Raw genomic sequence first — 95,112 nt, forward strand, 5'->3', positions numbered from 1 at the left:
TTCGTCCTGAGCCAGGATCAAACTCTCCAACAATGTCAAATTTGATCGAGGCAAATAAATACTTGCTCTCAAAGGAACCTCAAAACGAGGTTACATATACATAAGCTCTACTGGCTTAGTTCACTAGCACACTGTTGAGTTCTCAAGCAACACACCCCAGATCGCACCGTGGCTACACGGCCTTATCTGAAGCAGTTATTTCTAGCAGTTTTTGGTGGGACACCCACTCAATCGCCTGAGGCGAGAGCTTGGTTCGTGTCCCGGTCGGCCGCTCGGTTTCCCTGGCGACGAAGAGAACTTTACATGGCCGGAAACCCCCGAAAACAGGGGGGTACCTTAACGACATTCGCGCAGGTCAGAGGCCATAAACGAGCCCAGACCCGGCGATCACCCGATGATCGCCGGAGGAGACCCCAGGTGAACTCCTGGGCAAGAACATTGCTCCGAGTACATTGCACCGCCTTGATCCCACCGATTGCTCCGATTAGCGTCGGCTCCATGAGCACTGCGAAACTCGACGGCATCTCCGTCGCCTACGACGACATCGGCACCGGGTTGCCCGTCGTCCTCGTCCACGGCCACCCCTTCAACCGTTCGATGTGGCGTCCCCAGGCCGAGCGGTTCAGCCGGGAGGGCTACCGGGTCATCACGGCGGACCTTCGCGGGTACGGCGAGACCACCCTCCCCGCGCGAAGCGAGAAGACGGGACTCGACGTCTTCGCCGAGGACATCGCCCGCCTAGCGGACCACCTCGGCCTCGGGCGCTTCGTACTCGGTGGCCTCTCCATGGGCGGGCAGATCGTCATGGAGTTCCACCGGACCTATCCCGAGCGCGTCGCCGGCCTCCTGCTCGCCGACACCTCCCCACAGGAGGAGACCGAAGACGGCAAGCGCGTCCGCAACGAGACGGCGGACCGGGTCCTCGCCGAGGGCATCGGCTGGTACGCCGACGAGGTGCTCACGAAGATGGTCTCCCCGGAGAACGTCCGCACGATGCCGGACGTGGCGGCGCACGTCTTACAGATGATGCGCACGACTCCCAAGGAAGGAGCGGCGGCCGCGCTCAGGGGGCGGGCCGAGCGGCCGGACTACCGGGACAGCCTCGCCCAGGTGAAGGTGCCGAGCCTGGTCGTCGTCGGGACCGAAGACGAGTTCACGCCGGTCTCGGACGCGGAACTCATGCACGACCTGATCTCCCGCTCCACCCTGGCGGTGATCGAGGGCGCCGCCCACATGCCTAACCTGGAACGCGAGGCCGAGTTCAACGACGTGTTCGCACGGTTCTTGAAAGAGACAAAGTGATGCCCCAGAAGACCGTTTTCGTCACCGGTGCCAGCGCCGGGTTCGGCGTCGAGATCGTCCGCCGGTTCGCCGCGGACGGCGCCAAGGTCGTCGCGGCCGCGCGCAGCAAGGACCGGCTCGACAAGCTGGCCGACGAGCTGGGCGAGAACGTCCTGCCGTTCGAGCTGGACGTCCGCGACGCCGACGCGGTGGCCGCGCTCCCCGGCACGCTGCCCGACGGGTTCGCCGAAGTCGACCTGCTGGTCAACAACGCAGGTCTCGCGAAGGGACTCGAGCCTGCCCAGCGGGCGAAGCTCGACGACTGGGACCAGATGATCGACACGAACATCAAGGGTCTCGCGCACCTCACCCGCGCCCTGCTGCCCGGCATGGTGGAGCGCGGCCGCGGGCACGTGATCAACATCGGCTCGGTCGCGGGCAGCTACCCCTACCCCGGTGGCAACGCCTACGGCGCGACCAAGGCGTTCGTGCACCAGTTCAGCCTCAACCTGCGCGCGGACCTGCAGGGCACCGGCGTCCGGGTGACCAACGTCGAGCCGGGCCTGGTCGGCGGGACGGAGTTCTCGGTCGTCCGGTTCGAGGGTGACCAGAGCAAGGCCGACAACGTCTACAAGGGCACGACGCCGCTGACGGCCGCGGACGTGGCCGAGTCCGTCTTCTGGGCGGCTTCGCAGCCGGAGCACGTGAACATCAACGTCATCGAGCTGATGCCGGTGGTCCAGAGCTTCTCGGCGCTTCATATCCATCGGGAGAGCTGAGGCCGAAGAGGTCGAAGAGCGCCTGCTGTTCCGGGTTCCGCTCGGTCAGCAGGCGCCGCGTCCGGGGACGGCCGCCGGTGGACGGATACCGCAGCACCGTCTCCCCTATTCCCGCGAGGCTGTCCATCAGTTCGCGGACCGACAGGTTCATCCCGGCGCGGTCGGCCTCGCGCCGCATGAGGTGCGTGACCGTCGACGCGAGCACCGTGACCAGCGTGTGCACCGCGATCCGGTGCGGCGTCCAGTCCCAGCGCGGAGCCGGACCGGCGACGGCGGGACCGGTCAGCCAGCGGAACGTCGAGTCGAGGTGGGTCCGCGCCCGATACGCCGTGACGACCTCGGACACCGGCCAGTCGTGGTCGGTGACCAGCACCTGTTTGCCGAAGAACTCGTCGTGCAGCCGCGACACGGCGGCGTCGTCGACCTTCCAGGTCAGCCGGATCTCCCCCGGCCTGGTGCCCGCGAGCGAGGGCGAAAGCACCCTTTCGACCCGGCGGCCGCGCGTGATCCGGGCGATCTCGGCGTTCACCTGGCCCCGATCGCCTCGATAGGTGCCCGAGGCCAGCGCGGCGTCGAGGCCGGCGAGCTCGCGGGTCGCGGTGCCCAGTTCCTCACCGAAAGCGCGGGCCTGCGCGTTGTGCAGGGTGTCCGAATGGGTCAGGATCACGCGCCGCCGCACTCCCCCGACCACGGCCCTGGTGTCGAGAGCCGTCAGCCCGGCGAAGCGTTCCGGGTCGACGGGCTTGCGCGCCGACGCCGGTTTCGCCAGCAGGTCCGGGTGTTCCGAGAGCGGCAGCGCGCCGACGAAATGCCGCCCGAGATCCAGTTGAGCCGCTTGGCCCGCCGTGAAGACCAGCGTGACGGGATACCGCGAGCGGAGTTCCTCCGCGAGCACGGCGAACGGCGGCGCCCCTTCCCGCGAGTACACGTGCGACGCCAGCGGGATCGCGCCGTCCTTGGTCACCACCAGGCCGAGCCCGGCGAGTTCGCAGTGACAGGGATCGGCCGTGGCGAAGGTGGCGAACTGCGGGACGTCGACGGCGAGCGCCGCGTTCCCGGTCCCCAGCCAGGAGAGCACCGCGTCGGCGACGGCGGTCTCGATCCGCGCGATCCGCTCGGGCGTGAGCCGCTGCAGCGCCCGCCAGTGATTCGGGACGTCGGCTTTCAGGAAATCCCGCGCGACGCCGTCCTCCCACCAGGTGGCCAAGTCCGTGTCCGGCGCTGTCGCCCGGTGCAGGACCGCGAGCGCGAGATGCGCCCCCAGGGTGGTCGCGGCGCGCTGGGCTCCGACGGCGTCGTCGACCCGGCGCACGAAGTCGAGCCGCCGCAGGGTGGCCCACACCGCCGCGACGTCGCCGAAGGTGCGGTGCCGTGCTTCGCCGGGCGCGGAGACGTCGCCGTCCATCGCGCGCCCGATCTCCTCGGCGGTGCCGAGGTAGCGCTGGGAGACGACCCGGGGTTCGCCGTCGACCCGGGCGGAGGTGACGAGGTAGTAGTAGGTCCGCCCGCCGACCTTCTTGCCGATCACCGAAGCCACACTTTAGGTAATACACCCCGGCCCCCTGATCAGCAACGACCACAGGGCTCTGACCAGCGCGAACAGTGACCGCACCCACAAGGGTGACGAGGTGGCGGGATGCGCACTGGCAGCTGGAGCGAGTCCGGCCATAGCGTGCGGGAATGGCATCGGATGCTGACGCGACAGCCCCCACCACCTCGGCGATGCGCCGTGCGCTCGCCAGGGCCCGCGACGGGAAGACCCTCGACCTCGTCGAAGCCTCGATCCTGCTCCAGGCTCGTGGCGACGACCTCAAGACGCTGTCCGAGCACGCCTCCCGCGTCCGGGACGCCGGGCTCGTCGCGGCAGGCCGCCCTGGCGTGGTCACCTACAGCCGTTCGGTGTTCATCCCGCTGACCCGGTTGTGCCGGGACCGCTGCGGTTACTGCACCTTCGCGACCGTTCCCGGCCGCGTCGAATCGCCGTTCCTCTCCCCCGACGAGGTCCTCGACATCGCCCGCAAGGGCGCCGCGATGGGCGTCAAGGAAGCGCTGTTCACCCTCGGCGACCGTCCCGAAGACCGCTGGAAGGCGGCGAAGGACTGGCTCGACGCGCACGGCTACGACGACACGCTGTCCTACGTCCGGGCGATGGCGATCCGGGTCCTCGAAGAGACCGGCGTGCTGCCGCACCTCAACCCGGGCGTGCTGACCTGGCAGGACTTCCAGCGGCTCAAGCCGGTCTCGGCGTCGATGGGCATGATGCTGGAGACGACCGCGAAGCGGCTCTACACCGAGAAGGGCGGCCCTCACTACGGCTCGCCCGACAAGGACCCCGACGTCCGCCTGCGGGTGCTGGAGGACGCCGGCCGCAGTTCGGTGCCGTTCACCACCGGCATCCTGATCGGCATCGGCGAGAACTTCGAGGAGCGCGCCGACTCGCTGTTCGCGATCCGCAAGGTCGCGAAGACCTACGGCGGCATCCAGGAAGTCATCGTGCAGAACTTCCGCGCGAAGCCGGACACGAAGATGCGCGCGACCCCGGACGCCGACCTCGAAGAACTCGCCGCGACCATCGCCGTCGCGCGGCTGGTGCTCGGACCGCGGATGCGCATCCAGGCGCCGCCGAACCTGATCGGCCAGCAGTACGAGCTGATGCTGAACGCCGGCATCGACGACTGGGGCGGCGTCTCCCCGCTGACCCCGGACCACGTGAACCCCGAACGCGCGTGGCCGCAGATCGACGAGCTCAAACGCCGCACCGAGGCGCTCGGGTTCACCGTGCGCGAGCGGCTGCCGATCTACCCGGAGTACGTCAAGACCGGCGAGCCGTGGCTGGACCCGCGAATGAACGCGCACCTCGCGCCGCTCGCCGAGGCCGAAACCGGGCTGGCGATCGAAGAGGCCATCCCGGTGGGCATCCCGTGGCAGGAGCCGGACGGCGGCTGGAAGGAGGCCGGGCGCACCGATCTGCACGTCGAGGTCGACACCGTCGGGCGCACCGAAGACCGGCGTAGCGACTTCGACTCGGTCTACGGCGACTGGGACGAGATCAAGGGCAACATCAAGACCGGGCCGCAACGGTTCGACACCGACATCCGGGATGCCTTGCGCAGCGCGGAAAAGAACCCCGCCGGGCTGTCGGACGACGAGGCTCTGGCGCTGCTGCACGCCGATGGGCCGGAACTCGACGCCTTCACCAAGATCGCCGACGACCTGCGGCGTGAGGTGAACGGCGACGACGTCACCTTCGTCGTCACGCGGAACATCAACTTCACCAACGTCTGCTACACCGGCTGCCGCTTCTGCGCGTTCGCGCAGCGGCGTACCGACGCCGACGCGTACACGCTCTCGCTGGAGCAGGTCGGCGACCGGGTCGACGAGGCGTGGGCCGCGGGCGCGACCGAGATCTGCATGCAGGGCGGCATCCACCCGGATCTGCCGGGCACCGCGTACTTCGACCTCGCGGCCGAGGTGAAACGCCGTCAGCCGGACATTCACCTGCACTCCTACAGCCCGATGGAGGTCGTCAACGGCGCTTCGCGGACGAACCTCTCGATCGAGGACTGGCTGGCCCAGGCGAAGGCGTCCGGTGTCGACTCGCTGCCGGGAACGGCCGCGGAGATCCTCGACGACGACGTCCGCTGGGTGCTGACGAAGGGCAAGCTGCCGACGTCGGAGTGGATCAACGTCGTCACCACCGCGCACAAGCTCGGCATCACCACGACGTCGACGATGATGTACGGCCACGTCGACACCCCGGCGCATTGGGTCGGGCATCTGAAGCTGCTGGCGAAACTGCAGCGGGAAGGCCTGGAGCGCAACGGGCGGCGCGGGTTCAGCGAGTTCGTGCTGCTGCCCTTCATCCACCAGAGCTCCCCGATCTACCTCGCCGGGCTGGCCAGGGCGGGTACGACGCTGCGCGAGAACCGCGCGGTGCACGCGCTGGCCCGGCTGCTGCTGCACGGGATGATCGACAACATCCAGAGTTCGTGGGTGAAACTCGGCGAAGAAGGCAGCCGCGCGGTGCTTCAGGGCGGGGTCAACGACATCGGCGGGACGCTGATGGAAGAGACGATCAGCCGGATGGCGGGCGCGGCCAACGGGTCGTACAAGACGATCAGCGACATGCGCTCGATGGTCGAACCGCTGGGGCGTCCGCTGCGGCAACGGACCACCGAGTACGGCACGCCGACCGCCGAGCGGATCGCCGCGGCGCAGGCGTCCGACGGCGTCGCGACCGCGGTGCGGCGGCCGCTGCTGCCGCTTGTCACCAGCTGACGAAAAGTCGTCGACGGCCCCCTGACTCGCGTACGACGCGAGCCCAGGGGGCCGTCACGTTCCGTGTGGCACCGCTCACAAGGCGCGGGGGTCGCGGGCGTTTTCTGTGCTAAACCCGAGAATCACTTCCGGGCAGCCGAGAGGACGTCGATGACCGCGAGCGCAGTCCAAGTTGCCGACACCGCCCGCTATCCGCTCTCCGAACCGGGAAGCCCGGCGTGGCGCGAAATCGTTTCCCGGACCCGCGCCGAACTGCGGGAAACGGGCTGCAGCGTCCTGACCGACTTCATCCGCCCGGAGTTGCGCGACGTCCTCCGTCAGGAAGGCGCGAGGATCGCTCCGGAGGCGTACGCGAAGGTCGAACGCGTCAACGCCTACAACATCGCCATCGACACTCCGCTACCGGAGGACCACCCCGGCCGCAGGATCATGGAACGCGGCAACGCCTTCGTGGCGCGCGACCGGATCCCGGCGAACGCGATCATCCAGCAGCTGTACACGAGCCCTGAGTTCCAGCGGTTCGTCGCCGACTGCTTCGAACTCCCCGCGCTGCACGAACTCGCCGATCCGCTGTCGGGCCTGGTGCTCAACGTGATCGAACCGGGCCGCTCGCATCCGTGGCATTTCGACACCAACTCCTACACCGTCAGCATGCTCACGCAGGAGGCGGCCGACGGCGGTGTCTTCGAATATTGTCCGAACATCCGCACCGAGTCGGCGGAGAACTTCGACGACGTCCGTGCCGTCCTCGCGGGCGAAGGGGATCACCTGATCCGACGACTCACTCTGCGTCCTGGCGATCTTCAGCTGTTTCGCGGGCGCTTCGCACTGCACCGCGTGAGTAGTGTTCAAGGGGCAGTCGCCCGCCATTCCGCGATCTTCGCGTACAGCGAGCGCCCCGGGGTCATCGGCAGTCCGGAACGGACGAGACAGCTGTTCGGCCGGGTCCTGCCGGAACACGTCGCTTCCGCGGCGGTCCGGGGCGATCAGCTGCTCGACTAAGTCAGGAGCTTGGCCGTGCCTTTGGATTCGACCGGAAAGATCAATTTCGACGACATCTACACCGAGCCCGATCCCCGTGCCTTCTTCGGCACGTTGCGCAGACTGGACTACGGCATCCCACAGCAGGCCAAGGCCTACTTCGCGAAACTGATCGACGAGTACCGCTCGGAGGCCGACGTCAAGGTCCCGACCGTGCTCGACCTCGGCTGCTCCTACGGCGTCAACGCCGCGCTGCACAGATGCGACACCTCGATGGAACGGCTGTACGACCATTACGCGTCCGCCGGTTCGCTGAGCAGGGACGAACTGATCGAGCGCGATCGCCGGATGGTCGAGAGGCTCGCCGTCGGCGACGAAGTCCGCTTCATCGGTCTCGACGCCTCCGCGCCCGCGTTGGACTACGCGCTCGCCGCGGGCTTCATCGACGAAGCGATCCACGCGGATCTGGAGAACGAGGACCCGACTGAGGAGCAGCGCGCGCTGCTGGCCGACGTCGACATCGTCGTGTCGACGGGCTGCGTCGGCTACGTCACCGAGAAGACCCTCGTCCGGATAGCGCGGGAAAACCGGCCTTGGATGGCGCATTTCGTCCTCCGGATGTTCTCCTACGGCCCGGTCGCCGACAGCCTCGGCGAACTGGACTACGAGACCGCCGGGATCGACGGCGTCTTCCGGCAGCGGAAGTTCGCTTCGGACGAGGAGCAGACGCAGATCCTGGACAATCTGTCCGTCGCGGGCGTCGACCCGCGTGGGCTGGAGGACGACGGCCGGCTGTACGCGCGGCTGTTCGTCTCCCGGCCGAACGGCGCGGCGGGCGGGCTAGCCTCCGCGCTGAACGCCCTTTCCCTTCGAGATCGAGGATGATCGTGAGCAGTCCGGAACTGTCCACCCGCACGTTCGGCAACGAGGACGTCCTGCCGCGGGTCCCCGTCCCCAGCCTGGAGGACACCTGCCGCCGGTTCCTCGAGTGGTGCTCGCCGCTGCTCACCCCCGGTGAACTCGCGGAGACCGAAGGCGCCGTCGCCGAATTCCTCGCGGAAGGAAGCCCGGCGCACGAGCTCCAGAGCGCGCTGGAGGCGTACGACGGTCGTGAGGGCGTCCACAGCTGGCTGGACACCTTCTGGCCGTACCGCTACCTCGGCCGCCGCGACCGGATCGCGCTCAACGCGAACTTCTTCTTCCTGTTCACCGAATCCCCGCTGGGACAGTTGGAACGCGCGGCCGAACTGACCGCGTCGGCGGTGGACTACAAGCTGAAGCTGGACGAGGAACTGGTGCCGCCGATCGTGCTGCGTGGGCAGCCGCAGTCGATGGTGCAACACAAGTTCCTGTTCTCGGCGACGCGGATCCCCGGCGCCGCGCAGGACACCGCGCGCACGCCGTACCGCGAAGACTGGCCGGGGCCGTCGAGGGCGCGGCACGTCGTGGTCTTCCACCGCGGCACCCCGTTCCGGATGGACGTCATCGCGCCGGACGGCCGCCCGTACTCCCCCGAACAGCTGGTCGCGGGGCTTCAGCTGATCGTGAAGTCCGGGAACTTCGTCGAGGATCCGGAGACCGCCGCCGGGCACTTCACCACCAAGGCGAGGGCGGAATGGGCGGCGACGCGCGAGGCGCTGCTGGCCGCCGGGAACGCTTCCGCGCTCGACGACATCGAGACGGCGTTGTTCTGCCTGTGCCTGGACGACTTCACGCCGGCGGACACGCAGGAGGCGTGCGACAAGCTGCTGCACGGCGACAGCGGGAACCGCTGGTTCGACAAGGCCGTCTCGCTGATCGTGTTCGAGGACGGCACGGCGGGGATCAACGTCGAGCACTGCGAACTGGACGGGACCACGATCCTCGGGTTCACCGACGCGCTGCTCAGCGGAACCCTGCTGGAGCGGGCGCCCGCCGACGGCGTCCCGGCGTCCGAGGTCATCGAGTTCGTCCTGGGCGACGCGTTGCGTGAAGACGCGCGTGCCGCCGCGGCCTCCTTCGCCGCGTACGCCGACGCGACCGCTACGAAGACGGTGTCCTTCACCGACTTCGGCGCGAAGCGGGCGAAGGAGCTGGGGATGTCCCCCGACGGCTTCGCGCAAATGGCGTATCAGCTCGCGCACAAGCGCGCGAAGGGGATCACCGGGGCGACGTACGAGTCGATCGCGACGCGGCAGTACCGGAACGGGCGCACCGAAGCGATGCGGGTGGTGACGCCCGAGGTGCTGTGGTTCGTGCGGGTGATGAACGATCCTTCGGCCGACCGGCAGACGCGTCAGGCGGCCTTCCGCGCGGCGGCCGCGAAGCACGTCACGCGGGCGAAGGAGTGCCAGGCGGGCGACGCGCCGGAGCAGCACCTGTGGGAGCTGCAGCTGATCCAGAAGCGGCGCGGCGTCGAGGAGTCGCCTTCGCTGTACTCGTCGCCGGGCTGGCTGAAGATGCGCGACGACTACCTGAGCACCAGCTCGGCGCCGTCGGTGAACATCCGGTACTTCGGTTTCGGGTCGACCAGCCCGCAGTGCATCGGCGTCGCGTACGTGCTGCTGCCGGACTCGTTGAATCTGTACCTGTGCACGCCGAAGCACGTGGCGCACGAGATGGAGCTGTTCGCGGCGGAGCTCGCGACGGCCGTCACCGAGTTGCAGGAGCTGCTGGCCTGAGGCGAGGGGTCGTGAGTGGCGTTTCGGGTTAGAGCGGACCGGTGATTACCTACCCATGCCTGAACTGGGCGTGAGTGGTGGTTCCGCGGCTGCCAGGGCGCGACGGTGAAGGAATTGGGACGTTGAACGTCCCAATTCCTTCACCGTGGGGGTGGCCCCGGCTTCGGACCTTGATCAACGGACGATCCGGGACACTCAACGCCCCCGATCCTCCGTTGATCAAGGTCATGCCAGGCCCGACCGGTGACAGACCCAGGACGTGCACTGCCCCGACTCCCACACCAACCAGACCGAGCGTGGAAGATCCGGGACGTTCAACGTCCCACATCCTCCACACTCGCCGGTCACACCAGTGGGTAGCTAAATACGAGTCCACCAGAACGCAAGCGCCACTCACGCCCCACCCGCACTTCGCTACGATCCGCGGGTGCTGGGGAAAGTGATCTTGACAGTGGCCGCGACGGCGCTGGTGGTGGCGGGGTGCAGTACGCCCCCGCCCCCACCACTGCCGGTCCCGCCGACGGTCCACACACCCGTGCCGGGCGAAGTCGAGCCGGCGGGCTGCCTCGGCACCGGGGTCACAGTGAAGTCCGGACCGGTCGAGGCCGCGCTGGGCCATCGCGCGGTCGTGCTCACGCTCACCAACTGCGGCACGACGCCGCGCACGCTCACCGGCTATCCCGAAGTCCGCTTGCTGGACAGGGAAAAGCGGCCGATGACCGTCGAGGTCGAGCACGGGACGTCGTATATGGCGATCGACCCCGGTGTCAGCCCGCAGACGGTGCGGCCCGGCGGGACGCTGCTGTCGGTGGTCTCGTGGTCGAACACGGTCACCGCGGGCTCGCCGGAGGCGGGCGCCTACGTGACTGTCGCGGCCGCCAAGGGCGACCCGGAGCAGCGGATCACGGTCGACACCGACCTCGGGACCACCGGCAAGCTGACGCTGACGGCTTGGAACGCCGAGCTCAAGCACTAGGGCCCTGCACGATCAGTGCGCCTTTCGATCTTGGGGGAAGCCTTCCACGGGAGTCACCAGCGTGAGCCAGCGCGGCCCGTAGCCGTCGAAGTACGGCATCGGGACGTGCGTGAGGATCAGGAACAACCCGGCCAGCGCGGCCACCTGCGGGAGCTTCAGTTCACGGCGGCCGAGCCAGAGCCACAGCACCACGAAGAAGTTGGTCACCAGCAGGAATCCCCAGCGAGCGTCGTCCCAGCCACCGAACGCGAGCAGCGCCGGTGCCGTGATCGCCGCGACGGGCACCGCCGCCGCGAGCGTCGGGCGGTGCAGGTAGAGGAAGCCGCCGGCCACCACGAGCAGGATCGGCGACAGGTACAGCAGCACATTGGTGATCGAGTACAGCTGCCAGCTCTCGGCCTGGGTGCGCCCGAACAGGTTCAGCGCGTCGGCCCGGTAGCCGAAGTCCGCCGTGGACAGCTCTCGGCGGAGCCCCTCGACGGCGCCAGTGCCGGCGGGAGGCAACGCGAGGATCACCGCACCGAGCAACGCGGCCGGAGCGAGCAGTGCGCACGCGCGCCGGAACGGCATCTTCCGCAGCAAGGCGAAACCGAACAACGGCAGCACGGTGAGCAGCGCGATCTCGTGCACCGTCACCGAAAGCGCCATCACCGCGCTCGCGAGCACCGGCCGGTTCCGGTGCAGCGCCCACAGCGCGCCGGACAGCAGCAGATACAGCACCTGGTCGAAGTAGCCGACCTCGTGGAACAGGTAGCCGCCGGTCGGCAGCAGGAGCCAGCCGATGATCAACCACCGCCGGCTTTCGGTGCGGCTGTTGAAGAAGGCGAGCGTCACGACCGCCAGCACCGCGCCGAGGACGGCGAAACTCGCGACCGCGAAGACCGCGTAGTCGTGCCCGAACGGCTTGAGGAACGTGCCGACGAGGAACCGCCGGTGGAAACCGTCGGTCAGGGACACGGCCTGCAGGGTCGCCGCCCATTCCCCCGGCAATCGGAATCCGGTGTATCCGGCGACGAGGACGGCGATCGCGAACAGTGCCGTGACGCTTCGCCGCGGCGTCGTCTCGGCGACGGGAGCCGGGGCTCGTTCCAGCAAGGTGGCCATGGCGCCAAGCTAGGAACGGATCATGCGGCTTCCGTGATGGTCGCTCGACAGTTCCGTCCCGGATTTGTTACATGGTTGTCGAGGTCAGGAACGCCTTTTCGGAACCGGCGGATACGAACGCGGTCCGCGCCTTGCCGTTCGCGGGCAGTGCGCAGGAAAGCCACGAGACACCGGACGGCAGAAGTGCCTTGAGCCGCTCCGGCGCCGCCGGGGTACCGGCATGACATTCGTAGCCGCTCATCACCCTCGAAACGGCGTCGATACGCAGCTTCACCAAGGCGGACAACCGGTAGTCGGTCGGCCCGGGCGCCGCGACGCGGCCTTCGGAGGCGCCCATCTTCTCCTCGACCCAGGACGCTTCGACGATCTCGCCGACTTCTGGGAACGTCTCGGCGACCGGCGCCGGATCGGTGTGGACGGCCGCTTCTTCCGGCGGTGCCGGGTCACAGGCCGCGATCAGCATGACCGCGGCCGTGATCACCGGCGTCTTCCCCATGGTGCGCATGGGGACATCTTGACTCAGGCGGTGAGCTTCAGGATGTCGATTCCGCGAGTGTTGTCGGCGACATAGACGTAACCCTTGTGCCAGTACGGCGCCCACGCGGCGGCGTCCGCCGGGCGGAAGTAGGCGATCTGCTTCGGGTCGGTCGGGTCGCTGACGTCGAGGAACCGCGTGCCCTGCGTGTAGAACGACTGCACGAGGACCTTGCCGCGAACGTCGAAGTAGTGCGCGGAGCAGTCGCCTGTCGTCGGGTCGCTGCCTTCCTGCCCGGCGACGCTCCAGGTGCCGACGGACTTGAGGCGGAACGGCTTCTCCGGCGTCGAACGCCAGCCTTCGCCGTTGTACGAGTTCTGCAACGACGAGATCGTCAGCACGCCGTCACCGGCGCAACCGTCGAGGAAGCTCTCTTCGGTGGCGTAGATGAGGTCGCGGCCGCGCCAGCGGTTCGAGTCCGCGCCGTCGGCCGAACGGTGTCCCGACGGGTGGAAGCTGTTGTGCATGAACTTCGACGGCGCCGCCGTCTCCTCGATCCCGCCGCCCGCGTAGGGCACCGGGCTGAACGCGGTCGCGCGGCGGACCTTGCCCTGCACGGGATCGCGGTGATACCCGCTGGTCCAGTAGCCGCGGACACCACCACGCCCGGACACCCACGCCACGCCCTCGTCGTCGACCTGGACGTCGTGCACGTAGTCGGTCTTGCCGTCGTTGCGCGCGAGTTCGATCGGGTCCGGGGCCGTCTTGGGGTTGCGCGGATCGCGGATGTCGGTCACCCAGATCGGGCGGCCGCCCCAGTCGGCGGGCTGGTTCGCGGCCTTGGCCGGGCCGCCGGTCCAGAGGTACCGGCAGTCGTCGACACAGCTGGTCGTGTGACCGGCGGGCACCTTGGTGTAGCTCAGGATGGCCGGCTTTTCCGGGTTCTTCAGGTCGATGATGTAGATGCCGGACTCGCCGGTCTGCGTGGTGCCGCCGTAGGCCCGCGGGTCGCGCGCGAGGAAGACGAGCTTGCGCTTGACGTCGACCTCGGTGTCCTCGGTCTCCCACAGGCCCGGCAGGCTGACCTCGCCGATCAGCTTCGGCGCGGCGGGGTTCTTGGTGAGGTCGTAGACCTTCAGGCCGAACTCGCCGGAAACCGCCATGACGTCGCGGTGGCCGTACTGGAGGAAGCCCATGGCGATGGCGCCCTGCGCGTCGGGCACGTTGCCGACGGCCTTGACGTTCTTCACCGCGCCGGGTGCGCCCGAGACCCGGACCTTCTCACTCGCCGGCTTGTCCTCCTCGCCGCACGCGGCGGCGGGCAGGCCGGTGGCGATCAGGGTCGCGGTGACCGTCGCGATCGCCAGGCTAGATCGGAGCAACCAGTTTCCTCGCACAGAAACCTCCCAGGCTGGTCACCCCACCCTATGATCACCACTTTGCCCGCACAACCGCCGATGGTCGGTGTGGGACTGCTATGACATGACCATGCGCTTGCGTCTTCTGGCCCCGCTCCTCGCCGCCGCCCTGATCGCGGCGGGCTGCTCGGAATCCGGCGAATCGCCCGCACCGGACGTTCTTCGCGTGGGCATGCCCGCCCCGGCCTCGACCAACCCCGCGGACGTCCACGACGACGCCGGCAGGCTCGTCACGAGCGCGCTGTGGACACCGCTGGCGGACTACGATCCCGCGACCGGGAAGACGACACCGCGCGCGGCCGAGTCGATCAGCAGCGCCGACCGGACGACGTGGACGGTCAAACTGAAGGACGGCGGGAAGTTCCACGACGGCACGCCGGTCACCGCGCAGTCCTATGTGGACACCTGGAAGGCGGTGGAACAAGAGGGCTGGCAGGGCTCGCGCGTGCTGAAAGGTCTGGTGCGGGCCAAGGAGATCACCGCACCGGATCCGCTGACGATCCGGCTCGTCCTCGACCGGCCCTCCGGGCAGATCCCCGCACTGCTCTCTTCCCCCGCCCTGGTCCCGCTGCCCGCTTCGGCCCTGGCCTCGCGCGACTGGGCACGCTTCTTCTCCCTGCCTGTCGGCAACGGACCGTTCCGCCTGGAAGGCGGCTTCCAGCCCACGGGCGCCAAGCTGGTCCGGGTCGCCGACGCGCCGGGCAAGGCCCGCGTGATCGAACTGAAGATCGGCGACGCGACAGCGCTCTACGACGGCGTCAAGTCCGGGAAGCTCGACCTCTCCACCGTCGTCCCCGGCGAGCGGCACGACGCGATGCACGCCGATTTCGCGCAACGGCACGTGATGTGGGCGCTGCCGAACGTCTCCTACCTCGGGTTTCCCCTCACCGCGCCGCATTTCTCCGACGCGACCGTCCGGCACGGTTTCGCGCTCGGCGTCGATCGCGCCGCGCTGGAAGCCGGCGTCCTGGACAGGCAGGTGGACCCGGCGAAGTCACTGCTGCCGCCCGCCGTCGCGCCCGGCGAGCGCAGCAGCACCTGCCGCCCCTGCACGTTCGACGCCGGGGCGGGGAAGTCCCTGCTGACCCAGGCGGAATTCCCGGCCGCACCGGTCCACTTCGGACAGTCACAGAGCCGCTGGCTGCGCCCGCTGGCGGAGCAGACCACCAAGGCGGCCGGCGTCCCGCTCGCCCCGGAACCCGGCCAGGGCCCGTTCGCGATCGACCTGGATCTCGTGACGCCGAGCCCGCAGGAGGTGCTGACGAAGATCGTCGAGCTGACCGGGTATCAGAGCGACGGGTTCGCCGACCTGCTGAAGTCGGCCGAGGAGACCGAAGCCGCCGACAGCGGCGAGGTCTACCGCCTGGTGGAGAACCAGCTGCTGCGCGATCTCCCGGTCGCGCCGCTGTGGTCCGGGCACGGGCACGCCGTCTGGGCCGAGCGGGTGGGCGAGGTGAAGGCGACGACGTTCGGGGGCGTCGACCTCTCAGCGGTGACCGTCCGGTAGCCCGAGTGTGCACTCCCCCGCGACGACGTCGATGAAGGCCGACGTCAGCGGGTCGGGCGTGCTCCGGCAGTAGGCGGCGAGGGTGCGCCGGATCGCCGGTTCGGGCCGCAGGACCCGGCCGTGGAAGCCCTGGGGCAGCACGTTGGCCGGGACCAGCGCGGGGCCGAGCCCCGCCGCCGCCAGCACCGGGGCGGCGGCGGTCTGTTCGGTCCGGACGGCGGCCCTCGGCTGGAATCCCGCCGCCGCGCAGGCCTGATCGACGAGATCGGCGAGGCCGTTGCCCGGCGCGTAATGCACCCAGGCGCAGTCGGAGAGACTCGCGAGGTCGACGACGCCGGTGCCGTCGTCCTCGCGTGGCCCGTCGATCGGCAGGACGACCACGAACTCCTCGGTGCCGAGCTCGCGGACCGGCCCCTCCCAGCCCGGTGGGACCGGCCCGACCGCGACGTCGGCCTCCCCCGCCGCCATGGCGTCCCGCAGTTCGTCCGCGTGCCGGAACTCCACCAACCGGACATCGACGTCCGGCCGCTCCCTGCGCCACACCCGCAACGCCGTGGGCAGGACACCGATGCCGACCGAGTAGACCGTGGCGATCTGGAGCTCCCCGGCCTCCAGCCCGGACGCCTGCCGGGCCGCGCACCGCGCGCGTTCGGCGTCGGCGAGGGTGGCGCGGGCGTGCGGGAGCATGGCGCGCCCCATCGGCGTGAGCCGGACACTGCGCGGGAGGCGTTCGAGCAGCGGGCCGCCGACGCCTTTCTCCAGCGCGCGCACCTGGTGCGACAGCGCGGGCTGCGTCACGTGCAGCAGCTCCGCCGCCCGGGTGAAGGAGCCGGTGTCGATGACGGTCACCAGGTATTCGAGCTGCCGCAGACTGGTCATGAAGAGAGTTTATCGGAGCGGTGATATCTATGCCTTGGACTTATCCGCGCGCCGGGTCCAGGCTCGGTGACATGAACGAAGAACGCAAGGTCGCCCTGGTCGTCGGGGCCAACGGGGTCATCGGCAAGAACCTGATCGAATACCTGGAGACCCAGCCCGGCTGGCGGGTCATCGGCCTGTCGCGGCGCGGTGGACCGGGTCAGATCGCCGTCGACCTGCTCGACGCGGACGACACCCGCGCGAAGCTCGGCGGCCTGGACGACGTCACGCACGTGTTCTACGCGGCTTATGTCGACAAGCCGATCTGGGCCGAACTGGTCCCGCCGAACCTGGCGATGCTGACCAACCTGGTGGACGCGATCGAACCGGCCGCGCCCGGTCTGCGCCACGTCAGCCTCATGCAGGGCTACAAGGTCTACGGCGCCCACCTCGGCCCGTTCAAGACCCCGGCGCGCGAAGACGACGCCGGGCACATGCCGCCCGAGTTCAATGTGGACCAGCAGCAATTCCTGGAACGCCGTCAGGCCGGGAAGGCCTGGACGTGGTCCGCGATCCGGCCGTCGGTGGTCGGCGGGACGGCGCTGGGCAACCCGATGAACCTCGCGCTGGCCATCGCGGTCTACGCGTCGATCTCGAAGGAGCTCGGCCTGCCGCTGCGTTTCCCCGGCAAACCCGGCGCGTACGACAGCCTGCTGGAGATGACCGACGCGGGCCTGCTGGCGAAGGCCACCGTCTGGGCCACCGGCTCGGAGAACGAGGCGTTCAACATCGCGAACGGCGACCTGTTCCGGTGGAGCGAGCTCTGGCCGAAGATCGCGCGCTACTTCGACCTGGAGGTGGCGCCGCCGCTGCCGATGTCGCTGGACGTCGTGATGGCGGACAAGGAAGAGCTGTGGGATTCCCTCTCGGCCAAGTACGGGCTGGAAGTGCCGTACAGCGCGGTCTCGTCGTCGTGGGGCTTCGCCGATTTCGTGTTCGGCTGGGACTACGACATGTTCGCGGACGGATCGAAGGCCCGGCGAGCCGGTTTCCACGAGTACGCCGAGACTTCGTCGATGCTCTTCCGGCTGTTCGACGAGTTCCGGAAGGCGAAGGTGATCCCGTGAGCCGCGTGGGATCGTGAGTCACGGACGTCGCGAAGGCCTCCTTGCCTACCTTGAAGGTAGTGAAGGAGGCCTTCACGGACTTGGCGATCGCACCGTCCGCACCAGCAGGCCAGCAGCAGGTTGCGAAAGTGGCTTTCGCAACCCCTGCGCGGGCTGACCGGCCGGGCACACGAGTGCCGAGGTCGCCGCCCCGTATCTAACCCCGCCCGATGTACGGCATCGCGGTCGCCGTGACGGTCAGGAACTGCACGTTCGCGTCCAGCGGCAGCCCGGCCATGTACAGCACGGCGTCCGCGACGTGCCGGGCGTCGAAGGTGGGCTCGGCCTTGACGCTGCCGTCGGCCTGCGGGATGCCGTCCGCCATCTTCAAGGTCATCTCGGTGGCGGCGTTGCCGATGTCGATCTGTCCACAAGCGACGTTCCAGGCCCGGCCGTCGAGGGAGATCGACTTCGTCAGCCCGGTGACAGCGTGTTTCGTCGCGGTGTAGGCGACGGACGCGGGCCGCGGGGCGTGCGCGGAGATCGAGCCGTTGTTGACGATCCGGCCGCCGCGCGGGTCCTGTGCCTTCATCAGCCGCACGGCCTGCTGCGCGCACAGGAACATCCCGGTCAGGTTGGTGTCCACAGCGCGTTTCCAGTCCGCGAAGGACAGTTCGTCGACGGTCCCGCCCACCGACACGCCCGCGTTGTTCACCAGGAGGTCCAGCCGTCCCCACTCCGCGCGCACCGTTTCGAACAACGCGGCGACGGAATCGGGGTCGGCGACGTCGGTGGGCACGGGAAGCGCTTTCGTGTCCCCGGCGGCGGTCTCGGCCAGCGCGTCCGCGCGGCGACCGGCGAGCGCGACCCGGTAACCGGCGCCGAGTAACGCGCGGGAGATCTCCCGGCCGAGCCCGGAACCCGCCCCGGTGACGACCGCGGTCCTGCCGTTGCCCATCGATCCTCCTCGCAGACCGTGCCGGACCGATCCGGCTCGGTGATTGTTTTCCGATTACCCGCGTCCGTTCAGGCTAGCGCGCCCGCGCCGGGGCAAAACGTTCACCCGGCGGCCGTCGCGCCTTAAGGAAAACCGGTAACCCCTTCACCACATCGAGGCGATTCACCGGATGTGCCCAGGGGGAATTCACACCGTTCACGCACTCGCCGGAGCGCTGAACGGTGAAGAAGAATCCACGCTTCCAGCTGGTCCAGACCGGTGACCAGACCATCCGATGGCGACTGCTCGGCGGCAACAACGTGTCGCTGGGTTCCGCTCCCGCCGACTATCCGCGTGCCGAGGAATGCCTTGTCGCGATCGCCTGGCTCAGCACGAACATTTCCGAGCTGACCAGCGATTTCAGCCACCTCAGCGGGGGCCGCTGGCGCTGGCGCCTGCATACGGACGACCGCGTCGTCGCGATCGCCACGCACGCCTACGGACGGCGTATCGAGGCGCAGCGCGGACTCGACCGATTCCGATCGGCCACCACCGAGGCGGCCATCGGCGAAGGAATCGAGACCATAGCCGATTGGCGCCGGAAATACCGTCGCGATTCCGGCGGACATTCACCGAATCGTTCTCCGTGACGATCGATCACGGAAAGTTCGTTCCCCGGAGATTAACCACCATGACGTCGGGCGGGAACGCGCAGCACCGTCGCCGGACAGTGTTGCGGAGCGAGGATTGTGCCAAGTCACGGAATCCCGTGACGACTTGGGGACTAGAGAAAGAGTGCAAACAAGATGCGTGCTCGTACCACTCGGTTTCTCGGCGCCACCGCGATCGCCGCGTGTGCCTGCCTCACCCTGACCGGCACCGCTTCGGCGGTCGCCCCGGCCAACGGCCTCGAAGAGGTCATCGCCGCGGCGGGCTCGGACACCACCGTCGACATCACCGGCGCGATCCTGGCCAACGCCAACAGCGCGGCGGCGAAGGCCGCTTGGAACACCGACCCCGACAACTACGTCAACGTCCCGCCGGTGCTGGCCGCGGGCCAGACGTTCACCGTCCCGGCCGACCCGTTCGCCGACGAGGTCGTCTACGGCTCGAACCCCCCGGTCCCGAACGGCTCGTCGCAGGGCAAGGCCGCGCTGAAGGCTTCGGCCGAGGCGGGCGACGGCAAGATCGACATCGCGCGGTCGTCGTCGGCCCGCGGCTCATCCGACCCGGCCAGCTTCGAGTACTTCGCGTTCGCCACCGACGGTGTCACCTGGTCGTCCTCGGCCACCGGTTCGGGCGCGGGCCTGACCCTGACGCTGGCGCAGCTGCGCGGCATCTACGACGGTTCCATCACCAACTGGAACCAGGTCGGCGGCGCCAACTCCCCCATCTCGGTGTACCTGCCGCAGACCGGTTCCGGCACGCTGAGCTTCTTCACCGGCACCGTCCTCGGCTTCGACCCGACCACCAAGCCGGTCACCATCAAGCGGTTCCAGGAGCACGACGGCAACTCCATCCCGGTCGCCGACCGCGCCAAGGCCATCGCGCCGTTCTCCATCGCGCAGTGGATCGCGCAGGGCAACGCGGTGACCGCCGACAAGCGCGCGGGCTTCACCGTCAACCCGCTGACCGGTGCCGGCTTCAACGGCTCCCCCGTCGCCGGTTCGGCCGGCAGCTACACCCCGGCGTTCACCACGGCCTTCCTGGGCTCGCGCAGCGTCTACAACATCGTCGACTCCCGCACCCCCAGCTACGACCAGGCCAAGCGCGCCATCGGCTTCGACGCCGGTGACTCGGCCTCGACCGCCAGCCCGCTGTGCGGTGGCCAGCTCGCCACCACGATCCAGCGGTACGGCTTCCTGACCGTGTCGGGCCCGAACGGCCTGTCCTGCGTCAAGTCCTGATCTCCGCAAACGCAAACGGCCCGGTGCGCGCGCACCGGGCCGTTTCCTTGGTGGAGACCGTTTACTTGGGGGCGACGCCCAGCGCGGCGAGCGCCGGGTCGGTCATGATCACGCCTGCCCCGGTGACCGGGTCGAAGCCCGGGGCGCCGAGGTCGATCGCGGTCGAGGTCAGCGCGTTCCGGATCTCCGCCGGGGTGGCGGCCGGTTTGCCCTGCTTCAGCAGCGCGGCGATGGCGGCGGCGCTCGGCGCGGCGGCCGAGGTCCCGAAGAACGGCTGGAAGCCGGTCACCGAGGTCGCGACACCGTCGGCCGCGGTGATGTCCGGCTTGTTCCGGATCGCGCCGCCGGTCGAGGACACGTTGCCGGGGGTGATCACCGAGCCGTCGGCGTTGTAGAACTGCTTGCGGCGACCGTCCGAAGTGAACCGCTCCCACTTGCTGGTGGCGGAGAACAGACCCGGGAACGGACCGGCCGGGTTGGCCGGGTCACCGGTCTCGAGCGCGCGGCCGAAAGCACCGGCGGCCGGGGCGGCCGCGACGCTGAAGGCGTTGGCCGCGGCCGAGTGGCCGGAGGTGACACCGTTGGTGCTGAAGGCTTTCAGCGAACCGGAGGTGACGAAGCGGCCGCGGATCACGTTGAGCGCGATGAACCGGTCGGAGCCGCTGTACTTGACCACGGCCACCTTGAAGCCCGTGCCACTGGCCGGGACCTGGGCGATCTCGTACGGGTTCTGGCTGCCGTTCTGCGCGTTCTCACTGGAGGCGACGACCGAACCGGACGAGTTCAGGACGAACAGGTCGTAGTCGCTGGTGGCCTTGCCCCACGGGTCGGACCAGAACAGGGTGACGTAGCGGCCGACCGAGTTCGGCGAAAGCGCGTTGTACAGCTGGGTGGTGCCGCTCGGGTCGAAGTCGTGCGGCGTCCCGGTGACACCGGAGATCTTGCTGGTGGAGCCGCGGAAGTCGCCCTCGTAGTAGCCGCTGGTGCCGTCGGTCAGGTTGCCCGAGTTCCCCGCGGAGGAGAAGTAGAGCACGCCCGCCGCGGTCACGTCGTTGACGGCCTGCGCGACCGGGCCGTCCTGGAACGGCGACTCGTCGAAGTAGGACACGTCGTCGACGATGATCGTGCACTTTCCGGTGGTCCGGAGCGCGCGGATGTTGTCGGCGAAGCTCTGCTCGCTGGTGAAGGCGGTCGCGAAACCGAGCGTGGCGCCGGGCGCCATGTCGTGGATGATCTCCAGCATCGCGGTGCCCTCGTCACCGCTGCCCGCCTGACCGGGGAGGACGTCGACGGCGGGGAGCTCGCCGGCGGTCTGGGACGCCTGGAGCGACTTGACGCCGTCCGAGAGCACGCAGACCTTCTGTCCGGTGCCGTTGACGCCGTACTTGGTGCGGGCGGTGTCGTTGCCGTGCGCCTTGTCGCCCTCGGCGACCTGCAGCGCGGCGGCGGCCTTCTTGGCGGCGGCCTGGCGACGGTCCTGCGGCGCGGACTCGTTCCAGGTCATCGCCTGGGAGGCGGCCCTGACCTCGGCGACGTCACCGCGGCCGGCGATCGAGTCGACGGCGGCCAGCGGCAGGTCGGCGCGGATCGCGCCGGTGGGCGAGGCGTAACGAACGCTGCCGCCCGCCGCCTTGACGGCGTCCACCAGCGACTGTCCGGCGCCCTTGATGTCCACCGCGACGGTGCCGGCGTCGCTGACGCCCAGCCCGGTCCGGTACTCGGGCAGCTTGCCGGCCAGGCCCTTGTCGGCGCGCAGGCGCTTTTCGACGACGAGCTGACTCGACTGCTTGCGCTCGGCCGGGGTGAGGCTGTTCTTGATGCTCTGCAGGGCGGAAATCCCGGTCTGCGTGCGCACCTCCTCCGACGGCTGGGCACCCGAAACCGCGGTCGACAGCAGCAAAGCGCCGACCGCGACCGGAACCGAGCATGTGACCACTCGGCTGAATCTGCTCATCGAACTCTCCCTGTTTTGCGGCAACTCAGCGCGCTCCGGCTAAAGCGCGCTGACGGCGTGACGCCCCGTCACAAGAATCCCTTCGGTTGCCCGAATGAATTACCCCTGACCGGGTGTAATGGGGAGAATCTAAAGAGCGATCGGTGACGAGTCCACCCACCAAAGTCTGGAACGGGCGAAGATCCACAACGTGAGAACAGGTCAAGTCCGAAAAGACCGAAATCCCTTTCGGATTCAGGCCCAGGCCGGGAACAATCGCCAAAGCGCCAAGGCCGCGAGCGCACCCATCGTGAGCAGCACCGGTCCGGTGATGACGTAGGTCGAAACCGGACGCCACCGGCGATAAAGGAATGTCGCCCCGGCCGCCGCCGCCACGAAACCACCGAAGGCCAGCACCAATCCGGCCCACGCGGCCGTGTCCCCGGTCCGGCCGTCCTGCGCGTCCGCCCGGCCGTTCTGCGGAGCGGGCCGGAAGGGCCTCCCCTCCAGGGCCGCGGTCACCACCGTCGCCTCGTCCGAGGCCAGCGGCCACCACGACGCCGACGTCACCAAGGTCAGCCGGTCGTTCTGGGTCTTGCCGTAGTCGGCGCCCTCGTCCAGCGGCCTGGTCGCCGTCTCCGTCACCCGGTAGACGGACTTGCCCTGTGTCGTCGCGACGACGATCTCGTCACCCGGGCGCAGGGCGCCGAGCGCGCCGAACGGGCCGCCGTAGCCGGCGTTACGACCGGCGATCACGGCGTTGCCCGGCTGGCCGAGCCCGGCCGTTCCCGGTACGTGCCCCGGCCCGGACGCGGTCTCGCCGCTCGACGCGCCTTCGATGACGACCTGCTGCACCTTGAGCGCGGGGATCTCCAGGACGGCCACCGGCTTGCCGAACTCGGCCGGTTTGACCGGCGGCGCGGCCCCGAACAGGCTCTGGCTCGCGCCCAGCGCCACGCCGATCTCGCCCCGGATCTCGGTCAGCGCCTTCCGCTGATCACCCGACTGCAGCATCGGGCCCAGCGCGTAGACGACCAGCGCCAGCGCCACCAGCGTGGTGACCAGCCAGGCGAACACGACCGCGCCGATCCACCCGGGACCGAACCGCAGGAACTGCTTCTCTTCGGCCTCGACGCTCACGCCACGCCACCCGACGGCTTACGGCGGAGAAGACCCACAAGCGCCGCGATCGCCCTGGTCAGCCACGCCGGCACCGGCCGCCCGGCCGAGACGTACGCCGTCGCGGACGGAAGGGTCGCCAGGATCACCAGCGCCACCAAGGGAATCAGGGCGCCGAGCGCACCGGCACCGGCGAATTTCGGGATGTCGATGGACTCGGCGAGGTTCTTGGCCGCCGCCACGCTTTCCGGGGTCGGGGCGACCGCGGGAACCGGTCCGACGGCGGCCGTCACCGGCGTCCCTGCCGGAGAACCCTGCCCACCGGAAGGCCCGCCCAGGGACGGAGTGGAAGCGGGCGTGACACCGTTCGCTCCCGGCGGAGGCGGGTTCTTCGCCTCTTCCTTCTCCTGGCAGGCCTTTTCGACCGTGCCGGTGCCGATCTTGGCGATCCGCTCGGCGGCGGTGGCGGCCAGGCCGGGGTTCAACCGGACCATCCCGGGCGGAAGCAGCGCTTGCCCATAGCCCGCCGCGAGACCGGCGAACGACTTCAGCTGATCCTGCTTCTCCTTCATCGGCTTGCAGTTCGCGTCGATCAGCGGGTTGACGGGGACGGCCATGTACTCGACGAAGGTGAGCGGGTACGCGCCGTCCTTGGCGACGGCGCCGGTCTCGGCCGTTCCGTCGGCGCCGATCTTCATCGCGTCGACCGCCGTCTGAAGGCTCTGTTCGGTCGGCGCGACGAAGTTCCCCTTGCCGTCCGGGAGCGCCACCGGCGTCCAGCGGTTGATCGTCGCCGTCGCGAGATCGGTGATCACCCAGTTCACACAGCCGCCGTCGCAGTCCGCGCCACGTCCGGCGACGGCGTTGTCCACGGTCTTGCGCACCGACAGCTGGCCGGTCTTCGCGTCGACGTTGTTCACCCGCGACCGACCCGGGTCGAGCACGCTCAGATCGGAGATCATCCCGGGAGACTTCCCGTTCAGCTCACCGAAATAGTCCTTGCCGAGCGCCGGGAAGACCCATTCCTCCGGCGCGGTCCCGGCGAGCAGCCTGCTCAAGGTGAGCGGGACCGTCCCCGGTCCCGATTCCCCGGTCACCCCGAAGAAGTCCGCGCTTCCGTTGTAGCCGGAACGCCGGTTCGCCGCGACCACCCCGGCGGGCTGACCGTCCTTGATGGCCGAGAGCCCGGCATTGCGGCCGACCAGCGGGGATCCGTTCTTGAAGATGCCGCCCCGGCCGCCCGCGTCGGGGTTCTGCCCGCCCTTGGTGAGCATGTTCGCGAGCTCGGCGTTGGTGAACGCCATCGTGCCGGCGAGCTTCGCGCCCAGAGGGTTTCCCTCGTCGTTGACGTCGGTCGGGGACCAGCCGACCGCGGCGATCACCGCCGCGTTGATCCCGACGGGGACGTATTCCCTCGACCGGACGGTCTGCGCGGCCAGCGCGCTCCCGCTGCCGGTGATCATGAGATCCGAGGCGCCCTTGTCGAACGCGGTCAGCCCGGTCTCTTCGGTCTCGCTCACGATGTTGGTGGGCTGGTCCGCCTTGGTGGGAGCGCACAGCGCCTGGTTCCAGGCGACCGCGGTCCGCCCGAGCCGTTCCGGCATGCTGGCGTCGAGCGTGTTCCTGCCGATCCCCTTGCAGCCCTTGACCCCGATCCCCGGCAGATACGGGGTGAACTTGATCGAGTCGTCGACCCAGGTCACCGTCTTCCCCGTCGCGTCCTGCGCGGTGATCTGGATCGTGACGCTGCACGGATTGTTCTCGTCGCAAGTGAAGGAGAATTGCCGCCTGGTCTTCGCGCCGGTCGCCGGATCGACGACCACGGGATTGTCGGCCCACGGGACCTTGGGGAATTTGTCCCCGGGATTCACCGCTTTCTCATAAGTGGTGTAGAGCGGATCCCAGGCGACGGCGTGTGGCCGCAAAGTACCGCGCGGGATCGTGGTGTCGAAGACGATGTCGCCGGTCGTGCTGCTCCGCACCCGCTCCATCGACTGCATGCCCGCGTTCTTGCCCGCGAATTCGTCGCCGAACTCGTCCTGGCAGTAGGACTGCACCCTGGTGAGCAACGTGCTGTCCTTGTTCCACGGCGGAACATAGACCTTCTTCATCAAATTGTCCGGCACGTCTTTCGGGCAGATGACGAGCTTCGCCCGCGCGCCCTTGGGCAATCCCGAAAGCGTGATCCGCAGCGGGTCGCCGTTCTGGACCGCCGAAAGGTCGGCGGGTTCGGTCTTGAGCCGGTACGCCGGATCGGCGGCGGCCTGTGCCTGCGCGGCGGGAACGGACACGCCGGCGACAGCCAGTATCCCGCAGATCAGCACGATCCCGACTCGTCTCGCCCGGACCAGGACCATGGACGACTCCCCAGATTTCACGCGACCAACGTCCCCGAGTCACCCGTTCGGGGTCAACGGGCCGGGGCCGTCCGCCCGCACTGATTCACAAACGCCCCGTCGGGCGTTCTCCGTGTGGACACCTTCACCGGCCACGGGCACCACATACTGGCCGCATCGAGGGGCGACGTGGTGTGCCCTGAACTCCTTTACTTGCCAACACGAAGAAAGGCCGCTCGTGACCATCGCGCCACCCCGGCCCGACCCGTCCCCACCCGGGGCCCCGGTGCGGCGGGCGATCACCGAAGTCCTGTCGCGGGCCGACCGCGCGTTCCGCCGGGTCACCACCGGGGCCGGGCTGACCATGCTGGCGATCCTCGTGGTCATCGGCTTCTTCCTCGTCTACCGGTCCGGGCCGGCGTTCGACACGAGCGGTTTCGGCTTCTTCACCACCATCCGGTTCGATCCGGCCTCGGGTGTGCTCGGTGTGCTCGGCCTGCTCTACGGGACGATCGTGGTCGCGCTGATCGCGGTCCTGATCGCGGTCCCGCTGAGCATCCTGGCCGCGCTGTTCATCACCGAGTACTCCAGCGGGAGGATCCGTGGCTTCCTGACCGGGCTGGTCGACCTGCTCGCCGCGATCCCGAGCCTGCTCTACGGCCTGTGGGGGTTCGCCTTCCTCGGCCCCCAGATCGTGCCGATCTCGTTGTGGCTGACCGAAAACCTGGGCTGGTTCCCGCCGTTCTCGTCGAAGGAGAACGCGCTGTACATCCAGTCGATGTTCATCGCGGGCCTGGTGGTCTCGCTGATGGTCCTCCCGATCACGACGTCGGTGATCCGCGAGGTGTTCGCGCAGACCCCTCCCGGCGAGAAGGAGGCGGCACTCGCGCTGGGCAGCACGCGCTGGGGGATGGTCAAGACCGTCATGCTGCCGTTCGGGCGGGGCGGGATCATCGGCGGTTCGATGCTCGGGCTCGGCCGCGCGCTCGGTGAGACGATCGCCGTTTCCCTGCTGCTGCCGCAGGTTCCGGAGATCACGAAGCACGTGCTCCAGTTCGGCGGCGCGACGATCTCCGGGTTCATCGCCAACAACGCCGGCGCGTCCGGGCTCGCGCTGTCCGGGCTGATGGCCGCGGGCCTGGTGCTGTTCGTCTTCACGCTGGCGACGAACTTCACCGCGTCGGTGATCATCTCCAAGAGCCGTTCGGGCGCGGGGGTGGACGCGTGACCACAACACTGACTCCGCCGGTCGCGCCCGCCCCGCGCAAGCTCGTCAAACGGCGGCCGTCGGAGACCACCAGACAGGACCGGTTCGCGGCGTTCGGCTGCGCGGTGTCGGCCACGCTGCTCACCTGGTTCGTCATGCATCTGCTGCTGGACTCCCCCGGCTGGCTGGCCGACCTGATCGTCGCGTACCTCCTCTATCTGACGATGCTCTACCTGGTCACCCGCGACAGGCTGGGCAAGCTCGCGGCGTCGGACCGGCTCGTTTCCACCGTGGTCGTGACCGGGGCGCTCGTCCTGCTCGCCCCGTTGCTGTCGCTGCTGCTCTACATCGTCGTCGAAGGCGCGCCGTACCTGCGCCTGGACTTCTTCACCCACGACATGTCCACGGTCGCGCCGACCGATCCGGTGACCGAGACCGGCGGTCTGCACGCGGTGATCGGTACCCTCGAACAGACCGCGCTGACCCTGGTCCTCGTGGTCCCGCTGGGCGTGCTCACCGCGGTGTTCCTGAACGAGACCCGGTCGAGGTTCCGGCGTCCGGTGCGGATCATGGTCGACGCGATGAGCGGGCTTCCGTCCATTGTGGCCGGTCTGTTCGTGTACGCCGCCCTGATCATCCCCGGTATCCAGGCCGGCGTGGGCTTGTTCAGCTACAACGGGTTGATGGCCACCTTGGCGTTGACGATGGTCATGCTGCCGACCGTGACGCGGACCGTGGACGTGGTGCTCCGTCTCGTCCCGGACGGCCTGCGCGAGGCGTCGCTGGCGCTGGGAGCGAGCCGGGCCCGGACGGTGTGGTCCGTGGTGCTGCCGACAGCGCGCACCGGGGTGACGACCGCCGTGATCCTCGGGATCGCCCGGGTGGCGGGCGAAACCGCGCCGCTGCTGTTCACCTCGTTCGGCGCGCTCGGGATGAACGCCAACCCGTTCTCCGATCCGCAGGAGAGCATCCCGCTGTTCATCTACCGCTTCATCAAACAGCCGCTGGAGAACGTCCAGCAGCGCGGCTATGTCGGCGCGCTCGTGCTGATCCTGCTCATCTTCGGCCTGTTCGCGATCGCCAGGGTGGTGGGCCGCGACCGGTCGAAGCGGAAGGCCAAGAAGACCACCGTGAAGACACAGGAGAACCGGTGACCGACACTGAAGTGTCCTACGTGGACAGTCCGGCGCGCCCGCTGGTCGAGCTGACCGGTGGCCCGCCGCCCGGCGCGGCGGAACTCGAATCCCGGGAGATCGGCGCCTGGTTCGGTGACCGCCTGGTACTCGAAGGGGTTTCGCTGCGGATGCCCGCCAAGGAGGTGACCGCGCTCATCGGTCCGTCCGGCTGCGGCAAGTCGACCTTCCTCCGCATCCTCAACCGCATGCACGAACTGGTGCCGTCGGCGTCGCTGACCGGCGAGGTCCTGTTGGACGGCAAGGACATCTACGCCGACGGGACACGGCCGCAGCAGGTCCGGCTGCGTATCGGCATGGTGTTCCAGAAGCCGAACCCGTTCCCCGCGATGTCCATCCGTGACAACGTCCTGGCCGGGCTGAAGCTCGCCGGCGTCAAATGCGGCGACAAGGACGCGCTCGTCGAGCAGAGCCTGGAACGGGCCGGGCTCTGGCGCGAGGTCCGGGACCGGCTGAGCTCCCCCGGCGGCGCGCTGTCCGGCGGGCAGCAGCAGCGGCTCTGCATCGCGCGCTCGCTCGCGGTGCAGCCGAACGTGCTGCTGATGGACGAGCCCTGTTCCGCGCTCGACCCGACGTCGACCCGGCGGATCGAGCAGACCATCGCCGAGATCGGGCACGAGGTGACGATCGTCATCGTCACGCACAACATGCAGCAGGCCCAACGGGTTTCGGACCATTGCGCGTTCTTCCTGGCGGCCGAGAACGAACCCGGCCGGGTGATCGAGCACGGTCCGACGGACACCATCTTCAACGCGCCGTCGGACGAACGCACCCACGACTACGTGAACGGGCGATTCGGATGATCCGCCGGCTGGCCGCGCTGGGCGGGGTCATGGTGGTGCTGTCGCTGGCCGTCACTCCCGGGGCGGCGGCGCTCACGCCGGTCACCGGCTCCGGGTCCAGCTATGTCGGCCCGGCGATGACCGACTGGCAGAACGGCGCGAAGTCGCGCGGTATCCCGATCAACTACTCGGCCAACAGCTCACCCGCCGGGGTCAACCAGTTCGGCGACCGGACGGTGGACTTCGCCGGGACCGAAGCCGAGGTCTCGTCGATCATCGCGGCGGGCGGCGGCGGGCTGTCCGCGCAAACCCGCGGCTACCAGTACGTCCCGGACGTCGCCGGCGCGATCGCGCTGATGTACAACGTCAAGGACCAGGGCGGCAAGCGCGTCGACTACCTGCACCTCAGCCGGGAGGTGATCGGCCGGATCTTCAGCCGGGACATCACCCGCTGGAACGATCCCGCCATCACCGCGACCAACGGCGGGAAGTCCCTGCCGGATCAGCCCATCACCCTGGTCGGCCGGACCGGTCAGTCGGGAACGACGGCGTTGTTCTACGACTTCATCGCACACGCCGCGCCCGACGCCTACAACCGGTTCGTCTCCCGCAACGTCGGCAACGGGATGGGGAACCTGCCCGCGGGCGTGCGCCCCATCCAACTCCCCGGGCAGGGCCCGGACGCCGAGTGGTACCGGCTGCTCGCGGACTCGGATCAGATCGCGACGACCATGGACAACGCGACCATCCCGTTCTCCATCGGCTACGACGAGTTCGCCTACGCCCAGCGATACGAGGTGCCGACGGCGTGGGTGCGGAACGGCGCGGGCCAGTACACGCAGCCCTACGCGGAGAACATCGCGGCCGCGTTGAAGCACGCGGAGCTCCGGCCGGACCTGAGCCAGAAACTGGACCGGGTCTACACGAACACCGACCCGAAGTCGTACCCGATCTCGGCGTACTCGTACGTCATGATGCCGTGCACCAACGGTCGCGACACCTGCCGCGGCGGCTACGGCGACCCTGGCAAGACCGAGACGATCACCGCTTTCCTGGAGCACGTCGCCTGCGACGGCCAGATCAACATGGCGCGGATCGGCTATTCGCCGCTGCCGCCGAACCTGTCACAGGAGGTCATGAACTCCAACGCGCGGCTCACCGGGCAACCGGCGAAACAGCTGAACGCGGACAATTGCGCCAACCCGACCTTCCGCGGCAGCCTCGGCGACGGCGCGGCCAGCCCGCCCGACCCGCTGGTGACCGGCGGGATCATCAACCCGGACGGGAAACCGAAGGCCGGTACGGGTGCCACGGGTCCCAGCGTTTCCGCCGGGCCCAGCACGGGTCCGACCGGCGGCGACAAGACCGCGACCGCGACGGCGGGCCCCGACGAGGAGTCCGCGGGCGGCGGCTCGAAGAACTGGCGCGAGGCTTCACCGGCGTCTTACGACGAGGGCGGGTTCGGCGGCTTCGGGGGCTGGGCGGCGTTGGTGCTCTTCGTGGCGATCGTGGCGCCTTTGGTGGTGCGTGGGGTGATCCGGAAGCTGCGGGGTTCCTAGGGGCCGGTGGACACGCGAGCGGTCGAGCACGACCACCTTGCGGCAGGATGGGCATGAAGAGGGGCCCGTCGCCGGTGCGGCCGACGGGCTCCTCGGGGCCATGCGGGGTCAGGCGCGGTGGAGGGTGTTGCGCCGGGTCTTTCGGAGCGGGTCCAGGTATTGGGGCGGGATGAACTCCGGTAGCCCGTCAGCCGCCATGCGGACTTGCCAGTCGCCGTGGTGGATCAGGCGGTGATGGAAGCCGCACAGCAGCACGAGGTTCCGGAGATCAGTCGGGCCGCCGTCCGCCCAGTGCTCGATATGATGGGCGTGACAGTTCTTGGGTCTTCGATGACACCCCGGGAACGCACAGCCTCGGTCCCGGATGTTGAGCGCCCGTCTCTGACCTGGCGTCACGAACCGTCTCAGCCGTCCTACATCAAGAGGTTCACCAGCGGCGTTCATCACCACGGGGAGCATCAGGCAGTCGCAGGCGGCCATCCGTGCCTCGCGGGCGGTCATCTCCCCGACGAAGTCGAGGCAGGCTTTCCCGATCCCGGTCTTCAGCTCTTCCAGACCGATGGTCACGTGCACCAACGTCCGGTACCCGCTGGTGCCAGGCTGGTCGGGGCAGGCGATCGCCAAGTCGAGGAGTTCGGCCCACGCATCGCCCTGGCGTTCGCACTTCATCCGCAAGTCAGCCTGGCCGAATTCGTCCACCGGGCGAGGCTTCGCGTACGCCTCCAGTGCGGCGGCGGTGCGAGCCCCCAGCTCGTCATCCAGCAGGCCGGTGAGTTTCCAGAACCCGTCCCGGCGACGCTCAAGGGTGATCTCGCGGCGTGGCTGCTTCGGTTCGGGTTCTTTGGGTTCGTTGCCGTCGGGATCCAGCCAGCCGAGGATGTCCTCGGCGGCCTTCGTCACCTGCCGGGGACCAGCGCCACGGCCCAGGTTGCCGAGGATCTTCTCCGCGCTCTCCCGATCCTCCACCGACGTATCGGCCGGGAGTCTCCCCAAGATCTCCAGGATCTGGTCGATCCGCTCATCCCCGATCATGCCCTCAGCGGCCGCCGCACCCACAGTGGGCGCGAACGCCGGAACCTCGGTGCCATCCAGATTACGGGTCGGGTTCAACGCGATCGCCCGCTTCACCACCGACTGCGCCTCACCCCGCGACAACCCCGCCACATCAGCGAACCACGCCGCCGTCGACCCATAGCCATACAAGTCTTTCGAACCCCGCAACTCCACCTCCGCCAGAAACTGCCCCAGAGCGGCGGACGCGACCCGCATCAGCTGCAGGAACTGCTGCACGCCATGGGCAAGCTCCAGCTTGCCGGCACGCCACAACTCCTGCGGCAACTCGGGAAGGAAGGTCTCGGACACCCCTCCATAATACACCCATATTTCGAACACGTGTTCGTAATTTTACGTTACCGCAAACTCGCACATTTCCCACTGATGGGTGTTATCGGTGTGGAGGTGACGTAACACCGCGCACAGATCAGACGAGTTCTACCCGCAAGTGCCACCACCGAGCGGGAGAGCGCCATGTACTTCCCACCCGAACCGTCCGTCTACCCGGCAAAGCCCAAACGCTGGCCTTGGATTCTCGGCTCCGTCATCGCCGTGGCCGCCCTCGCGACGACCTTGCCCCTTGTCCTTCTCGGCAATGAGCGCGCCGAGCCCGCAGCCGCGGCGAAGCCGACCGCGACACCTTGCAAGAGCAAGGACCTGAAACCACCTTGCCAAGGCGTCAACGGCTGGGTTCTGGCGGACGGCTCCTACGAAAGCACCACGCGAGCGACCTCTCCCGCCTACGTGGCGCCGACGACGACCAGCCTGCCGCCGCTCACCACCGGCGATTTCACCCTGGAGCCGAAGACGCACTCCAAACAATGTTTCGGTTCCGCCGGATGCGTCTGGGTCGTCGAACCCGCCGTGTCCTACAAAGGCACGCCGGAAGCCATGCTGAGCCACGGAATGTGCTCGATGACCTACGAAATCACCGGGGACAAGTCCGGCACGATCACCGAAACACTCACTTTCATCGGAACCAGCGTGACAATGCACCGTTCCGTGCTCTCGACGCCGTCCTCGAAGACCAAGGTGACCGTCAAGATCGTCAGCGTGTCCTGCCCCTGACCGGAGCAGGACACGCCGACGTCCCCCTCAGAAGAAGGTCAGCACGACCTTCCCCCGCCCGTGCCCGGTCTCGATCTCCCGATGCGCCGCCGCGGCCTCGGCGAACGGGTACGTCCGCCGCACCAAGAATCGCAGTTCTCCCTTGGCGTACAACGAAGCCAGCATCCCCAACCGCTCCGCCGACCGGGTACCCGTGACCACTCGCGCCCCCAGCTCGAGCGCCCGCGCGTGGTCGACCAGGGTGAGCACGCGGTCCGGATCCCCGACCAGCTCCAGCGAGAGATCGAAGGCGACCCCGCCCGCGCCGTCGAGCGCCGCGTCGACCCCGGACGGCGCGAGGGCACGCACCCGCTCGGCGAGGCCGTCGCCGTAGACCAGCGCCTCGGCGCCGAGGGAGCGGACGTAGTCCTGATTCGCCTCGCTGGCCGTCCCGATCACCCGCGCCCCGCGCAGCACGGCGAGCTGGACGGCAGCCGTGCCCACCGCCCCCGCCGCCCCGTGGACCAGCAGCGTCTCGCCGCGGGCGACCCGCAGCGCGTCCAGCGCCAGGTACGCGGTCTGCGTCCCGGCCGTGAAGCCGCCCGCGACCTCCCAAGGCATCTCCGCCGGCTTCGGCGTGACGTTCTCCGCGGGCACCACGATGTACTCGGCGTACGCCTGCACGGCGGTGAAGCCGAGCACTTCGGCCCCCGCGACGAGGCCGGTAACCCCGGAACCGACCTCGTCGACGACCCCGGCGAACTCGTTCCCCGGGACACGCGGCCAACGCAGCTCGAGCCCCGCGGGTTCCCAGCCCGCCCGCACGGCCGCGTCGTACGGCTGCACCCCCGCCGCCTTCACCCGCACCCGGACCTCCCCCGCCCCGGCGTGCGGCTCCTCCAGCTCCAGCACCCGGAGCACTTCCGGGCCACCGGCTTCCGTGAACGCGGCCGCTTTCATCTCGTTCCTCCAGTTCGTTCCCCAGCTGACGGAACCCAGCCTGATACCTCCAGTTAACTGGAAGTCAAGAAGTGTCGGTGTGACGTTCTAAGCTGCCGACGTGACGAGCTACCGCATCTCCAGGGCAAGCGCCTCCGACGCCGACAGAGTGACAGCGCTGGTGCAAGAATCGGCCGCCTATCAAGGGGAGTACGCGTCGATTCTCGAGGATTACCGGGTGACCGAGGACTACCTCGCCACCCATCCCGCGTTCGTCGCGCACGCGCAGCGGGACGTGGTCGGCTTCTACAGCCTGATCGAGTATCCGGCCGAGCTGGACCTGCTGTTCGTCGCCGATTCGGCCCAGGGCACGGGCATCGGCGCGTGGCTGGTCGAGCATATGCTCGGGCAGGCCGCGGGCCTCGGCATGACCGAGATCCGCGTCGTCTCCCACCCGCCGGCCACCGGGTTCTACGAACGGATGGGCGCCCGCCGCGTCGGTGTCGTGCCGCCCAGCCCGCCGAAGGTCACTTGGGAACGCCCGGAGCTGGTCTTCGACGTCAAGCGCCCACCGCACGGCTGAACCGGCCGATCAGTTTGCGCAGGTGCCCGGCGAACTCCGGCGAATCGACGACGTCGAAGTCGGCGTCGAGCAGGCCGAGGTAGAGCGCCAGGAATTCCAGCGTGTCCGCACCGGCTTTGAGCAGGCAGGTCCGCTCGTCGACGGCTTCGACGACGACGGCGGGCGGGACCTTCGCCGCGGCTTCGGCCGCCGGGGCGTGCAGGCGGATCGTCGCGTGGTGCCGCCACAACGCCGCGCCCACACCGCGCTGGAGGTAGGCGACAACGCCGCCTTCGGGCGGTTCGCGCTGCTCGAAGCGCCGCCCGTTGGGTGTCCGCGGCCGCATCCGGTCCGCCCGGAAGGTGCGCCAGTCCTGCTTGTCGACGTCCCAGCCGACGAGGTACCACCGGCGGCCCATGTGCACGACGCGATGCGGCTCGACCTGCCGCCGCGTCTCGGATCCGTTGTGCCCCAGGTAATCGAACCGCAGGGTCTCCCGGTCTCGGCAGGCGCCGGCGATGGTCGAAAGCACCGCGGAGTCGACCGTCGGACCACCGCCCTGCACCGCGAGCGTCGCGGAATTCAGCGCCTCGACGCGGTGTCGCAGCCGTGACGGCAGCACCTGCTCCAGCTTCGCCAGCGCGCGTACCGAGGTCTCCTCGATCCCCGCGATCGTGCCGCCCGCGGCCGTCCGCAAGCCCATCGCCACCGCGACGGCCTCCTCGTCGTCGAGCAGCAGCGGCGGCATGGCCGCACCGGCGCCCAACGTGTACCCGCCGGACACGCCGGGCGCGGCGTCGACCGGATAGCCCAGTCCGCGAAGCCGCTCGACGTCGTTCCGGATGGTCCTGGTCGTGACGTCGAGCCGGTCCGCCAGTTCCGGGCCTGTCCAGTTCCGCCTGGCTTGCAGCAGCGACAGGAGTCGCAGCAGTCTCGCCGAAGTTTCCGCCATGGATTCCACCTTGCCCGCAATCGCGGAAAGAACCTTTCCGCAATGGCTTCTAGCTTAGCTCCCATGAACGAGATCAAGAGCTTCCGCATCGCCGTCGACCAGGCCGAACTCGACGACCTCAAGGACCGCCTCGACCGGACCCGCTGGCCGCGCGAGGTCACCGGTGACTGGAGCCGGGGCGCCCCGGTCGCCTACCTCAAGGGGCTGGCCGAGTACTGGGCCGACGGCTTCGACTGGCGCGCCCAGGAGGCGGAGCTGAACGAGTTTCCGCAGTTCACCACCGAGATCGACGGCCAGACCATCCACTTCCTGCACGTCCGCTCCGCCAACCCGGACGCGCTGCCGCTGATCCTCACGCACGGCTGGCCGAGTTCGCCGTTCGAATTCCGGAACGTCATCGGCGAGCTGAGCGACGAGTTCCACCTGGTCGTCCCGTCGCTGCCCGGTTACGGCTTCTCGACCCCGGTGCAGGGGCCCGGCTGGGGCAACCTGTTCCGCGTCGCCCAGGCGTGGACGACGCTGATGGACCGCCTCGGTTACGACCGTTTCGGCGTCCACGGCACGGACGCGGGTGCCGGGGTCGCGGGCATCCTGGCGATGATCGCCCCGCACCGGGTGACCGGCGTGCACCTGACCGGCACCAGCGCGGGCACGCCGTTCGGGCCCGCCGTCGAGCTGGACGGCCTCTCCGAGAAGGACCGTGAGCGCGGCGAGCGCTTCAACCGGTTCCAGGCCGACGGCCTCGGCTACCTGCACCTCCAGGCGACGCGGCCGCAGACGCTGGCCTATTCGCTGAACGACTCCCCCACCGGCCAGCTCGCGTGGATCGTGGAGAAGTTCGCCGAGTGGACCGACCCGGCCAAGGGCCTGCCGGACGACGCCGTCGATCGTGATCACCTGCTGGCCGCGGTGAGCCTGTTCTGGTTCACCGGCGCGGGCGCGTCCTCGGCGCACGCCCTGTTCGAGGGAATGGAGGCCTACCGGCAGCTGGCTCAGGGCGGGTGGGACGGCGAAGCACCCGCCGGGCCGCCGCGCGGTATCGCCGTCTTCGCCGGGGACACCACGATCCGGAGTCTCCAGGACGGCCCGGTGGAGCACTGGTCCGAATACGACTCCGGTGGCCACTTCCCGGCGATGGAGGTCCCCGACCTGCTCACCGAAGACCTTCGCACCTTCTTCCGCGGGCGCCTCTGATGGCGACTCTGAGCGCGCGGGCACTCAACCGCGCCACCCTGGCCAGGCAGTTCCTGCTGGAGCGCGCCGATCTGCCCGCCGTCACCGCGATCGAGCGGCTGGCCGGCCTCCAAGCGCAGGCGCCCGACTCGTCCTACGTCGGCCTGTGGTCGCGGTTGCGGGACTTCCAGGTGGACGAGCTGGCGAAGCCGCTCGCCGCCCGCGAGGTCGTCCGGTCGACGCTGATGCGCGGAACGGTGCACCTGGTGACGGCCGAGGACGCCCTCGCCTTCTGGCCGACCATGAAACCCGTGGTCGAGCGCGGTTTTCTCGGCCACTACTCGCGGGAGATCGCCGGTCTCGATCTCGGCGCGATCGCCGGGGCGGGGCGAGATCTGCTGGCGGGAGGACACCGCACTCGCGCCGAGATCCGGACAGCACTGGCGGACCGATGGCCCGGGGCCGACCCGACCACGCTCGCCTACGCGGTCAACAGCCTGCTTCCCCTCGCGCACGTGACGCCGCGAGGGCTGTGGGGGCAGTCGGGCCCCGTGGCGTTCTCCCTGCTCGACGAGTGGGTCGGCGAGCCGATCGCGGACGGCATCCCCCTCGACGACCTGGTGCTGCGTTATCTCGCGGCGTTCGGCCCGGCGACCGTCCGCGATGCCCAGGTCTGGTCGGGACTGACCAAGCTCAAGGAGGTCTTCGAACGGCTTCGGCCGCGGCTGCGCACCTTCACCGACACCGAGGGAAAGGAGCTGTTCGATCTGCCCGACGCGCCGCGGCCCGACCCGGAAACCCCGGCGCCGCCCCGGTTCCTGCCGGAATACGACAATGTCCTGCTCTCCCACGCCGATCGCGCGCGCGTGATCCCGGATGGTCGTCGCGTGCCGTTGCCACCCGGTTCCGGGGGCCGAAGGGGCACGCTGCTCGTCGACGGTGAATTCCTGGCCATTTGGGCGATCAAAGGGGCGAAATTGACGATCGAATCACGGAAGCCCTTGCCTGACAAGGATTCGATCACCGAAGAAGGCGAACGATTGCTGGAATTCGTAGTGCCGGGACAAGAGCACGAAATCCGATTCGGTATCGGCGGATAACAGTCCGGCCTTTTGCCGTAACGAAAAGCGCCGTTCGGGCGAAGCAATGCCGCAAGAGCCTGAAGGGAGAGCGGGCGATGAGCAGGAACTACGGATTCTTGACGGTGCTGGCGGGGCTGAGCGCGCTCGCGGTCATCGCGGTGGCGGCGGTCTGGCGATACCCGAACACCTCGGACGTCACGGCGGTGATCACCGCGGCGGGAACGGTGATCGGCACCGTGGTGGGCGCCTTCTTCGGCGTGAACGCGGCCTCGGCCGGACGAGTGAAGGCCGAGGAAAGCCGCGATCAAGCGACGGCGGCGCTGGTGAAAGTGGCCACCAAGGCGGACGAGGACAGCGACGTCGCGAAGGCGGCGATGGAAGGCGTTCGCTGACCGTCCTCTGTGGACGCCGCTGGTGGTCAGCCGAGCGCGTCGAGCAAGGCGAGGTCGGGTGGGACGAGCGTGGTGGAAAGCACCAGCTCCCGCAACAGGTTGTCGTTCAACGCGTTGCCGACCGGCTCGCCGACCTCTTCGCGCCGCAGGCCGTAAACTCCACCGGCGGACAACCGGGCCCGGACGTCGATGACGACGTGCTCGACACGGCGGCCGGTCCACGTCTCGCCGGGACGGAGCTCGCCGAGCACATCGGCCGTCTGCTGGCGGGACAGCGGCTGCGGGTTGAGGTCGTGCAGCAGGTAGCGCTGGCCGAAAACGACCAGGACCAGGCGTTCCTCCGCGCTGAGGCGCCAGCGGCGGGGCGGCACGGTGACGTCGCCGTGCCGGGTGGCGGGCTGCCCGCCGTCGGGACCGGCGACGTACAACTCGAGCAGGTGCTCCCGCCTGCCCGAACCTCGGACGAACAACGGCGTGTAACCGTCCGACAGGGGGATCGGCTCCTCGCCGCGGGACAGCCAGCGGGAGTTCGGCAGGCGGATGGGCAACTGGCCGGTGTTGCTGACCCGCCACTGTCCGCCGGTGAAGTTCAGCAGCCCGTGCTTGCGGCTGACCTGGAGATCGTTCTCCCCCACGCAGACGTCGACCTGCGGCCGGTTGCGCCCGAAGGAGATCTCGCCGCCCTCGCCGGGGTCGAGGGAGACGCCGCCCGCGAGCGTGAGGGCGAACACCGCGCCCGGGGCCGACCGGGGCACGCCGAGCGCCAGGCTTTCGTGCGCCGTCGTGAGCCGCTTCATCGAGTCTCCTCCTGTCCTACGGCAGTATGCGGCACTCCGTCGGGGACGGGTCCCGGCGTCGTCGCTCTACGTTCAGCATATGCGTACTCTGCGTGTGGCCGGATTCCTGCTCGTGTCCGCCGCGGCCCTGACCGGCTGCGGATCCGACGCCCCGCCCGCTCCCGCGTCCTCCCCCGCCGCGCCGCCGTCCGCCACCGTTTCGCCGACTTCCGCGTCGTCGCCACCTTCGTCCTCCGCGCCGCCTTCGTCGTCCGGGATCGCCCAGCCGGCCGGCCCGCTGGTCGCCGAGAACGGCACCGATCTCAAGTCCTGCCGTGACGGCGATTGCGAAGTCATCGTGAAGCCGAAGGACAAACTCGCGTTCGACGCCCGGCTGCGCGTCACCTCCCTCATCGTCGATGCCGTGTCGGCCAGCGGTGTCACGCTCTCGGCGGCCCTCCCCAGCGGCGGACGCTCGACCATCAGCGGCGGTGCCGGGCAGACGAACGGGATCGCCTACCGGGTGACCGCGATCAAGGACGGCAAGGCGGTCCTGAAGTTCACGCCGGCGACCTGAAGCGGCCGCGATCCGTACTGTGGAAGCATGATTGACTTCTCCAAGGACACCGTCTTCAAGCTCACGCCGTGCAAGCCGAAGGACATCGCGCCGACGGTGCAGCCGATCATCATCCCCGGCGAGGAGATCATCTCGTCGTTCAAGGCGGTTCGCGACTTCGTGGTGTTCACGAACAAGCGGCTGATCGCGGTGAACGTCCAAGGCATGACCGGCAAGAAGAAGGACTTCACTTCGTTGCCCTACAACAGGATCCAGGCTTTCTCGATCGAGACCGCGGGCACTTTCGACCTCGACGCGGAACTGGACCTGTGGTTCAGCGGCCTGGGGAACGTGCGACTGGAGTTCCGGGGCTCGGACATCCGGGCGATCGGCCAACTGATCGCGACCCACACGCTTTAGCCCCTCCCGCATTTAGCCGACTACTTGCCGTGCGCCTGGGGCCGCTGTGCCCCTGCATGACGCCCGGGGACCTCGACTGTATGGATTTTGTTGCGTTGGACGCGCAAAAATCCACACAGTCCCGCGCGACCGGTCCGGTCACGCCAGCCAGACCGGTCCAGTCACGAGGGGGTGTGTGGAAATAGGGACGTTCACTGTCCCTATCTCCACACACCCCCCACTCTGGGTGAAACCGCGTCTACATGTTGATCATGTGGCCGGCAAGACCGTGCACGGCTTCCTTGACCGCTTCCCCGAGCGTCGGGTGAGCGTGCACGTTTCGCGAGATTTCGTGCACCGTCAGGTCCCACTGCTGCGCCAAGGTCAGTTCCGGCAGCAGTTCGGTCACCTCGGGCCCGATCAGGTGCGCCCCGAGCAACTCGCCATGTTCGGCATCGCTCAGGATCTTCACGAAACCGACGGCCTCGCCGAGGCCGTGCGCCTTTCCGTTGGCGCTGAAGGGGAACTTCGCGACCTGGACGTCGAAGCCCTTTTCGCGGGCCTGTTCCTCGGTCCAGCCGAAGCTGGCGATCTGCGGCTGGCAGTAGGTGGCGCGCGGGATCATCACGAAGTCGAGTTCCATGGTCTCGGCGCCTGCGATGGTCTCGGCGGCCACGACGCCCATGGACTCCGACGCGTGCGCGAGCATCAGTTTCGCGGTGACGTCGCCGATGGCGAAGATGTGCGGGACGTTGGTGCGGCCGCGCGAGTCGATGGCGATGGCGCCGCGGTCGGTGAGCTCGACGCCGGTCTTGTCCAGGCCGTAGCCCTCGGTCCGCGGCTGGAAACCGATGGCCTGCAACACCTTGTCCGCTTCCAGAACCCTGGACTCGCCGTTCTTCGACACGGTCACCAGCACGCGCTCGCCGGTGTCGTCGATCGTCTCCACCTTGGTCGAGGTCAGCACCTCGATGCCGAGTTTCCGGTAGCGGCGCGCGAGTTCGGCGGAGACTTCGGCGTCTTCGAGCGGGACCATCCGGTCGAGGTATTCGACGATGGTCACCTTCACGCCATAGTTGTGCAGCACGTAGGCGAACTCGACGCCGATCGCGCCCGCGCCGGCGATGACGATGCTCTCCGGCAGTTCGTTTTCCATGATCTGCTGTTCGTAGGTGACGACGCGGTCGCTGCGCGTGGTGCCCGGCAGCAGCCTCGCGGTCGCGCCGGTGGCGATCACGCAGTTGTCGAAGGTGATCCGCTCGCCGTTGACCTCGATGGTGTTGGCGTCGAGGAACGTGCCGTGCCCGTCGTACTCGGTGATCTTGTTCTTCTTCATCAGGAAGTGCACGCCCTTGACGCGACCGTCCGCGACCTTGCGGCTGCGGTCGAAGGCGGCCTGGTAGTCGAAGGTGACCTTCCCTTCGACCTGGATCCCGAAGGACTTCGCCTCTTTGGTCACGATGTGCGCGAGTTCGGCGTTGCGCAGCAGTGCCTTCGACGGGATGCAGCCGACGTTGAGGCACACCCCGCCCCAGTATTTCTCCTCCACGACCGCCGCGCTCAGCCCCAGTTGCGACGCCCGGATCGCCGCCACGTAACCGCCGACCCCGGCGCCCAGAACAACGACGTCATAGTGTGCGCTCATACCCCGAAACCTACCCTTCACCGGCACTGTCCGAAGGGTGAGACTGCCTACTCGGGGCGGGAGCCGCGGATCTCGATCAGCAGCTCGGTCACCGCGGTCATGATCCGCTTGGTCGCCTCCTCCAGCACCTCGCGCGACGGCGAGGGCGTCATGAGGTCCGAAAGGTCCACCGGCGGACCCGCGACCAGGTTCACCGTCTTGCGGGGGAAGGCGCGCGGGAGCACGGCGTCCGACGGCAGCAGGTGGTGCGTGCCCCAGTTCGCCAGCGGGATCACCGGGACACCGGTCTCCAGCGCGATCCGCGCGATCCCGGTCTTGCCGCGCATGGGCCACCCGTCCGGGTGATCGCTGAACGTCGCCTCCGGGAAGATGACGACGCATTCACCCTCACGGACGGCGCTGACGGCGTCGCGGTACGCGTCCGACGCGGTGGCCGCCCCGCGATACACCGGGATGTGCCCGCCCGAGCGCATCACCGAGCCGACCACCGGCGCGTCCCAGAGGCTCGCCTTCGCCAGGTAGCGCGGCACGCGTCCGTGCGCGAGGCAGTACGCCGTCACCGTCGTCGGATCGGCGAACGAGAGATGGTTCGACGCGACCAGGAACCCGCCGGTCGACGGCAGGTGCTCGCCGCCGCGCACCCGGAACCGGGTGAACAGCACGAGGAACGGCCATACGACGTTGATCGCGAGGCTGAACCAGGCGCCCCGGCCGGCGCGGGCGAAGCGCCGGCCGAAGGCGATCATCTGGCGGAACGTCAGCAAGTCACCCGAAACGGGGCTCAATGCGGTCCAGCGTTCACGGGGTCTCGGCACCATGGACGTAATTCGTAGCCGAACCCGGTCCGGTTCGGCTGGATCTCCGCGCGAACGCGGCGCGGATCACACGCGTTCGAGGACCACCACGGGGATCTCACGGTCGGTCTTCTTCGCGTACTCGTTGTAGTCCGGCCAGACCGCGGCGAGCTTCTCCCACAGTTTCGCGCGGTCCGCGCCTTCGAGGGTCCGGGCCCGCGCGGTGAACTTGTCCGCCTTGACCTGCGCCTTGACCTCGGGGTTTGCCTGGAGGTTCTTGTACCAGCCCGGGTCCTCCGGCGCCCCGCCCTTCGAGGCCACGATGACCGGGTTGTTGTCGTCGTCGAACTGGTAGATCAGCGCGAACTTGCGGTCCTCGCCGGTCTTGCGGCCCTTGGTGGTGAGGATCAGGCAAGGCGCGCCCTTCTCCCAGTCGTGGCCCACCTCGCCGTCGGTCTCTTCGTAGCGACGGACGTGCTCGTCACCGAAAAGCATGTCTGTGTTCCTCTCGTCCCGGAATACTGCGGCGCCCTGCCAGTCTGACGCGAACCGGTCGGTCGCGCTGATCAACTCGTGCAGGGTGCCGGGCTCGTCGAACGCGTGACCCGAGTCGCCGACCATCACCAGTTCCGCGGTCGGCAGCACCTGGCTGAGCTCCCACGCGGTGATGGCCGGGGTGACCACGTCGTAGCGTCCCTGGACCAGAACGCAAGGAATGTCCCGAAGCTTCCCGGCGTCGCGGAGCAGCTGATCTTCGGCCAGCCAGCCGCCGTGCCGGAAGTAGTGGTTCTCGATCCTCGCGATCGCGAGGGCGAATCCGGGATCGCTGAACGCGTCGATCACTTCGTCCCGCGGGCGCAGTTTGACCGTTTCCCCCTCCCAGCGGCTCCACGCGATCGCGGCGGGTCCGTGCACGGCGGGATCGGGATGGCTGAGCAGTTCGTGATAGACCTCGATCAGGTTGTCCTGGCGGCGCGAGAACGGCACCGGGGCCAGGAAACGCGACCAGGCCTCGGGGAAGAGGAACGCCGCTCCCCCGCCGTAGAGCCATTGCAGCTCCTTCACCCGCAGCGTGGCCACACCGCGGAGGACGAGTTCCGTGACGCGCCCGGGATGCGTTTCCGCGTAGGTCAGCCCGAGCACGCTCCCCCACGAGCCGCCGAAGACCATCCAGTGTTCGATGTCCAGATGCTCGCGCAACCGCTCGATGTCGGCGACGAGATGCCACGTCGTGTTGACCGCGAGATCCGCCTCCGGTGTGGCACAGTTCGGCGTGCTCCGCCCACAGCCGCGCTGGTCGAAGAGAACGATCCGGTACCGCGCCGGATCGAACAGTCTGCGATGTCTCGGGCTCGAACCACCTCCGGGGCCACCGTGCAGGAAGATCACCGGTTTGCCCTCGGGATCGCCGCATTCCTCCCAATAGATCTCATTGCCGTCACCGACGGGCAACATCCCTTGGACGTAAGGTTCGATTTCCGGGTAAAGGCCGAGCATGTCCGCCACTATGCCCCAAACGCCAGCTTGGAGGATCGATGAAGGCCCGCCCCCACGTGACGCTGGAAGATGTGGCGCGCACCGCGGACGTGTCGCTCGCGACCGCGTCCCGCGTACTCAACGGCACCGCCACCGTCCGGGGAGATCTCCGCGAACGAGTGATCGCCGCGGCCGCCGAACTCTCCTATACCCCCAATGCTCACGCTCAGGCATTGGCCGGTGGCTCACAGCCGACCGTCGGGGTGATCTGTCACGACGTCGGCGACCCCTATTTCGCCGCGATCGCCGGCGGGGTGATGCGGGTGGCGAGTGAAAACGATCTTCTCGTGATGCTCGCGAGCACTTTTCGCGACCCGGCGAAAGAGGTCGCGTACGTCTCGACGCTGCGTGCCCAGCGCGCGTCGGCCATTCTGCTGATCGGCTCGGCGTTCGAAGACAAAGGCTGGGAAAAGGCGATGGCCGCCGAACTCGAGCCGTACCGGCGCGGCGGCGGGCACGTCGCCGCGGTCAGCAGGCATCGCGGGCTCAAAGTGGACACCGTCCAGCCCGACAACAAGGGCGGCGGCACCGAACTGGCGAAGGCGCTGCTGGACCTGGGGCACCGGCGGTTCGCCGTGCTCGCCGGGCCGAAGAGCCTCACCACCGTCGTCGACCGTCTCGACGGTTTCGCCGCGGAACTGCTGGAGCACGGCGTCGAACTGGCCGAGGACGACGTCGTCGAAGCGGCGTTCACCCGCGACGGCGGCTACGAAGCGATGGAGAAGGTCCTCGCCCGGCCGCGCAAGGACTGGCCCACGTGCGTGTTCGCGGTGACCGACGTGATGGCGATCGGCGCGATGGCGGCACTGCGTGACGCGGGTGTCTCGATCCCCGGCGAGATGTCGATCGCCGGTTTCGACGACATCCCGGTAGTGCGCGATCTCACGCCGTCGCTGAGCACCGTCGCGCTGCCGTTGGAGAAGCTGGGCGAACGGGCCATGGACCTGGCACTCAAGGCCTCGCCCGGTACCCGGCCGCGCGTGGTGCGCATGTCCGGTGAGGTGGTTTTGCGCTCCAGCACCGCTTCCCCCGCCCGCTGAGCCCCTTGTGCGGCGCCCGCGGCGTGACTTAACGTGGTCCGAGAAAGCGCTTTCTCACCCCCGCGCCACGGAGACCCGATGACCTTGATCGCCCTGCCCACCGCCGACGGCGGACTGGTGGAGTGGACGCCGCAAGGGGCGGACACGCCCGCGAAACCGGCGTCGCCGCCGACCTCCCGGATCGCCTACGCGGCCGCGCACGTGGTCGCCGACCCGCTCGCCGCCGCCGACCCCGAAGAGGGCGCGGTACTGGACTGGGACACCACGCTCGCCTTCCGCGAACACCTGTGGTCCTGTGGTCTCGGCGTGGCCGAAGCGATGGACACCGCGCAGCGCGGCATGGGCCTGGACTGGGGCACCACCCAGGACCTCATCCGGCGCACCGGCGCGCTCGCCGCCGGACGGCCGTGGGTGGCGGGTGTCGGCACCGACCAGTTGCCCGGCGGCGGCGCGACGCCTGAGTCCATTGTGGACGCCTGGCGCGAGCAGCTGGACCTGGTCGGCGAGGCCGGGGCCGTGCCGGTCGTGATGGCCAGCCGGGCACTGGCCGCGTCGGCGTCCGGCCCTGAGGATTACCATGCCGCGTACGGGAAACTGCTCTCCGGCGCGGACCGTCCGGTCCTGCTGCACTGGCTGGGCGAGCAGTTCGACCCGGCGCTGGCGGGGTACTGGGGCCACGCCGACGTCCGTGAGGCCGCCAAGGAACTGGGCAGGCTTTGCGCCGAGCACGCCGGGGTGATCGCGGGCGTCAAGGTCTCCGTGCTCGACGCGTCGATCGAGACCGCGTTCCGCCGCGCGCTTCCCGAGGGCGTCAAGTGCTACACGGGCGACGACTTCAACTACCCGGAGCTGATCGCCGGGGACGAACAGGGCCACAGCGAAGCGCTTTTGGGTATCTTCGACGCCGTCGCGCAGGTGGCGGGCGCCGCGCTCGCCCGGCTCGACGAAGGCGACAAGGCGGGCTTCCACGGCCTGCTGGACCCGACGGTCGCCTTGAGCCGCGCGATCTTCCGCGCGCCCACCAGGAACTACAAGACCGGCGTCGTCTTCCTCGCCTACCTCAACGGGCACCAGAACCATTTCCGGATGGTCGCGGGCCGCGAGTCGGCCCGGTCCATCACGCATCTGGCCGAGCTGCTCCGGCTGGCCGACGCCGCCGGGGCGCTGGCCGACCCGGACCTCGCCGTCGCGCGGATGCGGCCGCTGCTGGCCGCGGCGGGGGTGGCGTGATGGACCGGTTGAGCCTGAACCAGATCACCACCAAGGCGTGGTCGCTGCCGGAGGCCGTGGCGGGCTGCGCCGAGGCGGGGGTCCGCTGGATCGGCCTGTGGCGGGACAAGGTCGCCGAAACCGGCGTCGAGGAGACCGCGCGGCTGCTCAAGGAGTACGACGTCGGCGTGTCGTCGTTGTGCCGCGGCGGTTTCTTCACCGGGATCACCCCGGAGGGGTCCCCTGTGGACGGTGTCGCGCAGACCAGGGAGGCGATCGACGAAGCGGCCGCGCTGGGCGCGGACGTCCTCGTCCTGGTCGTCGGCGGGGTGAACGGCGACCTCGCGTCGTCACGGCAGCGGGTCGCGGACGCGGTCGGCGAACTGGCCCCGTACGCCAGTGAACGCGGCGTACGGCTCGGCTTGGAGCCCCTGCATCCCATGCAGTGCGCCGAACGGTCGGTTCTGTCCACAGTGGATCAGGCGCTGACCGTGGCACTGGAGCACCCGGCCGAGCAGGTCGGCGTGATCGTCGACGAGTTCCACGTGTGGTGGGACCCGCGGATCGAGGAGTCGATCGCCGCGGCGGCCGGGCGGATCGCCGGATTCCATGTGTGCGACCAGAAGGTGCCGCTGACCGACACGCTGCTGGGCCGGGCGCTGCCCGGTGACGGCCCGATCGACCACCGGCGCCTGAAGGCGTGTGTCGAGGCCGCCGGGTACACCGGGCCGATCGAGGTCGAGGTGTTCGACGCCGACCTCTGGCGCCGTCCCGGCGGCGAGGTCCTCGCCGAGACCATCGCGGCGTACCGGGACCACGTCGCTTAAGACCTGGTAAGGCAGGTGTGGCGTGTTCTGTGCTCGCCCGCACGCCGACCTCCGCCGCCAAGGAGGGCCGCGAAACGCGTGGCGAAGGGGACTTTCCGCGCGTGCGATGAGGGGAAAGTCCCCTTCACGTCGCCCGTCACCGTCGAGTGACAGGACATCGGCGGCGGGACCACGTCACTTAAGACCTGACGAAAGTAAGGGTCGGACGCTGCCCTTGGCCCGCTGTCCGGACGGCCGTGGTTTCCTACCGTTCGCGGTATGAAACCACGGTTGCTCTGGTGGCTGGGAACAGCGCTGCTCCTGCTCGCCGTCCACACCGATTGGAACGTCCCCCTCGCCGCCTGGGTGTTCCCGATCTTCCTGCTCCGCTATGCCCGGCAGGTCCCCGTCCGGCGCGCGATCCTGATGGTGGGCCTGTCCCTGCTGATCGGCCAGCTGTTCTGGCTCGGGGTCACCGGCCTGCTGTTCGTGCTCTCCGGTCTGCTCGCCTTCACCCTGCTCGCGGTGCTGCAGACGACGGCGTTCCTCGCCGACCGCCTGTGCGCCGACCGCGCCGGGCCGTTGCGGACGCTGGTGTTCCCGGTGACGCTCGTCGCGGGTGAGTATCTCTTCACCGTGATCACCGGTTTCGGGGACTTCGGCGCGCTCGGCAGCACCCAGTCCGCCAACCTTCCGCTGCTCCAGACGGCGTCCGTGACCGGCGTCTACGGCCTCACCTTCGTCCTCGCGTGGTTCGCCTCGGTGGTGAACACCGGTTGGGCGGAGGGATGGCCGCCGGTCAAGCGCACGGTGCTCGTTCACGCCTGCGTGCTCGGCCTGGTGTTCCTCGCCGGTGGCGCGCGGCTGCTGTTCGACGCTCCGACGACGCAGACCGTCCGGGTCGCCGGGATCAGCCCTTCGGCCGGCGCGGACAAAGCGAGTTCCGAAGCGCTGGAGCGAGTCGGCGTCAAGTACTGGCGCGCCGAAGAGGTCAGCGCGGCCGATCCCGCCGCGGTCGGCGCCGCGTTCGCTCCGGTCACCGAAGATCTCGTGACCAGGACACGGCAGCAGGCGTCGGCGGGGGCGAAGATCGTCGTCTGGCCGGAAACGCACGCCCGCGTGCTGGAACGCGATCAGGACGCGCTGCTGAAGCGGGTCGGCGCCGAAGCGAAGCAGGCGGGCATCCACGTCGAACTCGCCTACGCGCTTTACACCAAGCAGGCTCCCCACATCCGCAACGTGGCCGTGCTCGTCGGACCGACCGGCGAAGTGGCCTGGACCTACGACAAAACGCGTCCGACGCCGATGGAACCGATGACTCCCGGCCCCGGCACGGTCCCCACCGCGGATTCGCCATACGGACGGCTCGCGACGGTCATCTGCTACGACGCGGATTTCCGCGACTTGACGCGTCAGGCGGCGGACAAGGAAACCGCGCTCCTGCTCGTCCCCGCCAACGACTGGTCGGGATTCGGCACGCTGCACGCGGAAAAGGCCACTTTCCGCGCGGTGGAAAACGGTTACTCGCTCTTCCGGCACTCCACGCACGGAAATTCCACAGCCGTGGACGATCAGGGCCGGATTCTCGGGCACGCCGACTACTTCCGCACCGATCAGCAGACACTCGTCGCGGATCTCCCGGTACAGCCGAGAACACAGACCGTGTACAGCCATGTCGGTGACGTGTTCGCCTGGCTGTGTCTCGCCGCAGCCGCGCTCTGTCCTTTGTGGACGTACACGCGCGGTCGCACAGGGAAACGTTAGCGCCCTGTTACGGACGGGGTGGTGTTCGTAACGTCTTGGCCGAAAAGAACAGTGTTCAACGGTTAAGCTCCCCCGCATGCCGAAATTGCTGGTGGTGGAAGACGACGACGCGATCGGCGGCGTCCTCGAATCGACCCTCCGCCTGCACGGCTACGAGGTTTCCTGGCAGCGCGACGGCCGCACCGCGCTCGCGGCCGCGGAACACGACGACATCGATTTCGTCCTGCTCGATCTCGGCCTGCCGGATCTGGACGGGGTCGAGGTCTGTCGTCGGCTGCGCGCGGCGCTCCCCGGCGCGGTCCTGGTCATCCTGACCGCCCGGCAAGAGGAGATGGACGTCGTCGTCGGCCTGGAGGCCGGCGCCGACGACTACCTCACCAAACCCATCCGGCTCGGCGAACTGCTCGCCAGGGTGCGGGCACACCTGCGGCGCGGGACGGCTCCGCCGGAGAGCAGGCCCGCGATCGCCGTCGGGCATCTGCGGGTCGACACCGCCGGACGGCGGGTCAGCGTCGGCGGCCGGGAGATCCCGTTGCGGGCCAAGGAGTTCGATCTGCTCGCCCGGCTGGCCGAGCAGCCGGGGGTCGCGGTCAGCCGGGACACGCTGATGTCCGAAGTGTGGGACGCGCACTGGTACGGCTCCACGAAGACCCTGGACGTCCACATCGCCGCGCTGCGGCGGAAACTGACCGAGTCGGCGCCCACTCCGGAGCAGGCACCGAGGATTTCGACGCTGCGCGGCCACGGCTACCGCCTGGAACAACCTTTCGAAGGCTAGTAGTCGCGAAGGTCGGAGACTTCGTCGCGGGCGGCGAGTTGCGCGATCCGCGCCGACGCCGCCACGCACGACACGATCACCACCGCGCCCAGCATCGCGAAGTATCCGTGCGGGAAAGCCACCCATTCGGCGGGCGTGAGCAGGACGAACAACACGCCCAGCAGATGCCCGGCGATCAGGCCCCCACCGCCGACGATCAGCGCGTCACCCGCGATGAACGTCGCCACCTGACGGCGTTTCCCACCGAGGGTGCTGACGATCAGCAGGTCACGGCGGCGTTCGTTGAGCGCCAGCCCGAACGACGGCCCGGCGGCGGCCGCGGCGAGTACGAGGGAAGCCGCCCGGTCCACGTGGGCCGCTACGCAGCCGTCGCGGGTGAGGGCGGACGAGATCGCGAACGCCACAGCCAGCGCGACCAGCGCCACCGATCGCGCCAACAGGGCGCTCCGCCACGAAATGGACAGCGCGAGCACCCCGGCGAGCCCCGAGACGAGTGGCCTGAACACCCCGCCGATCGCCCGCTTGCCCTTGCGCAGCCCCAGCTCCACCAGCCGCCACAACAGCATCGTGCCACCGGCCCAGCCGAGCAGCGGCCAGAAGAAGGCGAGCGCGAGGAGGAGGAAATCGAGACCGTAGGGCGACCACCAGGGCGGCCCGTCGTCGGCGGGCTCGAAATACCACTCGCGCACCACCGGTGGCAGGACGGCGACGGCCGCCACGAACAGCCCGGCGAGCAGCAAGAGAACGATTTCCCGGACAAGGGTCAGACCCGAGCCGGGCAGGAAGCCGCCCGCCAGCGACAGCACGATGCCGAAGAGACCACCAGCCAGTCCGGCGGCGACGGCTTCGGCGGCGGCCAGCCCGAGCACCTGCCCGCCGGTCGCGCCGCGGGCACGCAGAAGGTCGTGATCCCCTCGCAGCGAACGCTCCGACGGCGCGGCCAGCAAGATCACCAGCACGGTCGCGGGCACCCACGGCGGCGCCGCTTCCCACTCCCAGCCGTGCGCCGCGAGCAACGTGGTCACGATCAGGGCCCCGGCCGCGGGCACGCCGAGCCGGACGGGCCGCACGCGCGCGATCCCGCCGACCCACAACGCCATCGCCGCGATCACCGGTCCCGCACCAGCTTTCCGTCGACCATCGCCCAGCTTTCGCCGAACAACCCGGCCGGGGCCTTCTCGGCCGTGGCCACCAGCAGGCCGGCGGCCAGCCGGTCCGCGGCTTTCACGAGCCTGCCGAGAAGCCGCTCCCCGGCGGGCCGGTCCAGCCAGCCCGCCGGATCGTCGGCGAGGATGAGTTTGGGCGCGGGCGCGAGCGCCCTGGCCAGGATGGCCAGCCGGATCTGCTCGCCGGTGAGGTCGCGGGGCGCTTTCTTGGCGAAGCCGGTGAGGCCCACCAGGTCCAGCGCGCCGTCGACGGCGTCGCGGACCGCGGTGCCGGTCCGGCCTGCGAGGACCAGCGGCAGGGCGACGTTGAGCCGGACGTCGAGATCGCGCAGCAGCCCGCCGTCCTGCAGGACCAGCCCGATCAGGTCGGGGCCCGGCGGCGACGGCTCGAACGAGGGCCAGTCGACGGTGCCCGCCGTCGGTTTCTTCATCCCGGCGAGCAGGTGCAGCAGCGTGGTCTTCCCTGCGCCCGCCCTGCCGGTCACCACCGCGCGGGTCTCCGCGCCGATCACGCAGCTGACACCGTGCACGGCGACCACCGCGGTCAGCCCGGAACCATAGGTGTGCGCCAGTTCGTCGGTGCGGACCAGGGGCGCGGTCACGCCACTCTCACGATCCGGTGCGCGGCCGCCGCGATCCCGGGATCACGGGTCACCACGACGACGGCCGTCCCGCGGGCCGCGACGGCGCGCAGCAGGTCCATGAGTTCGAGCGCGGCGAGCCCGTCCAGTTCGCCCGCCGGTTCGTCGGCGACGACCACCTCGGGCGCCCCGGCCAGGGCGACGGCGACGCCGGCCCGCGCGCCCTCCAGTGCCGAGAGCGTGCCCGGATAGGCGTCACCGCGTCCGCTCAGGCCGACCAGTTCCAGCAGGTCGGCGGGGCTGATGAGGGACCGGCGACCGGCGAGCCGCCCGGCCAGCAGGATGTTCTGCCCGACGGTGAGGTGGCCGAAGAGGTTCCCGCGCCTGAGCAGCACGCCCACGCCGGAAGCGCCCTCGGGGGTTTCCCCGCTTCCGGTGGGCAGCACGGCCACACATTCGCCCGGGACGGCGAACCGGACGAGGGGGACGGATCCGGGCCCCGGGCCTGCCATGACGGCGGCACGTCGGCGCATGGCCCCAAGGTAAAGCGAACGGGGTCAACATCGCCTTGATCTCAGGTCAACGGAAGGCAAAATATCGCGTCGGGTGGGTGATCCTCCCCCTTGTCGGCCACACTCTGTCCGTGCGCCGCCGGATCGTCACCCTCACCGTGCTGGCCGCGGTGCTGGCGATCACCCTCTTCGGGGCGCCGCTGGCCATCGCGGTCGCCAGGTTCCACGAGGGCAATTCGACTCACGACCTGGAACGGGTCGCCGACACGGCCGTCCTCGACGTGACCGGTGACCTCGCCAACGGACGGGTCCCGGAGCTCAAACCCGTCAAACCGGACGCGGACCGGATCCGCGGGATCAAGGTCTCGATCTACACCCCGACCGGCAGGCTCCTGGTCGGCGACGGCCCGGCCACCGAAGACCGCTACGTCCGCGACGCGCACTACACCGACATGGCGACCGGGACGCACGGCGACGAAGTGGTCCTGGCCGTCCCGGTGATCAGCGGTTCATCGCTGGTCGGGGTGGTCCGCACCGCCCATCCGCGGTCCGAACTGGACGACCGGATCCGGCTGACCTGGCTGAAGATGGCCGGGCTCGCCGTCATCGCGATCGGGGCCAGCTGGCTGATCGCGCGCCGGATCGCCACCCGGCTGGCGCGACCGCTGGAGGATCTCGCGGGCGTCGCCGAACGTCTTGGCGAGGGCGATTTCACCGTGCGCGCCGGGCGCACCGGGGTCCGCGAAATCGATCAGGTCGGCGAAGCGCTCGACTCCACCTCCGCGCGGATCGGCGAGACCCTGGAACGGGAACGGACCTTCTCCTCCGACGCCTCCCACCAGCTGCGGACCCCGTTGACCGGGTTGCGCCTGCAACTGGAGGCGGCCCTGGAGAGCCCCGACCGCGACCCCTACGCGACGATCCGCGACAGCATCGCGTCGGCCGACCGGCTGGAACGCACCATCGACGACCTGCTGGCGCTGGCCAAGCAGACCAGGGCCCCGCGCGCCCTGCTCGACCTGGGCAAACTGTTCGAAGAGGTCCGCCAGACCTGGCACGGTCTGCTCGCCGGACGCGGCCGGGCGCTGCGGATCAGCGGACGCGAGGCGCTGCCGGCGCGGGCGGCGGACGCGGCCGTGCGGCAGGTGCTCGCCGTGCTGCTGGACAACGCGGCGACGCACGGGCGCGGCACGGTCTCCGTCCTCGTCCGCGACGCCGGGGACGCGCTGGCCATCGACGTGAGCGACGAGGGCGCCATCCCGGACGGGCACGATCCGTTCGTCACCGACGACCAGGGTGAAGACCGTGAAGGTCACGGGATCGGCCTGAGGCTGGCGCGGAGCCTGGCCGAGGCGGAAGGCGGGCGACTGCGGCTGACCAGCCCGTCGCCGACGACGTTCACGCTGCTCTTGCCCGCGGAGCGTCCCTCGGCGCAGTAAGAAGGCCCGGGCCTGGCGAGCTAGGGGGGGTTACTCGCCAGGCCGGGCCGGTAGGAGGCAAACGCGCCCCGACAGCGCGCACGGCATGCCACCTGAAAGAAGACGGTAAAGACCAGCGGGCCAACAGACGGTACACGCCGGATTAACTGACACTTTGCTTTTATATGTCACAGGGATCCGGTGACCATCCAGCCGGGCTGAATCGATCGTGGGAAGATTGAGGGCATGACGACCGAGCCGACGCCGAGATGGCGGAGACTGGAGCCGGACGAGCGCAAAGAGCAGATCTTCGCCTGTGCGGCACGTCTTTTCGGGGAACGTCCGTACTCGGAAGTGTCCACATCGGACATCGCGGCGGAGGCCGGGGTGGCCAGGGGGCTGATCAACCACTACTTCGGCACCAAACGAGAACTCTATCTGGAGATCATCCGGCGGGCGCTCACCGTGCCGCGGCTCGCGGTCGAGATCCTGCCGGACGGCCCGCTCGAACTGCGTGCCGACGTCGCCATCGACTGGTTCCTGGACATGGTCACCAGCCAGGAGAAGATGTGGCTGGCCGCGATCGCGCCGGAAGGCATCGGCCGGGACCTCGAAGTCGAACGGATCCTCGAAGAGGCCGATCGCGAATCGGCGGACAGGGTGCTCGAAGCGGTCGGCCTGTCCCGCGAGAGCGAGCACGGCCAGGAGCTGAACGCCCTGGTCCGCGCGTTCGGCGGGATGGTCAAGGCGGCGGGCCGCGAATGGCTCGTGCGGGGTTCGCTCGATCGCGCGCAGGTGCACACGCTGCTCAGCAAATCGCTGGTCACCCTGGTCGGCGAGGTCTTCCCGGAGATCCAGCGCGCCGCCCCGCGCTCCTGACATGAGAAGCCCCCGGCACCTCGAGGGGGAGGTTGGTGCCAGGGGCTTCGGGACCGGTGACCGAGCACCGGTATTCCTCCACACTACGCCGATTCGCTGTCAGCGCTCTGTCAAACTTCCGAGCGTGTCCAACTGGCTGAGCCGGTGTTCGAGCCCGTCGAGGCAGCGCTCGACCGCGTAACCGTAGAGCCGCGCATAGTAACCGGCCGCGAGATCCGGGTCCGCGACCAGCGCCGCGACCGACTCGCCCAGCGCCGCCATCCCCGGCAGGTCGGTGCGGGTGCGGTAAGCCGCGTAACCCTCGGTCCGCTCCAATTGCAGCGCCATCGCGCTCTCGCGGTCGTCCTCCATCGCGACGAACTGGCACGCTGTCGCCAGCAGCAGGTTGTAGGCGAACGGCGCCTCGGTGCCGAACCCGGCCGCGAGCAGCCGTCCGATGCCGGTGTTCATCGTCGGCACGGCGGCGGCGACCGACGGCCCGAACAGGGCCAGCCGTCGCGCCGAACCGGGATAGCGCCGCAGCACGGCCCGCACGGTGGGCAGGAATTCGGTGAACCAGGCCCGCCACGGCAAGGTCTCGTCGGGCAGGGTCAGCTGGCCCACCACCCGGTCCAGCACCGCGACGACGACGGTGTCCCGGTCGCCGACGTGGTGGTAGACCACCGCCGGATACGCGTCGACGGCGGCCGCGAGCTGCCGCAGCGTCCAGTTCTCCAAACCGGACTCGGCCGACAGTTCCAGCGCGGCGTCGATGATCCGGTCCTTGGTGACCGCCGGCCGTCCGGAAGCCACGCGTGACCGCGACCGGGAACCCGCGTCTTCGGAGAAAGTCGGCATGCGGGTTACCGTATCCGCACTCCGCTGGTCCGGAAGTGGGGGCTTCCGGCAGGATCGGGCCATGCCCCGCGCGCGTGTGAACGGCCTCGAACTCGAGTACGACACCTTCGGCTCCCCCGCGGATCCGCCGCTCGTCCTGGTGATGGGCCTCGGCGCCCAGATGGTCACCTGGGAGATCGGCTTCTGCGACCTGCTCGCCGAGGGCGGGTTCCACGTCGTGCGATTCGACAACCGCGACATCGGTCTCTCGTCCTATCTGGACGATCTCCCCGCGCCGGATCTGGCCGCGCTCGCCGCGGGCGACCTGACCTCCGCGCCGTACCTGCTCTCGGATCTCGCAGCCGACATCACCGGGTTGTTCGACGCGCTCGGGTTCGACCGCGCGCACGTCGTCGGCGCGTCGATGGGCGGGATGATCGTCCAGCAGCTCGCGATCGACTCGCCGGACCGGCTGCTCAGCCTCACCTCGATCATGTCGACCACCGGGGATCCTTCGGTCGGGCATCCGGAGCCCGCCGCGCTCGCCGGGCTGACCCGGCCGCCCGCCGCCACCCGCGAGCAGGCCATCGAGGACGGCATCGCGTGGTTCAGGCTCGTGGGCTCGCCGGGGCACCCCTCCGACGAGGAGTTCCTGCGGATGAAGGCCACCCGCAACTACGACCGGGCGAACCATCCGGCGGGCGGGCTGCGCCAAGCCGCCGCGGTCGTCGCTTCGGGTGATCGCACGGCGAAGCTGCGCGAGGTCCACGTCCCGACGCTGGTCATCCACGGCGAGAGCGACCCGCTGATCGACGTCAGCGGCGGCAAGGCGACCGCGGAAGCGATCCCGGACGCCGAACTGCTGCTGTTCCCCGGGATGGGCCACGAACTGCCGCGGCAGTTGTGGCCCGCGATCGCGCAGGCGATCGTCGCGCACGCGCGCAAGGCCTGACGCGTCAGGATTTCGTCAAGAATCCCGGCCGGAGCGTAGGAAAGCCGTTCACGCCGACGGCACGCCCGGTCACGCGGAGTTGACTGGGCGGATGAGGAATCCCGAATGCTTCGGTTTCCCGTTCGGTTGTGTCTCCGTCGTCGTCGCGGCGTCGGTGGCCGGGCTCCTCGGTTCGGCGCGACATCATGGCATTTCCTTGGCCGCCTTGGCCGTGGTCGTACTCGTCGCCGGTGCCGTGACGAGCGTGGCGGCGGCGGCCGGGACGGCGCTGATCGCCTGGAGTGTCCATTCGGGATTCACCGCGGGCTCGCTGGGCGCGCTCGAATTCACTCCCGAAACCGGTGTCGCCGCCGTCGTCTTCTTCGGGGCGACGCTTACCGGAGCGGCGTATCGCGGCCGGTGGGTTCAGCGGGCGACGACCATCGCGACCACGGTCGTGAAGGATCCGCCGACGTTCAAGGTCAGCACGTTCCGCACGCCGTCGATCTGAAGCGGCCCGGCGGTTCCCGCGACCTGGCGCGCGGCGTCGTGCACCATCCGCACCCCGGTCGCGCCGACCGGATGGCCGAGCCCGAGCAACCCGCCGCCGGGGTTCACCGGGAGGACGCCGTCCCGCGCGATCCCGCCGGATTCGATCAGCCGCCCGGCCGCCCCCGGCGGGGCCGCGCCGAGGTGTTCCAGCGCCACGAGCGCGGTGATGGTGAAGCAGTCGTGCAGTTCGACGACGTCGATCTCCTCGGCGCCGGAGACCTTCGCGCGCCAGTACGCGTCGACCACCGCGCCCCGCAGATGCGGGAACAGGTACTCGTGTCCTTCGGCGCGTTCCAGCTTGCCCCGTAACGACAAATGCGCCGTCCGGTGGCCGAAGCCCGTCAGCTTCGGGACCTCCGCGAGGTCCCGGCCCACGAGTTTCGCCCAGTCGGCGGCGAACTCCGGCGAGGCGAGCACGATCGCGGCGGCCCCGTCGGAGATGCGGCCGCAGTCGTTCTTGCGCAGGACACCGGCCACGACGGGGTTCAGCCGGTCGTCCTGATCGAACGAGCCGTCCGGGAAACTCCAGTCCCGGGTCTGCGCCATCGGGTTGAGCGCGGCGTTCGCGAAGGCGTTTTGGGCGAACAGGCCAAGGTGCGCGGGATCGAGTCCGTACCGCCAGTCGTAGACGTCGGCGACGTCGGAGAACAAGGCGGGCCAAGGGAATTCGGCCGTTTGCGCCTCTTCGCCGACCCAGGCCGCCGAGCCGAGATGCTCCGCCGCGGACCGCGAGTCGGTGTTGCGCATGAGTTCCAGCCCAGTCACCAGCGCGACGTGGTACCGGCCGGACTCGATGTCCGCGCTCGCGGCGAGCACCGCCGTCCCGCCCGAGGCGCACGCGGCCTCGTGCCGGACGCTCGGCACACCGTCCAGATCGGGGATCGCCGCCATCAGCAGCCCGCCGAGGTGAGCCTGACCGGTGAACAACTCGGCGGCCAGGTTGGCGACGTGCGCGACGCCGACGTCGCCCGGCTCGACCTGCGCGTCCACCAAGGCGTCGGGCACCACTTCGGCGAGCATCTCGTAGAGCCCGCCGCCCTCTTTCGCGAAGTTCCGCGCGAAATCGGTCTGTGCCCCGCCCAGTACGAAGACCGTCATCGGCCCGTTCCGCCCTCTGGTGCCGTGCCCGGGTCGCCCCGCCCCCTGGAAGGGGCGACCCGGACGGCGGCTTTCGGCCCTTCGCCGCCTGCCCACACCCCTCTGGTGGGCGGGCGCGAAGGGGATCACTCAGTTACAGGAAGGTTCCAGCTGGTCCGCCCGGACCCAGGTCGCGTGAAAACCGAGCGGGACACGCTGGGGCAACAGGACCCTGGCCACGGGTCCGGCAGTGAGATCGGCGGCGTCGAAGATGTCCAGCTCCGAGCGCCCCTCACGCTCGTCCTGGACGAAAGTCACCAGATAGCCGTCATCGGAATCGGCGGCCGCGCCGTCGCGGGGTGCGAACGGCGCCTCACTGCCCCACCGGCCCGGACCGAAGCGATACTCGGTCTTGGCGCCGGCACGATTGTCGTAGCACACCAGGCCGTCGAACTTGAGCGTCGAGTCCGGCGAGATGTGCACCGCGTAGGAGAAGCGATTCCGGCCGCCGACCACCCTCGAGTCGACGGACGGAAATTCGGTGTTGTCGTCGTCGAGCTGGGTCTCCAGGCACTGTCCGGTCCGCAGGTTGAACCGGTAGCGGTGCAGGGAAGCGTCCAGTCGCAGGTACGACAGCATCTTGGCGAGCGGGGTGCGCGCGTCCGCGCGTGGCTGCGGGCGCTGGACGCGGCAGACGTCGAGGACGATTTCCTCGCCCTGCTCCCAGGAGTTGACGACGTGGTAGATGTAGCACGGGCTGGCTTCGAACCAGCGGATCTGGCTACCGTTACCGTAGCGGGGCAACACCCCGAACCGGCTCGGCAGCGACCGGTCGAACAGCAGCTTGTGACGACCGTTGCGCGCCGCCTCCATGTCCTGGACCAGCGGTAAGTCCATCAGGACGGCGTAGTTCTCGGTGATCGCCATGTCGTGCGGCAGGCGCGGGCCGGGGAGTTCGATCTCGGTCGTGCTCACGACCTTGCCGTCCGCGCTGATCACGCCGTAGCGCAGGTACGGCGGCCGCGGCCCGTAGTCGAACCAGAACATCTCGCCGGTGCGTTCGTCGACCTTCGGATGGGCCATCATGTCGCCGACCAGCGTGCCGAGGAAGTCTTCGGCGCCCAGCGTCTCGAGTGAGAGCGGGTCGACGGCGTACGGCGTGCCGCACATGTACCAGGTGGAGAGCACCTGGCCGCGGTGGAAGATCAGGTCGGTGTTGGCGCTGTCCTTGACGTTCAGCCCGTGCGTGTTGCCGAACGGGTTGCCCTTGGGCGACTCCATGACGCCCTTCCACAACGCCTTGCCCGCCTCGGATTCGGCCTCGAACGCCTTGGTGCGGATCCAGCGGTTGCGGTAGCGGGCCTTGCCGTTCTCCAGGTGGACGGCGTGGATCATGCCGTCGCCGTCGAACCAGTGGTAGCGGCCCTCCGGCTCGAACCGGGGGTTGGGCCCGTTGCGCAGGTACACGCCGTTGAGGTCGGCGGGGATCTTTCCGATGACCTCGAGATCGCTCGCGTCGATCTCTTCGCCGACCGGGGCGTAGACGCCCATCAGGTACGGGTTGACCTCGGGTTCACCGGTGGCGGCCGCCACCAGGATCGGTTGCTCGGAGGTGCTCGTCATCGGTTCTCCCCGGTTGGTTCGCGTTGACCGATTGGCTGAGACACTATGATTTCTGTAGTCAGCTGTCAATAGGCTTCTTTTGCTGTAGCCAGGGGTACGCTGACAGCGACACCGTTAGAGAGGCACCTACGTGACAGAGGCGACGGCGCACCGCGTCAGGCCGGCGGGCGATCCGCTGCGCCGGGCACTCGAACTGCTCGGCGATCAGTGGACCCTGCTGATCCTGCAGAGCCTTTTCCTGCGCTTCCGCCGTTACGAGGAACTCCGGCTGCGGCTCGGCATCTCCCCCACCGCGCTGTCCGGGCGGCTGCGCGAGATGGTCGACGCGGGCATGCTCGTCCGCGCGCCGTACCGGGACGCGCGCCGCACCCGGCACGAGTACCGGCTCACCGAACGCGGTCTCGAACTGTGGCCGCTGCTGATCTCGATCTGGGCCTGGGAAAGGGAATGGGTCGAAGGACGGCGTGCCGTGCTGCCGACGCTGATCCACCTCGACTGCGAGCTGGCCACCTCGGCACCGCTCGGCTGCGCCACCTGCGAACGCCGGGTGGACGCCCGCGACGTCCGCGCGCGGCGGCTCGACGACACCGGCGTCGTCGAAGCGACCGCGACGAAACGCTTCCGCCGCAAGGACGCCGAGTCCCTCGCGGGCGATCCGCTGATGTTCTTCCCGGACACCATGGAACTCCTCGGCGACCGCTGGTCGACGGGCCTGGTCGTGAGCGCGCTGCTCGGGGCGCGGCACTTCTCGGAGTTCGAACGCGAACTCGGCATCGGGCCGAGCGTGCTTTCGGGGCGGCTGTCGAAACTCGTGGAGGTCGGCGTGCTGCGGACCGGGACCGCGAAGACCCGCACCGACGCGCACGACTACCGGCTGACGGCGAAGGGCCTCGCGTTCTTCCCCGCCCTGGCCTTCATCGCCGAGTGGTCACGGGGCTTCGAGACGCCGGGACAGGCACCCGACATCACGCTGGAGCACGTGGACTGCGGCAACCGCCTGAAGCCGATGCTGCTGTGCGATCACTGCTGGCGGCCCCTGCTGCGGAACCGGATCCAGTTCGGCGGCCCGGTCCAGCTTCCCGCGCCGCCCAGGTGACGTAAATCGACTCGCCAAGCCGGTCCGTTCCTGACAGGCTGACGTGGTCACACGTCGTCACCTCGGAGGTAGCAATGACTGAACCGGCACCGTCCCCAGCGGATGGCGAAGAGGACGACACGAAGCGCAAGTTCCGCGAAGCCCTGGAGCGCAAGCAGGCTCAGGCCCGCTCCGGCTCGGCCCACGAGAACGGTGGCGGGAAGAACCTGCACGCGCACGGCCCGGCCGCGAACAAGCGCACCTTCCGTCGCAAGAGCGGCTGAGTCCCCGGCACCCGCCGGCTCGGCGGTCCGCCCAGTGCAATGAAGGGGCCTTTCATAGCAAATTTTGCTATGAAAGGCCCCTTCATTGCGCTTGGGAGACCTACACGGTCAGGATCGACCGAAGGCCGCCGATCTCCGCCATCCGGCGCTCGGCCAACCGGTCGGCCGCCGCCGCCGGCGGGACCCCGTCGGCCTTGGCCAGCGCGAACACCGCCTTGGTGGTGTCGAAGATGGCCGTGGTCTTGCGCTTGGCCCGCGCGAAGTCGAAGCCGTGCCGCTCGTCGTCGACCTGGATCACGCCACCGGCGTTGACCAGGTAGTCGGGCGCGAAGAGGATGCCGCGGTCGTCGAGCAGCTTGTCGACGCCGGGGTGCGCGAGCTGGTTGTTGGCCGCGCCGCAGACGATCTTGGCGCGGAGCAGGCCGACGGTCTCGTCGGTGAGCACGCCGCCCAGCGCGCACGGCGCGAAGACGTCGAGCTCGGTGCGGATCAGCGCGTCGAGGTCTTCGACGACCTCGACGGCGGGGTACGCCGCGCGGGTGCGCTCGATCGCCGCGGGAGAGACGTCGGTGATGACCACCTGCGCGCCCGCCTCGATCAGATGCCCGACGAGGATGTGCCCCACCTTGCCGACCCCGGCGACGCCGACCTTGCGGCCCGCGAGGTCCGGGACGCCCCAGACGGCGTCCGCGGAGGCGCGCATGCCCTGGTAGGTGCCGAAAGCGGTGAGCACGGAGGAGTCGCCGGCGCCGCCGTTCTCCGGCGAGCGGCCCGTCACGAACTCCGATTCGCGCGCGACGATGTCCATGTCCTGCACGTAGGTGCCCACGTCGCAGGCGGTGATGTAGCGGCCGCCCAGCGACTGGACGAACCGGCCGAAGGCGCGAAGCAGCGCTTCGGTCTTGTGCTTGTGGGGGTCGCCGATGATGACGGCCTTGCCGCCACCGAGGTCGAGCCCGGCGAGCGCGTTCTTGTAGGCCATCCCCTTCGACAGCGCGAGGACGTCCGCGAGCGCGGCTTCCTCGGACTCGTAGGGGTAGAACCGGGTCCCGCCCAGCGACGGCCCGAGCGCCGTCGAATAGATCCCGATGATGGCCTTCAGGCCGGTGGCCTGGTCTTGGCAGAAGACGACCTGCTCATGGCCGGTGCCATGGCCGAACACTTCGGTCACTGTGGTGACTCCTTGTCGTGGAGTGCACGCTGCTTGTGGCTCACGTGCGAAGTTCCTGGAACAGGGCACAGTCCCCGACGAAGGTCGTCCGGCGGCGACGGTGCCACACCCGCAAACCTAGCGGACGATCTCGCCCAGGACGCGAAGTGCGGAGTCGAGTTGACTGTCGGACAGATACGGCGCCGGGCCGAACCTCAGATACTCGCCGCGGCTGTCGGTCCGGACGCCGCGTTCGGCGAGCGCGGCCCGCAGCCCGCCCGCGTCGGCGCACTTCAGCGACAGGAAGCCGCCGATGCGGTCCAGCGGGGTCTCCCGGTCGCGGGTGACGACGTCTTCGGGCAGCCCGAGCTTGTCGAAACCGTCGGCGAGGAAGCCGACCTGGTGCCGCGACACCTCCCGCAGGAACTCGGGGGTGAGGCCTTGTTCGGCGAAGAACCGGAAGACGCGGGCGCCCCGGTAGTGGCTCGTCGGGTCGTAGGTCGCGCCGGCGAACCTGTCCGATCCGGACGCGTAGGCGGTCTCGCCGGGTCGGCGCTCGTCCGCGAGCGCGCCAAATTCGGCGTACCAGCCGGTGACGACCGGCCGCAGTTCCTGCGCGTGCGCGGGCATCCGCAGGAAGCAGTTGCCCTCGCCGAGCTGGAGGTACTTGTAGCCGCCGCCGAGCACCCAGGCGTTGGTGAGCCCGAGGTCGTGCAGCGAGAACGGGACGACGCCGAGCGCGTGGTAGGCGTCGACGACGAGGTTCACCGACTTCGACAGGCAGACGTCGGCGAGATGCGCCAGCCCCGGCACGAGCCGGGAGGTCTCGAACAGCACCGCCGAGACGAGCACGGCCGCGGTGTCTTCGGTGACCTCGGCCGCGACGCGTTCGGCCAGCGTGCTGACCGGCGACGACGGCACGCGGACGACCTCGACCCCTTCTTCGGCCAGCCTGCCCAGCTGGCGGCGCAGTGTGTGGAACTCACCGTCGGTGGTGACCAGCCGCGGCCGGCTCGGGAGGTCCATCGCCGACAGGAACCGGATCACCAGATCGTGCGTGCTGGCGCCGAGCGCGATGCCGCCGTGCGGGTCGCCGAGCAGCGCCCGGAACCCGGCCCGCATCTCGTCGGCCTTCGCGAAAGCGCGGTCCCACTTGGTGTCGACCCCTTCGGCCGCGTCGGCGAAGGCTTCGAGAAGGCCTTCCCGGGCGACGTCCGGCCACGCCTGGTGCGAGTGCCCCGTCAGCAGGATCCGGTCCGCCACACCGAAGTGCGTGTAGTGCGCCGCGAGCGCGTTGGGGTCGCCGCGGAGTTCGTCGAGTGTCGTCACAGCCTGCTCCGCACTGCCCAGAGATCCGGGAACATCGGGGAGAAAAGCGTCGTACGCAGGTAGTGCGCGCCCGACGAACCCCCCGTCCCGGTCTTGTCTCCGATGGTGCGCTCGACCATCTTCACGTGCCGATACCGCCACTCCTGCATCCCTTCGTCCAGATCGACCAGGTGCTCCGCCACCACGGACGGCCCGGTGTCGTCGCGGTAGACCCGCAACAGAACCTCTTGGAGCGCCGGAGAGGGTTCGAGTGGCTTGGTGACATCGCGCCCGGTCGGGACGTCGTACCCCTTCACCGCGAGATAGGTGGTGAAGGAATCGAAGAGCGACGGCCGTGACATCGCGTCCGAGATCTGGGCGCGCTGGTCACCGCCCTCGGGGTAATGCGCGAACACCCGCTCGTCCCGGCGGCCGAGAACGGCCTCCAGGACGCGGAACTGAGCCGACTGGAACCCGCTCGAAGCGTCGAGTCGCGCACGGAAACTGGTGAACTGGCTCGGAGTCATCGTCTCGAGCACGTCAATCTGCGCGACCACCACCTTGAAGATAGTCAGGATTCGCCTCAGCGTGCGGGTGGCGTGAGCGGTGTTACCCGCCTCGAGTTGCTCCTGCAGGTAAAGCGCCTCGTGGAGAACTTGTTTGAACCAAAGTTCATACACTTGGTGGATCACGATGAAGAGCAATTCGTCGTGCTCGTCGGACCGGGGATGCTGCGCGTCCAGCAATTCGTCCAGCGAAAGGTAGGACGTGTAACTCAATGCGGCCTGGGTGTCGTTCATGATTCGGTCACTCCATCGAAATGGCGTTGCGCCGCCGGGGCCAGCGCCTGGTAGAGATCGTGGAAAAGCTCCACCGCGGCCGCCCGGCTCGGCGGAGCGGGCACCAGCCCGACCGGGAGTTCCGGATCGAGCGACGGGAAGGCGCGGAAGGTGTGCGTCAGCCAGGTTCGGACCTGGAACGCCTCGGCGTCAGGCAAGTCGCCTGAATACCCGCCGAAATCTTGGACGAACGCGTCATAGCGCGCGGCGAGGCCGTCGAGGTTCCAGGCCCGGTCGGCGAACCGCCGGACGTCGAGCGCGGGCGACGGTTTGCCGAGCATCAGCCCGGCGTGTTCGGAGACGTCGAGTTCGGCCAGCAGGGCGAGCACCTCGGCCTCGCGGTCGTGCGGGGCGATCCAGGTGCCGTCCTGCACCGGGCCGAAACCGAGGAAACGCAGCCGGCGCACGAGCCGTTCCCGGGCCTGGCGGCGGCTTTCCGGGATGCTCTGCCACAGCACGGTCCACTCCCCGGCCTCGCGTTCGCGCCTGCCGAGGGAGAAGATCCGGCGGTCGCCGTCCTCCAGCAGCGTGATCGTGCGGCGGGTCAGCGAGTAGTGGACGAGCCTGCCCGCCTTGTGCCGCGCGAGCAGGTCGCGGCGGACGAGCCTGGCCAGCGCGATCCGCGCGGCGCCGTCGGAGAAGCCGAGCCCGGCGAGCACGGCGACCAGGCCGCCGGACCAGACACGGCGGCTCTCGCGCGGCGACACGTAGGTGCCGAGCAGTGTCATCACCAGGTCTTGGGGTCCTGGGTCGCCGTGGGGGGTGGCCGATGCGGGCATGCGCGCAACTCTATACACCTCAGGCCGCTGCGGTGTAGCTTGATTCGAGTGACGTACTTCGCGGATTTGAGCTCACGCCAGGTGGCGGCTCTCGCGTCCGACACGCGCGTCCCCGTGCTGCTCCTGCCGGTGGGCGCCGTCGAACCGCACGGCCCGCACGCGCCGCTGGGCACCGATCCCCTGATCTCCCGGGGGATGTGCGAACGCGCGGCCGCGCGGCTGGCGGGTGATCCCGGCATTCGAGTGCTGATCCTGCCCGAGGTGCCGTACGGGGTGACCCGGTTCGCGGCCGGGTTCGCGGGCGGCGTCTCGATCGGCGAGGAGACACTGTACGCGCTGCTCACCGATATCTGCGGCGCGCTCACCAAGCAGGGACTCACTCGGATCCTGCTGGTCAACAACCATTTCGAACCGGCGCATCTGGTGGTGCTGCGGCGCGTGGCGGAGACCGCGGGCGTCGGCTTCGTCGACCTGGTCCGCCGCCGGTACGCGGCCCGGCTCACCGACGAGTTCCGGTCCGGCGAGTGCCACGCCGGGCAGTACGAGACGTCACTGGTGCTCGCCGACCGGCCGGACCTGGTCGACACCGCCGTCCAGCGCGACCTGCCCGCGGTCCACGTCGACCTGGCGCGCGGCGGCGTCACGGACTTCGCCTCGGCCGGGATGACCGACGCCTACTGCGGAACCCCCGCCCAGGCGACCGCCGAAGAAGGTGAGAAGACCTTCTCGGCGCTCACCGACATCCTGGTCGAAGCGATCCGGGAGCTGGTATGACCACGTTCAATCTGGCGACCCATTTCGTCGACCGCCTCCCCGGCGAGCGGACGGCGTTGCTGTGCGGCGACGAGGAAGTCACGTACGCGGAGCTGGCGGCGCTGGTGAACCGGACCGGGAACGTGCTGCGCGACCTCGGCGTCCGAAGTGGACAGCGGGTCCTGCTGGCGCTGAACGACAGCGTCGAGTTCGTCGCCGTCTGGTACGCGGCGCAGAAGATCGGCGCGGTGACCGCCGAGGCCTATTCCTTCTTGCAGCCCAAGGATTATGCGTACTACCTGGCCTATACCGAGGCCGTCCTCGTCATCGCGGACGGCTCGACACTGCCCGCGCTGCGCGAGGCCGGGGCTCGGAACCTGCTGGTGGTCGGCGACGTCGACCTGGAGCCCGGCGAGCACTCGTTCACGTCGCTGACGGCGTCGGCCCCGGCCGAGCTGGAAGCCGCGCCGACCACTTTGGACGACGTCGCGATCTGGAAGTTCACCACCGGGAGCACCGGTTCCCCCAAGGCGTGCGTGCACCCGGCGCGCAGCGCGCTGGAGAGCTTCGACCGGTACGCGCTCGGCGTGCTCGGCCTCCGCGAGGACGACCGCGTACTGGCCGTGCCGAAGCTGTTCTTCGGCTACGCGCGGGACCTGACGGCGTTGTTCCCGTTCGGTGTCGGCGCGTCCGGGATCGTGTTCCCGCAGCGCAGCACCGCGGACCTGCTGTTCTCGCTGATCGAACGCTACCGGCCGACGATCCTGGTCAACGTGCCGACCATGATGAGCGCGATGATCGCCCACCCTTCCGCGTCTACTGTGGACCTGAGTTCACTGCGCCTGGCGACGTCGGCGGGCGAGGCGTTGCCCTCGGAACTGCATCGCAAGTGGGACAACCTGTTCGGCGTCCCGGTGATCGACGGGATCGGCTCGTCGGAGGCGTACCACATCTATCTGTCCAATGTGCCCGGTGCGCAGCGGGTCGGCAGCCTCGGCCGCGAGGTCCCCGGCTACACCGCGCGGATCGTGGACGAGAGCGGTGATCCGTTGCCGGACGGCGAGATCGGCCCCCTGGAGGTCACCGGTCCGACCATCGCGCGCGAGTACTACGGCGACGCGGAGAAGACCGCGCGGACGTTCCACGGCGACACCCTCCGCACCGGCGACCTGTTCAGCCGCGACACCGACGGCTACTTCCATCACCACGGCCGCGCCGACGACCTGCTGAAAGTGTCCGGCGTGTTCGTCGCGCCGAGCGAGATCGAAGACTGTCTCATCGGTCATCCGGCCGTCATCGACTGCGCGGTGCTGGGCGTGACCGTCGACGGCCTGGTCGTCCCGCGGGCGTGCGTCGTCCTGGCGGACGGTGTCCAGGTGACCGCCGACGAACTGAAGGATCACGCGCGGGCGAATCTGGCGAAGCACAAATATCCGCGCGAGGTGGTGTTCGTGACCGAACTCCCCCGCACCGCCAACGGAAAACTCGATCGGCGCGCGTTGCGCCGGGTGGAGGCACAGTGAGCAGGATCGTCGTCGTCACCGGCGGGACGCGCGGGATCGGCGCGGCCGTCGCCGCCCGGTTCCAGGCCGCCGGGGACAAGGTGCACGCCCCCGGCCGGGCCGACTGCGACGTCACCGACGAGGACGCCGTCGCGCGGTACTTCGACGGTCTCGGCCCGGTGGACGTGCTGGTGAACAACGCCGGGATCTCGGCGAGCGCGCCGCTGGCGAAGACGTCGCTGGACCAGTGGCGGACCCAGATCGAGGTCAACGCGACCGGCGCTTTCCTGTGCACACGCGCGGTTCTGCCCGGCATGCGATCGCGCGACACCGGCCGGATCGTCACCGTCGCCTCGACGGCGTCGCACCTCGGCTATCGCTACACGGCCGGGTACACCGCGTCGAAGCACGCCGCCGTCGGCCTGATGCGCGCCACCGCCGCCGAGGTCGCCGGCACCGGCGTCACCGCGAACGCCGTCTGCCCGGCCTTCGTGCGCACGGACATGACGGCCGCCTCGGTGGCCCGGATCCGGGACCGCACCGGCCGCGACGAGGCCGACGCGGAAGCCGCCCTCGCCGCTGCGTCCCCCCTCGGCCGCCTGCTCGAACCCGACGAGGTCGCCCACGCGGTGGCCTTCTTCGCGGCGGCCGAAGCCGCCGCGATCAACGGACAGACACTCGTCCTCGATGGAGGTGGGATCCAGTCATGAGCCCGTTCCGCGCCACGCCGCCGATCACGGCGAACTGGGAGCATTTCGAGTTCACCGTGGACGATGGTGTCGCCACGGTGACCTTGGACCGTCCCGAAAAGCTGAACGCGCTCACCTTCGACGTCTACGCGGACCTGCGCGACCTGCTGGCCGAGTTGCCGCACCGCGGCGACGTCCGGGTGCTGGTCGTCACCGGCCGTGGGCGCGGGTTCTGCTCCGGCGGCGACGTCGAAGAGATCATCGGCGAGCTGCAGAAAATGGAGTCGGCGGAGCTGCTGGAGTTCACCCGCATGACCGGCGCGGTGGTGAAAGCGCTGCGCGAGTGCCCCATCCCGGTGATCGCCGCGGTGAACGGTGTCGCGGCGGGCGCGGGTTCGGTGATCGCGCTGGCGAGCGACTTCCGGCTGCTGGCGTCGTCGGCGAAATTCGCATTCCTGTTCACGAAGGTCGGCTTGGCCGGGGCGGACATGGGCTCGGCGTATCTGCTGCCGCGGCTGGTCGGCTTGGGGCGGGCCACGGAACTGCTGATGCTGGGCGACAAGATCGACGCCGCCCGGGCCGAGGCGATCGGGCTGGCTTCTCAGGTCGTTCCCGACGCCGAGTTGGCCGCTTCCGCTTCCGCTTTGGCGCGGCGATTGGCCGACGGCCCGGCGCTGGCGTACGGGACGACCAAGGTGCTGCTCACGCGCGAGCTGGACATGGATCTGGGGAGTTCCATCGAGCTGGAGGCGATCACGCAGGCCCTGTTGATGACGGCGAAGGACCACGGGGAGTTCTACGCGGCCTGGACGGCCGGGCGCTCGCCGCGGTGGACCGGCCGATGAGCCCGCGTCCGATCGGCGGTTCCGGCCGCTGACCGGGTTTCGCCATACTCCGGAGATCGGCGCACTCGGGCGACTCGGGAGGGGTTCACGTGGTGCGGGGAAAGTTCTTGCTGTGCACTTTGTTCTCGGTCCTTCTGCTCGGCGGCACCGTCACCGTGGCCGGCGCGCGGGAGGCGGCGCCGGTCGATCTCGGCGCGTTTCGCGGGGACAGCCACAGCCACGCCACCGGGATCAACGACGCCGGTGCCGTGGTCGGCGCGTACAGCACCGTGGCCGAGAGGACGATCGCCGTACGCTGGAACCCCGACGGCACGCACACCCGGCTCGCGATACCGGCCGGGTACTCCGACGCCGAGGCGCGGGCCATCAACGCCAAGGGGTTCGTCGCCGGTTCGGCCTACGCCCCCCAGTTCGGCCGGCGGCCGGTGGTGTGGCGTCCGGACGGCTCGTTCACCGAACTGGGTTTGCCCGATCGGATCGGCAATCCGGAAGTCACCGCGATCAACTCCGCCGGAATCGTGACAGGGACGGTCACGACCGATCCCTCGCGGGTCAGACGCGCGGCGAGCTGGGACGCGAACGGCGTCATGACGTTGCTTCCCTTGCTGTCGGGCGATTCGTACTCGGCGGCGACGGCGATCAACGACGCGGGCGTGATCGTCGGGACCTCCGGGGACCAGGCCGTACGCTGGAACGCTGACGGCACGGTCGTCCGGCTGGCGCCGCTTCCCGGCGACAGTCGCGGCTCGGCCGGAGGCATCAACAACGCCGGGGTCGTCGTGGGCGGTTCCGGTGCCCGCCCGGTGCGCTGGGCCGCGGACGGCACTGTCACCGCCCTGCCCACGCTTCTCCCCGGCAACCCGGCGGGCGACGCCAAGGCGATCAACGACTCCGGAGTCATCACCGGCAACTCCCGTGTCGCGAGCGGCCGGCACTCCGCGGTGATCTGGGACGCCCAAGGCGCGATCACCGACCTCGGCACCCTGCCGGGACACGTCCAGAGCACGGGTGCGGCGATCGACTCCCGCGGCGTCGTGGTGGGCTCTTCCGACGGAGAGTCGAAATTCGGGCAGCACGCCGTGCGGTGGACGACGCCGAACGGGATCACCGACCTTGGCCGGTCGTTCCCCCGGTACGAACGCTCCGAGGCGTTCGCGATCAACGCGCGCGGACAGGTCATCGGCGAATCCCTGTCACCGAGCGGCCTGCCGCAACCCGTCACCTGGAAGAGCCCCGGTGCCATCGAGGACCTCTCCCCGGACAAGAACAGGCGGCAGGCCGTGGCCATCAACGCTCACGGCGTCATCGTGGGTGCCGACATCATCAGAAAGATGCGCCGCGCGATCCGCTGGGAGCCGGACGGGACGATCACGACGCTGACGATGCCCGAAGCCGACACCGACCACTGGCAGGCCTCGGGAATCAACGACAGCGGGGTGATCGTCGGCAGCGGGCGCCCCCGGCTCGGCAGCACGCAACCGATCCGCTGGGCCCAGGACGGTACCCCGGTCTTCTTGCCTCTTCCGCCCGGCGAAGCCAGTGGCAACGCGAACGCGATCGACAACCGAGGGGTGATCATCGGGAATTCCGGCCCGCGCCCGGTCCGCTGGGACTCGGAGGGGAAAGTGACCGAGCTGAATGGCCTGCCCGGCGCGACGTACACCACCGCTACCGCTCTCAACAATCGCGACGAGATCGTCGGCCATTCCGGGTATCACCCCGTCCGATGGAACCCTGACGGCGGTATCACCACGCTGCCGGTCCCCGAAGGCGCCCGCACCTGCGAAGCTCGGGGGATCAACGACTCCGGGGTCGCGGTGGGTTTCTGCGAATCCGGCGCCGACGGACTCCCGGGGCAGGCGCTGCGATGGGCCCCGGACGGCACCGTGACCGTGCTGCCGGCTCTGCCCGGCGGGCATCGGACCAAGGCGAACGGCATCAACGGCCGCGGCGAAATCGTGGGCGAGTCCGAGAACGGCGAGGGACAGGTGCACGCGGTGCGCTGGCCGGCCGTGACCGGGAGCGCGGAGGTTCGGTAGCCGATGGCGCGGTGTCGGTCCGTGCAGGCCGGCTGGACTGTAGATGGTCCCCCGCCAGATCGTGCGGAGACCGGTGCCGGAATTCCCGGATCGGCCGGAGATTCCGGTCGATCCGCCAAGCGCTGTACGTCCGGGCCGGGCGCGCGATGCCGCGGGTTCGGGGCCGCTGGCGGAATCAAGGACATGGTCAAGATCTGCGACGGCCCGCCGACCGCGCCGTCCCCGTGTACTGGGAAGGCGACCTGATCCTGGGCACCCGTTCGCGATCCTGCCGCATCTGCTCCCACGGACGCGACGCCGCCGCCGCGATGACCAGCATCAGCCACACTCTGCACTCCTCCAGCGGACCTCGCCCGGGTCGCCGCCGAACTCAACGGCCGCCCTCGCGAAACCCTCGGCTGGCACACCTCCAGCCAATGGCCTCGAAGCACTACTTTCCGGCCAACGAACAATGCGTGTCGCCACCACCATGTGAGTCCGCCGGGCGGCGACGAACGCCGCATTCGCGACCTGCTCGTGGGCATTCCGAGGGGCCCGTCGCCGGTGTGGCTGGCGGGCTCCTCGGGTCACGCGGGGTTAGGCGGGGGCGCGGTGGAGGGTGTTGCGCCGGATTCGTTGTAGCGGGTCCAAATACTGGGGCGGAATGAACTCCGGTAGCCCGTCAGCCGCCATGCGGACTTGCCAGTCGCCGTGGTGGATCAGCCGGTGATGAAAACCGCACAGCAGCACCAGATTCCGGAGATCAGTGGGGCCGCCGTCCGCCCAGTGATGAATATGGTGGACGTGACAGTTCTTCGGTCTCCGATGACAGCCCGGGAACGCGCAGCCCCGATCCCGGATATTGAGCGCCCGCCTCTGACCTGGTGTCACGAACCGTCTCAGCCGCCCCACATCGAGCGGCTCTCCGGCAGCGTTGAGCACCACGGGGAGCATCAGGCAGTCGCAGGCGGCCATCCGCGCCTCGCGGGCGGTCATGGTCCCGACGAAGTCGAGGCAGGCTTTCCCGATCCCGGTCTTCAGCTCTTCCAGGCCGATGGTGACGTGCACCAACGTCCGGTACCCGCTGGTGCCGGGCTGATCAGGACACGCGATCGCCAAGTCAAGAAGCTCCGCCCACGCATCACCCTGGCGCTCGCACTTCATGCGCAAGTCAGCCTGCCCGAACTCATCCACCGGACGAGGCTTCGCATACGCCTCCAACGCGGCCGCCGTCCGAGCCCCCAGCTCGTCATCCAGCAGGCCGGTGAGTTTCCAGAACCCATCCCGACGGCGCTCCAGGGTGATCTCCCGGCGGGGCTGCTTCGGCTCGGGGTCCTTCGGTTCATTCCCATCCGGGTCGAGCCAGCCGAGCAGGCTCGTCTCCGCGTTCACCAGCTGCCGGGGACCAGCTCCACGGCCCAGATTCCCGAGGATCTTCTCCGCAGTGGCCCGATCCTCGGCCGACGTGTCAGACGGGAGTCTCCCCAAGATCTCCAGTATCTGATCGATCCGCTCATCCCCGATCATGCCCTCGGCAGCTGCCGCACCCGTGGTGGGCGCGAAGGCCGGGGCCTCCGTGCCGTCCAGATTGCGGGTGGGGTTCAAGGCGATCGCCCGCTTCACTACCGACTGCGCCTCACCCCGGGACAGCCCAGCCACATCGGCGAACCACGCTGCCGTCGACCCATAGCCATACAAGTCTTTCGAACCCCGGGACTCGATCTCCGCCAGGAATTGCCCCAGAGCGGCGGAGGCGACCCGCATCAGCTGCAGGAACTGCTGCACGCCGTGCGCAAGCTCCAGCTTGCCGGCACGCCACAACTCCTGCGGCAACTCGGGAAGGAAGGTCTCGGACACCCCTCCATAATACACCCATATTTCGAACACGTGTTCGTAATTTTGCGTTACCGCAAACCCGCGCATTTTGCCACTTCCGGGTGAAGCCTCGCAGTTAGTCGACTAATTGCGAAGAAGCCGAAGGCGCAGCACGGAGGACACCGGTTCACCAAGCGACCTAAGTCCCGCAATCAGCCGACCAACCGCGAGACAACCCAAAGCACAACACACAAGACACCGATCCACCAAGCGACCTAAGCCCCGCAGCCAGCCGACTAACTGCGAGACAACCCAAAGCACAACACGCCACTCACCAAGAAACCCAACCTCCGCAATTAGCCGACTAACTACGACGAACCCCAGCCGAAAGCAAGCGTTCGGCCAGAACCCGGCACCGCTCCCCCAGTTCCACCGGCTCGATCACCTCGAACGAATGCCCCAGCAACACCACATGCATCAGCAGGAAATCCAGCTCCCCTGCCCCACTCAAAACCTCGCATCGCGAACGCCCAAGCGAGCGAACCACAGCCGCCGAAGCCGGAATCTGCGCCCGGACAACCGAAGCAGGCGCGTGCACCAGAAAGCGCGCTTGATGCCGATACACCCGGCTGGCCACGTTCTCCTGCACATAAGCCGCCGCGTCGGGTGCCGCGCGCGGGCGGAAACGCCAAGACCGCGCGGAAACCTCGGTCATCTTGTCGACGCGGAAAGTGCGCCAGTCGTCGCGGTCGAGGTCGAAAGCCAAGAGGTACCAACGCGGCCCGGAAGCCACCAAGCGATACGGCTCCACTCGCCGTGAAGCGGCGGCACCGGAGGACGGATACGAGAAGCCCGCCTCGACCTCGTCGCGGCACGCGCGGGCCAGCGTCATGAGCACGTCGGGGTCGATCGGCGCGCGGCTTCCGTCGAAGGCCACGATCGAGCCGGACAGCGCGCGCACCTCGTGCCGCAGTCTGGCCGGGAGCACCCGGTCGAGTTTCGTCAGCGCCCGGAGCGCGGCCTCACCGCTGCCCGCGCCGGCGAGCAGGGAGACCGCGGTGGCGATCGCCTCCTCGTCGTCCAGCAGCAGCGGCGGCATGTCGTGGCCGGGGCCGAGCTGGTAACCACCGCCGACACCGTTGCTGGCCTGCACCGGATAGCCGAGCGCGCGCAGCCGCTCGACGTCCCGCCGGATCGTGCGCGGGGTGACGCCGAGCCGGTCCGCCAGTTCGGGACCGGTCCACACCGCGCGCTGCTGGAGCAGCCCGAGCAGGGTGAGCACCCGCTCGGTCGTCCCTCGCTCGTCCTCCATGTCACCCATCGTGTCAGAGATAGCGGACCGATCCTGTCCGCTAGGCGTGCCAGGGTGGTCCCATGAACCGCAAGAGCCGCGAATTCCAAGTCACCTTCGACGCCCACGACCCAAAAGCCCTCTCCATCTTCTGGCGCGAAGCCCTGGGCTACGTCCACCCTGGCCCGCCCGGGGTCGAGGTACCCGAGGGCACCGACCCGCTGGACGCGTGGGACGAGTTCCTGGAGCGTGTCGGCGTTCCCGAGGATCAGCGCAACACTCGATCCGCCCTCGAAGACCCGGACGGTGTGGGGCCGAAGATCTTCTTCCAGCAGGTCCCGGAGGACAAGGTCGCCAAGAACCGCGTCCACCTCGACGTCCGGGCCGCCCCCGGCCTCGAAGGGGACGAGCGCATGGCGGCGTTCGAAACCGAGTGCGCGAGGCTCGTCGCCCTGGGCGCGAAACGGGTGAAGCGTTTCGAGCCCGAGCAGCCGTTGAGCCTCGGGTTCATCGTGATGCAAGACCCGGAGGGCAACGAATTCTGCCTAGACTGACGTGACGGCGATCGCGTTGTCCTCCAGCGAGCCGAAATACAGCTTCCCGGCCCGCTCGCGGACGCCGACGAGCACGTGGAACCCGTCGATCTCCCCGCGCAGTTCGTGGACCTGCTTCCCGTCCGCGGTCACCCCGCGCACCCCGCACTCCCTCGCGGGTGCGGGCTGCAAGGCCGTCGGCAGCGCCCGGACACCGGCCCGCAGCGGCGCGGGGAGCTTCTGCACCAAGGAAAGCGCGGGCACCTTCGGGCTGGCCACGGTGATCCAGATCAGCCCGTCGCTGCCGGTCGAGATGTTGTCGGGATAGCCCCACAGATCGTCGACGAGGTAGTCGCGCGTGCCGGCCTTGTCCCCGGTGAGCCAGAACCGCGAAACCCGGTAGGCGCCGGTCTCGGCGACGGCCACATAGGACTCGTCGGGCGGCAGCGCGACCCCGTTGGCGAACTGGAAACCGTCGGCGAGCTGGTCGATCTTCCCGTCGGGCGTCCGGCGCAGCAGCCTGCCGCCGCCGGTCTGCTCGATCAGGTCGTCGCGCCATTTCTCGATGCCGAAGCGGCGCGACGAGTCGGTGAAGTACACGGTGCCGTCGGCGGCCACGGCGGCGTTGTTGCAGAACACGAAGTCCAGCCCCACCGCCGAAGTCGCCAAGGTGGTGATGGCGCCACCGGCCAGCGGCATCGTCAAGAGCCCGGCCTTGGCGTCGCAGATCAGGAGGTCGTCACCGAAGAACTCCAGCCCCAGCGGGCGGCCGCCGGTGTCGCCGAGGACGTCGATGCGCTTGCCGTCCGGCGAGACACGCAGGATCCGCCCGTCGTCGACACCGGTGTAGATCCGCCCCTGGTCGTCGACCACGACGTCCTCGGGACCGTGCCCGTTGACCGGGATGACCGTGACCTCGCCGAACGCCATCGCGTGTCTCCTAGCGGTAGGTGAGCAGTTTCGCGGCTTCCGCCTCGAAATGCGGATGTTCGTTGAACGACAACAGGGTCACCCCGCCGCGGCCGGACACCAGTTTCGTGATCCCCGCGTTGACGGTGACCCGGTTCAGTTTCAGCAGCCCCGCCTCGGGCGTACCCATGAGCGCGCCGCAGACCGTCGCGATCACGCCACCGGAGCTGAAGACGACGGCGTGCTCGCCCTTGCCCAGCGACGCCACGACGTCGGCCAGCGCGCCCTTGACCCGCTCCAGGAACCGAGGCCAGGTCTCGGCGCACGGACCGGACGCGCCCGCCGAGACCCACGCGCTCAGCGCACCGTCCAAAGCGGCCTGATACGCCCGCGAATCGGTCTGCTGGACACCGGCGGCATGGTATTTCGCGATGTCGACGTGGTCGTACTCGTTCCAGCGTTCGTCCTCGACGACGGCGATCCCCGAGCCGAGCGCCTTCAACGCCGTCGCGGCCGTGTCCCGTTGCCGGGCAAGGGAACCCGACCGCGCCTGGGTGAACTCGACACCACGCCTCAGCAGTTCCTCACCGACCACAGTGGACTGTTCGAAGCCGCGCGGCGAGAGCTGGTCGTAGTTCTCCGCGCCGAACGACGCCTGCCCGTGCCGGACCAGGTAGATCGCACCCATCTACGCGCGCCCTCCTCCGATGATCCGGCGGCAGCGCCCGTCCAGATAGCCGACGAACTGCCAGAGGTCCTTCAGCGCCGGGTTGGTCGTCTGTCCTTCGTGGAACCGGTAGTAGATCTGCTGGATCACCACCGCGAGCCGGAACAGGCCGTACACCTCGTAGAACGTCCAGTCGCCGATCGCGAGGCCGGAGCGTTCCGCGTACCGCCGGACGAACTCCTCGCGCGTGTACATCCCCGGCACGTGCGTCGGCTGACGGCGGCTGAGCTTCATGACGTCGTCATCGTCGTCCTGCACCCAGTACGCGAGGGTGCTGCCGAGTTCCATCAGCGGATCGCCGAGGGTGGCCATCTCCCAGTCGAGGACGCCGATGATGCCGAGGTCGTCGTCGAGCACCAGGTTGTCGAGCCGGTAGTCGTTGTGGATCAGGCAGATCTTGACCTCGGAGGGCTGGTTCTCCTTCAGCCACGCGATCACCTCGGCGCAGTCCGGGACGTTCTCCGTGCGCGCCTTGAGGAACCGCTCAGACCAGCCGCGCACCTGACGCTCGACGTACCCCGCGCCCTTGCCGAGATCGGCCAGCCCGGCGGCCTCGACGTCGACGGCGTGCAGCTCCACGAGCCTGTCGACGACCTTGCCGCACAGCTCGCGCGCGTTCTCCGGCGGCAAAGCGAAACCAGCGGGCAGGTCTCCGCGCAGGATCAGGCCTTCGAGGCGTTCCATCACGTAGAAGTCGCCGCCGAGCACGGTTTCGTCGTCACAGAAGGCGAGGACCTCGGGCACGTAAGGAAAGACGGGCCGCAACGCCTGCTGCACCCGGAACTCACGGCGCATGTCGTGCGCGGACGCGGCCTTGTGCCCCAGCGGCGGCCGGCGCAGGATCAAGTCCCGGTCCGGGTAGGTCAGCAGATACGTGAGGTTCGAGGCACCGCCGGGGAACTGGCGGACCCCGGGCGGTGTGTCCCCGAGGCCGGGCACCCGTCCGGCCAGCCAGGCGTGCACCGCGGCGGGGTCGAAAGCGTCCTCGCCGCGTACCTCGACGGTCTTGTCCGCGGCGGTCATCAACAGGTCACCCGAACTTCCTCAGCACCGACACCGGAACGAACCGGAACACCTTCGCCAGCACGCTCCACGGCCAAGACGGGACGAACGCCTTCGCGTTCTCGGTCTCGATCGCCTTGACCAGCGCCTGCGCGCCCGCCTCCGCCTTGGTGGCGAGCGGGATCTTCGAGATGTCCACGTTCATCTCCGACTCGATGAACCCGGGCAGCAGCTGGGTGACCTTGATCGGCGTCTTCATCAGCTCGATGCGGGTGCCCTCGGTCAGTGCCGAGACGCCCGCCTTCGAAGCGGCGTACGCGGTCAAGTTGCCGGGGAAGGCGCGAAGCGCGGAGAAGGAGGAAACCACGACGAGGTGGCCTTCCTTCTGCTTGCGGAAGATACCGACGGCGGCCTCGATCTGGGCGGCCGCGGCGAGGAAGTTCGTCTGGAGCGTCTGGCGGTTGGCGTCGAACCTGCCGGAGCCGATCGGCTGCCCCTTGCCGAGCCCCGCGTTCACGATCACACGGTCGAGGGAGCCGAGCGCTTCACGGAACTCTTCGAAGACGGTGAAGACCTGGTCGTGGTCGTTCACGTCCAGCTTCCGGGTGACGACGGTGATGCCGGGATACGCCTTCTCGAGCTCCGCCGCGAGGGCGTCGAGCCGGTCGACACGGCGGGCGGCCAGCGCCAGATTGCGGCCTCTGGCGGCGTACTGCCTGGCCATTCCCTCGCCGAGTCCGGAGCTCGCCCCGGTGATCAGGATGTTCTTCCGCAGGACCATGGCTGGAGCTTACCCGTTGGTAACAAGTCCGGCGTCCCTCGGACGGATGGCTGCCCCCGGCGCCTGGAGTTCGCCGGGGGCAGCCTGTCCGAAAGGGTCTTACTTCACCTGGAGCAGCTTGTTCGCGGTGCCCCCGGTCGGGTTGCTGATCTTGCCGTCGGCGGCCGCCGCGACCAGGCCTTCGGAGACCTGGGCCGGAGTGGCGTCCGGGTGGGCCGAGAGGTACAGCGCGGCAGCGCCGGCGACGTGCGGCGAAGCCATCGAGGTACCGCTGATGGTGTTAGTGGCGTCGTCACCGGTGCCCCACGTCGAGGTGATGTCGACACCCGGCGCGTACAGGTCCACGACCGAACCGTAGTTCGAGAAGCTGGCCTGCTTGTCGGTCTTGTCGCTGGCGGCCACCGTGATGGCCTCCTTGACCCGCGCCGGGGAGGTGGTGCCCGCGTCGGAGGACTCGTTGCCCGCCGCGAGCGCGAAGGTCACGCCCTTGTCGATGGCACCCTTGACCGCCGCGTCCAGGGCGTCGTCCGCGCCACCGCCCAGGCTCATGTTGGCGACCGACGGGCCCTTGGCGTTCGCCGCGACCCAGTCGACACCGGCGACGACACCCTCGGTGGTGCCGCTGCCGTTGGCGTCCAGCACGCGGACGCCGACGATCTTCACGCCCTTGGCCAGGCCGTGGTCCGTGCCACCGATGGTGCCGGCGACGTGCGTGCCGTGACCGTGCTCGTCGTTGGGGGTGTCGTCGTTGTCGACGAAGTCCTTGCCGCCGGTCGCGCGGTCACCGAAGTCCTTGTGCGAACCGCGGACACCGGTGTCGATGACGTAGGCGGTGACGTTGTCGGCCTTCGTCGGGTAGGTGTACTTGTTGTCGAGCGGCAGGTCCGCCTGGTCGACGCGGTCCTCGCCCCACGACGGCGGGTTGTCCTGGGTCTCGCTGATCTTGAACGTCTTGTTCTGGACGACGTACGCGACCTGCGGGTCGGCGGCGAGACGCTTCGCGGCGGCCTCGTCGGCCTTGATCGAGAAGCCGTTCAGCGCCGAGCCGAACGTGCGGGACAGCGTGGTGCCGTACTGACCGGTGAGGCCCTGTGCCTTCGAGGCGACGTTCGCGGTGACCTCGTTCGCCGCGGCCACACCCTGGCCGACCGCGGTCGGCTTGAGGACGACGATGTAGCTGCCGCCGACCGCGTTGGCCACACCGGCGTCACGGATCTCGCCCTGCTGGTCGGCGTTGGCCGCACCCGCGCCGAAGGTGGCGACAGCCGCGGTCACGCCGGCGAGGGCGACACCCGCCACGAGGCCGCTACGGGTCTTTCGGGACTTCAGGTTCTTCCGGGACTTGCTCACTGGTTCCCTTCCTGCCGCGCCGTGCGGATCACCCGGGAGGATGATCGTTGCTGAGGCCATGCAAGCCGGTGCGCCAGGTGGCGGGCAATGATTCACAGTTACCAGTACTAGGCCAAAAGGAGTAGCAGCGCTCGTCCGGAAAGGGGTTTTCGCCTGGCAGAAGGCGCCCCTGGAGTGTTACCCCAGACTGATAAAGTTATTCGTGTTGTTATCAACCGGACGGGTCGAGAAAACGGCAGGCGGGGGCGGTCGGGCGACATATGGTGGCGGGGAGCACGGCGGACCGAGTGAGCACCGACGATGAGGAAGAACCGCGTACCGCGTTCGCCACGGCGTTGCGATCGGCCATCGCCACCAGCGGGCTGAGTCTCGACCGTATCCAAGCGAGACTTCTCGCTCGCGGCGCGTCGGTCAGCGTCACCGCATTGAGCTACTGGCAGTCCGGGAAACGCCAGCCGGAACGGCAGAGTTCACTCTCCGCGGTCCGGGTCCTCGAAGAAGTCCTGGCGATTCCCGCCGGTTCGCTGCTCAGTCTCTTGCCGCCGCCGCGTCCGCGCGGGGCGTCGTCACGCCGGAGCCGCGCTACCACCGAGCAGCCGTTGACCTTCCCGCTCGAAGCCCTCCAGGCGCTGCTGGAGAAGGTCGGCGCGCCCAACGCGCTCGAACAGCACCATCAGCTGAAGCTGGTCGGCCTGCACGACCTGTGCGAGATCGCCGAAGACGGCGGGCAACGCGCGGTGACCGCCCGGGCGGTGTTCCAGGCGGGCGCGGACGGCCAGGACCGCTGGCTGCTGGTCTACGCCCAAGGCGATCCCGAGGCCGGGCCGCCGGTGCTAAACACGCTGCGCAACTGCCACGTCGGCCGCGCCGAGGTCGACGACGAGCACGGGCTCACCGTCGCCGAACTGCTCTTCGACCGGCCCATCGACCGCGGCGAGACCCACCTGATCGAGTACTCCCTGACCAACTCCGGACCGCCGTACCCGGAGTGCCGGAACACGCATTACCGCGAGTTCCGGCGCCCCGTGCGCGAGTATCTGCTGGAGATCCGGTTCGACCCGGACACCATCCCCACCAAATGCTGGCAATACTCCCGGCAAGGGACGTCGCCTCTGGACCGGAAAGAACTCACCTTGGACCAAGGCAGCGGCGTCCACGCCGTGGCGCTCGACTTCGGCCCCGGCGTGTTCGGCATCGACTGGGAGTACTAGTGGAGCTTGTTCCGCAGCACCTTCCCGGTCGCGTTGCGCGGTAGCTCGTCGAGGAACTCCACGTCGCGCGGCACCTTGTAGCGGGCGAGGTTCGCCTTGACGTACTCGCGCACGCCGTCGACGTCCAGGTCCGACTTCTCGGCCCGCACGACGAACGCCTTCAAGCGCTGCCCGAACTCGGGGTCTTCGACACCGACGACCGCCGCTTCGAGCACGTCCTCGCGTTCGACCAGGAGGTTCTCCACCTCGATCGGGAACACGTTCTCGCCGCCGGAGACGATCATCTCGTCGTCACGGCCGTCGATGAAGAGCAGGCCGTCCTCGTCGAAATGGCCGACGTCGCCGCTGGAGAGCAGCCCGTCGATGATCTCCTTGTTCCGGCCGTCGGTGTAGCCCTGGAAGCTCAGCCCGCTGCCGACGAACACCCGCCCGGTGACGTGCGGCTCGGTGATCTTGCCGCCCTTCTCGTCGTACAGCGCGACCTTGCAGCCCACCGGCGCGCGGCCGACCGTGCCCGGCGCCTTGCGCCAGTCCTCGGGGGTCGCGACCGTCGCGACCGCGACCTCGGTCGAGCCGTAGAGGTTGTGCACGACGTCGCCGAACGCGGCGGTCGCGCGGTTCCCGAGGTCCGGGGACAGCGCGGAGCCCGCGACGAAGATGATCCGCAGGGAAGACGTGTCGTACTTGGCGCGGACCTCTTCGGGCAGATCGACGATCCGCTGCAACATCGTCGGCACGAGGACCAGCGTGGTGCACCGGCTTTCCGCGACCCCTCGCAGCGTCTCCTCCGGCACGAACTTGCGCCGCATGACGACCTTCGAGCCGAGCGCGAAGGACAGGATGAACTGCGACAACCCGGTGCCGTGGAACAGCGGCGCGCCCATGTAGGTCGCTTCGCCGGTGCGCAGCGGGATGCGGTCGAGGAATTGCGCGGACGCGAGCGCGGAGGTGTGCGGCCGCGGCGCGCCCTTCGGCGTCCCGGTGGTGCCGCTGGTCAGCAGGATGAAGCCGCCCGGTTTGGCGGGCGCCGGCCACGGCCGGTCGTCGGTGCTGGCGACCAGTTCGGTGACGACCGGGATGTCAGGCGAGCGCGCGGTGTCCGAATCGACCCACGCGAGGTAGTGGTCGACTTCGCCCTCGACAGCGTCCAGCAGGTCGGTGAACTCCTGGTCGTACACGAGCGCTGTGACACCCTCGCGTTTCGCGACGTCCGCGAGCTGCGGTTTGGCGAACCCGGTGTTCATCAGCAGCAGCTTCGCGCCGAGCTTGCCGGAGGCGAGCATCGTCAGCACGAGACCCCGGTGGTCGCGGCACAGCGCGGCGATCACCGAACCCGGGCCGAGGCCGCGTTCGGACCAGGCCCTGGCCAGCGCGTTCGACTGGGTGTCGAGCTGCTTGAAGGTCAGCGGGCCGAGCTCGTCGACGATGCCTGTCGCGGTCGGGTCCCGGCGGGCGGCGATCATGTTCGCCCCGGCGAACGGACCCCACTTCCGCACCATGACCAGCGAACGCAGGCCCTCGTCGACCCTCGGGATCGGGAGCAGGCCCGCTTGCCGCATCACGTCGATGCTGCGCACGGTCTCGGTCACCTTGCCCGCCACCAGGGTGGCGAGGCCGGTGGGGTTTCTCATCCGGGCACCTCCGTTGCTGCTGCGGCGAGACACCATGCCGGCGGCGTTCGCGTACCGGCGGTATGGGTTGCTACTCGACAGTAGCCGACCGATAGCGCAGGCGCACTAACCGTCTGGTGACAGAAATGTCGGTGGGAACCACCACAATGTGAGTGTGCAGGCGATCGCAGGTCAAGAGGAAGATGGCGACTTCGCGATCTCGATTTCCGGACAGCCGCCGCGGCTCGGCCTGAAGATCCCGGAGTTCGTGGACGAAGTACGGCGGGTGGAGGCCGAGCACTCACCCCGGTGGGTGTTCCCGTCGGTCGAACAGGCGTACCCGGCGTTGATCAAGGCAGGCGTCCGGGTGCGGCGGTGTCACGACCTGGCGCTGACCGAGGGTCTGCTGCTGGCGCACGAGGGCCGTCCGCAGGAGTCGCGGAGCCTGCGCGCGGCGCTGGCCAGGGCAAACGGGGAAGAAGCGCCCGCCGACGAGGCGCCGTTGTGGGCCGAGGAGGACCAGCCGACGCTGTTCGAGACGCGCGGCCCGCGGCTGCCCTCCGGCGTCACCATGGTCGACGCCGCGCGCCGGGTGCTGGCCGAACAGGAGAAGCGGGTCGCTCTCGCCGAGCATCCGGATCGGCTTCGGCTGCTCTTCGCGGCGGAGTCGGCGAGCGCGCTGGCGGCCGCAGAGATGTCCGCCGACGGGCTGCCGTGGCGGGCGGACCTGCACCTCGAACTGCTGGCCGAGCAGCTCGGCCCCCGTGTCCCGGCAGGGCAACGGCCGAAGAAGCTGGTGGAGCTGGCGGCGAAGATCAGCGACGCCTTCGGCGGCCGCCCGGTCAACCCGGACGCCCCGGCCAGCGTCGTCCGCGCGCTCGGGCGGGAAGGCATCGAGGTCACGTCGGCCAGGAAGTACCTGCTGCGCGACATCGACCACCCCGCCGTCCCACCGCTGCTGGAGTACAAGGAACTCGCGCGGCTGCATTCGGCCAACGGCTGGACCTGGCTCGACGAGTGGGTGCGCGATGGCCGGTTCCGTCCGCATTATGTCGTCGGCGGGGTCGTCTCCGGACGCTGGGCGAGCCGGGGTGGGGGCGCGTTGCAGATCCCGAAGGTGCTGCGGACCTGCGTCCGGGCCGATCCGGGCTGGAAACTGGTGGTCGCCGACGCCGCGCAGCTGGAGCCGCGCGTCCTGACGGCGTTGTCCGGTGACCGCAAACTGGCCGACGTCGCCGCGGCCACGGATCTGTACGCGAGCCTGGCCGAGGCGATGTTCTCCGGGGTGCGCCGCGTGCCGGTGCCCGCGTGGGACGACAGGGACGATCGGGACAGGGCGAAGATCGCGATGCTGTCGGCGATGTACGGCGGCACGTCCGGCGAAGCGGGACCGCTGCTGGCGTTGCTGCGGACCAGGTTCCCGGACGCGGTGTCCTATGTGGAGCGAGCCGCGCAGGCCGGGGAACGCGGTGAGCGCGTCCGCTCCCGGCTGGGCCGGACCTCGCCCGCCCCGTCGGAGGCCTGGCGCGCGCTGACCGGCGGTGTCGCGGAGGACGAGGCGGGCGAGCTCAAAGCGCGTCAGGCGGCCCGCAACTGGGGCCGCTTCACCCGCAACTTCGTCGTGCAGGCGAGTGCGGCGGACATGACCGCGGTCCTGCTGGCGACCCTGCGCGGCAAGCTCCCCTCCCCCGCGCATCTGGTGTTCTTCCAGCACGACGAGGTCCTGGTGCACACCCCCGCCGAGTTCGCCGACGAGGTCTCGCAGTCCATTGTGGACAGCATGACCGAGGCGGCGCGGATGCTGTTCGGTGCCGCCTGCCCGGTCCGGTTCCCGCTGCACATCGCCGCCGTGGACACCTACGCCGACGCCAAGTGACCCGCCCCGTGTCGTCCCCCTGATCACGCGTGTCGTCCGTCTGATCACATGTGTCGTCCGTCTGCTCACGCGAGTTCGCCCTCCAATCACGTGAGTTCCGCCCCTGATCACGCGAGTTACGCCTCCAAGCACGCGAGTTACGGCTTCCACCCCACGGAACGCGCGCGATCAGGCGGCGGGCTCACGTGATCAGAGGGACGGGACGCGTGATCAGATGGACGACACACGTGCTTGAAGGCGCGACACGCGTGATTGGGGGCGGGACTCACGTGATTAGAGGCGGAACTCGCGTGATTGGGGGCGGAACTCGCGGGGCGGGAGGGGTCAGGCGGCGGCGTCGTCCAGGGCCTTGATGACGCGCTTCAGCGAGACGGGGTGGGCGGTGCCGAGGGTCTGGGCGAAGAAGCTCACCCGCAGCTCCTCGATCATCCACCGGATCTCGCGCAGCGCGGGAGACGAAGTCCCCGGCGGCAGCGCGTCCAGGGCCGTCTGATACTCGGTGCGGAGCCACGCGATGTCGCCGGTCCGCTGGATGTCGCGAGTGGGCTCGGTCGGGAGTTTCTCCAGCCGCCGTTCGATCCCCCGCAGGTACCGGACGACGTGCTTCAGCCTGTCCTGCCCGGTCTCGGTGACGAAACCCTTGTGCACCAGCCCGTCCAGCTGCGCCCGGACGTCCGCGAGCGAATCCTTCGGGCCGCGGGTGTCGGCCAGCCGGGTCTCGACGTCGTTCGCCGCGCGCAGGATCTTCTCGACGTTGGTCAGCACGTCGAGCACTCCGGCGTTCAGCCCGGCGCGCACCTTTTCCAGCAGGACCGCGAAGCCCGCCTCGTCCCAGCGCGGGCCGCCGTTGTCGGCCACGAGCTTGTCGACGGCGCAGTCGACGCAGTCTTCGAGCAGTGCCGCCACCGAACCGTGCGGATTCCGGTTCAGCACGAGTTTCGAGGAGTTGCCGAGGTTGCGGGTGATGAACTTCATCGGTGACGGGATGTTCAGCCGCAGCATCCGCCGCGTGCCCGCCCACATCGACTGTTCCTGCTGCCCCGGCGTGTCCAGCAGCCGCACCGCCACGGTGCCGCCCTCGTCGACCAGCGCCGGATACGCCTTGACGTCGTGCCCGCGCTGCTTGCTCGCGAACACCTTCGGCAGCTCGCCGAACGCGGGCGTCGTCAGGCCCTGCCGCTCGATGCTGTCCGCGGCCTTGGAGATCGTCGCGCGCACCTGGCCGCTCAAATCCCGTTTGAGCGCCTCGACGTCCTTGCCCTCGGACACCTTCTTGCCGCGGACGTCGACCACGCGGAAGGTCATCTTCAGGTGTTCGGGTACCGCCGACAGCTGCCAGGCGTCGTCCGGGATCACCACCCCGCGCAGCGCTTCCAGCTCGTCGGCGACGGCGTGCAGCAGTGGCCCGTCGGCCGGACCGACCCGCGAGAGCACCAGCTTCGCGTGATCGGGCGCGGGCACGAAGTTGCGCCGGATCGCCTTGGGCAGCGACTTGATCAGCTGTGTCACCAGTTCTTCGCGCAGCCCGGGGACCTGCCAGTCGAAACCGTCCGCGGTGACCTGGTTCAGCACCGGCAGCGGGAGGTGCACGGTGACGCCGTCCGCGTCAGCCCCCGGCTCGAACTGGTACGTGAGCTTGAAGGTCTGGTTGCCTTGGGTCCAGAAGTCGGGGTAGTCGGCCTCGCGCACGCCACCCGCGGTCTCGTTGATGAGCATCGTCTTCTCGAAGCTCAGCAGATCGGGCTCGGTGTGCCGCGCCTTCTTCCACCAGCTGTCGAAATGCCGCGCGGAGACGACGTCGGCCGGGACACGCTGGTCGTAGAACTCGAACAAGGTCTCGTCGTCGACCAGGATGTCGCGGCGGCGAGCGCGGTTCTCCAGGTCCTCGACCTCGTCGAGCAGTGCGCGGTTCTCGCGGAAGAAGTGGTGCCGGGTCTCCCAGTCGCCCTCGACGAGCGCGTGCCGGATGAACAGCTCGCGGCTCGTCTCCGGGTCGATCCGGCCGTAGTTGACGCGGCGGTCGGCCACCAGAGGGACGCCGTACAGCGTCACCTTCTCCAGGGCCATCACGGCGCCCTGCTTGCGTTCCCAGTGCGGCTCGGAATAGTTCCGCTTCACGACGTGACCGGCGAGCGGCTCGACCCATTCCGGTTCGATGCGCGCGTTGACCCGGCCCCAGAGGCGCGAGGTCTCGACCAGTTCGGCCGACATCACGAACCGCGGCTGCTTCTTGAACAGCGCCGACCCCGGGAACACCGAGAACCGCGCCCCGCGGGCCCCGAGGTAGTCGCCCTTGGCCGGATCCTTGAGGCCGACATGCGACAACAGCCCGGCGATCAGCGACGTGTGCACACGCTGCGGATCGGCCGGGCCGTCGGTGGCGGTGGCGAGGGTGATGCCGAGCGGTTTGGCCAGCTGACGCAGCTGGCTGAAGATGTCCTGCCATTCGCGGATACGCAGGTAGTTCAGGTACTCGTTGCGGCACATCCGGCGGAACTGGCCGGTGGACAACGCCTTCTGCTGCTCGCTGACGTACTCCCACAGGTTCAGGTACGCCAGGAAGTCGGACGTCTTGTCCGCGAACCGCGCGTGCTGCTCGTCCGCCGCCTGCTGCTTCTCCGCCGGCCGCTCGCGCGGGTCCTGAATGGACAGTGCGGCGGCGATGATCATCACTTCGCGGACGCAGCCGTTGCGCGAGGCCTCCAGGACCATCCGCGCCATCCGCGGGTCGACCGGGAGCAGCGCGAGCTTGCGACCGGTCTCGGTGAGCTTCTTGCCGTCCGACATCTCGAAGGCGCCGAGTTCCTGCAGCAGCTGGACGCCATCGGTGACCTGGCGGCGGTCCGGCGGCTCGACGAACGGGAACGCCGCGATGTCGCCGAGGCCGAGCGAGGTCATCTGCAGGATGACCGAAGCGAGGTTGGTCCGCAGGATCTCGGGATCGGTGAACTCGGGCCGCGCGTCGAAGTCGTCTTCGGAGTACAGCCGGATGCAGATACCGTCCGACGTCCGGCCGCAGCGGCCCTTGCGCTGGTTCGCCGACGCCTGCGAGACCGGCTCGATCGGCAACCGCTGGACCTTGGTGCGGTGGCTGTAGCGCGAGATCCGGGCGGTGCCGGGGTCCACGACGTACTTGATGCCCGGCACGGTCAGCGACGTCTCGGCGACGTTGGTCGCGAGCACGACGCGGCGCCCGGTGTGCCGCTGGAACACCCGATGCTGGTCCGACGACGAAAGCCGCGCGTACAGCGGGAGGATCTCGGTGTTCCGGAGGTCTTGTTTGGACAGCGCGTCCGCGGCGTCGCGGATCTCCCGCTCGCCGGAGAGGAACACCAGGATGTCGCCAGGGCCCTCGTGCTGAAGTTCGTCGACGGCGTCGCAGATGGCCTGCGTCTGGTCGCGGTCTGTGTCGGCGTCCGGATCGTCGGGGTCGATGATCGGCCGGTAGCGGACCTCGACCGGATACGTCCGGCCGGAGACCTCGACGATCGGCGCGTCGCCGAAGTGCTTCGAGAACCGCTCCGGGTCGATCGTCGCCGAGGTGATGATCACCTTGAGGTCGGGACGGCGAGGCAGGAGCTGTTTGACGTAGCCGAGGATGAAGTCGATGTTGAGGCTGCGCTCGTGCGCCTCGTCGATGATCAGCGTGTCGTACTGCCGCAGCATGCGGTCGGTCTGGATCTCGGCCAGCAGGATGCCGTCGGTCATCAGTTTGACCAGCGTGTCCTGACCGGACTGATCGGTGAACCGGACCTTGTAGCCGACGGCCTCGCCCAGCTCGGTGTTCAGCTCGGAGGCGATGCGGTCGGCGACGGTGCGCGCGGCCAGCCGCCTCGGCTGGGTGTGGCCGATCTGGCCGCGGATCCCGCGGCCGAGTTCGAGGCAGATCTTCGGCAGCTGGGTCGTCTTCCCGGACCCGGTCTCCCCCGCGACGATCACCACCTGGTGGTCGCGGATGGCGGCGGCGATCTCGTCCTTGCGCTGGCTGACGGGCAGCTCTTCGGGATAGGAGATCTTCGGGACGCCGTCGCGGCGGCGGGTGACCCGCAGCTCCGCGGCCTCGATGTCGGCCTCGATCCGCGCGGTGATCGACTCGGCGTTCCGCGCTTTCCGGGCACCGTCGAGCCGGCGCCGGAGGCGGTGCTCGTCGCGCGACATCAATTCGGGCAGGCGAGCGCGCAGGGCGCCGAGCGGGGAAGGTTGAGAAGCCATGACCGGCACCAGGATAGCCGTGCGTGACGAGCGGGGCCTCCGAATATCCCCCACGTCACCGCCACGCCACGTCCACCCCGCGCGTGTCGTCCTCTGGATGCGGTAGTTGGTGCCGCGAACTACCGCATCCAGAGGACGAAATGCGGGGTCAGGCGTGCCGGAGCGAGGCGGGCGTGAGGTCGGCCAGGGTGCGGTGCCCGGACAGGCCCATGGTCAGGTCGAGGTCGGCTAGCAGGCTCCGCAGCACGTGCCGGACACCGTCTTCCCCCGCGTGCGCCAGGCCGTAGACCCAGGGCCGTCCCACCAGCACGGCCTTCGCCCCGAGCGCGAGCGCCTTGGCGATGTCGGCGCCGGTGCGGATGCCGGAGTCGAACAGGACCTCCAGCCGGTCGCCGACGGCGGCCACGATCTCCGGGAGCACGTCGAGCGAGGCGACGGCGCCGTCGACCTGGCGGCCGCCGTGGTTGGACACGACGATCCCGTCCATCCCGGTCTCGACGGCGCGGCGCGCGTCGTCGGGGTGCTGGATGCCCTTGAGCACGATCGGCCCGTCCCAGTGCTCGCGCAGGAACGGCAGCCGGTCCCAGGTGCTGTCGGTGCCGGTGATCATCGAGATCCAGCGCAGGATCGCGGTGGGTGCGTCCTCCTCCGGCGTCTTCTCCAGCAGGCCGCGGAACACCGGGTCGCTCAGCGGGACACCGAGTCCCTCGCCCTTGATGAACGGCAGGTACGCGTGGTCGAGGTCGTTCGGGCGCCAGGCCAGCGTCCAGGTGTCGAGCGTGACGACGAGCGTGGTGAAGCCCGCGGCCTTCGCCCGGGCCAGGATGCTCGCGCAGACGTCGTTGTCGGTCGGCCAGTACAGCTGGAACCAGCGCGGCCCCTCGCCACTCGCCTCGGCGACGTCCTCGATGCTCGTGGAGGACGCCGTCGACATGATGTAGGGCAGGCCGACCGACGCCGCGGCACGCGCGGCGGCCGGTTCGGCCCCCTCGTGCACGATCGACTGGACGCCGACCGGCGCCAGCAGCACCGGCGCCGGCATCGGCGTCCCCAGGACCGTCGTCGACAGATCGCGTTCGGTGGCGCCGGTGAGCATCCGGGGTACCAGGCGCCAGCGGTCGAACGCCTCCCGGTTGGCGCGCGCGGTGGCGCCGGAACCGGCCGCCCCCGCGACGTACCAGAACGGCCCGGGCTCCAGGACCTCCCGCGCCGACTCCTCCAGCTTCGTGGCGTCGGTGGAGCACGGCGGGAAGGTCCCGCCGAGCCCCTGCAGGTAGATCTCGTTCTGATAGCCGCCGAACCGCTCGGTCACCCGGGCCTCCTCGTCACGTCACCGGTGCCGGCTCTTCGCGGTCCCGGGTGGTCGAATCCTGCCGGACGATACTCGCCGGTAGCAACCAGGTGAGTTTCTCCGAGCGGATGACCGCGACTGGACCGATCACGGCCAGCAGGAGGACATAGCCCGCTACGAACGGCGCGACCCGCGAGTCCAGTCCGGCGGCGGTCGCCATCGCGGCGAGCACCAGGGAGAACTCGCCGCGGGTGAGCACGGTCAGCCCGATGTTCACCCCGGCCTGGCGGCCGAACCCGTTCAGCCGCGCGGCCAGCGCGCCCGCGCCCAGGTTCAGCACGATCGTCAGCGCCACCGCGATCAGCACCGGCACGACCACCGAGCCGACCGCGTTCGGGTCGATGCTGAGCCCGAAGATGAAGAAGAACAGCGCGCCGAACGCGTCCCTCAGCGGGAGCACCAGCTTGTGGATGCGCGGCGCCACCTTCGAGCCGCCGAGCATCATGCCGACCATGAACGCGCCGATGGCGTCGGACACCCCGACCTCCTCGGCGACGGCGGCACCCATGACGGCGACACCGACGAAGCAGACGGTCAGCAGTTCGTCGTCGGCCGAGCCGAACAGTTTCGACACCACCCGGCCGCCCCAGCGGGCGAGCGCGACCATCACGATCAGGAACGCGAAGGCCTTGCCGAAGTCGGCGGCCGCCGTGGCGAAGCTCCCCGCGCCGGACAGCACCGGCTGCAGCAACGCCAGGTACAGCGCGAGGAAGATGTCCTCGATCACGATGATGCCCATGATCAGCCGGGATTCGGGGTTGTTCATCCGGCGGGCTTCGAGCAGGAGTTTCGTGACGATCGCCGACGACGAGATGCCGATGGCACCGGCGATGACCAGCGCTTCCCGGGTTCCCCAGCCCAGCAGGAAGCCGAAGGCGAGCCCGCCGCCGATGTTCAGGATCAGGTAGATCAGCCCGGACCAGACGAGTTTGCGCCCGCCCTTGGCGAGGTCGTCGAGGGAGAACTCCAGGCCGAGGTAGAACAGGAGGAAGACGAGGCCGAGCCCGGCGAGGACACCGAGTTCTTTCGGATCGTCCACAAGGGACAGTCCGGGGGTGTTGGGGCCGAAGACGAAACCGGCCAGCATGAACAGGGGGATCGTGGGCAGCCCGATGCGGGCGCCGGCTCTGGCGATGACACCGGCAGCGAGGAACGCCCCGCCGACGGCCAGCAGGGCATGACCGGAACTCATGGAGACCTCCGATGGTGGCTGAATGCGGGATGAGGACCGGTTCAGCTGGGAGGCGCCCGCGCGGGAGCCTGGGGCACCGCGCGGGTGATGACGACGGGTTCGCCCTGCTCAGGGGCGGGACCGGCGTCGAGGAGTTCGACGGTCGCCGTTTCGGCGGGCACGTCGGCGAGAGGAACGGCTTGGCCGCCGTGGAAGGCGGGCAGCGGATGGGTCGCGAAGACCGCGACAGGGTCTTCCTTCGCGGTCCGGCCGTGCCCGTGGGGAACGGTCGGCGTGACGAAGGCGAAGACGAGCAAGATCAGAAGGAAGAAGACGGAACGGTGCCGTGGGGCGGGGGCACGGTTCGTCGTCATCTGCCCGCGACTTTACCAGTCCTTTATAGACATATCGACGAGAGATCTGTCACGGTTCGCGCCACATGGGCTGCATCGGCGGCCCGCCCGCCACGGCGAAGGCCGGGCCGTGGTCACGGAAACCCAGCCGCCGGTACAACTTCGCGCTCATCGGGCTGCTCGCTTCCAGGTATGCGGGCACGGCGCCGTTGCGATCGAGTCCGTGTCGCAGCAGCCACCCGCCGATCCCCTGCCGTTGCGCGCTCTTGCGGACACCGATGAACTGCGCGTGGCGGTACTCGCCGGCGGGGGCGCGTTCGGTCATCAACTCGAACAACGCCGCGAGCCTGCCCAGTTCCTCCCCGGTGAGCCCGGCGAACGCGTCGCCGTCGACGTCCTCCTCACCGCTGGGCGTCCACAGCACGGTGGCGGACAGGTCGTCGGTGACGTCGACGTTGCCGCCCGCGGCGAGGGTTCCGCGCACGATCGCCCGATGGAAGATCGACAACGCCACCGGGCGGCGCTCGGCGTCGGGGAAGACCCACACGCTGACCGGGTCTTCATGGAAGGCCTCGGTCAGCACGTCGACCACGATGTCCATTTCGGACAGTTCGGCTGAGCGCACGATCATCGTCCCGCCCGGAGCTTCGCGGGCTCTTCGTCTTCACCTTCGAGCGGACCGCCGATCGCGGCGTAGGTCTCGGGATCCCGCGTCCGCAACACCTCCGCGCGCAGGAAGCCGACCAGGGCCGCGATGACCACGAGACCCGGCAATCCCCAGCGCAGCAGGAAGTTCCCGGCCGGACCGAGCAGCAGGTCGAAGTTGAGCAGGATCAGCGCGAGGACGGCCGACAGCGCGAGGATCGCCAGTCCCGGCGCGATCCAACGGCGCCAAGCGTTTTCGGCCTGGCGGCGACGTTTGAAAAAGCCGATCACCGAAAGCGAGACGGCGATCATGATCACCACGACCCCGGTCGACGCCGTCGTGCCGAGCCAGGTGAACAGTTCGGTCACCGGGTCGCGGCCCGCGATCGCGAACAGGGAGACGACGGCGAGGGCGAGCGCGGTCTGCGTGAGCGAACCGGCGGCCGGCGCCCCCGTGCGTTTGCTCGTCTTGGCGAGCGAACGCGGCAGCAGTCCTTCACGGCCCAGCGCGAAGAAGTAGCGCGCGACGGCGTTGTGGAAGCTCAGCAGCGCCGCGCACTGACCGGTCACGAAGAGCGTGTACGCGACGTTGGAGAACGTCTCGCCGAGATGTTGCCCCGCCAGGTTGAACAGCAGATCGGGCCCTTGGGCGGCAGCGGCGGTGACGATGACGTCGGGTCCGGCGCCCACCGCCAGCGCGAGCGACGAAGCGACGTAGAGCACCGCGGTGAGACCGATCGCGGCGAACGTCGCCCGGCCGACCGTACGGCTGGGTTCGCGGGTCTCCTCGCCGTAGGTCGCCGCGCCTTCGAAACCGATGAAGGCCGCGGCGGAGAAGGCGAACACCGCCCCGACTCCGGTGGTGAACAGGCTGGAAGGCTCCAACGGGACCCAGGAAACGCTGCCACCGGCAGGATTCGCGAACAACGCGATGTCGACGATCACGACGACGGCGACTTCGAGGCACAGCGCCACCCCGAGGACCTTGGCGTTGAGATCGACCCGCAGGACCCCGAGCGCGCCGACGATCAGCACCATCACCAGCGCACACAGCCACCACGGCGGCGGTGACCCGGTGAGCGTGCCGAGCCAGGTCGAGACCGACCAGCCGAACAGGCCGTAGATGCTGATCTGGATGGCGTTGTAGGAGATCAATGTGACGAACGCGATGCCGGCGCCGGTGGATTTGCCGACCCCGTTGGCGACGTAGGGATAGAAGGCGCCCGCGTTGGTGATGTAGCGGCTCATCGCCGCGTACCCGACCGCGAACAGCCCCAGGATCGGGGCGAGCAGGAGGAACGACAGCGGGACACCGACACTGCCGGTGACCGCGTAGTTCGTCGGGACCCCGCCCGCGATGGCGAAGAGCGGACCCGCCGCCGCCACCACGAAGAAGACGATCTGAGCGGCGCCGAGGCGCCGTTGGCCGAGACCGCGCCGCGGTCTGTGCGTACCCATGAACCCGTCCCCCCGGACGTCTGTTTGTCGGCGAACACGGTCGGTTCGCGTTCTTGATCTTGCGAAAGCCATCCAACCTTAGGGCCGGGCAACCCGGCGAGATACGTCCGTTCAGGCTAAAAACGGACCTCGGGTCGCAGTGGTACCCGGCCTACCGCTACTTTGGCCGTCCCGCACTACAACGCCGGAGGGCGTGCCATTCATGCGTCGGCTGACTTTGGTCGATTCCTTGTTCTTCCTAGCCCACGACGAGTTCACCGGAAAACCCGCGCTGCGCCGCACGGGACTCGGCATCGGAATGGCCGGTGCCGCGCTCTGCGATCTCCTCCTCGCCGAGCGGATCACCGTGGAACGCAAGCGAATCCGGCCGCTGACCCGCCGTGGCCTCGCGCATCCCCCGCTGGATCGGGTGTTCTCGGAAATCCTCGGCGAACGCGAGGGGCACACCGTCCGGGAATGGGTCGACCATCTCCGTCAGGATCTCGGGGAAACAGTGGCGGACAATCTGCTCACCGCGGGAGTGATCGACCGCGAGACCGACCGGGTGCTCATGCGGAAGAATCACCGCTACCCGCCGCGGGATCTGCTGATGTCGACGGCCGCGCGCAGCAAGGCGAGGACGGCCGTCCTCGGCACCGAACGGCCGGATCCGCATTCGGTCTGCCTGGCCCTGCTGGCCTGGACCATCGGCCTCGACGACCTCTGCGAACCGGAACTCGACCGCGCGGGCCTGCGGACCTGGGCCGAGGCCACGCACCGGGAACTCCCGAAGGCGCTCGCCGAGCTGATCTCGGGCGTGGACGCGGTGGGCGCCGCCGTCGTCTACACCGGCGACCGGCGGTGACCGGCGGTAGTGTGGGGCGATGCTCACCGACCGTGACCACGACGTCGTGCTGTTCGGCGCCACCGGGTTCACCGGTGGTCTGACGGCGGAATATCTCGCGCGCACCGCGCCACCCGGCCTGCGTCTCGCACTGGCCGGCCGCGATCCCGGAAAGCTCGAAGCGTTGCGGGAAAACCTTTTCTCGATCAATCCGGACTTCGGTGAGCTACCGCTGCTGCGAGCCGACGTCTCCGACGCGGGCTCGCTGCGGAAGGTCGCGGAGTCCACCAAGGTCGTCGCCACCACGGTCGGCCCGTACGTCCACTACGGAGAACCTCTGGTCGCCGCGTGCGCCGAGGCCGGGACCGACTACGCCGATCTGTGCGGTGAGCCCGAGTTCGTCGACAGGATGTACCTCGCCCATCACGCCCGCGCCGCCGAGACCGGCGCCCGGCTGGTGCACGCGTGCGGTTTCGACTCGATCCCGCACGACCTCGGCGCCCTGTTCACGGTTTCCCTGCTGCCACAGGGGAAACCGATCCGGATCGACGGCTACGTGCGCGCGGGCGCGGCACCTTCGGGCGGCACGTTCCTTTCCGCGTTGACCGCGTTTTCCCGGCTGTCGCCGAGTATCCGCGCCGCGCGGGACCGCGCCGCGGCCGAACCCCGCCCGGCGGGCCGTCGCGCGCGGGCCTCGCTCGGCACTCCGCACCGCAGCCCCGACGGCTTCTGGGCGGTGCCGCTGCCGACCATCGACCCGATGATCGTCGAACGGTCCGCCGCCGCCCTCCCGGCGTACGGCCCCGACTTCACCTACCGGCATTTCGCGGCGATCAAACGACTTCCGACGGTGGTCGCCGGCGCCGCCGGGATGGGTGTCCTCTTCGGAGCCGCCCAGATCCCGCCCGCGCGGCGGGCCCTGTCGAAACTGCTGAAGCCCGGCGGCGGACCGGACGAACAGCGCCGCGCGCGGTCGTGGTTCTCCGTGCGGTTCCACGCCGAAAGCGACGGCGAGCATGTGGTGACCGAGGTGTCCGGCGGCGACCCGGGCTACGGCGAGACGGCCAAGATGCTCGGCAAGTCCGCCCTGTGCCTGGCGCTGGACGAACTGCCCGAGACGGCCGGACAGGTCACCACGGCGACCGCGATGGGGCAGGCGCTGATCGACAGGCTGAGCGACGCCGGTCTGCGCTTCGCGACCCTGTAGCAAAAATCTTCAACCGGATCGACCCCTTGCCGGAAACTGTCACCCCTGGTTATCGTGTGCCCACGCCGCAGCAACACCTGACAGAGAATGACAATTATCTGTGGAAAGGGACACCTTTCATGAGTGACACCCTGCGGCCCGCGATGCGCCGTGCCCTCGGCGCGGTCTCCGTTCTCGCTCTCGCCGTTTCCGGCCCTGTCGCGCTCTCTTCACACGCGTCCGCCGATCCCGCCCCGGCATCGGCGTCGATCTTCGCCTCCGGTGGCGACCTCGCCTCACCGGAGAAGAAGGAGATCGCGATGCAGATCGTCTCCAGCGCGGAAAACTCTTCGCTGGACTGGAAAGCGCAGTACTCCTACATCGAGGACATCGGCGATGGACGCGGGTACACCGCCGGCATCATCGGGTTCTGCTCCGGTACCGGCGACATGCTCGACCTCGTCGAGCGCTACACGAACTCGGTCCCGGACAACCCGCTCGCGGAATACCTTCCGGCGCTACGGAAAGTGGACGGCAGCGATTCGCACGAAGGCCTCGGCAGCGGTTTCGAAAACGCGTGGAAGGAGGCCGCCGGACGCGCGGACTTCAAGGAAGCGCAGAACGGCGAACGCGATCGCGTCTATTTCGACCCGGCGGTGAACCAGGCCAAATCGGACGGACTGGGCGCTCTGGGGCAATTCATCTACTACGACGCCATCGTGATGCATGGGCCCGGCACCAGCCAGGCCAGCTTCGGCGGCATCCGCTCGGCCGCGCTCCAGAAGGCGAAGCCGCCGTCCCAGGGCGGCGACGAGACGGCGTACCTGAAGGCGTTCCTCGACGCGCGGCGCGTGGTCATGAAGCAGGAGGAGGCGCACGCGGACACGTCGCGGATCGACACGGCCCAGCTGGTGTGGCTCAACGACGGCAACCTGGACCTGCACACCCCGCTGAAGTGGAAGGTCTACGGGGACCCGTACGAGATCAACTAGCGCCCGGTGTCATGAGGGGTCCCCTTGGGTCGGTAATAGGGTGAACGGGGGGCCCCAAAACAAACCCCCCCCGGGGAAAGCCGATCCCCCAGGCCCACCGGGATGGGGGGGGGCCCGGGG

Annotated in this window: 84 protein-coding genes and 1 pseudogene; 44 read left to right on the forward strand and 41 right to left on the reverse strand. The window is 69.1% G+C overall.

Going from position 1 to position 95,112, the window contains the following annotated elements; translation table 11 throughout:
- Positions 1–498: 498 nt before the first annotated feature.
- Together ACFWMR_RS11295 and ACFWMR_RS11300 are read left to right on the forward strand one after the other, a co-directional pair.
- The gene (locus ACFWMR_RS11295; protein WP_378378273.1) at positions 499–1,302 is read left to right on the forward strand and encodes an alpha/beta fold hydrolase; all 804 of its coding nucleotides are present in this window, start codon (positions 499–501) and stop codon (positions 1,300–1,302) included.
- Entirely contained in the window at positions 1,302–2,060 is a 759-nt protein-coding gene (locus tag ACFWMR_RS11300; RefSeq protein ID WP_378278843.1) for an SDR family oxidoreductase, read from the forward strand. Before ACFWMR_RS11295 ends, ACFWMR_RS11300 begins: the two co-directional genes overlap by 1 nt.
- Here ACFWMR_RS11300 and ACFWMR_RS11305 read toward each other — a convergent pair.
- Positions 1,999–3,597, reverse strand: a complete 1,599-nt coding sequence (locus ACFWMR_RS11305; protein WP_378378274.1) for an IS1634 family transposase — start codon at positions 3,595–3,597, stop codon at positions 1,999–2,001. The genes ACFWMR_RS11300 and ACFWMR_RS11305 overlap by 62 nt on opposite strands.
- 143 nt (positions 3,598–3,740) lie before the next feature.
- On the opposite strand from ACFWMR_RS11305, the gene ACFWMR_RS11310 reads away from it, so the two are divergent.
- The 5 genes from ACFWMR_RS11310 (at position 3,741) to ACFWMR_RS11330 (ending at position 10,955) form a co-directional block, all read left to right on the forward strand.
- Positions 3,741–6,338: a bifunctional FO biosynthesis protein CofGH gene (locus ACFWMR_RS11310; protein ID WP_378378275.1), complete on the forward strand. Its 2,598-nt coding sequence runs from the start codon at positions 3,741–3,743 to the stop codon at positions 6,336–6,338.
- A 150-nt stretch (positions 6,339–6,488) separates the two neighbouring features.
- Complete coding sequence (locus ACFWMR_RS11315) at positions 6,489–7,340, forward strand: HalD/BesD family halogenase (protein ID WP_378378276.1); 852 nt, start codon at positions 6,489–6,491, stop codon at positions 7,338–7,340.
- A 21-nt stretch (positions 7,341–7,361) separates the two neighbouring features.
- Complete coding sequence (locus ACFWMR_RS11320; protein ID WP_378378330.1) at positions 7,362–8,204, forward strand: class I SAM-dependent methyltransferase; 843 nt, start codon at positions 7,362–7,364, stop codon at positions 8,202–8,204.
- Positions 8,201–9,979 (forward strand): choline/carnitine O-acyltransferase, encoded by a 1,779-nt coding sequence (locus ACFWMR_RS11325; RefSeq protein ID WP_378378277.1) that lies wholly within the window; start codon positions 8,201–8,203, stop codon positions 9,977–9,979. Before ACFWMR_RS11320 ends, ACFWMR_RS11325 begins: the two co-directional genes overlap by 4 nt.
- A gap of 427 nt (positions 9,980–10,406) precedes the next feature.
- On the forward strand, positions 10,407–10,955 hold the full coding sequence (locus ACFWMR_RS11330; protein ID WP_378378278.1) for a DUF4232 domain-containing protein: 549 nt from the start codon (positions 10,407–10,409) through the stop codon (positions 10,953–10,955).
- A 12-nt stretch (positions 10,956–10,967) separates the two neighbouring features.
- On the opposite strand, the gene ACFWMR_RS11335 is transcribed toward ACFWMR_RS11330, so the two are convergent.
- The 3 genes from ACFWMR_RS11335 to ACFWMR_RS11345 form a co-directional block, all read right to left on the reverse strand.
- The gene (locus ACFWMR_RS11335; RefSeq protein ID WP_378378279.1) at positions 10,968–12,059 is read right to left on the reverse strand and encodes a hypothetical protein; all 1,092 of its coding nucleotides are present in this window, start codon (positions 12,057–12,059) and stop codon (positions 10,968–10,970) included.
- A 67-nt stretch (positions 12,060–12,126) separates the two neighbouring features.
- Positions 12,127–12,564 (reverse strand): hypothetical protein, encoded by a 438-nt coding sequence (locus ACFWMR_RS11340; protein ID WP_378378280.1) that lies wholly within the window; start codon positions 12,562–12,564, stop codon positions 12,127–12,129.
- Positions 12,565–12,578: 14 nt separating this feature from the next.
- On the reverse strand, positions 12,579–13,916 hold the full coding sequence (locus ACFWMR_RS11345; protein WP_378278049.1) for an LVIVD repeat-containing protein: 1,338 nt from the start codon (positions 13,914–13,916) through the stop codon (positions 12,579–12,581).
- A gap of 100 nt (positions 13,917–14,016) precedes the next feature.
- Here ACFWMR_RS11345 and ACFWMR_RS11350 point away from each other — a divergent pair, with 100 nt between their 5' ends.
- The gene (locus tag ACFWMR_RS11350; protein WP_378378281.1) at positions 14,017–15,459 is read left to right on the forward strand and encodes a peptide ABC transporter substrate-binding protein; all 1,443 of its coding nucleotides are present in this window, start codon (positions 14,017–14,019) and stop codon (positions 15,457–15,459) included.
- Here ACFWMR_RS11350 and ACFWMR_RS11355 read toward each other — a convergent pair.
- Positions 15,439–16,338: a LysR family transcriptional regulator gene (locus tag ACFWMR_RS11355; protein ID WP_378378282.1), complete on the reverse strand. Its 900-nt coding sequence runs from the start codon at positions 16,336–16,338 to the stop codon at positions 15,439–15,441. The two genes, ACFWMR_RS11350 and ACFWMR_RS11355, sit on opposite strands and share 21 nt — an antisense overlap.
- A 71-nt stretch (positions 16,339–16,409) precedes the next feature.
- Here ACFWMR_RS11355 and ACFWMR_RS11360 point away from each other — a divergent pair, with 71 nt between their 5' ends.
- Positions 16,410–17,444, forward strand: coding sequence for an SDR family oxidoreductase (locus tag ACFWMR_RS11360; RefSeq protein WP_378378283.1), 1,035 nt, complete (start codon positions 16,410–16,412; stop codon positions 17,442–17,444).
- 196 nt (positions 17,445–17,640) lie between these two features.
- On the opposite strand, the gene ACFWMR_RS11365 is transcribed toward ACFWMR_RS11360, so the two are convergent.
- Positions 17,641–18,381: an SDR family oxidoreductase gene (locus ACFWMR_RS11365; protein ID WP_378378284.1), complete on the reverse strand. Its 741-nt coding sequence runs from the start codon at positions 18,379–18,381 to the stop codon at positions 17,641–17,643.
- A gap of 221 nt (positions 18,382–18,602) precedes the next feature.
- Here ACFWMR_RS11365 and ACFWMR_RS11370 point away from each other — a divergent pair, with 221 nt between their 5' ends.
- Together ACFWMR_RS11370 and ACFWMR_RS11375 are read left to right on the forward strand one after the other, a co-directional pair.
- Positions 18,603–19,010 (forward strand): DUF1508 domain-containing protein, encoded by a 408-nt coding sequence (locus tag ACFWMR_RS11370; protein WP_093934009.1) that lies wholly within the window; start codon positions 18,603–18,605, stop codon positions 19,008–19,010.
- Positions 19,011–19,166: 156 nt separating this feature from the next.
- Positions 19,167–20,267, forward strand: coding sequence for a substrate-binding domain-containing protein (locus tag ACFWMR_RS11375; protein ID WP_378378285.1), 1,101 nt, complete (start codon positions 19,167–19,169; stop codon positions 20,265–20,267).
- Between the two features lie 61 nt (positions 20,268–20,328).
- On the opposite strand, the gene ACFWMR_RS11380 is transcribed toward ACFWMR_RS11375, so the two are convergent.
- From ACFWMR_RS11380 to ACFWMR_RS11390, 3 genes are all read right to left on the reverse strand, one after another.
- Positions 20,329–22,221, reverse strand: a complete 1,893-nt coding sequence (locus ACFWMR_RS11380; RefSeq protein ID WP_378378286.1) for a S8 family serine peptidase — start codon at positions 22,219–22,221, stop codon at positions 20,329–20,331.
- A 234-nt stretch (positions 22,222–22,455) separates the two neighbouring features.
- A complete protein-coding gene (locus tag ACFWMR_RS11385) occupies positions 22,456–23,340 on the reverse strand; it encodes a sortase (RefSeq protein ID WP_378277972.1) in 885 nt (294 codons plus the stop codon).
- On the reverse strand, positions 23,337–25,676 hold the full coding sequence (locus ACFWMR_RS11390) for a hypothetical protein (RefSeq protein ID WP_378378287.1): 2,340 nt from the start codon (positions 25,674–25,676) through the stop codon (positions 23,337–23,339). Before ACFWMR_RS11390 ends, ACFWMR_RS11385 begins: the two co-directional genes overlap by 4 nt.
- A 217-nt stretch (positions 25,677–25,893) precedes the next feature.
- On the opposite strand from ACFWMR_RS11390, the gene pstC reads away from it, so the two are divergent.
- The 4 genes from pstC to ACFWMR_RS11410 are packed head-to-tail and all read left to right on the forward strand — an operon-like array spanning position 25,894 to position 30,396.
- Entirely contained in the window at positions 25,894–26,883 is a 990-nt protein-coding gene (gene pstC / locus ACFWMR_RS11395; RefSeq protein WP_093934004.1) for a phosphate ABC transporter permease subunit PstC, read from the forward strand.
- Complete coding sequence (gene pstA, locus ACFWMR_RS11400) at positions 26,880–28,016, forward strand: phosphate ABC transporter permease PstA (protein WP_378378288.1); 1,137 nt, start codon at positions 26,880–26,882, stop codon at positions 28,014–28,016. The genes pstC and pstA overlap by 4 nt, the downstream gene beginning before the upstream one ends.
- A gap of 41 nt (positions 28,017–28,057) precedes the next feature.
- A complete protein-coding gene (locus ACFWMR_RS11405; RefSeq protein ID WP_378378331.1) occupies positions 28,058–28,858 on the forward strand; it encodes a phosphate ABC transporter ATP-binding protein in 801 nt (266 codons plus the stop codon).
- A complete protein-coding gene (locus ACFWMR_RS11410; RefSeq protein ID WP_378378289.1) occupies positions 28,855–30,396 on the forward strand; it encodes a substrate-binding domain-containing protein in 1,542 nt (513 codons plus the stop codon). The genes ACFWMR_RS11405 and ACFWMR_RS11410 overlap by 4 nt, the downstream gene beginning before the upstream one ends.
- A 108-nt stretch (positions 30,397–30,504) precedes the next feature.
- On the opposite strand, the gene ACFWMR_RS11415 is transcribed toward ACFWMR_RS11410, so the two are convergent.
- Positions 30,505–31,758, reverse strand: a complete 1,254-nt coding sequence (locus ACFWMR_RS11415) for an HNH endonuclease signature motif containing protein (protein WP_378378290.1) — start codon at positions 31,756–31,758, stop codon at positions 30,505–30,507.
- Between the two features lie 165 nt (positions 31,759–31,923).
- On the opposite strand from ACFWMR_RS11415, the gene ACFWMR_RS11420 reads away from it, so the two are divergent.
- Positions 31,924–32,517, forward strand: a complete 594-nt coding sequence (locus ACFWMR_RS11420; protein ID WP_378378291.1) for a hypothetical protein — start codon at positions 31,924–31,926, stop codon at positions 32,515–32,517.
- A gap of 27 nt (positions 32,518–32,544) precedes the next feature.
- On the opposite strand, the gene ACFWMR_RS11425 is transcribed toward ACFWMR_RS11420, so the two are convergent.
- Positions 32,545–33,456: an NADP-dependent oxidoreductase gene (locus tag ACFWMR_RS11425; RefSeq protein WP_378378292.1), complete on the reverse strand. Its 912-nt coding sequence runs from the start codon at positions 33,454–33,456 to the stop codon at positions 32,545–32,547.
- A 100-nt stretch (positions 33,457–33,556) separates the two neighbouring features.
- Between ACFWMR_RS11425 and ACFWMR_RS11430 the strand changes: the two genes are divergently transcribed.
- A complete protein-coding gene (locus tag ACFWMR_RS11430; protein WP_093933999.1) occupies positions 33,557–34,018 on the forward strand; it encodes a GNAT family N-acetyltransferase in 462 nt (153 codons plus the stop codon).
- Here ACFWMR_RS11430 and ACFWMR_RS11435 read toward each other — a convergent pair.
- Positions 33,996–34,949: a helix-turn-helix transcriptional regulator gene (locus tag ACFWMR_RS11435; protein WP_378378293.1), complete on the reverse strand. Its 954-nt coding sequence runs from the start codon at positions 34,947–34,949 to the stop codon at positions 33,996–33,998. The genes ACFWMR_RS11430 and ACFWMR_RS11435 overlap by 23 nt on opposite strands.
- Before the next feature lie 63 nt (positions 34,950–35,012).
- Here ACFWMR_RS11435 and ACFWMR_RS11440 point away from each other — a divergent pair, with 63 nt between their 5' ends.
- From ACFWMR_RS11440 to ACFWMR_RS11450, 3 genes are all read left to right on the forward strand, one after another.
- Positions 35,013–36,143 (forward strand): epoxide hydrolase family protein, encoded by a 1,131-nt coding sequence (locus ACFWMR_RS11440; protein ID WP_378378294.1) that lies wholly within the window; start codon positions 35,013–35,015, stop codon positions 36,141–36,143.
- The gene (locus tag ACFWMR_RS11445) at positions 36,143–37,222 is read left to right on the forward strand and encodes a winged helix DNA-binding domain-containing protein (RefSeq protein ID WP_378378295.1); all 1,080 of its coding nucleotides are present in this window, start codon (positions 36,143–36,145) and stop codon (positions 37,220–37,222) included. Before ACFWMR_RS11440 ends, ACFWMR_RS11445 begins: the two co-directional genes overlap by 1 nt.
- A 77-nt stretch (positions 37,223–37,299) precedes the next feature.
- Positions 37,300–37,596, forward strand: coding sequence for a hypothetical protein (locus ACFWMR_RS11450; RefSeq protein ID WP_093933996.1), 297 nt, complete (start codon positions 37,300–37,302; stop codon positions 37,594–37,596).
- 26 nt (positions 37,597–37,622) lie between these two features.
- Here the strand turns inward: ACFWMR_RS11450 and ACFWMR_RS11455 are convergent, their stop codons facing one another.
- On the reverse strand, positions 37,623–38,393 hold the full coding sequence (locus ACFWMR_RS11455; protein WP_093933995.1) for a hypothetical protein: 771 nt from the start codon (positions 38,391–38,393) through the stop codon (positions 37,623–37,625).
- 79 nt (positions 38,394–38,472) lie between these two features.
- On the opposite strand from ACFWMR_RS11455, the gene ACFWMR_RS11460 reads away from it, so the two are divergent.
- Together ACFWMR_RS11460 and ACFWMR_RS11465 are read left to right on the forward strand one after the other, a co-directional pair.
- A complete protein-coding gene (locus ACFWMR_RS11460; RefSeq protein WP_378278622.1) occupies positions 38,473–38,949 on the forward strand; it encodes a hypothetical protein in 477 nt (158 codons plus the stop codon).
- Positions 38,950–38,976: 27 nt separating this feature from the next.
- Positions 38,977–39,348 (forward strand): PH domain-containing protein, encoded by a 372-nt coding sequence (locus tag ACFWMR_RS11465; RefSeq protein WP_026467493.1) that lies wholly within the window; start codon positions 38,977–38,979, stop codon positions 39,346–39,348.
- A gap of 238 nt (positions 39,349–39,586) precedes the next feature.
- Here the strand turns inward: ACFWMR_RS11465 and lpdA are convergent, their stop codons facing one another.
- The 4 genes and pseudogenes from lpdA to pip form a co-directional block, all read right to left on the reverse strand.
- Positions 39,587–40,972, reverse strand: a complete 1,386-nt coding sequence (gene lpdA, locus ACFWMR_RS11470; RefSeq protein WP_378378296.1) for a dihydrolipoyl dehydrogenase — start codon at positions 40,970–40,972, stop codon at positions 39,587–39,589.
- Positions 40,973–41,019: 47 nt separating this feature from the next.
- Positions 41,020–41,790 (reverse strand): lysophospholipid acyltransferase family protein, encoded by a 771-nt coding sequence (locus ACFWMR_RS11475; protein WP_378378297.1) that lies wholly within the window; start codon positions 41,788–41,790, stop codon positions 41,020–41,022.
- Between the two features lie 63 nt (positions 41,791–41,853).
- Positions 41,854–42,261, reverse strand: coding sequence for a nitroreductase family deazaflavin-dependent oxidoreductase (locus ACFWMR_RS42675; protein WP_449224326.1), 408 nt, complete (start codon positions 42,259–42,261; stop codon positions 41,854–41,856).
- A gap of 63 nt (positions 42,262–42,324) precedes the next feature.
- Positions 42,325–43,263, reverse strand: a pseudogene (gene pip / locus ACFWMR_RS11480) (prolyl aminopeptidase); the annotation flags it as partial.
- 38 nt (positions 43,264–43,301) lie between these two features.
- Here pip and ACFWMR_RS11485 point away from each other — a divergent pair.
- From ACFWMR_RS11485 to ACFWMR_RS11505, 5 genes are all read left to right on the forward strand, one after another.
- Entirely contained in the window at positions 43,302–44,342 is a 1,041-nt protein-coding gene (locus ACFWMR_RS11485) for a LacI family DNA-binding transcriptional regulator (protein ID WP_378378299.1), read from the forward strand.
- Positions 44,343–44,420: 78 nt separating this feature from the next.
- Positions 44,421–45,572, forward strand: a complete 1,152-nt coding sequence (locus ACFWMR_RS11490; RefSeq protein WP_378378300.1) for a dihydrodipicolinate synthase family protein — start codon at positions 44,421–44,423, stop codon at positions 45,570–45,572.
- Positions 45,572–46,378, forward strand: a complete 807-nt coding sequence (locus tag ACFWMR_RS11495; RefSeq protein ID WP_378378301.1) for a sugar phosphate isomerase/epimerase family protein — start codon at positions 45,572–45,574, stop codon at positions 46,376–46,378. The genes ACFWMR_RS11490 and ACFWMR_RS11495 overlap by 1 nt, the downstream gene beginning before the upstream one ends.
- Positions 46,379–46,636: 258 nt before the next feature.
- A complete protein-coding gene (locus tag ACFWMR_RS11500; protein ID WP_378378302.1) occupies positions 46,637–48,121 on the forward strand; it encodes an apolipoprotein N-acyltransferase in 1,485 nt (494 codons plus the stop codon).
- Positions 48,122–48,197: 76 nt separating this feature from the next.
- On the forward strand, positions 48,198–48,899 hold the full coding sequence (locus ACFWMR_RS11505) for a response regulator transcription factor (protein WP_378378303.1): 702 nt from the start codon (positions 48,198–48,200) through the stop codon (positions 48,897–48,899).
- Here the strand turns inward: ACFWMR_RS11505 and ACFWMR_RS11510 are convergent.
- Genes ACFWMR_RS11510 through ACFWMR_RS11520 form a run of 3 tightly spaced genes read right to left on the reverse strand, consistent with a single transcriptional unit; the run spans position 48,896 to position 51,179 of the window.
- Positions 48,896–50,011 carry an FtsX-like permease family protein gene (locus ACFWMR_RS11510; RefSeq protein ID WP_378378304.1) on the reverse strand — a complete coding sequence of 372 codons (1,116 nt, stop codon included), beginning with the start codon at positions 50,009–50,011 and terminating at the stop codon, positions 48,896–48,898. The two genes, ACFWMR_RS11505 and ACFWMR_RS11510, sit on opposite strands and share 4 nt — an antisense overlap.
- Positions 50,008–50,667, reverse strand: a complete 660-nt coding sequence (locus ACFWMR_RS11515) for an ATP-binding cassette domain-containing protein (RefSeq protein ID WP_093933982.1) — start codon at positions 50,665–50,667, stop codon at positions 50,008–50,010. Before ACFWMR_RS11515 ends, ACFWMR_RS11510 begins: the two co-directional genes overlap by 4 nt.
- Complete coding sequence (locus ACFWMR_RS11520) at positions 50,664–51,179, reverse strand: lipoprotein ABC transporter ATP-binding protein (protein WP_378378305.1); 516 nt, start codon at positions 51,177–51,179, stop codon at positions 50,664–50,666. Before ACFWMR_RS11520 ends, ACFWMR_RS11515 begins: the two co-directional genes overlap by 4 nt.
- Positions 51,180–51,256: 77 nt before the next feature.
- Between ACFWMR_RS11520 and ACFWMR_RS11525 the strand changes: the two genes are divergently transcribed.
- Together ACFWMR_RS11525 and ACFWMR_RS11530 are read left to right on the forward strand one after the other, a co-directional pair.
- Positions 51,257–52,597 (forward strand): sensor histidine kinase, encoded by a 1,341-nt coding sequence (locus tag ACFWMR_RS11525; RefSeq protein WP_378378306.1) that lies wholly within the window; start codon positions 51,257–51,259, stop codon positions 52,595–52,597.
- Positions 52,598–52,822: 225 nt separating this feature from the next.
- Positions 52,823–53,455: a TetR/AcrR family transcriptional regulator gene (locus ACFWMR_RS11530; protein ID WP_378378307.1), complete on the forward strand. Its 633-nt coding sequence runs from the start codon at positions 52,823–52,825 to the stop codon at positions 53,453–53,455.
- A gap of 99 nt (positions 53,456–53,554) precedes the next feature.
- On the opposite strand, the gene ACFWMR_RS11535 is transcribed toward ACFWMR_RS11530, so the two are convergent.
- Positions 53,555–54,292 carry a TetR/AcrR family transcriptional regulator gene (locus ACFWMR_RS11535; protein ID WP_378276305.1) on the reverse strand — a complete coding sequence of 246 codons (738 nt, stop codon included), beginning with the start codon at positions 54,290–54,292 and terminating at the stop codon, positions 53,555–53,557.
- A 61-nt stretch (positions 54,293–54,353) separates the two neighbouring features.
- Here ACFWMR_RS11535 and ACFWMR_RS11540 point away from each other — a divergent pair, with 61 nt between their 5' ends.
- Positions 54,354–55,223, forward strand: a complete 870-nt coding sequence (locus ACFWMR_RS11540; protein WP_378378308.1) for an alpha/beta fold hydrolase — start codon at positions 54,354–54,356, stop codon at positions 55,221–55,223.
- Positions 55,224–55,314: 91 nt separating this feature from the next.
- Positions 55,315–55,713, forward strand: coding sequence for a hypothetical protein (locus ACFWMR_RS11545; protein WP_378378309.1), 399 nt, complete (start codon positions 55,315–55,317; stop codon positions 55,711–55,713).
- Here ACFWMR_RS11545 and ACFWMR_RS11550 read toward each other — a convergent pair.
- The gene (locus ACFWMR_RS11550; RefSeq protein ID WP_378378310.1) at positions 55,629–56,852 is read right to left on the reverse strand and encodes an acetyl-CoA acetyltransferase; all 1,224 of its coding nucleotides are present in this window, start codon (positions 56,850–56,852) and stop codon (positions 55,629–55,631) included. The two genes, ACFWMR_RS11545 and ACFWMR_RS11550, sit on opposite strands and share 85 nt — an antisense overlap.
- Positions 56,853–56,981: 129 nt before the next feature.
- Positions 56,982–58,454: a carotenoid oxygenase family protein gene (locus ACFWMR_RS11555; protein ID WP_093933974.1), complete on the reverse strand. Its 1,473-nt coding sequence runs from the start codon at positions 58,452–58,454 to the stop codon at positions 56,982–56,984.
- A 130-nt stretch (positions 58,455–58,584) separates the two neighbouring features.
- Here ACFWMR_RS11555 and ACFWMR_RS11560 point away from each other — a divergent pair, with 130 nt between their 5' ends.
- A complete protein-coding gene (locus tag ACFWMR_RS11560; protein WP_378378311.1) occupies positions 58,585–59,550 on the forward strand; it encodes a winged helix-turn-helix transcriptional regulator in 966 nt (321 codons plus the stop codon).
- 74 nt (positions 59,551–59,624) lie between these two features.
- Positions 59,625–59,813, forward strand: a complete 189-nt coding sequence (locus ACFWMR_RS11565; protein ID WP_005162443.1) for a DUF5302 domain-containing protein — start codon at positions 59,625–59,627, stop codon at positions 59,811–59,813.
- A 100-nt stretch (positions 59,814–59,913) separates the two neighbouring features.
- On the opposite strand, the gene ACFWMR_RS11570 is transcribed toward ACFWMR_RS11565, so the two are convergent.
- The 4 genes from ACFWMR_RS11570 to ACFWMR_RS11585 form a co-directional block, all read right to left on the reverse strand.
- Entirely contained in the window at positions 59,914–60,984 is a 1,071-nt protein-coding gene (locus ACFWMR_RS11570) for a Glu/Leu/Phe/Val family dehydrogenase (RefSeq protein ID WP_093933972.1), read from the reverse strand.
- Positions 60,985–61,101: 117 nt separating this feature from the next.
- Positions 61,102–62,292: a kynureninase gene (locus ACFWMR_RS11575; protein ID WP_093933971.1), complete on the reverse strand. Its 1,191-nt coding sequence runs from the start codon at positions 62,290–62,292 to the stop codon at positions 61,102–61,104.
- Positions 62,289–63,071 carry a tryptophan 2,3-dioxygenase gene (locus tag ACFWMR_RS11580; protein ID WP_378378312.1) on the reverse strand — a complete coding sequence of 261 codons (783 nt, stop codon included), beginning with the start codon at positions 63,069–63,071 and terminating at the stop codon, positions 62,289–62,291. The genes ACFWMR_RS11575 and ACFWMR_RS11580 overlap by 4 nt, the downstream gene beginning before the upstream one ends.
- A complete protein-coding gene (locus ACFWMR_RS11585) occupies positions 63,068–63,889 on the reverse strand; it encodes a PaaX family transcriptional regulator (RefSeq protein ID WP_093933969.1) in 822 nt (273 codons plus the stop codon). Before ACFWMR_RS11585 ends, ACFWMR_RS11580 begins: the two co-directional genes overlap by 4 nt.
- Positions 63,890–63,937: 48 nt before the next feature.
- On the opposite strand from ACFWMR_RS11585, the gene ACFWMR_RS11590 reads away from it, so the two are divergent.
- The 5 genes from ACFWMR_RS11590 (at position 63,938) to ACFWMR_RS11610 (ending at position 69,717) form a co-directional block, all read left to right on the forward strand.
- Positions 63,938–64,663 carry a creatininase family protein gene (locus ACFWMR_RS11590; protein ID WP_378378313.1) on the forward strand — a complete coding sequence of 242 codons (726 nt, stop codon included), beginning with the start codon at positions 63,938–63,940 and terminating at the stop codon, positions 64,661–64,663.
- Entirely contained in the window at positions 64,660–66,165 is a 1,506-nt protein-coding gene (locus ACFWMR_RS11595) for a benzoate-CoA ligase family protein (RefSeq protein ID WP_378378314.1), read from the forward strand. Before ACFWMR_RS11590 ends, ACFWMR_RS11595 begins: the two co-directional genes overlap by 4 nt.
- Complete coding sequence (locus tag ACFWMR_RS11600) at positions 66,162–66,854, forward strand: SDR family NAD(P)-dependent oxidoreductase (protein WP_378378315.1); 693 nt, start codon at positions 66,162–66,164, stop codon at positions 66,852–66,854. Before ACFWMR_RS11595 ends, ACFWMR_RS11600 begins: the two co-directional genes overlap by 4 nt.
- Positions 66,851–67,678 (forward strand): enoyl-CoA hydratase family protein, encoded by an 828-nt coding sequence (locus tag ACFWMR_RS11605; RefSeq protein WP_093933965.1) that lies wholly within the window; start codon positions 66,851–66,853, stop codon positions 67,676–67,678. Before ACFWMR_RS11600 ends, ACFWMR_RS11605 begins: the two co-directional genes overlap by 4 nt.
- A gap of 92 nt (positions 67,679–67,770) precedes the next feature.
- Positions 67,771–69,717, forward strand: coding sequence for a hypothetical protein (locus tag ACFWMR_RS11610; protein WP_378378316.1), 1,947 nt, complete (start codon positions 67,771–67,773; stop codon positions 69,715–69,717).
- A gap of 576 nt (positions 69,718–70,293) precedes the next feature.
- On the opposite strand, the gene ACFWMR_RS11615 is transcribed toward ACFWMR_RS11610, so the two are convergent.
- Together ACFWMR_RS11615 and ACFWMR_RS11620 are read right to left on the reverse strand one after the other, a co-directional pair.
- Positions 70,294–71,553 (reverse strand): DUF222 domain-containing protein, encoded by a 1,260-nt coding sequence (locus ACFWMR_RS11615; RefSeq protein WP_378378317.1) that lies wholly within the window; start codon positions 71,551–71,553, stop codon positions 70,294–70,296.
- A gap of 322 nt (positions 71,554–71,875) precedes the next feature.
- Positions 71,876–72,823: a helix-turn-helix transcriptional regulator gene (locus tag ACFWMR_RS11620; RefSeq protein ID WP_378378318.1), complete on the reverse strand. Its 948-nt coding sequence runs from the start codon at positions 72,821–72,823 to the stop codon at positions 71,876–71,878.
- 62 nt (positions 72,824–72,885) lie between these two features.
- Here ACFWMR_RS11620 and ACFWMR_RS11625 point away from each other — a divergent pair, with 62 nt between their 5' ends.
- A complete protein-coding gene (locus tag ACFWMR_RS11625; RefSeq protein ID WP_378378319.1) occupies positions 72,886–73,356 on the forward strand; it encodes a VOC family protein in 471 nt (156 codons plus the stop codon).
- On the opposite strand, the gene ACFWMR_RS11630 is transcribed toward ACFWMR_RS11625, so the two are convergent.
- From ACFWMR_RS11630 to ACFWMR_RS11650, 5 genes are all read right to left on the reverse strand, one after another.
- Complete coding sequence (locus ACFWMR_RS11630) at positions 73,348–74,265, reverse strand: SMP-30/gluconolactonase/LRE family protein (RefSeq protein ID WP_093933960.1); 918 nt, start codon at positions 74,263–74,265, stop codon at positions 73,348–73,350. The two genes, ACFWMR_RS11625 and ACFWMR_RS11630, sit on opposite strands and share 9 nt — an antisense overlap.
- 10 nt (positions 74,266–74,275) lie before the next feature.
- Positions 74,276–74,932 (reverse strand): histidine phosphatase family protein, encoded by a 657-nt coding sequence (locus ACFWMR_RS11635; RefSeq protein WP_378378320.1) that lies wholly within the window; start codon positions 74,930–74,932, stop codon positions 74,276–74,278.
- Positions 74,933–75,997, reverse strand: coding sequence for a phosphotransferase family protein (locus tag ACFWMR_RS11640; RefSeq protein WP_378378321.1), 1,065 nt, complete (start codon positions 75,995–75,997; stop codon positions 74,933–74,935). It abuts the gene before it with no gap.
- Positions 75,998–76,001: 4 nt separating this feature from the next.
- Entirely contained in the window at positions 76,002–76,754 is a 753-nt protein-coding gene (locus tag ACFWMR_RS11645) for an SDR family oxidoreductase (RefSeq protein WP_378378322.1), read from the reverse strand.
- Between the two features lie 99 nt (positions 76,755–76,853).
- A complete protein-coding gene (locus ACFWMR_RS11650) occupies positions 76,854–78,104 on the reverse strand; it encodes a S8 family peptidase (RefSeq protein WP_093933956.1) in 1,251 nt (416 codons plus the stop codon).
- 260 nt (positions 78,105–78,364) lie between these two features.
- On the opposite strand from ACFWMR_RS11650, the gene ACFWMR_RS11655 reads away from it, so the two are divergent.
- Complete coding sequence (locus ACFWMR_RS11655; RefSeq protein WP_378378323.1) at positions 78,365–79,315, forward strand: hypothetical protein; 951 nt, start codon at positions 78,365–78,367, stop codon at positions 79,313–79,315.
- On the opposite strand, the gene ACFWMR_RS11660 is transcribed toward ACFWMR_RS11655, so the two are convergent.
- Positions 79,312–80,946, reverse strand: a complete 1,635-nt coding sequence (locus tag ACFWMR_RS11660) for an acyl-CoA synthetase (protein ID WP_093933955.1) — start codon at positions 80,944–80,946, stop codon at positions 79,312–79,314. The two genes, ACFWMR_RS11655 and ACFWMR_RS11660, sit on opposite strands and share 4 nt — an antisense overlap.
- 148 nt (positions 80,947–81,094) lie before the next feature.
- On the opposite strand from ACFWMR_RS11660, the gene ACFWMR_RS11665 reads away from it, so the two are divergent.
- Positions 81,095–82,801, forward strand: a complete 1,707-nt coding sequence (locus ACFWMR_RS11665) for a bifunctional 3'-5' exonuclease/DNA polymerase (RefSeq protein WP_378378324.1) — start codon at positions 81,095–81,097, stop codon at positions 82,799–82,801.
- A 324-nt stretch (positions 82,802–83,125) separates the two neighbouring features.
- Here the strand turns inward: ACFWMR_RS11665 and hrpA are convergent, their stop codons facing one another.
- From hrpA to ACFWMR_RS11695, 6 genes are all read right to left on the reverse strand, one after another.
- Positions 83,126–87,013 (reverse strand): ATP-dependent RNA helicase HrpA, encoded by a 3,888-nt coding sequence (gene hrpA, locus ACFWMR_RS11670; RefSeq protein ID WP_378378325.1) that lies wholly within the window; start codon positions 87,011–87,013, stop codon positions 83,126–83,128.
- Positions 87,014–87,161: 148 nt separating this feature from the next.
- Positions 87,162–88,325, reverse strand: coding sequence for an alpha-hydroxy-acid oxidizing protein (locus ACFWMR_RS11675; protein WP_093933954.1), 1,164 nt, complete (start codon positions 88,323–88,325; stop codon positions 87,162–87,164).
- A gap of 13 nt (positions 88,326–88,338) precedes the next feature.
- Positions 88,339–89,556 (reverse strand): cation:proton antiporter, encoded by a 1,218-nt coding sequence (locus tag ACFWMR_RS11680; protein WP_378278434.1) that lies wholly within the window; start codon positions 89,554–89,556, stop codon positions 88,339–88,341.
- 41 nt (positions 89,557–89,597) lie between these two features.
- Positions 89,598–89,909, reverse strand: a complete 312-nt coding sequence (locus tag ACFWMR_RS11685; RefSeq protein ID WP_378378326.1) for a hypothetical protein — start codon at positions 89,907–89,909, stop codon at positions 89,598–89,600.
- Between the two features lie 49 nt (positions 89,910–89,958).
- Positions 89,959–90,519 carry a GNAT family N-acetyltransferase gene (locus ACFWMR_RS11690; RefSeq protein WP_378378327.1) on the reverse strand — a complete coding sequence of 187 codons (561 nt, stop codon included), beginning with the start codon at positions 90,517–90,519 and terminating at the stop codon, positions 89,959–89,961.
- On the reverse strand, positions 90,516–91,991 hold the full coding sequence (locus tag ACFWMR_RS11695; protein WP_378278431.1) for an APC family permease: 1,476 nt from the start codon (positions 91,989–91,991) through the stop codon (positions 90,516–90,518). The genes ACFWMR_RS11690 and ACFWMR_RS11695 overlap by 4 nt, the downstream gene beginning before the upstream one ends.
- 202 nt (positions 91,992–92,193) lie before the next feature.
- Here ACFWMR_RS11695 and ACFWMR_RS11700 point away from each other — a divergent pair, with 202 nt between their 5' ends.
- The 3 genes from ACFWMR_RS11700 (at position 92,194) to ACFWMR_RS11710 (ending at position 94,992) form a co-directional block, all read left to right on the forward strand.
- Positions 92,194–92,835 (forward strand): GOLPH3/VPS74 family protein, encoded by a 642-nt coding sequence (locus tag ACFWMR_RS11700; RefSeq protein ID WP_093933949.1) that lies wholly within the window; start codon positions 92,194–92,196, stop codon positions 92,833–92,835.
- Positions 92,836–92,854: 19 nt separating this feature from the next.
- Complete coding sequence (locus ACFWMR_RS11705) at positions 92,855–94,021, forward strand: saccharopine dehydrogenase family protein (RefSeq protein WP_378378328.1); 1,167 nt, start codon at positions 92,855–92,857, stop codon at positions 94,019–94,021.
- 119 nt (positions 94,022–94,140) lie between these two features.
- Complete coding sequence (locus ACFWMR_RS11710) at positions 94,141–94,992, forward strand: chitosanase (RefSeq protein ID WP_378378329.1); 852 nt, start codon at positions 94,141–94,143, stop codon at positions 94,990–94,992.
- The last annotated feature ends 120 nt before the right edge of the window (positions 94,993–95,112 follow it).

The organism is Amycolatopsis thailandensis, from assembly GCF_042723255.1.
GTDB classification, from domain to species: Bacteria; Actinomycetota; Actinomycetes; order Mycobacteriales; family Pseudonocardiaceae; genus Amycolatopsis; species Amycolatopsis thailandensis.

Bases quoted from the DNA above. Each gene is read 5' to 3' on its own strand.
- ACFWMR_RS11295 (WP_378378273.1), top strand. From the start codon at position 499: ATGAGCACTGCGAAACTCGACGGCATCTCCGTCGCCTACGACGACATC.
- ACFWMR_RS11300 (WP_378278843.1), top strand. From the start codon at position 1,302: ATGCCCCAGAAGACCGTTTTCGTCACCGGTGCCAGCGCCGGGTTCGGC.
- ACFWMR_RS11310 (WP_378378275.1), top strand. From the start codon at position 3,741: ATGGCATCGGATGCTGACGCGACAGCCCCCACCACCTCGGCGATGCGC.
- ACFWMR_RS11315 (WP_378378276.1), top strand. From the start codon at position 6,489: ATGACCGCGAGCGCAGTCCAAGTTGCCGACACCGCCCGCTATCCGCTC.
- ACFWMR_RS11325 (WP_378378277.1), top strand. From the start codon at position 8,201: ATGATCGTGAGCAGTCCGGAACTGTCCACCCGCACGTTCGGCAACGAG.
- ACFWMR_RS11335 (WP_378378279.1), bottom strand. From the start codon at position 12,059: ATGGCCACCTTGCTGGAACGAGCCCCGGCTCCCGTCGCCGAGACGACG.
- ACFWMR_RS11340 (WP_378378280.1), bottom strand. From the start codon at position 12,564: ATGCGCACCATGGGGAAGACGCCGGTGATCACGGCCGCGGTCATGCTG.
- ACFWMR_RS11350 (WP_378378281.1), top strand. From the start codon at position 14,017: ATGACCATGCGCTTGCGTCTTCTGGCCCCGCTCCTCGCCGCCGCCCTG.
- ACFWMR_RS11355 (WP_378378282.1), bottom strand. From the start codon at position 16,338: ATGACCAGTCTGCGGCAGCTCGAATACCTGGTGACCGTCATCGACACC.
- ACFWMR_RS11360 (WP_378378283.1), top strand. From the start codon at position 16,410: ATGAACGAAGAACGCAAGGTCGCCCTGGTCGTCGGGGCCAACGGGGTC.
- ACFWMR_RS11365 (WP_378378284.1), bottom strand. From the start codon at position 18,381: ATGGGCAACGGCAGGACCGCGGTCGTCACCGGGGCGGGTTCCGGGCTC.
- ACFWMR_RS11375 (WP_378378285.1), top strand. From the start codon at position 19,167: ATGCGTGCTCGTACCACTCGGTTTCTCGGCGCCACCGCGATCGCCGCG.
- ACFWMR_RS11380 (WP_378378286.1), bottom strand. From the start codon at position 22,221: ATGAGCAGATTCAGCCGAGTGGTCACATGCTCGGTTCCGGTCGCGGTC.
- ACFWMR_RS11390 (WP_378378287.1), bottom strand. From the start codon at position 25,676: ATGGTCCTGGTCCGGGCGAGACGAGTCGGGATCGTGCTGATCTGCGGG.
- ACFWMR_RS11410 (WP_378378289.1), top strand. From the start codon at position 28,855: ATGATCCGCCGGCTGGCCGCGCTGGGCGGGGTCATGGTGGTGCTGTCG.
- ACFWMR_RS11420 (WP_378378291.1), top strand. From the start codon at position 31,924: ATGTACTTCCCACCCGAACCGTCCGTCTACCCGGCAAAGCCCAAACGC.
- ACFWMR_RS11425 (WP_378378292.1), bottom strand. From the start codon at position 33,456: ATGAAAGCGGCCGCGTTCACGGAAGCCGGTGGCCCGGAAGTGCTCCGG.
- ACFWMR_RS11435 (WP_378378293.1), bottom strand. From the start codon at position 34,949: ATGGCGGAAACTTCGGCGAGACTGCTGCGACTCCTGTCGCTGCTGCAA.
- ACFWMR_RS11440 (WP_378378294.1), top strand. From the start codon at position 35,013: ATGAACGAGATCAAGAGCTTCCGCATCGCCGTCGACCAGGCCGAACTC.
- ACFWMR_RS11445 (WP_378378295.1), top strand. From the start codon at position 36,143: ATGGCGACTCTGAGCGCGCGGGCACTCAACCGCGCCACCCTGGCCAGG.
- ACFWMR_RS11450 (WP_093933996.1), top strand. From the start codon at position 37,300: ATGAGCAGGAACTACGGATTCTTGACGGTGCTGGCGGGGCTGAGCGCG.
- ACFWMR_RS11455 (WP_093933995.1), bottom strand. From the start codon at position 38,393: ATGAAGCGGCTCACGACGGCGCACGAAAGCCTGGCGCTCGGCGTGCCC.
- ACFWMR_RS11460 (WP_378278622.1), top strand. From the start codon at position 38,473: ATGCGTACTCTGCGTGTGGCCGGATTCCTGCTCGTGTCCGCCGCGGCC.
- ACFWMR_RS11465 (WP_026467493.1), top strand. From the start codon at position 38,977: ATGATTGACTTCTCCAAGGACACCGTCTTCAAGCTCACGCCGTGCAAG.
- lpdA (WP_378378296.1), bottom strand. From the start codon at position 40,972: ATGAGCGCACACTATGACGTCGTTGTTCTGGGCGCCGGGGTCGGCGGT.
- ACFWMR_RS11475 (WP_378378297.1), bottom strand. From the start codon at position 41,790: ATGGTGCCGAGACCCCGTGAACGCTGGACCGCATTGAGCCCCGTTTCG.
- ACFWMR_RS42675 (WP_449224326.1), bottom strand. From the start codon at position 42,261: ATGCTTTTCGGTGACGAGCACGTCCGTCGCTACGAAGAGACCGACGGC.
- ACFWMR_RS11485 (WP_378378299.1), top strand. From the start codon at position 43,302: ATGAAGGCCCGCCCCCACGTGACGCTGGAAGATGTGGCGCGCACCGCG.
- ACFWMR_RS11490 (WP_378378300.1), top strand. From the start codon at position 44,421: ATGACCTTGATCGCCCTGCCCACCGCCGACGGCGGACTGGTGGAGTGG.
- ACFWMR_RS11495 (WP_378378301.1), top strand. From the start codon at position 45,572: ATGGACCGGTTGAGCCTGAACCAGATCACCACCAAGGCGTGGTCGCTG.
- ACFWMR_RS11500 (WP_378378302.1), top strand. From the start codon at position 46,637: ATGAAACCACGGTTGCTCTGGTGGCTGGGAACAGCGCTGCTCCTGCTC.
- ACFWMR_RS11505 (WP_378378303.1), top strand. From the start codon at position 48,198: ATGCCGAAATTGCTGGTGGTGGAAGACGACGACGCGATCGGCGGCGTC.
- ACFWMR_RS11520 (WP_378378305.1), bottom strand. From the start codon at position 51,179: ATGCGCCGACGTGCCGCCGTCATGGCAGGCCCGGGGCCCGGATCCGTC.
- ACFWMR_RS11530 (WP_378378307.1), top strand. From the start codon at position 52,823: ATGACGACCGAGCCGACGCCGAGATGGCGGAGACTGGAGCCGGACGAG.
- ACFWMR_RS11535 (WP_378276305.1), bottom strand. From the start codon at position 54,292: ATGCCGACTTTCTCCGAAGACGCGGGTTCCCGGTCGCGGTCACGCGTG.
- ACFWMR_RS11540 (WP_378378308.1), top strand. From the start codon at position 54,354: ATGCCCCGCGCGCGTGTGAACGGCCTCGAACTCGAGTACGACACCTTC.
- ACFWMR_RS11545 (WP_378378309.1), top strand. From the start codon at position 55,315: ATGAGGAATCCCGAATGCTTCGGTTTCCCGTTCGGTTGTGTCTCCGTC.
- ACFWMR_RS11550 (WP_378378310.1), bottom strand. From the start codon at position 56,852: ATGACGGTCTTCGTACTGGGCGGGGCACAGACCGATTTCGCGCGGAAC.
- ACFWMR_RS11555 (WP_093933974.1), bottom strand. From the start codon at position 58,454: ATGACGAGCACCTCCGAGCAACCGATCCTGGTGGCGGCCGCCACCGGT.
- ACFWMR_RS11565 (WP_005162443.1), top strand. From the start codon at position 59,625: ATGACTGAACCGGCACCGTCCCCAGCGGATGGCGAAGAGGACGACACG.
- ACFWMR_RS11580 (WP_378378312.1), bottom strand. From the start codon at position 63,071: ATGAACGACACCCAGGCCGCATTGAGTTACACGTCCTACCTTTCGCTG.
- ACFWMR_RS11585 (WP_093933969.1), bottom strand. From the start codon at position 63,889: ATGCCCGCATCGGCCACCCCCCACGGCGACCCAGGACCCCAAGACCTG.
- ACFWMR_RS11595 (WP_378378314.1), top strand. From the start codon at position 64,660: ATGACCACGTTCAATCTGGCGACCCATTTCGTCGACCGCCTCCCCGGC.
- ACFWMR_RS11605 (WP_093933965.1), top strand. From the start codon at position 66,851: ATGAGCCCGTTCCGCGCCACGCCGCCGATCACGGCGAACTGGGAGCAT.
- ACFWMR_RS11620 (WP_378378318.1), bottom strand. From the start codon at position 72,823: ATGGAGGACGAGCGAGGGACGACCGAGCGGGTGCTCACCCTGCTCGGG.
- ACFWMR_RS11625 (WP_378378319.1), top strand. From the start codon at position 72,886: ATGAACCGCAAGAGCCGCGAATTCCAAGTCACCTTCGACGCCCACGAC.
- ACFWMR_RS11630 (WP_093933960.1), bottom strand. From the start codon at position 74,265: ATGGCGTTCGGCGAGGTCACGGTCATCCCGGTCAACGGGCACGGTCCC.
- ACFWMR_RS11635 (WP_378378320.1), bottom strand. From the start codon at position 74,932: ATGGGTGCGATCTACCTGGTCCGGCACGGGCAGGCGTCGTTCGGCGCG.
- ACFWMR_RS11645 (WP_378378322.1), bottom strand. From the start codon at position 76,754: ATGGTCCTGCGGAAGAACATCCTGATCACCGGGGCGAGCTCCGGACTC.
- ACFWMR_RS11655 (WP_378378323.1), top strand. From the start codon at position 78,365: ATGGTGGCGGGGAGCACGGCGGACCGAGTGAGCACCGACGATGAGGAA.
- ACFWMR_RS11660 (WP_093933955.1), bottom strand. From the start codon at position 80,946: ATGAGAAACCCCACCGGCCTCGCCACCCTGGTGGCGGGCAAGGTGACC.
- hrpA (WP_378378325.1), bottom strand. From the start codon at position 87,013: ATGGCTTCTCAACCTTCCCCGCTCGGCGCCCTGCGCGCTCGCCTGCCC.
- ACFWMR_RS11680 (WP_378278434.1), bottom strand. From the start codon at position 89,556: ATGAGTTCCGGTCATGCCCTGCTGGCCGTCGGCGGGGCGTTCCTCGCT.
- ACFWMR_RS11685 (WP_378378326.1), bottom strand. From the start codon at position 89,909: ATGACGACGAACCGTGCCCCCGCCCCACGGCACCGTTCCGTCTTCTTC.
- ACFWMR_RS11690 (WP_378378327.1), bottom strand. From the start codon at position 90,519: ATGATCGTGCGCTCAGCCGAACTGTCCGAAATGGACATCGTGGTCGAC.
- ACFWMR_RS11695 (WP_378278431.1), bottom strand. From the start codon at position 91,991: ATGGGTACGCACAGACCGCGGCGCGGTCTCGGCCAACGGCGCCTCGGC.
- ACFWMR_RS11700 (WP_093933949.1), top strand. From the start codon at position 92,194: ATGCGTCGGCTGACTTTGGTCGATTCCTTGTTCTTCCTAGCCCACGAC.
- ACFWMR_RS11705 (WP_378378328.1), top strand. From the start codon at position 92,855: ATGCTCACCGACCGTGACCACGACGTCGTGCTGTTCGGCGCCACCGGG.
- ACFWMR_RS11710 (WP_378378329.1), top strand. From the start codon at position 94,141: ATGAGTGACACCCTGCGGCCCGCGATGCGCCGTGCCCTCGGCGCGGTC.